General features: G+C 59.9%; 121 protein-coding genes, 1 tRNA gene, 1 pseudogene and 1 CRISPR repeat array. Of the genes and pseudogenes, 16 read left to right on the top strand and 107 right to left on the bottom strand.

Annotation, left to right across the window (positions count from 1 at the left end):
- Positions 1-143 precede the first annotated feature (143 nt).
- The 64 genes from EDD75_RS00605 to accB all read right to left on the bottom strand — a co-directional run bounded on the left by EDD75_RS00605 (position 144) and on the right by accB (position 58,806).
- A complete protein-coding gene (locus tag EDD75_RS00605) occupies positions 144-1,613 on the bottom strand; it encodes a nickel-dependent hydrogenase large subunit (protein WP_245963011.1) in 1,470 nt (489 codons plus the stop codon).
- A 28-nt stretch (positions 1,614-1,641) separates the two neighbouring features.
- Complete coding sequence (locus EDD75_RS00600) at positions 1,642-2,568, bottom strand: hydrogenase small subunit (protein WP_245963010.1); 927 nt, start codon at positions 2,566-2,568, stop codon at positions 1,642-1,644.
- A gap of 203 nt (positions 2,569-2,771) precedes the next feature.
- Positions 2,772-2,981 carry a twin-arginine translocase TatA/TatE family subunit gene (locus EDD75_RS00595; protein WP_281277395.1) on the bottom strand — a complete coding sequence of 70 codons (210 nt, stop codon included), beginning with the start codon at positions 2,979-2,981 and terminating at the stop codon, positions 2,772-2,774.
- 17 nt (positions 2,982-2,998) lie between these two features.
- Entirely contained in the window at positions 2,999-3,505 is a 507-nt protein-coding gene (locus EDD75_RS00590) for a HyaD/HybD family hydrogenase maturation endopeptidase (protein ID WP_123926528.1), read from the bottom strand.
- A gap of 82 nt (positions 3,506-3,587) precedes the next feature.
- Positions 3,588-4,694, bottom strand: a complete 1,107-nt coding sequence (locus EDD75_RS00585; RefSeq protein ID WP_123926526.1) for a 6-phosphofructokinase — start codon at positions 4,692-4,694, stop codon at positions 3,588-3,590.
- A gap of 40 nt (positions 4,695-4,734) precedes the next feature.
- Positions 4,735-7,455 carry a UPF0182 family membrane protein gene (locus EDD75_RS00580; RefSeq protein WP_123926523.1) on the bottom strand — a complete coding sequence of 907 codons (2,721 nt, stop codon included), beginning with the start codon at positions 7,453-7,455 and terminating at the stop codon, positions 4,735-4,737.
- An 18-nt stretch (positions 7,456-7,473) separates the two neighbouring features.
- Positions 7,474-7,656, bottom strand: coding sequence for a hypothetical protein (locus EDD75_RS00575; RefSeq protein ID WP_123928265.1), 183 nt, complete (start codon positions 7,654-7,656; stop codon positions 7,474-7,476).
- A gap of 79 nt (positions 7,657-7,735) precedes the next feature.
- Positions 7,736-8,206, bottom strand: a complete 471-nt coding sequence (locus EDD75_RS00570; RefSeq protein ID WP_123926520.1) for an HAD family hydrolase — start codon at positions 8,204-8,206, stop codon at positions 7,736-7,738.
- Positions 8,207-8,305: 99 nt separating this feature from the next.
- Complete coding sequence (locus tag EDD75_RS00565) at positions 8,306-8,953, bottom strand: adenylate kinase (protein ID WP_123926517.1); 648 nt, start codon at positions 8,951-8,953, stop codon at positions 8,306-8,308.
- A 64-nt stretch (positions 8,954-9,017) separates the two neighbouring features.
- Positions 9,018-9,095 (bottom strand) — tRNA-Pro (locus EDD75_RS00560).
- Between the two features lie 95 nt (positions 9,096-9,190).
- Positions 9,191-9,661, bottom strand: coding sequence for a TIGR00725 family protein (locus tag EDD75_RS00555; RefSeq protein ID WP_123926514.1), 471 nt, complete (start codon positions 9,659-9,661; stop codon positions 9,191-9,193).
- Positions 9,662-9,667: 6 nt separating this feature from the next.
- Positions 9,668-10,330, bottom strand: a complete 663-nt coding sequence (locus EDD75_RS00550) for a redox-sensing transcriptional repressor Rex (protein WP_123926511.1) — start codon at positions 10,328-10,330, stop codon at positions 9,668-9,670.
- Between the two features lie 244 nt (positions 10,331-10,574).
- Positions 10,575-11,228: a ribulose-phosphate 3-epimerase gene (gene rpe, locus EDD75_RS00545; RefSeq protein WP_211328067.1), complete on the bottom strand. Its 654-nt coding sequence runs from the start codon at positions 11,226-11,228 to the stop codon at positions 10,575-10,577.
- Positions 11,229-11,233: 5 nt separating this feature from the next.
- Positions 11,234-12,103, bottom strand: coding sequence for a ribosome small subunit-dependent GTPase A (gene rsgA, locus EDD75_RS00540; RefSeq protein ID WP_123926505.1), 870 nt, complete (start codon positions 12,101-12,103; stop codon positions 11,234-11,236).
- Between the two features lie 14 nt (positions 12,104-12,117).
- Positions 12,118-13,917: a protein kinase domain-containing protein gene (locus tag EDD75_RS00535; RefSeq protein ID WP_123926502.1), complete on the bottom strand. Its 1,800-nt coding sequence runs from the start codon at positions 13,915-13,917 to the stop codon at positions 12,118-12,120.
- Between the two features lie 27 nt (positions 13,918-13,944).
- Positions 13,945-14,661 carry a Stp1/IreP family PP2C-type Ser/Thr phosphatase gene (locus tag EDD75_RS00530; RefSeq protein ID WP_170157641.1) on the bottom strand — a complete coding sequence of 239 codons (717 nt, stop codon included), beginning with the start codon at positions 14,659-14,661 and terminating at the stop codon, positions 13,945-13,947.
- 17 nt (positions 14,662-14,678) lie between these two features.
- Positions 14,679-15,725, bottom strand: coding sequence for a dual-specificity RNA methyltransferase RlmN (gene rlmN / locus EDD75_RS00525; protein WP_123926496.1), 1,047 nt, complete (start codon positions 15,723-15,725; stop codon positions 14,679-14,681).
- Between the two features lie 66 nt (positions 15,726-15,791).
- Entirely contained in the window at positions 15,792-17,174 is a 1,383-nt protein-coding gene (gene rsmB, locus EDD75_RS00520) for a 16S rRNA (cytosine(967)-C(5))-methyltransferase RsmB (RefSeq protein ID WP_245963009.1), read from the bottom strand.
- 22 nt (positions 17,175-17,196) lie between these two features.
- Positions 17,197-18,129 (bottom strand): methionyl-tRNA formyltransferase, encoded by a 933-nt coding sequence (gene fmt / locus EDD75_RS00515; protein ID WP_123926494.1) that lies wholly within the window; start codon positions 18,127-18,129, stop codon positions 17,197-17,199.
- Between the two features lie 64 nt (positions 18,130-18,193).
- Complete coding sequence (gene def / locus EDD75_RS00510) at positions 18,194-18,646, bottom strand: peptide deformylase (protein WP_123926491.1); 453 nt, start codon at positions 18,644-18,646, stop codon at positions 18,194-18,196.
- 32 nt (positions 18,647-18,678) lie between these two features.
- Positions 18,679-20,892 carry a replication restart helicase PriA gene (gene priA / locus EDD75_RS00505; RefSeq protein ID WP_170157640.1) on the bottom strand — a complete coding sequence of 738 codons (2,214 nt, stop codon included), beginning with the start codon at positions 20,890-20,892 and terminating at the stop codon, positions 18,679-18,681.
- Complete coding sequence (gene coaBC, locus EDD75_RS00500; RefSeq protein WP_211328024.1) at positions 20,885-22,096, bottom strand: bifunctional phosphopantothenoylcysteine decarboxylase/phosphopantothenate--cysteine ligase CoaBC; 1,212 nt, start codon at positions 22,094-22,096, stop codon at positions 20,885-20,887. Before coaBC ends, priA begins: the two co-directional genes overlap by 8 nt.
- 28 nt (positions 22,097-22,124) lie before the next feature.
- Positions 22,125-22,337, bottom strand: coding sequence for a DNA-directed RNA polymerase subunit omega (rpoZ, locus tag EDD75_RS00495; protein ID WP_123926485.1), 213 nt, complete (start codon positions 22,335-22,337; stop codon positions 22,125-22,127).
- 29 nt (positions 22,338-22,366) lie between these two features.
- A complete protein-coding gene (gene gmk, locus EDD75_RS00490) occupies positions 22,367-22,957 on the bottom strand; it encodes a guanylate kinase (protein WP_123926482.1) in 591 nt (196 codons plus the stop codon).
- On the bottom strand, positions 22,954-23,223 hold the full coding sequence (remA, locus tag EDD75_RS00485; protein ID WP_123926479.1) for an extracellular matrix/biofilm regulator RemA: 270 nt from the start codon (positions 23,221-23,223) through the stop codon (positions 22,954-22,956). The genes gmk and remA overlap by 4 nt, the downstream gene beginning before the upstream one ends.
- 72 nt (positions 23,224-23,295) lie before the next feature.
- On the bottom strand, positions 23,296-24,156 hold the full coding sequence (locus EDD75_RS00480; RefSeq protein ID WP_170157639.1) for a YicC/YloC family endoribonuclease: 861 nt from the start codon (positions 24,154-24,156) through the stop codon (positions 23,296-23,298).
- A 165-nt stretch (positions 24,157-24,321) separates the two neighbouring features.
- Entirely contained in the window at positions 24,322-24,963 is a 642-nt protein-coding gene (locus EDD75_RS00475) for a hypothetical protein (protein WP_123926473.1), read from the bottom strand.
- A gap of 85 nt (positions 24,964-25,048) precedes the next feature.
- The gene (locus EDD75_RS00470) at positions 25,049-25,543 is read right to left on the bottom strand and encodes a DUF3794 domain-containing protein (protein ID WP_123926470.1); all 495 of its coding nucleotides are present in this window, start codon (positions 25,541-25,543) and stop codon (positions 25,049-25,051) included.
- A 150-nt stretch (positions 25,544-25,693) separates the two neighbouring features.
- The gene (locus EDD75_RS00465) at positions 25,694-26,134 is read right to left on the bottom strand and encodes a DUF3794 domain-containing protein (RefSeq protein ID WP_123926467.1); all 441 of its coding nucleotides are present in this window, start codon (positions 26,132-26,134) and stop codon (positions 25,694-25,696) included.
- Positions 26,135-26,158: 24 nt separating this feature from the next.
- Entirely contained in the window at positions 26,159-26,626 is a 468-nt protein-coding gene (locus tag EDD75_RS00460) for a DUF3794 domain-containing protein (protein ID WP_123926465.1), read from the bottom strand.
- A 31-nt stretch (positions 26,627-26,657) separates the two neighbouring features.
- The gene (locus tag EDD75_RS11075; RefSeq protein ID WP_170157638.1) at positions 26,658-27,536 is read right to left on the bottom strand and encodes a hypothetical protein; all 879 of its coding nucleotides are present in this window, start codon (positions 27,534-27,536) and stop codon (positions 26,658-26,660) included.
- 294 nt (positions 27,537-27,830) lie between these two features.
- Positions 27,831-29,024, bottom strand: a complete 1,194-nt coding sequence (locus EDD75_RS00450; protein ID WP_123926462.1) for a pyridoxal phosphate-dependent aminotransferase — start codon at positions 29,022-29,024, stop codon at positions 27,831-27,833.
- Positions 29,025-29,039: 15 nt separating this feature from the next.
- Complete coding sequence (locus EDD75_RS00445; protein ID WP_123926459.1) at positions 29,040-30,215, bottom strand: LL-diaminopimelate aminotransferase; 1,176 nt, start codon at positions 30,213-30,215, stop codon at positions 29,040-29,042.
- 70 nt (positions 30,216-30,285) lie between these two features.
- A complete protein-coding gene (gene dapF, locus EDD75_RS00440) occupies positions 30,286-31,128 on the bottom strand; it encodes a diaminopimelate epimerase (protein ID WP_123926456.1) in 843 nt (280 codons plus the stop codon).
- A 79-nt stretch (positions 31,129-31,207) separates the two neighbouring features.
- Positions 31,208-32,323: a M20/M25/M40 family metallo-hydrolase gene (locus EDD75_RS00435; protein WP_123926453.1), complete on the bottom strand. Its 1,116-nt coding sequence runs from the start codon at positions 32,321-32,323 to the stop codon at positions 31,208-31,210.
- Between the two features lie 29 nt (positions 32,324-32,352).
- Complete coding sequence (locus EDD75_RS00430; protein WP_123926450.1) at positions 32,353-32,934, bottom strand: 2-oxoacid:ferredoxin oxidoreductase subunit gamma family protein; 582 nt, start codon at positions 32,932-32,934, stop codon at positions 32,353-32,355.
- The gene (locus EDD75_RS00425; RefSeq protein ID WP_123926447.1) at positions 32,934-33,680 is read right to left on the bottom strand and encodes a thiamine pyrophosphate-dependent enzyme; all 747 of its coding nucleotides are present in this window, start codon (positions 33,678-33,680) and stop codon (positions 32,934-32,936) included. Before EDD75_RS00425 ends, EDD75_RS00430 begins: the two co-directional genes overlap by 1 nt.
- Complete coding sequence (locus EDD75_RS00420; RefSeq protein ID WP_123926444.1) at positions 33,680-34,741, bottom strand: 3-methyl-2-oxobutanoate dehydrogenase subunit VorB; 1,062 nt, start codon at positions 34,739-34,741, stop codon at positions 33,680-33,682. The genes EDD75_RS00425 and EDD75_RS00420 overlap by 1 nt, the downstream gene beginning before the upstream one ends.
- The gene (locus tag EDD75_RS00415; protein ID WP_123926440.1) at positions 34,734-34,958 is read right to left on the bottom strand and encodes a 4Fe-4S binding protein; all 225 of its coding nucleotides are present in this window, start codon (positions 34,956-34,958) and stop codon (positions 34,734-34,736) included. Before EDD75_RS00415 ends, EDD75_RS00420 begins: the two co-directional genes overlap by 8 nt.
- 70 nt (positions 34,959-35,028) lie before the next feature.
- Positions 35,029-35,745: a P-loop NTPase family protein gene (locus EDD75_RS00410; protein ID WP_123926437.1), complete on the bottom strand. Its 717-nt coding sequence runs from the start codon at positions 35,743-35,745 to the stop codon at positions 35,029-35,031.
- 13 nt (positions 35,746-35,758) lie between these two features.
- Positions 35,759-36,586, bottom strand: coding sequence for an MraY family glycosyltransferase (locus EDD75_RS00405; protein WP_123926434.1), 828 nt, complete (start codon positions 36,584-36,586; stop codon positions 35,759-35,761).
- On the bottom strand, positions 36,587-37,282 hold the full coding sequence (locus tag EDD75_RS00400) for a glycosyltransferase family 2 protein (protein ID WP_123926431.1): 696 nt from the start codon (positions 37,280-37,282) through the stop codon (positions 36,587-36,589). It abuts the gene before it with no gap.
- Positions 37,279-38,160, bottom strand: a complete 882-nt coding sequence (locus tag EDD75_RS00395) for a copper transporter (RefSeq protein WP_123926428.1) — start codon at positions 38,158-38,160, stop codon at positions 37,279-37,281. Before EDD75_RS00395 ends, EDD75_RS00400 begins: the two co-directional genes overlap by 4 nt.
- A gap of 19 nt (positions 38,161-38,179) precedes the next feature.
- Positions 38,180-39,298, bottom strand: coding sequence for a putative cytokinetic ring protein SteA (steA, locus tag EDD75_RS00390; RefSeq protein ID WP_123926426.1), 1,119 nt, complete (start codon positions 39,296-39,298; stop codon positions 38,180-38,182).
- A gap of 228 nt (positions 39,299-39,526) precedes the next feature.
- Positions 39,527-40,297 carry a sporulation transcription factor Spo0A gene (gene spo0A, locus EDD75_RS00385; protein WP_123926423.1) on the bottom strand — a complete coding sequence of 257 codons (771 nt, stop codon included), beginning with the start codon at positions 40,295-40,297 and terminating at the stop codon, positions 39,527-39,529.
- A gap of 124 nt (positions 40,298-40,421) precedes the next feature.
- A complete protein-coding gene (gene spoIVB, locus EDD75_RS00380; RefSeq protein WP_123926420.1) occupies positions 40,422-41,771 on the bottom strand; it encodes a SpoIVB peptidase in 1,350 nt (449 codons plus the stop codon).
- Between the two features lie 45 nt (positions 41,772-41,816).
- Positions 41,817-43,490: a DNA repair protein RecN gene (gene recN / locus EDD75_RS00375; protein ID WP_123926417.1), complete on the bottom strand. Its 1,674-nt coding sequence runs from the start codon at positions 43,488-43,490 to the stop codon at positions 41,817-41,819.
- Positions 43,490-43,957 (bottom strand): arginine repressor, encoded by a 468-nt coding sequence (argR, locus tag EDD75_RS00370; RefSeq protein WP_123926414.1) that lies wholly within the window; start codon positions 43,955-43,957, stop codon positions 43,490-43,492. The genes recN and argR overlap by 1 nt, the downstream gene beginning before the upstream one ends.
- Positions 43,958-43,970: 13 nt before the next feature.
- Positions 43,971-44,846 (bottom strand): NAD(+)/NADH kinase, encoded by an 876-nt coding sequence (locus EDD75_RS00365; RefSeq protein ID WP_123926412.1) that lies wholly within the window; start codon positions 44,844-44,846, stop codon positions 43,971-43,973.
- A gap of 70 nt (positions 44,847-44,916) precedes the next feature.
- Positions 44,917-45,723 carry a TlyA family RNA methyltransferase gene (locus EDD75_RS00360; RefSeq protein WP_211328023.1) on the bottom strand — a complete coding sequence of 269 codons (807 nt, stop codon included), beginning with the start codon at positions 45,721-45,723 and terminating at the stop codon, positions 44,917-44,919.
- On the bottom strand, positions 45,720-47,612 hold the full coding sequence (dxs, locus tag EDD75_RS00355) for a 1-deoxy-D-xylulose-5-phosphate synthase (protein ID WP_123926406.1): 1,893 nt from the start codon (positions 47,610-47,612) through the stop codon (positions 45,720-45,722). The genes EDD75_RS00360 and dxs overlap by 4 nt, the downstream gene beginning before the upstream one ends.
- A complete protein-coding gene (locus EDD75_RS00350; protein ID WP_123926403.1) occupies positions 47,590-48,207 on the bottom strand; it encodes a CNNM metal transporter family protein in 618 nt (205 codons plus the stop codon). Before EDD75_RS00350 ends, dxs begins: the two co-directional genes overlap by 23 nt.
- 760 nt (positions 48,208-48,967) lie before the next feature.
- Positions 48,968-49,858: a polyprenyl synthetase family protein gene (locus EDD75_RS00345; protein ID WP_123926400.1), complete on the bottom strand. Its 891-nt coding sequence runs from the start codon at positions 49,856-49,858 to the stop codon at positions 48,968-48,970.
- Positions 49,815-50,105, bottom strand: coding sequence for an exodeoxyribonuclease VII small subunit (xseB, locus tag EDD75_RS00340; protein WP_123926397.1), 291 nt, complete (start codon positions 50,103-50,105; stop codon positions 49,815-49,817). The genes EDD75_RS00345 and xseB overlap by 44 nt, the downstream gene beginning before the upstream one ends.
- A gap of 64 nt (positions 50,106-50,169) precedes the next feature.
- The gene (locus tag EDD75_RS00335; protein WP_170157637.1) at positions 50,170-50,685 is read right to left on the bottom strand and encodes a DUF4416 family protein; all 516 of its coding nucleotides are present in this window, start codon (positions 50,683-50,685) and stop codon (positions 50,170-50,172) included.
- 225 nt (positions 50,686-50,910) lie between these two features.
- A complete protein-coding gene (locus EDD75_RS00330) occupies positions 50,911-51,549 on the bottom strand; it encodes a cyclodeaminase/cyclohydrolase family protein (protein ID WP_123926391.1) in 639 nt (212 codons plus the stop codon).
- Positions 51,550-51,560: 11 nt separating this feature from the next.
- Positions 51,561-52,409, bottom strand: a complete 849-nt coding sequence (locus EDD75_RS00325) for a bifunctional 5,10-methylenetetrahydrofolate dehydrogenase/5,10-methenyltetrahydrofolate cyclohydrolase (protein WP_123926388.1) — start codon at positions 52,407-52,409, stop codon at positions 51,561-51,563.
- A gap of 101 nt (positions 52,410-52,510) precedes the next feature.
- Positions 52,511-53,725 (bottom strand): exodeoxyribonuclease VII large subunit, encoded by a 1,215-nt coding sequence (xseA, locus tag EDD75_RS00320; RefSeq protein ID WP_123926385.1) that lies wholly within the window; start codon positions 53,723-53,725, stop codon positions 52,511-52,513.
- Between the two features lie 56 nt (positions 53,726-53,781).
- Complete coding sequence (nusB, locus tag EDD75_RS00315) at positions 53,782-54,204, bottom strand: transcription antitermination factor NusB (protein WP_123926382.1); 423 nt, start codon at positions 54,202-54,204, stop codon at positions 53,782-53,784.
- A gap of 9 nt (positions 54,205-54,213) precedes the next feature.
- Positions 54,214-54,423, bottom strand: coding sequence for a DUF2273 domain-containing protein (locus EDD75_RS00310; protein WP_123926379.1), 210 nt, complete (start codon positions 54,421-54,423; stop codon positions 54,214-54,216).
- Between the two features lie 16 nt (positions 54,424-54,439).
- On the bottom strand, positions 54,440-54,976 hold the full coding sequence (amaP, locus tag EDD75_RS00305; protein WP_123926376.1) for an alkaline shock response membrane anchor protein AmaP: 537 nt from the start codon (positions 54,974-54,976) through the stop codon (positions 54,440-54,442).
- A 157-nt stretch (positions 54,977-55,133) separates the two neighbouring features.
- Complete coding sequence (locus tag EDD75_RS00300) at positions 55,134-55,535, bottom strand: Asp23/Gls24 family envelope stress response protein (RefSeq protein ID WP_123926374.1); 402 nt, start codon at positions 55,533-55,535, stop codon at positions 55,134-55,136.
- Between the two features lie 46 nt (positions 55,536-55,581).
- The gene (gene accC / locus EDD75_RS00295; RefSeq protein ID WP_123926371.1) at positions 55,582-56,946 is read right to left on the bottom strand and encodes an acetyl-CoA carboxylase biotin carboxylase subunit; all 1,365 of its coding nucleotides are present in this window, start codon (positions 56,944-56,946) and stop codon (positions 55,582-55,584) included.
- Between the two features lie 21 nt (positions 56,947-56,967).
- Positions 56,968-58,806, bottom strand: coding sequence for an acetyl-CoA carboxylase biotin carboxyl carrier protein (accB, locus tag EDD75_RS00290; RefSeq protein ID WP_123926368.1), 1,839 nt, complete (start codon positions 58,804-58,806; stop codon positions 56,968-56,970).
- 538 nt (positions 58,807-59,344) lie between these two features.
- Here accB and EDD75_RS00285 point away from each other — a divergent pair.
- The 9 genes from EDD75_RS00285 (at position 59,345) to EDD75_RS00245 (ending at position 68,103) form a co-directional block, all read left to right on the top strand.
- Complete coding sequence (locus EDD75_RS00285; RefSeq protein WP_123926365.1) at positions 59,345-61,375, top strand: CoB--CoM heterodisulfide reductase iron-sulfur subunit A family protein; 2,031 nt, start codon at positions 59,345-59,347, stop codon at positions 61,373-61,375.
- Positions 61,368-61,943: a 4Fe-4S dicluster domain-containing protein gene (locus tag EDD75_RS00280; RefSeq protein ID WP_123926362.1), complete on the top strand. Its 576-nt coding sequence runs from the start codon at positions 61,368-61,370 to the stop codon at positions 61,941-61,943. The genes EDD75_RS00285 and EDD75_RS00280 overlap by 8 nt, the downstream gene beginning before the upstream one ends.
- 3 nt (positions 61,944-61,946) lie before the next feature.
- Positions 61,947-62,837 carry a CoB--CoM heterodisulfide reductase iron-sulfur subunit B family protein gene (locus EDD75_RS00275; RefSeq protein ID WP_123926359.1) on the top strand — a complete coding sequence of 297 codons (891 nt, stop codon included), beginning with the start codon at positions 61,947-61,949 and terminating at the stop codon, positions 62,835-62,837.
- Positions 62,838-62,839: 2 nt separating this feature from the next.
- Positions 62,840-63,265: a F420-non-reducing hydrogenase iron-sulfur subunit MvhD gene (mvhD, locus tag EDD75_RS00270; protein WP_123926356.1), complete on the top strand. Its 426-nt coding sequence runs from the start codon at positions 62,840-62,842 to the stop codon at positions 63,263-63,265.
- Positions 63,255-64,214 (top strand): NADH-quinone oxidoreductase subunit B family protein, encoded by a 960-nt coding sequence (locus EDD75_RS00265; protein ID WP_123926353.1) that lies wholly within the window; start codon positions 63,255-63,257, stop codon positions 64,212-64,214. The genes mvhD and EDD75_RS00265 overlap by 11 nt, the downstream gene beginning before the upstream one ends.
- A 16-nt stretch (positions 64,215-64,230) precedes the next feature.
- On the top strand, positions 64,231-65,694 hold the full coding sequence (locus tag EDD75_RS00260; RefSeq protein WP_123926349.1) for a Ni/Fe hydrogenase subunit alpha: 1,464 nt from the start codon (positions 64,231-64,233) through the stop codon (positions 65,692-65,694).
- A gap of 272 nt (positions 65,695-65,966) precedes the next feature.
- A complete protein-coding gene (locus tag EDD75_RS00255) occupies positions 65,967-66,428 on the top strand; it encodes a hydrogenase maturation protease (protein WP_123926345.1) in 462 nt (153 codons plus the stop codon).
- Positions 66,429-66,620: 192 nt separating this feature from the next.
- Complete coding sequence (locus EDD75_RS00250) at positions 66,621-67,211, top strand: 4Fe-4S dicluster domain-containing protein (protein ID WP_123926341.1); 591 nt, start codon at positions 66,621-66,623, stop codon at positions 67,209-67,211.
- A gap of 4 nt (positions 67,212-67,215) precedes the next feature.
- On the top strand, positions 67,216-68,103 hold the full coding sequence (locus EDD75_RS00245; protein WP_123926338.1) for a CoB--CoM heterodisulfide reductase iron-sulfur subunit B family protein: 888 nt from the start codon (positions 67,216-67,218) through the stop codon (positions 68,101-68,103).
- A gap of 4 nt (positions 68,104-68,107) precedes the next feature.
- Here EDD75_RS00245 and EDD75_RS00240 read toward each other — a convergent pair whose 3' ends face one another.
- The 14 genes from EDD75_RS00240 to EDD75_RS11415 form a co-directional block, all read right to left on the bottom strand.
- Positions 68,108-68,635, bottom strand: coding sequence for a SpoIIIAH-like family protein (locus EDD75_RS00240; protein WP_123926335.1), 528 nt, complete (start codon positions 68,633-68,635; stop codon positions 68,108-68,110).
- Between the two features lie 61 nt (positions 68,636-68,696).
- Positions 68,697-69,338 (bottom strand): hypothetical protein, encoded by a 642-nt coding sequence (locus EDD75_RS00235; RefSeq protein WP_123926331.1) that lies wholly within the window; start codon positions 69,336-69,338, stop codon positions 68,697-68,699.
- Between the two features lie 89 nt (positions 69,339-69,427).
- A complete protein-coding gene (locus EDD75_RS00230) occupies positions 69,428-69,946 on the bottom strand; it encodes a stage III sporulation protein AF (protein ID WP_123926328.1) in 519 nt (172 codons plus the stop codon).
- Between the two features lie 12 nt (positions 69,947-69,958).
- Positions 69,959-71,125: a stage III sporulation protein AE gene (gene spoIIIAE, locus EDD75_RS00225; protein WP_123926325.1), complete on the bottom strand. Its 1,167-nt coding sequence runs from the start codon at positions 71,123-71,125 to the stop codon at positions 69,959-69,961.
- A gap of 1 nt (position 71,126) precedes the next feature.
- Positions 71,127-71,513: a stage III sporulation protein AD gene (spoIIIAD, locus tag EDD75_RS00220; protein ID WP_123926322.1), complete on the bottom strand. Its 387-nt coding sequence runs from the start codon at positions 71,511-71,513 to the stop codon at positions 71,127-71,129.
- A 21-nt stretch (positions 71,514-71,534) separates the two neighbouring features.
- Positions 71,535-71,735 carry a stage III sporulation protein AC gene (gene spoIIIAC / locus EDD75_RS00215; RefSeq protein WP_123926319.1) on the bottom strand — a complete coding sequence of 67 codons (201 nt, stop codon included), beginning with the start codon at positions 71,733-71,735 and terminating at the stop codon, positions 71,535-71,537.
- A 13-nt stretch (positions 71,736-71,748) separates the two neighbouring features.
- Positions 71,749-72,267: a stage III sporulation protein AB gene (locus EDD75_RS00210; RefSeq protein ID WP_123926316.1), complete on the bottom strand. Its 519-nt coding sequence runs from the start codon at positions 72,265-72,267 to the stop codon at positions 71,749-71,751.
- A gap of 14 nt (positions 72,268-72,281) precedes the next feature.
- Positions 72,282-73,304 (bottom strand): stage III sporulation protein AA, encoded by a 1,023-nt coding sequence (spoIIIAA, locus tag EDD75_RS00205; protein WP_123926313.1) that lies wholly within the window; start codon positions 73,302-73,304, stop codon positions 72,282-72,284.
- Positions 73,305-73,495: 191 nt separating this feature from the next.
- Positions 73,496-73,840 carry a CD1247 N-terminal domain-containing protein gene (locus EDD75_RS00200; protein WP_123926310.1) on the bottom strand — a complete coding sequence of 115 codons (345 nt, stop codon included), beginning with the start codon at positions 73,838-73,840 and terminating at the stop codon, positions 73,496-73,498.
- 158 nt (positions 73,841-73,998) lie between these two features.
- Entirely contained in the window at positions 73,999-74,556 is a 558-nt protein-coding gene (gene efp / locus EDD75_RS00195; RefSeq protein ID WP_123926306.1) for an elongation factor P, read from the bottom strand.
- 28 nt (positions 74,557-74,584) lie between these two features.
- Positions 74,585-75,640 (bottom strand): M24 family metallopeptidase, encoded by a 1,056-nt coding sequence (locus tag EDD75_RS00190; RefSeq protein WP_211328022.1) that lies wholly within the window; start codon positions 75,638-75,640, stop codon positions 74,585-74,587.
- A 40-nt stretch (positions 75,641-75,680) separates the two neighbouring features.
- Positions 75,681-76,118, bottom strand: coding sequence for a type II 3-dehydroquinate dehydratase (aroQ, locus tag EDD75_RS00185; protein WP_211328021.1), 438 nt, complete (start codon positions 76,116-76,118; stop codon positions 75,681-75,683).
- A gap of 24 nt (positions 76,119-76,142) precedes the next feature.
- Positions 76,143-77,486 carry a TldD/PmbA family protein gene (locus EDD75_RS00180; protein WP_245963008.1) on the bottom strand — a complete coding sequence of 448 codons (1,344 nt, stop codon included), beginning with the start codon at positions 77,484-77,486 and terminating at the stop codon, positions 76,143-76,145.
- Between the two features lie 145 nt (positions 77,487-77,631).
- The gene (locus EDD75_RS11415; RefSeq protein WP_123926300.1) at positions 77,632-79,008 is read right to left on the bottom strand and encodes a TldD/PmbA family protein; all 1,377 of its coding nucleotides are present in this window, start codon (positions 79,006-79,008) and stop codon (positions 77,632-77,634) included.
- A gap of 429 nt (positions 79,009-79,437) precedes the next feature.
- Here EDD75_RS11415 and EDD75_RS00170 point away from each other — a divergent pair, with 429 nt between their 5' ends.
- Positions 79,438-80,271 carry a nucleotidyl transferase AbiEii/AbiGii toxin family protein gene (locus EDD75_RS00170; protein ID WP_123926297.1) on the top strand — a complete coding sequence of 278 codons (834 nt, stop codon included), beginning with the start codon at positions 79,438-79,440 and terminating at the stop codon, positions 80,269-80,271.
- Complete coding sequence (locus EDD75_RS00165) at positions 80,268-80,891, top strand: type IV toxin-antitoxin system AbiEi family antitoxin domain-containing protein (protein ID WP_123926294.1); 624 nt, start codon at positions 80,268-80,270, stop codon at positions 80,889-80,891. Before EDD75_RS00170 ends, EDD75_RS00165 begins: the two co-directional genes overlap by 4 nt.
- Positions 80,892-81,025: 134 nt before the next feature.
- Here the strand turns inward: EDD75_RS00165 and EDD75_RS00160 are convergent, their stop codons facing one another.
- The 13 genes from EDD75_RS00160 to EDD75_RS00105 form a co-directional block, all read right to left on the bottom strand.
- Positions 81,026-81,700 carry a type IV pilus inner membrane component PilO gene (locus EDD75_RS00160; RefSeq protein WP_170157636.1) on the bottom strand — a complete coding sequence of 225 codons (675 nt, stop codon included), beginning with the start codon at positions 81,698-81,700 and terminating at the stop codon, positions 81,026-81,028.
- Positions 81,701-81,702: 2 nt separating this feature from the next.
- Positions 81,703-82,335, bottom strand: coding sequence for a PilN domain-containing protein (locus EDD75_RS00155; protein WP_123926288.1), 633 nt, complete (start codon positions 82,333-82,335; stop codon positions 81,703-81,705).
- Complete coding sequence (pilM, locus tag EDD75_RS00150) at positions 82,335-83,483, bottom strand: type IV pilus assembly protein PilM (RefSeq protein ID WP_170157635.1); 1,149 nt, start codon at positions 83,481-83,483, stop codon at positions 82,335-82,337. Before pilM ends, EDD75_RS00155 begins: the two co-directional genes overlap by 1 nt.
- 66 nt (positions 83,484-83,549) lie before the next feature.
- Entirely contained in the window at positions 83,550-84,881 is a 1,332-nt protein-coding gene (locus EDD75_RS00145) for a pilus assembly PilX N-terminal domain-containing protein (RefSeq protein ID WP_123926282.1), read from the bottom strand.
- A 54-nt stretch (positions 84,882-84,935) separates the two neighbouring features.
- The gene (locus tag EDD75_RS00140) at positions 84,936-85,415 is read right to left on the bottom strand and encodes a PilW family protein (protein ID WP_123926279.1); all 480 of its coding nucleotides are present in this window, start codon (positions 85,413-85,415) and stop codon (positions 84,936-84,938) included.
- The gene (locus tag EDD75_RS00135) at positions 85,412-85,804 is read right to left on the bottom strand and encodes a type IV pilus modification PilV family protein (RefSeq protein WP_170157634.1); all 393 of its coding nucleotides are present in this window, start codon (positions 85,802-85,804) and stop codon (positions 85,412-85,414) included. The genes EDD75_RS00140 and EDD75_RS00135 overlap by 4 nt, the downstream gene beginning before the upstream one ends.
- A gap of 16 nt (positions 85,805-85,820) precedes the next feature.
- Positions 85,821-86,309 carry a prepilin-type N-terminal cleavage/methylation domain-containing protein gene (locus tag EDD75_RS00130; protein ID WP_123926272.1) on the bottom strand — a complete coding sequence of 163 codons (489 nt, stop codon included), beginning with the start codon at positions 86,307-86,309 and terminating at the stop codon, positions 85,821-85,823.
- 74 nt (positions 86,310-86,383) lie between these two features.
- On the bottom strand, positions 86,384-87,193 hold the full coding sequence (locus tag EDD75_RS00125) for a prepilin peptidase (protein ID WP_245963007.1): 810 nt from the start codon (positions 87,191-87,193) through the stop codon (positions 86,384-86,386).
- Positions 87,194-87,293: 100 nt separating this feature from the next.
- The gene (locus tag EDD75_RS00120) at positions 87,294-87,749 is read right to left on the bottom strand and encodes a prepilin-type N-terminal cleavage/methylation domain-containing protein (protein ID WP_123926270.1); all 456 of its coding nucleotides are present in this window, start codon (positions 87,747-87,749) and stop codon (positions 87,294-87,296) included.
- Between the two features lie 108 nt (positions 87,750-87,857).
- A complete protein-coding gene (locus EDD75_RS00115) occupies positions 87,858-89,072 on the bottom strand; it encodes a type II secretion system F family protein (protein WP_123926267.1) in 1,215 nt (404 codons plus the stop codon).
- A gap of 136 nt (positions 89,073-89,208) precedes the next feature.
- Positions 89,209-89,349 (bottom strand): hypothetical protein, encoded by a 141-nt coding sequence (locus EDD75_RS11070; protein WP_170157633.1) that lies wholly within the window; start codon positions 89,347-89,349, stop codon positions 89,209-89,211.
- A gap of 15 nt (positions 89,350-89,364) precedes the next feature.
- Positions 89,365-90,522 (bottom strand): YeiH family protein, encoded by a 1,158-nt coding sequence (locus EDD75_RS00110; RefSeq protein ID WP_211328020.1) that lies wholly within the window; start codon positions 90,520-90,522, stop codon positions 89,365-89,367.
- Between the two features lie 109 nt (positions 90,523-90,631).
- The gene (locus EDD75_RS00105) at positions 90,632-91,996 is read right to left on the bottom strand and encodes a YeiH family protein (protein ID WP_123926264.1); all 1,365 of its coding nucleotides are present in this window, start codon (positions 91,994-91,996) and stop codon (positions 90,632-90,634) included.
- A gap of 394 nt (positions 91,997-92,390) precedes the next feature.
- Between EDD75_RS00105 and EDD75_RS00100 the strand changes: the two genes are divergently transcribed.
- From EDD75_RS00100 to EDD75_RS00085, 4 genes are read left to right on the top strand one after another with little or no spacing between them, the layout of a single operon-like run.
- Positions 92,391-94,025, top strand: coding sequence for a sensor histidine kinase (locus EDD75_RS00100; RefSeq protein ID WP_123926261.1), 1,635 nt, complete (start codon positions 92,391-92,393; stop codon positions 94,023-94,025).
- Positions 93,988-94,602, top strand: a complete 615-nt coding sequence (locus EDD75_RS00095; RefSeq protein ID WP_123926258.1) for a response regulator transcription factor — start codon at positions 93,988-93,990, stop codon at positions 94,600-94,602. The genes EDD75_RS00100 and EDD75_RS00095 overlap by 38 nt, the downstream gene beginning before the upstream one ends.
- Before the next feature lie 50 nt (positions 94,603-94,652).
- On the top strand, positions 94,653-96,095 hold the full coding sequence (locus tag EDD75_RS00090; protein WP_123926255.1) for a PAS domain-containing protein: 1,443 nt from the start codon (positions 94,653-94,655) through the stop codon (positions 96,093-96,095).
- Between the two features lie 19 nt (positions 96,096-96,114).
- Positions 96,115-96,456: a hypothetical protein gene (locus EDD75_RS00085; RefSeq protein ID WP_123926251.1), complete on the top strand. Its 342-nt coding sequence runs from the start codon at positions 96,115-96,117 to the stop codon at positions 96,454-96,456.
- Between the two features lie 34 nt (positions 96,457-96,490).
- Here the strand turns inward: EDD75_RS00085 and EDD75_RS00080 are convergent, their stop codons facing one another.
- From EDD75_RS00080 to mobAB, 8 genes are all read right to left on the bottom strand, one after another.
- The gene (locus EDD75_RS00080) at positions 96,491-97,585 is read right to left on the bottom strand and encodes a type IV pilus twitching motility protein PilT (RefSeq protein ID WP_211328066.1); all 1,095 of its coding nucleotides are present in this window, start codon (positions 97,583-97,585) and stop codon (positions 96,491-96,493) included.
- 102 nt (positions 97,586-97,687) lie between these two features.
- Positions 97,688-99,394: a type II secretion system ATPase GspE gene (gspE, locus tag EDD75_RS00075; RefSeq protein ID WP_123926245.1), complete on the bottom strand. Its 1,707-nt coding sequence runs from the start codon at positions 99,392-99,394 to the stop codon at positions 97,688-97,690.
- Positions 99,395-99,439: 45 nt separating this feature from the next.
- Complete coding sequence (gene aroB / locus EDD75_RS00070; protein WP_123926242.1) at positions 99,440-100,522, bottom strand: 3-dehydroquinate synthase; 1,083 nt, start codon at positions 100,520-100,522, stop codon at positions 99,440-99,442.
- On the bottom strand, positions 100,519-101,052 hold the full coding sequence (locus EDD75_RS00065; RefSeq protein WP_123926239.1) for a shikimate kinase: 534 nt from the start codon (positions 101,050-101,052) through the stop codon (positions 100,519-100,521). The genes aroB and EDD75_RS00065 overlap by 4 nt, the downstream gene beginning before the upstream one ends.
- Positions 101,049-102,212 (bottom strand): chorismate synthase, encoded by a 1,164-nt coding sequence (aroC, locus tag EDD75_RS00060; protein ID WP_211328065.1) that lies wholly within the window; start codon positions 102,210-102,212, stop codon positions 101,049-101,051. Before aroC ends, EDD75_RS00065 begins: the two co-directional genes overlap by 4 nt.
- Positions 102,213-102,335: 123 nt before the next feature.
- A complete protein-coding gene (locus EDD75_RS00055) occupies positions 102,336-103,214 on the bottom strand; it encodes a shikimate dehydrogenase (RefSeq protein WP_123926236.1) in 879 nt (292 codons plus the stop codon).
- A 4-nt stretch (positions 103,215-103,218) separates the two neighbouring features.
- Entirely contained in the window at positions 103,219-103,743 is a 525-nt protein-coding gene (locus EDD75_RS00050; protein ID WP_123926233.1) for a YqeG family HAD IIIA-type phosphatase, read from the bottom strand.
- Positions 103,737-104,867: a bifunctional molybdenum cofactor guanylyltransferase MobA/molybdopterin-guanine dinucleotide biosynthesis adaptor protein MobB gene (gene mobAB, locus EDD75_RS00045; RefSeq protein ID WP_123926230.1), complete on the bottom strand. Its 1,131-nt coding sequence runs from the start codon at positions 104,865-104,867 to the stop codon at positions 103,737-103,739. The genes EDD75_RS00050 and mobAB overlap by 7 nt, the downstream gene beginning before the upstream one ends.
- 148 nt (positions 104,868-105,015) lie before the next feature.
- Here mobAB and EDD75_RS00040 point away from each other — a divergent pair.
- Positions 105,016-105,357 (top strand): annotated as a pseudogene (locus EDD75_RS00040) (sigma factor); the annotation flags it as partial.
- 7 nt (positions 105,358-105,364) lie between these two features.
- On the opposite strand, the gene EDD75_RS00035 reads toward EDD75_RS00040, so the two are convergent.
- From EDD75_RS00035 to ltrA, 8 genes are all read right to left on the bottom strand, one after another.
- Complete coding sequence (locus tag EDD75_RS00035; RefSeq protein ID WP_123926223.1) at positions 105,365-106,870, bottom strand: recombinase family protein; 1,506 nt, start codon at positions 106,868-106,870, stop codon at positions 105,365-105,367.
- Positions 106,843-107,004, bottom strand: coding sequence for a hypothetical protein (locus EDD75_RS11065; RefSeq protein WP_170157631.1), 162 nt, complete (start codon positions 107,002-107,004; stop codon positions 106,843-106,845). The genes EDD75_RS00035 and EDD75_RS11065 overlap by 28 nt, the downstream gene beginning before the upstream one ends.
- A gap of 196 nt (positions 107,005-107,200) precedes the next feature.
- A complete protein-coding gene (locus EDD75_RS00030) occupies positions 107,201-108,157 on the bottom strand; it encodes an XcyI family restriction endonuclease (protein ID WP_123926220.1) in 957 nt (318 codons plus the stop codon).
- A gap of 3 nt (positions 108,158-108,160) precedes the next feature.
- On the bottom strand, positions 108,161-109,117 hold the full coding sequence (locus EDD75_RS00025) for a DNA-methyltransferase (RefSeq protein WP_211328019.1): 957 nt from the start codon (positions 109,115-109,117) through the stop codon (positions 108,161-108,163).
- Between the two features lie 38 nt (positions 109,118-109,155).
- A complete protein-coding gene (locus tag EDD75_RS00020) occupies positions 109,156-110,022 on the bottom strand; it encodes a tyrosine-type recombinase/integrase (RefSeq protein WP_245963006.1) in 867 nt (288 codons plus the stop codon).
- A gap of 326 nt (positions 110,023-110,348) precedes the next feature.
- Positions 110,349-112,766: a CRISPR direct-repeat array (repeat unit 30 nt; unit sequence GTTTTCAGCCTACCTATGAGGGATTGAAAC).
- A 121-nt stretch (positions 112,767-112,887) separates the two neighbouring features.
- On the bottom strand, positions 112,888-113,574 hold the full coding sequence (locus EDD75_RS00015; RefSeq protein WP_123926217.1) for a hypothetical protein: 687 nt from the start codon (positions 113,572-113,574) through the stop codon (positions 112,888-112,890).
- Between the two features lie 251 nt (positions 113,575-113,825).
- A complete protein-coding gene (locus tag EDD75_RS00010; protein WP_123926214.1) occupies positions 113,826-114,089 on the bottom strand; it encodes a hypothetical protein in 264 nt (87 codons plus the stop codon).
- A gap of 66 nt (positions 114,090-114,155) precedes the next feature.
- Positions 114,156-115,343 (bottom strand): group II intron reverse transcriptase/maturase (ltrA, locus tag EDD75_RS00005; protein ID WP_123926212.1); only part of this gene is annotated, 1,188 nt, incomplete at its 5' end.

Raw genomic sequence — 115,343 nt, 5'->3', positions numbered from 1 at the left:
CAGAGGACGTCAAAATCCTTCTCGCCGCAGAAGGAAGAAAGGTCCTGACCGCGGCAGGACCTTCAAACCTGGTATAAAACCTGGTATAACAAGCCTCGAAAAACTAATGTTGTCTCTATTGCAGCAAATAGTCCAAACAGGCTCTAAGTAACGACCTGAATGGTATGGCACCGGTCGCTCGCCACTTCAACAAGGTGAGCGGCACAGGCCAAGCACGGATCGAAGGAGCGCACCACCCGGACCACCTCGATCGGGTTCTCCGGGTCCTTAACCGGTGTACCGACCAGCGCCTCCTCGATCGGTCCGCGCTGCCCCCGGTCATCCCGCGGTGACCCGTTCCAGCTGGTAGACGATACAATCTGGTAGTTCTGGATCCGGTAATCCTTGATCTCAATAAAATGGCTCAGAGCGCCGCGTGGCGCCTCCCACAGCCCCATCCCCCGGGCTTCCTGCGGCACCGAGCAGGGCATGTGGGTCGGCTCACCGGGCTTGAGCTGGTCGAGCCACGCGAACATCGCGTGCGCGATCAACTTACACTCAATCGCCCGCGCCGCGTGGCGGCCCATCACGGAGAAGGCCTTCTCGCCCAGATTGACTACCTCAGGAACTTTATTCACCCACATCCGGGCCAGGGGCCCCACCTCGTGGGGCAGGCCATCGTAACGCGGTGCCTTTATCCACGAATAAGCATCCGGCTTACCCGGCTCGGGCTCTGTTCTGCCCTCCGCCGGATGGAGCCCGCTAGTCTCATCCTTGAACCAGGAATGCTTTACGTCTTCGGTTAACTTCTTCGGGTCTACCCCGGTGAAGCGTCCCCTTGTATAGGCACCCCGCTTGATCATCATGTTTTGACCGTTCGGGTCCCTATCATCGTCCAGCGGAAAGACGCCGAACGCCAGCATATTTTTACAGCCCTGTCCGATCGCGAAATAATCCTTATAGGCCTCGGCAATCATGAAAACATCCGGCACATATACATTATCGATAAAATCGGTAAGTTCCTGGAGAATCGCCCGGAACTGGTTAACCTTTTCCGGTGTTACCTTCTCGGTAACACCACCCGGCATGATCGTGGTAATATGAGGCATTTTGGCGCCAAAAATGGCCAGCATCTCGTGCGCCCTGCGCCGGATGGCCAGTGCCTGCACGTAATGCTGAACGGCCATGTCGTTAACCGCATCCGGCAGCCGGTAATCGTCGCCGGTCCGCGGAATGAAGGGCGCCGTCTCAGGACCGCGGACGTAGTCGAGGGCCGCTAAATGGTAAAAGTGCAGGATGTGGGACTGAATGTAGTTAGCCCCCTGAATCAGGTTCCGGATAATCCGTCCGTTCGGAGGTACCACCGCACCGAAGGCGTCGTCCAGACAGCGCGCCGAAGCCATCGCGTGCGCAGTGGGGCAGACGCCACAAACCCGCTGGGTGAGATGCTGCGCGTCGCGCGGGTCGCGCCCCTTCAGGATAATCTCGAACCCCCGGAAGAGATGACCGCAAGAATAGGCATCAACCACCTTGCCGTTTTCTACCAGAACCTTTATCTTCATGTGCCCTTCGATCCGGTTCACCGGGTCGAGGTTGATCTTGACCAGACCTTTACTATTCGTCGTCTCGCGCACTTTACTTCCCCCCTTTCACCTATCCCTCTCAGTCACTCACGCGGTAACGGCCGTAAAGCGGGCTGCACTCGTCGGGGAATGTCGGCTCCGAGCAGGCCTGGCACGGCGCCCCGGCAGCGATACACCAGTTGGTCCCGTTGTTCCACTGCCGCTGGTGACACCGGGCGCGCGCCACCATACCCTTGCACCCGACAAAGGCAAGGCAGCCCTCGTCTCCGGGATTCTTCGCGAAGATGCCCCTGGCAAAGTAGCCGCAGCGGGGGCAGCCAACATGGATGATGTCGGGGAAAAACATCTTCGGCCGGTTGTATTCATCTAACTCGGGAATATCGTCGTACTTCAACATGTAAACAAGGGTGCCGAGAAAATCGTCAGGGTGCATCGGGCAGCACCCGATATTGACCACAGGCCGGTCTTTGATAATCTCCCAGACCCCTACCACTCCCGTAGGGTTAGGCGCGGCACCCGGAATGCCGCCGAAAGACGCGCAGGAACCAGCAGCCACGACCGCAGCCGCTTTACTGCCGAAGTGTTTAAGCGCCTCGAGCATAGAAATCTCTCGCTCATCTTCGGTTTCGGCAATATAGCAATAAGCCCCGCCCGCTGCGGTGGAAATACCACCTTCAACCACCAGAACGAACTGCCCGGCGTATTTATCGGCCATTTCCGCGAGGAAGTTATAAGCCTTCGCGCCCGTGCTGGCCATTAGCGTGTTATGGTACTTGAGGCTAATAATATCGAGAAGGACTTTTTCGATGCTGGGGCTCACGGTGTTTAGAAGCGAAACAGAACAACCGCTGCAGCCCGAGCCCTGAAGCCAGATAACCGGCGGCTTGCCTTCCGCCGCCTGCGCCAAGGTATTCACGATCGTCGGTTCCAAAGCGGTTAACAACCCAATCCCGGCCGTCGCCCCGGTACAAATGCGTAGGAATTCCCGACGCGAAATGCGGCGCACCAACTATCCCTCCCCTTAATTAAAATCTCTCTCTGCCTTCGGTCATAAAACCGGACGTCCAGCCTTGAACGGCCCGAAGGTTCAGTTAACTATATTTCATGCCGGTACACATTCGAATCAGGTACCCACTCCTCTTTCTCCGAACGATCCACCCCCGTCTCCCAGAAATTTAGAGCCAAATAAAAAGCGGAAAGACAGGCTGCTTAGCTTCTGACCGGCTCGCCCGCCTTTCCATCCTTTTCCGCCAGCCCGCCTGCCTCGTTGCTCTCATCGGCCCCCTGTGTCGATTTCCGGAATTCCCGCAGCGTTTTACCCAGGGAACGACCGAGTTCGGGCAGCTTCTTCGGGCCAAACAACACTACTGCCAAACCAAGGATCAAAACCAGCTCCGCAGGACCAATTCGGGGAATCAACCTCATCCCTCCTTAAATTACCCTTCCATAGCTTCTAACCGCAGTTTCGCCGTCGTGAGCCAGGACTCTATCTCCTCGTGGATAAGCTCCAGCAGGCGCGGCAGCCGCGCCGCCACCGGCGCGCTCAACTCCGTTCCCCAGCTAAGATCTGCCGGCTGAATGCCGAAAATGACGGTCGGCGGCAGCACGCCCATCGCCCTGGCAAGGTGCAGCACTTCAAGAAGGCCAACACCGTGAAGAGAGTAGCCGGAAACGGGCACGCAACCGTCGAGCTCCTCAGGCGTGAAGCGAAAGAGCGTTCCTGGCGCTGCGCCACCATTCACCGCATCAATCACAATCAGATGGCTTGCATCCTCGATAAAGTGAAGCAAATCCAGACCCGCGGTCCCGCCGTCGACGATCTCCACTTCCGGCGGGTAACCGCGCTGCCGCAACTCCCTCACCGCGTGGACCCCAATCCCCTCGTCCCGCAGGAGAACGTTTCCTACACCTAAAACGAGAAGACGCCGGAGATCACCCTGCATAAGAGTGCCCCTGTTTCACCTTTTTAGTGTTACTTTCGGTATATGCTTGCAAATTCCTTCTCTTTCTCCGAAAATAATTATTTCAGTCCCCAAAGCTGATCCCCATCTGCCGCGCAGCCCGCACGAGGTCGTTCCCGAGCGCCACCCGCTTCATGGCGCCCGTCGCTTCGGCAAGCGGCACCGAACCGATGTCGGGCGTCCGCAGACAGACCATTTCGCCGTACCGCCCCTCCATGAGGAAATTAACTGCTGCCGCACCGAAGCGCGTTGCCAATATCCGGTCGAAGGAGGTCGGGCTGCCGCCGCGCTGGAGATGCCCCAGCACAGTTACCCTGGTCTCAATCCCGGTCATTTCTTCTATCTTGTCGCCCACCACATTGCCGATGCCACCCAGACGCAGGGGCTCGAAGCTCCCTTCAACCACCTTCTTCACGACCAGCTCCCCGCCGACTGGCTTGGCCCCTTCCGCAACCACAACTATGGAGAACTTCTTCCCCGCCCTGCGCCGCTCGCGTACTTTTTCACAAACCTTCTCGAAGGTGAAGGGAATCTCCGGTATCAGGATGACGTCGGCGCCCCCGGCAACACCCGCATGAAGCGCAATCCAGCCCGCGTACCGCCCCATAACCTCCAGGACCATCACGCGGTGGTGCGATTCCGCCGTGGTGTGCAGCTTGTCGAGAGCCTCCGTAGCCGTGGTCACCGCGGTATCAAAGCCGAAAGTCTGATCCGTAGCTAACAGGTCGTTGTCAATCGTTTTCGGCACCCCGATAACCGGGAGGCTGTAACGCTTCCATAACTCCTCGGCGATTTTCAGGCTCCCGTCACCACCAATAATCACCATCCCTTGGATGCCGTGTCCGGCAAGGTTTTCCATTACCCGGCCTGAGACATCCTTATAAACGACCTCGCCATTCTCTTCAACCGGATAGTGGAAGGGGTTGTCCCGGTTAGTCGTGCCGAGGATCGTCCCTCCCCGGGGCAAAATGCCCACCACCTCTTTTTCTGTGAGGCGCCGCGCCCGGTTTTCAATCAGTCCGCCGAAGCCATCCTCAAAACCGATCACTGTGAGGCCGTATTCCCGCGTGGCCACCTTCACCACCGCCCGGATCACGGCGTTGAGCCCCGGCGCGTCGCCGCCGCCGGTCAAAACCCCAATCCGTTTGATCTGGACCTTTGTCCGCGGCAAAAACGATCCCCCCTGATATTGTACTTCTGCGCGGAAGAGACTATTTGTATACTTTATCGGCCGCGCGGGTTCTCTTCTCAAGTTCTGTGAGAATCTCTTTTAGTGCCGATAGGTTTTTGCCGTAGCCAGCCCAGTCACCGGTCCTCAGGGCCTCCTCCGCCCGCCGGTAAAGAGCGTTGGCCTCGCCCACTAATTCCGCAACCGAACGCCCCGCCGCCTCCATCGTGCCGGCAGGGGATCGAGGAGAACCGGCTGCAAAAAGCCGCTCGAGTGCCGCCGCCAGCGTGCTTTCCATCACGATCCGGTCACCGTGAACCACGATAACCCGCCGGAGCTCGGGCATCCGGGACTGCTCCGCCTGCAAGTAGAGCGGCTCAACATAGATGAGCGCATCCTTCACCGGAATGATCAGGAGGTTGCCGCGGATCACCCGGGAACCCCGCTGGTCCCAGAGGGTGAGCTGCTGCGATATCTGCGCGTCTTGGTTGATCCGGGCTTCAACCTGCATCGGCCCGTAGACCAGCTCCTGTTTCGGAAACTCGTAAACCAGGAGGTGGCCGTAGTTCTCGCCGTCACAGCGGGCCGCAAGCCAGGCGATCATGTTTTTCTTGTTCTGGGGGGTAAAAGGCATGATGAGCATAAACTCGGGTTTTTTCGCCCCGGGAAGGCGCGTGATAACGTAGTAAGGCTCCATTCGCACCTCTTCGGCACCGAAGAGCTCGGTAGGGAGCACCCATTTATCCTCCTTGTTGTAGAAAACCTGGGGATCCTGCATGTGGTAGACGGCGTACATTTCGGCCTGGACCAAAAAGAGATCTTCCGGGTAGCGGAGGTGGTCTTTAAGCTCCCGCGGCATTTCCTCCAGGGGCGCAAAGAGAGACGGGAAAATACGAGCGAAACTCTTCACAACTGGGTCCCCAGGATCGCTGATGTAAAAACGAACCTCGCCTGTATAGGCATCAACCACCACCTTAACGGCGTTCCGGATATAATTGAACTCGCCGTGCGGCTCTGCGTAGGGGAACCAGTGCGAAGTCGTGTAAGCGTCCCACAGGTAGAAGAGGCGGCCGCCGGCAAGGACCACGTAAGGGTCGTGGTCGTAGCGCAGAAAAGGCGCAATTTTTCGCACCCGCCGTCCTATATCCCGGTAGTAGAGAACCCGAGAGTCACGCGTGACGTCGCGGGAGAGAAGCAAACGGTAATCTTGGAACGAAAGGGCGAACATCAATCTGCGCCCCAGTCCGCCCAAGCGCACCCCACCCTCGCCCCGGTACCGGGTATAAACATTCGCGTCACCCCGGGGATAGTCGAACTCGCCCGTACGGGTACCGACGATGATGTAAGGCGCCTCAACCTCGCCGAAGTAGATCTCCGGCCGCGTGATCTTGAGGTCCGTGGTGGTCTGCGGGGGGATGTCTTTGAAGAAAAACTCGGGCAGCCCCTCCGGCGTCACCTCGTTAACGGGGCTCATAGCAATCCCGTAGCCGTGCGTGTACTTAAGGTGGCGGTTGACCCAGGTCTTGGCCTGCTGCGGTAACTGCTCCTGGTTGAGTTCCCGAGCAGCAACCATCACCTGGCGGTATTCCCCGTTCACCCGGTAGCGATCGATGTCGATATCGTGGAACTGGTAGTAAAGACGCATCTCCTGGAGCTGGCTGTAGGTCTGTTTGAGCGGCTGCCAGTCCCAGAGCCGGATATTCGCAAAAGCATCCCGGTTCGCCGCCACATCTTCCGGGCGTAGGAGTTTCCCCGCCGGAAACGACCGCCGCTCGATAGCGTCAAGTCCGTAAGCCATCCTGGTGAAGGCAATCGCTTTTTCGATGTAGGGACGCTCCCGCTCAAGCTCGTTCGGCTCCACCACGAGCTTCTGGACCACCGCCGGATAAAGAACACCAAGGCAGAAAGAAGCCGCAACCAGAACCGCCACCGCACCGGCGGGATAGGAAAAAGAACCGCGTATCCCCCCGTAAAGGCTCACCAAGGCCATCACGAGCGCCACGAAGCAGAGGACGCGGATCGCTAACAGGCTGGCGTGGATGTCGGTGTACCCGGGCCCGAAGACCGCGCCCCGCTCTGAATAATAGATGAGAAACTGGTGCAGGTAATAACCCCAGGCTTTTAGAACAAAAAGGACCGCGCCCAGGAAGGCCAGGTGGCGGACTACCCACGGCGAACGCCACCAGCCGTAACCCTTAAGGGGATCCGCAAGGAGATAAATCAGGAGCACCGTAAGGGTTGTAAAAAGGACGACCCCGAAGGCAAAACGGTAAAGGAAAACGTAAAATGGTAGCGAGAAGAGGTAGAAACCGAGGTCTTTACCGAAAAACGGGTCCTGCACGCCAAAACCAACCGGGTGCAGGAACTGTTCCCACGAAAGCCATTTGGCCCCGGCCAGGGAACTAAAGATCATGGCTACGGCAGCACTGCCGAACAAAAAGAGCAGCGTCAGCAAGCGCCGGCTCAGGACGTCAAACCAAGGGTTTAATTGTAAGGTCTGCTCTTCGCCGGCAACGACCTTCAGTGGCCTGCTAAAGTGCCGGCGCGTTACCCACAGGTTAAGAAAAAGAAAGAGAAAAACCGCCAAGCCCGCAACGGCCCGCACGCCCGCTTTGGTGAGAAGGGTTTTCCAGAAAACCGCCTGAAACCCGAGGGACTTGAACCAAAGCCAGTCGGTGTAAAAATGCGCCGCGCCGCCCAACAGGATGTACAAGACCAGGAGCAGCCCCAGGAAAAGGTAGACCAACCAGCGGCCCGCTCGCACGGGGCCACCTCCCTTAAACTACATCGGTTTCGGCACCTTTTGGGATTCTTCTGCCTCGTGCTTTATCTTTGCCTGACACAGCGGGCAGACCGAGGGGATCTTGCGGGGAGGCTCCAGAAAATCCTCCTCCTCTTCCTGAACCATCTCTTCAAGCGTTTCAACCTCGAACTTCCGCCCGCAGAGGATGCAACGTTTTTCCATCAAGAAGTCCCCCCATGCTATAGTTAGTTAAGGAAATTCGACAGGAAATCCCCTTCATCCTCCTCCGCCCGGGGGAAAATTAGCGTCTGAGAGTAGCCGCCAATCGCTTCGGGTTAAGGAGCAGGTCCAGTCCCTCGTTTATCTCTTTTACCACTACATCCGCCGATAGAAGCGCTTCCACCGCCGCTCCCTCGGGTCCCAGAACCAGGATGGCGAGGGCCGCCCTGCGCAGCATGAGCACGTCGTTGGCCCCGTTACCGATGGCGGCCGTTCTGCCCGCGCCTAATTCTGCCACGTACCTTTCTTTCTCCGGACCGACTACCGGTTGTCTGGTAACCACCACCTTGGCCCGGATGCCCGCGCAGGCTTCCCGCGCCGTACCGAAGGTGTCCGCGGTGAAAATATGGACCGCAACCCGGTCAGCGAGAGCGTTGAGGCGCTCCGCGACACCGGGCAGAACCCTGCCGTCGCAGGCGAAGGTACCGTTAAAATCGAGAACTACATGCTCGATTTCAAGCGGCTCCCTTCCGGGAATGGTAAACCGCAGCACTGCTCCCACCCCATAAAGAAAGGACTTCCCAAGAAAAAGGCCAAACTTCGCCTGAAGCTTGGCCCACGCAACCGCAACGATTCCACGGCGCCGTTACCGCTACCTCTTCTTGAGAGCCGACAGAATATCCTCTAAGACCTTGTTAATCGGCTGGTCACCATTGATGTCGAGAACGATACCCTGTTTGCCGTAGTAGTCGAGCAGCGGCTGGGTCTGGGCTTCGTAAACGTCGAGGCGCTTGTTCACGGTTTCCGCCGTGTCGTCGCTCCGCTGGTAAAGCTCACCGCCGCACTTATCGCACTTGCCGCTTTCCTTGGGCGGTTTGTTCACCACATGGTAGGTATCACCGCAGGAACGGCAAACCCGCCGCCCGGTAATCCGGTCGACAATCTTCTCCCGCGGCACGCGGATGTTAATTACGGCATCGAGCTTGATTCCCATTTCTTTGAGGGTCTGGTCGAGGGCTTCTGCCTGGGGCAGTGTGCGGGGAAAACCGTCGAGGAGAAAACCTACTTTACAGTCGGGTTGTCCGAGTCGTTCTTTTACCACGCCGATGATCACTTCGTCGGGAACAAGCTGCCCTTTATCCATGTACTCCTTGGCCTTTTTCCCCATCTCGGTCCCTTGCTTGACAGCCTCGCGCAGCATGTCCCCCGTCGAGATGTGCGGGATCTTTAACTCTTTAACGATCTCCGCGGCCTGTGTTCCTTTGCCGGCACCCGGCGGTCCCATGATCAGCAGGTTCACGCTCTCCCCCTCCTGAAAATAAAAAAATAATTTGTGAAAAGCATTACGAACCAGCGGGTAAAAATGGTCGGGATGACAGGACTTGAACCTGCGACCTCACGGTCCCGAACCGTGCGCTCTCGCCAAGCTGAGCTACATCCCGACGCGACAGCATCTATATTATTACTGAAAAACGGCACAAAGTCAAGGGGCAAGATAGCCGCGAATTGACAATCTGAAGGAGCCACAGGCCGAAAATCAGGGCCGCGCCACCAGCTTTAAAGCCAGCTCTACCGCCGCAACCGGACTTTCGGCCGCCACTACACCGGGTACGCCCGGAAAAGCAAAAGCGAGCGCGACCACCGGCTTGCTTTTTTTGAGCGCTAAAGCCACCTCGGAGAGTGTCCCGTAACCGCCGCCCACAGCGATCACTACGTCGGCGGCGCAGGCGATAATGGCGTTCCGCGCATCGCCCAGGCCAGTAGGCAGGGCAACCTGCAAGTGAGGGTTTGCCTCCGACCGGTCCGGACCGGGAAGGATGCCGACCGTTACCCCTCCCCCCTCGCGCGCCCCGCGCGCCGCCGCAGCCATCACCCCGCCCCGGCCGCCGCAGATAAGGATGCCCTGCCGCCGCGCAATCTCGTGACCGACGCGGTAGGCCAGCGCCTCAATCTCCGGAGGGCAGCTTGCCGATCCAACCACCGCCACGTACCAGGACCGTTTTTCCATAAACGGCTACAGGTTAGTTTCAAACCAGGCAGATGGGTGTGTCTCCCGCAGGTTCAGGTAAAAGGTAAGCACCTCGAGCTTGATCGATAAATCGACGTTCCGGACCACCACATCCTCGGGAACCTGAACAACGGTCGGGCCGAAAGTCAGGAGCGCATTAACGCCCGCTTTTACCAGAATATCGGCAACCCCCTGGGTTTCCGACTGGGGCACCGTGATGATGCCGATGCGAACGTTATGCTCGGCCACCACCTCCGGGATCCGCTCGACCGGCAGGACCTCGAGGTCCTGTATCCGCTTGCCTATTTTCAGGAGGTCGTTGTCGAAAACGCCCACAATGTTAAAGCCCCGATCCTTAAACCCGCGGTAGGTGCAAAGCGCAGTCCCTAAGTTCCCCGCACCCACCAGGACCACCGGCCAGGGTCTGGTAAGACCCAGAATCCTGAGAATGTAATGCATCAGGTCCTTGACGTTATAGCCAACCCCGCGCGTCCCGAACTCGCCGAAATAAGCAAGATCCTTTCGGACCTGCGCGGAGCTTACCCCGACCCCTTTAGCAATCTCGTTCGAAGAGACCGTAACCACACCGTCTCTCTCGAGTCGCTGCAGATAGCGCGAGTAGATCGAGAGCCGGCTGACCGTAGCCTCCGGTATCCGCAAAACCTTCAAGCCAAGTGCCTCCTTACATTGCCCTGTGCCGCCCGTGGGCCGTCGCAGCGGCGTGCCCCGCAGTACCGTCCCCATCTTCCCCGGTTACCGGGCTTGAGCAAAAACTTCCTGCTCAAAGAGATCGCTCGATACAGCCGATTTCGCGCGAAAATAGCGCCAGACAAAGGAATTTGGGAGACATTAATTTGACAATGACTATTATATTAAACCGCCGGTCGGCATGTCAACGATTTTGAGAAAAATGTCACGTAGATGACACTGCGGCAAGAGCGCGAACGGCAGCGCCCGGATCGTCCGATAGAAAGACCGCCGAACCGGCGACAAGGACCGCGGCCCCCGCCTCCACCGCCAGCGCAGCGGTCTGCGTATTAATCCCGCCGTCAACCTCGATTTCCGCCTTTAGTCCCCGCCGTTCGATCAGCGCGCGCAACGCGGCAATTTTCGGCAACATCCCCTTGATAAACTTCTGCCCGCCGAAACCCGGATTAACGGTCATAACCAGCACCAGGTCCACCAGATCCAGCACGTGCTCGACCGCCGTCAGCGGCGTTGCTGGATTAAGCGCAACCCCTGCCCGCACGCCGGCCATCTTAATGGCCCCCAAGGTGCGGTGGAGGTGGATGCAGGCCTCAGCGTGCACCGTAAGGATATCGGCACCCGCGCGAATAAAGTCACTCAGGTAACGCTCCGGAGCAGCAATCATCAGGTGCACGTCGAAAACGAGGCGGGTGTGGGGGCGCAGGGCCGCAATAACGGGCGGCCCGATTGTTATGTTCGGCACAAAGTGACCGTCCATCACATCGATATGCAAGTAAGAGGCGCCGGCGGCCTCTACCTTTTGTACCGCTTCGGCCAGACGCGCAAAATCGGCCGCAAGTATGGAAGGAGCGATTTTAATCAAGACTAAAACCTTCTTTCTTTCTCCTTGAGTTCCCGCAAGAAGCTGAGGTAGTTCCGGTAGCGGAACAGTGCCACCGTGCCTTCTTCGACCGCCCGGCGTACCGCGCAAGCCGGTTCTTGGACGTGCAGGCAGTCGTTGAAGCGGCACCCGGCACTTGCCGCGGCAATCTCGGGGAAATAGGCGGCCAGTTCCGCCGCGGGAATATCCGGGAGGTCGAGCTGCGTAAAGCCCGGGGTGTCGGCCACCAACCCGCCACCGGTTAACGGCAGCAGCTCAACAACCCGGGTCGTATGGCGCCCCCGGCGCGTTTTATGGCTGATTTCCCCGGTCCTGAGCCGCAAACCCGGCTGAATCGCGTTGAGAAGGCTGGACTTTCCGGCGCCCGAAGGACCGGCAAAAACACTTATCCGGTCCGCAAGCGCATCCCGTAACGCTGTTACCCCTTCCCCGCTTAAGGCACTCGTGAGGATCACCCGGTACCCCACCGCCCGGTAAACCGCCACCTCTGCAGGCGGCGTATCCCGAGCCAGATCAAGCTTGTTGAAGCAGACGAGCGCCTCAATCCCCGCCGCTTGGCTTACCACCAGAAGCCGGTCGAGGAGCCCGAAGTTGGGCTGCGGGTCACGAATGCTAAAGACCAGCACGGCAAGCTCAACGTTGGCTACCGGCGGCCGGAAAAGCACGGTCCGGCGCGGCAGAACCGCCTCTACTACACACCTTCCCGCCTCTGCCGCCCCGACTTTGACCCGGTCACCGACTAAAAGACCCGCCGTCACGAGGCGCCGCCGGGGTAGGCATTCTTTAACCGCGCCGTCAACCATTACGTAGCAAAAGCCACCGTAAAATTTGATCACCCGCCCTTCAGCTACCATACGGAACTCCCGTCCTAAGAGAGGGTCTGCTCCCGCACCAGTTGCCCGTCGAGATAGACCCGGATGGTAGCCTTACCGTAATAGACGACCGGCTGAACGACACGTTCACCTCCCTGATGAACAGCGTTGTACGCCTCAGTGGCCCCGCGCGCGTCGTCGACCGTAATCCGCACCGTATGTTGCTGCCCGTCGTCGGGCACCTGGAGAAAGACGCTGGCCTCCCGCGGCGCCGGCCCCGGCCCGTCACTTACTGTCACCGTGACGGTCCGCCCTAACTCAAGATTAGTGCCGGCAGGAGGGTTCTGGGCGCAAACGTACCCTGCCAGGTAGTCCGTACTCGCCGTATGGGCTATCTCCTCACCCAGCACAAACCCCGCCCGCACAACCGCCTCCTTAGCTGCCTCCAGACTAAGACCGACAAGCTGCGGGACCGATTTCAGCACCGGACGCGGCCCCTTACTGATAAATAGGTCGACCGGGCTGTCCTTTGGTCGCGAAAGACCCGGCGCCGGGTCCTGGTCGACCACCAGGCCCGCAGCCACCGTATCACTGTAAACCTCTTTCTTTTGGCCTACGTTAAAACCCTCGTTCACCAGCAATATTTCGGCATCCTGCAATAGCTTGTGTCGCACGTCAGGCACGGTCCGCATCTCCGGACCCAAGCTTACTACTAAAATGAGGAGCCGCCCTTTTTTCACCCGGCTTCCCGGCACGAGGTCCTGCTTGATGATCTTGCCCTTTTCGACGCTGGCGTCGTGCACCTCTTGAATCTGCCAACGCAGCCCGTTTTTTTCTAAAACTTGCGTCGCGGCGCTTACCTCCATACCCTGGACGTCTGGCACCGTAACCTCCGGCACGTGCATAAAACACCTGAACCCCCACCAACCGGCCATCAGCGCCGCAAGCAAGACAAGCCCTAAAATGACGTAACCAGCAGGCCGGAGCCGTCGTTTCCGGGAAGGCCGGGCGGCGGCGCCCGCGGGACAATCTTCTGCGGGCAGGAACTCCAGAATCCGCCCCAGGTCGGCAGCCATAGCCGTCACCGACTGGTAACGGAGGGCCGGGTTTTTCGCCATCGCCTTTTCCACCACGGCGGCCAGCGCGGCCGGAACCCCAGGGTTCAGCTCGCGGACCGGAGTTGGTTGGTCCTGAATATGCTTTATGGCCAACGCTACCGGATTTTCCCCTAAAAAAGGCGGCCTGCCGGTCAGCATTTCGTAAAGCACCGCCCCAAGGGAATAGATGTCCGACCGCGCATCCGCGCTCTCCCCGCGCGCCTGCTCGGGGGAAATATACTGCACCGAGCCCATGAGCGCCTTGGTCGCCGATATCGTCCCGCTTCCCACGGCGCGGGCGATGCCGAAATCAGTGAGTTTCGCCCGCCCCTCCGGCGTCACGATGACGTTGTGGGGCTTCACGTCCCGGTGAACGATACCCCGCCGGTGGGCATGCCCCAGCGCGTCGCAGAGGTCCCGGGCGATGCTGACCGCGCACCGCAGGTCTAATTTCCCTTCTTTAATGAGGGTTTTCAGGTTCGTGCCGTCCACGTACTCCATGACCAAGTAGTGCAGGTCGCCGTCTTGGCCCACGTCAAAAACGCTCACGATGTTAGGATGGCTGAGGCTCGCCACCGCCCGGGCCTCCTGGCGGAAACGGCGCACAAAATCCTCGTCGCGCGCGTATTCCTCCCGCAAGACCTTGATGGTCACGTTGCGATTCAGCAACATGTCCTGGCCGAGGTAAACAACGGCCATCCCGCCGCCACCGAGCTCCTCGATTATCCGGTAACGGTTTCCTATTACCCGGCCGATCATCGTCCGACCAAAGTGCTCCTTTCCCGTTTACGCCGTTATCTTGATCAGAATTACCGTAACGTTGTCTCTGCCGCCGCGCTCCAGGGCGAGTCGTACTAGCTCCTCCGCCTGCTGCGCCACCATCCCGCGAGAAACCACCCCTATGATGTCCGTTTCGTCCAAATGGAGCGTAAGGCCGTCTGTGCAGAGGAGAACGACATCGCCTGCCTCTAGAGAAAGCCGGCCCGTATCCGCCGCCACCGTCGGTTCCACGCCCAAGGCGCGCGTTAAGACGTTGCGGCCAGGATAAACCTCAGCCTCCCCCGCCGCTAGCTGCCCCTCACGCAAGAACTCGGTATAAAGGGAGTGGTCGCGCGTGAACGGGGCAATCTCCTGCTCCCGAATGAGGTAACCGCGGCTGTCGCCCACATGGACCCAGAAGAGCTCCCCATCCCTCAGGATGCAAGCGGTCAAAGTCGTTCCCATATCTTTGTACTCCGGGTTCGTCTGCGCCAGTTGGTAAACGGCCTCATTCGCCGCCGCGGCGGCACGCGTTAGGGCCGTTACCGGATCGTCTCCTTCCCAGCATCCCATAGCCGCTGCAAAAGATTCCAGTGCCACCCGGCTCGCGACCTCCCCCGCCAAATGACCGCCCAGGCCATCAGCAACGGCAAAAAGCCCGCACTCCGGAAGGGCAAGATAGGCATCCTCGTTTTTCTCTCTGTACAGACCCCGATCGGTGACCGCAGCCCATTCCACGCCCACTTGTCCTCCACCTATGCCTATTCCTTACCAACCGCCTCCCGGGATTTGGCCCGGCGCAACTGGCCACAGGCGGCAGTGATCTCCCCGCCAACCTCCCGGCGGACGGTAACCGCGATCCCGTGTTTTTTCAAAAAATCCCTAAAAAGCTTCACTTTCTCCGGCGCCGGCGCGCTGTAAGCGCGCTCGGACACGCGGTTGAAGGGTATCAGGTTCACGTGGCAGAGCAACCCCTTGAGAAGCCGCACCAGTTCTGCCGCCGCTTCAAGACCATCATTCAGCCCCGCAACCAAGGTGTATTCAAAGGTAACCCGCCGCCCTGTTGCCGCAGTATAATCCCGGCAGGCGGGAATCAGCTCTTCGAGCGGGTAGCGCCGGTTTACCGGCACCAACTGGTCGCGTAAAGCGTTATACGGGGCGTGCAGGGAGACGGCCAGGCCAAACTCGCGCCCAAGTCGCGCCAGTGCGCGGATGCCCGGAACAATGCCGCAAGTGGAAACAGTGATCCGCCGCGCCCCGATTCCCAACCCGGAAGGGTGGGTAATGTTTTGGAGAAAGCAGAGCGTGCTGGCGAGATTATCAAAGGGTTCCCCCATACCCATCAGCACCACGTGACTGATCCGTTCTTTGACGTCCTTCTGGGTGAAGAGGACCTGGTCGTATATCTCACCCGCCGTCAGGTTCCGCGCCAGGCCACCCAGTCCCGAAGCGCAAAAGCGGCACCCCATGCGGCACCCCACCTGAGTCGAAACGCAGACGGTTCGTCCCCAGAGCCGCCGCATGAAAACCGTTTCAATCGTTTCTCCGTCACGCAGCCTGAAGAGGTACTTCCGGGTGAGGCCGTCGTTGCTCTCCTGCCGGGCAACAATTTCCGGAAAAGCGATAAAGGCACAGGCGTCGAGTTTCGCCCGCAGGCCGAGCGGCAGATTGGACATTGCCGCAAAGGAGGTTACCCCCTTAACAAAAAGCCAGTCGATCACCTGCCGGGCCCGGAAACGCGGCTCCCCCAGCCCCGTGATAAACTCTTCTATTTCGTTAAAGGGAAGGGCCTTGATATCTGCTTTCATTTACTCCTCCCAATCCCATCCCCTATTTTAATTCGCTTCCGAGCCACCAAACCCTTCCGGTTGAACTCAGCCTTTCCCACCGGTGAGCAGCCGCCGGAGACGGGCGATGAAAAAGCCGTCCAACCCCTGGTACGGTAGGAGCTGCACAAAACCCTCCTTCATAGTTCCCTTGACATCCAGTTCGCAGGGAAGAAGAGGCCGCAAGTCTTCCAGCACGAACTCCGGATGGTCCGCCAGGAATTGCCGCACCTGCGCCTCGTTTTCCGCCCGGTGCACCGTGCAGGTGCTGTAGACCAGGACCCCACCCGGGCGCAGAGCTGCCGCCGCACTCCGCAGAATCCGCCGCTGCAGGGCAACCAAGGCGGGAATCTGTTCGGGCTGCTTGCGCCAGCGGCTATCGGGCTTCCGGCGGAGCACCCCAAGGCCGGAGCAGGGAGCGTCAACCAGAATAAAATCCGCCGCCAACCCGAACTGCCGGTCGACCTCCTGAGCGTCGCCCAGAACAGCATCAACGCTTTTGAGCCCGAGCCGCGCACAGTTCTCGCGTACCAGCGCCAGGCGGTGCGGGTATATGTCGAGCACAAGTATCCGGCCCCGATCACCCATCAACTCCGCCATGTGCGTGGCTTTGCCCCCCGGCGCCCCGCAGACGTCCAGGACAAAAGACCCGGGGGCAGGGTTCAGAGCCCGCGCCACCAGCATCGAACTCTCGTCCTGCACAAAGAAAAGCCCCTCGCGAAAAGCCGGGAGGTCCTGGAGATTGTGAAAACCCCGCACGGAAATGCCCTCAGGCGCGTAGCGCGTCGGTAATGCCGGCAGGCCGGCTTCTTCTTTCAGCCGCCGCAGCAGCTCCTCCCTGTTAGTCCGGAGGAAATTCGTCCGGATCGTGGTAGCCGGCGTCTGGTTGTTCGCCTCGCAGATGCGGATCGTTTCTTCGACGCCCAGCTCCTTGAGCCATAATTCGACGACCCACGTAGGGTGGGAGTACTTTAGCGCGATGTGGTCGACCGGATTTTCCTCGCGGTCGGGGAAGCTGATTTTTTCCTTTTCCCGCACCACCCGCCGCAGAACGGCGTTGACAAAACCGGCAAAGTGCGGGGCGGCATATTTTTTCGCCAGCTCTACCGCCTCGTTGCAAGCAGCCGCCGGCGGAATCCGGTCAAGGTATAAGATCTGGTAGACCGCGAGGCGCAGGATGTTGCGAATCCACCTATTCTGGCTGCTGAGTGGCTTCCGGAGGAACCGGGCCAGCACCCAGTCGATAGTGTTGAGGCGCCTGAGGGTCCCGTAGCTCAACTCGGTGAGAAGCGCCCGTTCGCGCCCCACGGGCTGATATTTCGCCACCACCCTGGTCAAAGCGATGTTGGCGTAAGCACCCGCCGCATCAACTTCATCCAGGACCTTGAGCGCAAGTTCCCGTGCGCTGTAGCTCGTCATCGGTCGGCGCAAAACCTACCCCCAGTCGCGTCTGCTACTTGCCCAAAACATAACCTTCCGGAATAGAATGGCCGCGCAGAAAGGCATCCACCGGCAGCCGCCGCCCGCCGGCAGCCTGCAGTTCTAAGATGACCACCGCCCCGTCCGCCACCTGAACCTTTATCCCCTCGGGACCAACAGCGATGATCTCGCCCGGCACGCCGGGGAAATCCCCCGTGACGGCTTTGACACGCCAGATTTTCAGCACCTCTCCTCCAAAATACGTCTTCGCCCCTGGTTTGGGGTCAAGAGCCCGCACCTGATTTTTAATCACCTCACCGGGCCGGTCCCAGACGATAAGTTCGTCCTCCGGGGTGAGCGGCGGCGCATAAGTGGCCTGCGCGTGATCCTGCGGCTGGCGCCTGAGGGTTCCTGCTTGAAGACGCTCCAAGGTTTCGAGCAAGACCTGCGCACCGAGACGAGCCAGGCGCTGGCAAAGAGAGCCGAAGTTTTCTTCCTCCCCGATGGCCACCCGCCGCTGCAGCAGGATATCCCCCGTATCCATCCCCTCGTCCATCAGCATGGTCGTAATCCCCGTCTCCCGCTCGCCGTTCATAATCGCCCGCTGGATCGGCGCCGCCCCGCGGTACCGCGGCAAAAGCGAAGCATGGACGTTGATACACCCGTAAGGCGGGAGCGATAGCACCGCCGCCGGAAGGATCTTCCCGTAAGCCACCACCACGATCGCCTCCGGAGCCGCAGCCTGAAGACGCCATAGAAAATCGGGGTCCTTCAGGCGCGCCGGTTGCAAGACCGGAATACCTTGGGCCAGGGCCACCTCCTTCACCGGCGGCGCTGCCGGCCGCTTCCCGCGCCCTTTGGGTTTATCGGCCTGCGTCACCACTAAGTCTACCTGGTGCCCGCTATCGAGAAGGGCTTCGAGTGAGGGGACGGAAAACTCCGGTGTCCCCATGAAGACAAGCCGCAAAACTCCCGGCCTCCGTTTCCCTACCGGTTGACCCCACGCAACACAGGGTCACGTTTAAGTCGCTTCAACCCTTTACGATCTTTAGCGCCCGGTCAATGAAAAGTATCCCGTCCAGGTGGTCAATCTCGTGCTGCAATGCACGGGCAAAAAAACCCTCAGCCTCAACTTCGACCGTCTCTCCGGAGCGGTTCAACCCGCGGACCGTGACCGCAGCAGCCCGCGTCACCTCGCCCCAGACCCCCGGAATGCTGAGACAGCCCTCCCGGTCTGTTTCCGACCCTGCAACGGCTATGATTTCCGGGTTGATCAGCTGGTAAAGCCCCTTCCCCGCGTCGACCACGATGACCCGCTTCGAAACACCAACCTGGGGCGCCGCTAGCCCCACGCCGTGATAGGCATACATCGTTTCCGTCATGTCGTCGAGCAAACGCAATAGGGCCGGCGTGATCTTCGTAACCGGCTGGGCTTTCTCCCGGAGAACAGGGTCGCCTACCTCGACGATTTTAAAGACCGCCATCCGAAACTCCCCTCTTTTGCAAGGAAAACATTCTACAAGATGCTCACCGGATCGACATCCACGCTTAGCCTGACCCCCGAACCACGGCGGCACAAAAAGGACGTTAAAACCTCGCGGCAGGCGTCACGCACCGCCCGTCCGCTCTTCCCTTTTAGAATAATATGCCACCGGTAAAAACCCTTTAATTTGCCGAAAGGACACGGAGCTGGCCCCAGAACCTCTTCCCCTCCCACTATCTCCCGTGCCGCCGCTCCAAAAGCCGTCGCTTCCCGCACCACCTTTTCCTCCGTCTCCCCGCTGAAGACAACCCGCACCAGCGCGGCGTAAGGCGGGTAACCGAAGCGCTGCCGCAACGCAAGCTCCCGCCGCGCAAAGGAGAAAAAATCCTGCCGGGCGCTATAGCGGACCGCGTAATGCTCCGGACAGTGGGACTGGATCACCACCTCGCCGGGCAGAGGCCCTCGCCCGGCACGTCCGGCTACCTGGTAAAGAAGCTGGAAGGTCCGCTCGGCGGCCCGAAAATCGGGGAGCAGCAAGGTCGTATCCGCATTAAGGACACCGACAAGCGTAACCCCAGGCACATCCAGCCCTTTCGCAATCATTTGCGTCCCGATCAGGATGTCGATCTCTCCCCTTTTAAAAGCGTCGAGAAGCGCCGCGTGACTGCCGCGGCGGGCCGTCGTCTCTGCGTCCATCCGGGCAATGCGGGCTTCCGGAAAAAGCGCCCGCGCCTCCTCCTCAACCCTTTGCGTCCCGGCGCCAAACCAGCCGAGCCGCTCGTCGCCGCACCGGGGGCAGCGCGGCCGGTAGCGGGCCCGGTAATAGCAGTAGTGACAGAATAAAGTATCCGGCCGGTGGTAGCTAAGCGCAATGTCGCAGTTGGGGCAGCGGATGACGTGCCCGCACGCCTGGCAGAGTACGAAGGCCGCAAACCCTTTCCGGTTGAGGAAAAGGAGGACCTGTTCCCGCTGCCTTATTTTCTCCCGTACCCGCGCGACAAGAAAGTTGCTGAAGAGAGAAACGGTGCCTGCCCGGAACTCTTCCCGCAGGTCAACAACCCGCACAGCCGGCATGGGGCGCCCGTCAACCCGGCTGCTCAGCCTCAACTGCCGGTAGCGCCCGCTGAGACAGCGCGCGACCGATTCGAGAGCTGGCGTCGCACTGCCGAGCACCGCCACCGCCCCTTCCAGCCTGGCACGGGCCAGCGCCACCTCCCGGGCGTGGTAGCGGGGCGATTGTTCCTGTTTATAAGCGGGCTCGTGCTCTTCGTCTACCACGATCAGCCCGAGCCGCGCCGTCGGCGCGAAAACCGCCGAGCGCGCGCCGAGCACCACGCCCGCCTCGCCCGCACGCACCCGTTCCCACGCGTCGTGCCGCTCCGCCGGAACCAGGGCGCTATGGGTTACCGCTACCTGATTGCCAAAGCGCGCTTTAAACTGAAGCACCATCTGGTGCGCCAGGGCAATTTCCGGGACGAGAACAATCGCCTGCCGCCCAGCACTTAAAGCTGCCGCCACAGCGCGCAGGTAAACCTCCGTTTTACCGCTTCCGGTCACCCCGTGGAGAAAAAAAATTTCCGGCCGCCCCGCCGCAATCGCCTTGTCTATTTCACTAAACGCGCCCTCCTGCTCCGGCGTCAGGAGCGGCGGGGGCGTAGGATCAAGCGCCACATCCTCGTAAGGTTCCCGGCGGCGGCTTACCTTTTCGCTGATTACCAGGCCCTTTCTGATCAGGGCCGCTACCACACTGGCACTGACACCCGCCTCGCGCATCAAGGCCTGCCGCGTCATCCCCGGCTGAGCCGCCAAGACACTGAGCGCCCGCGCCTGAGCGGGCGCCTTCAGCTCTTCTATCGCTGCAAGGATCTCGCCGGCGTCGCCGCGGGGCCAGAGCCACTCCGTTTCCCGCCGCCGGCCGCCCTTCGGCGCCGGCCCGCTCACCGCCGCCAGCGCGTCTAACAGGGTACAGAGGTACCGGGAGGAAAGCCACCCGGCGAGGGTGAGCAGGGCAGCAGGAATTGGTTTGCCCTCCAGCACCCTGATAATTTCCCGGGTTTTGATCCCCGGCGGGCAATCAGCGCTCACGTCCAGCACGAATCCGGTAACGACCTGCGCTCCTAAAGGAACCGCCACCCGTACGCCGGGAACCACTGTCTCTACCAGGGCGGGCGGAACGGCGTAAGTGAACACCCCTCCGTTGCGCACCGGTCGTTCAACCACGACCTGCGCGTATTTCCGTTCATCCACGTTCCACCCTATCCTCCCGCAACTCCAAAACGGCATCCAGGATGCGGTGGGCCACAGCGTACTTCTCCATTTTCGGCAGCTCGAGGAACTGCCCGTCACGGAAAACAAGACTCACCACGTTCGTATCGACCGCAAATCCCGCCCCTTCCTGCCGCACGTCGTTCGCGACCACGAGGTCGAGGTTCTTTTTTAACGCCTTCGCCTGCGCGTGCGCCACTAGGTCCCCCGTTTCGGCAGCAAAACCGACCAGGAGCCGGTTCCCCTTGATCCTGCCAAGCTCTTCTATAATGTCGGGGTTCGGAACGAGATCCAGCGTCACGGGTACGGTGCCCTTTTTTATCTTTTCGCGGGAGACAGTGGCGGGCCGGTAGTCACTTACCGCCGCCGCCATAACTACTACGTCGGCCGCACCGAAAGCTTCTAAGACCGCTTCCCGCATTTCCAGGGCCGTTTCCACCGCCTTGAAGGAGATGCCCGGAGGCGGGGGAAGCGCCGTCGGGCCACTGATCAAAGTTACACGGGCACCCCGGTCCCGGGCTGCCCGTGCCACCGCGTAACCCATTTTCCCGGAACTCCGGTTCGTCAGATAGCGCACCGGGTCCAGGGCTTCCCGGGTCGGTCCGGCGGTCACCAGGACCCCCAGACCCGCCATATCTTTCTGCACCAGGGCCCCCCGGATGAACTCCACCGCCGTATCTGGCGGCGGCAGGCGCCCCGGTCCGGTTTCGCCGCAAGCCAGGCGCCCGGTTTCCGGGGGCACGATCACATAACCTCGCGCCGCGAGCCGGCGGAGATTCTCTTGAACCGGAGGACTTGTGTACATCCGGGCGTTCATTGCCGGGCAGAGGACCACCGGGCCCTCGAAGGCCAAGAGGAGGGTGGTCAGCAGGTCGGACGCTAACCCCCACGCCGCCTGGCCAACAAAATGGGCCGTCGCGGGGTAGACAACCAGCAGGTCGCTTTCCCGGGCCAGCGTGATGTGCGGCAAGGGATCCGCACCTTCAAAGAGCCCGGTATAAACCGCACCACCGGATAGGACCTGCAGGGTGAGCGGGCGGATGAACTCCTGCGCCGCGCGGGTCATCACCACCCGCACCACAGCGCCCTCGTCCCGCAGGCGGGAAATAAGTTCGGCCGCCTTGTAAGCCCCGATACCCCCCGTTACGCCGATGGTAATTCTTTTTCCCTCAAGCAGCTTGACCATTGACCTTTACCGGCACCCGCAGACAGAACTACTTGACACCCTTCTTCGGCAGGATGAACTTCACCCTGCCCGCCGCGATATCCCGCAACCCTTGCGAAACCGGTTTGATTCCGTCATCCAAGAGCCCTGCATTGATCTTGTCCGTCACGTAGCGGGCCTGCTTGGCCGCAACAATCGCTAGTACGTAACGATTCTTGGAAACCTTGAGCAGGTCGTCGAGCGGCGGTTCGTTCATCGGCATACTTTTTTATCCTGATCCCCCTTCATCCCTTACGCGAAATCAAGATTTAGGTAGCGCGGCCGGCACTTTTCCGCCGTCCTAATGGCGTTTATTTTGCCCACCACATCCTCTACGCGCTCGTTGACGATGGCGTAATCGTAGTTGCGGTAAAAAGAAAGTTCCTTCTGCGCCCAGCGCAGTCTCTCTTCAACCGCCGCGCCACTCTCGGTTCCCCTCTGCGTCAACCTCGCCCGCAGCTCCTCAAGCGACGGCGGGAGAATGAAGATCAAAATGCTGTCGGGAACTTTCTCCCGGACCTTGAAGCCCCCTTGAACATCGATTTCGAGGACCACGTCTCTGCCCGCGGTCCGCGCCTCTACTACCGGTCCGAGCGGTGTCCCGTAATAGTACGAGTAAACGCGCGCCCACTCTAACAACTCGTCCTGCGCAATCAACTGCAGAAAGCGCTCTTCCGAAACAAAAAAATAATCTTTCCCCTCCTTTTCCCCAATACGCGGTGGGCGCGTGGTCATAGAAATGGAGAGATAAAGCGTTGGGTCACGCTCGATCAGCCTACGGCAGATAGTCCCTTTCCCCACTCCCGAAGGACCGGAAAGCACCAGGAGGAGCCCCGCGCTCAATCCTTCTGCTCCTCCACACCCGCGCCCTTCGGCGTAAGCCGGTGCGCCACCGTCTCAGGCTGCACGGCGGAAAGGATAACGTGGTCCGAATCCATGATGATGACTGCCCGCGTCCGCCGGCCGTACGTGGCATCGACCAACATTCCGCGATCGCGAGCTTCCGTAATGATCCGCTTGATCGGCGCCGATTCGGGACTCACAATGGCGATAATCCTGTTCGCCGAAACGATATTCCCGAAGCCGATGTTAATAAGCTTGATATCCAAGAAACTCCCCTCCTCAGCATTCTCAAGTGATTCAAAGGGTTAAACCTGTGGCCAGATATTCCTAAGGAAGGCTTACTCTAAATTCTGAACCTGCTCCCGCATCTTTTCGACTTCGCTCTTCGCTTCAATGACAAACTGGCTGATACTCAGATTCTGAGCTTTGGCGCCAATGGTGTTGAGTTCCCGGAAGATTTCCTGCAGCAAGAAATCGAGCTGCCGGCCCGCCGGTTCACCCGCAGTTAGCGTTTCCCTAGCCCGCGCAATGTGGCTTTTGATCCGCACTACTTCCTCGCTGATGTCCGCCCGCTCGGCCAGAAGCGCCGCCTCCGCTGCCAACCGTTCCGGCCCGAGCACGGCGGCGAAATCCTTGAGCCGCTCCGCCAGTCTTTCCCGGTAAGAGCGTGCCACTTCTGGTGCTTGTCCTTCAATCAGCCCGCAAATTGAGGCCAGATGTTCCAGACGCCGGCGAATGTCTTCAGCCAAGACGCGGCCCTCCGCTTCTCTGGCCGCGCAAAGCCGCCCAAGCGCTTCCCGCGCCGCCCCCTCGATTAAAGGCCACATTCTGCTGACGTCAACCGGGATTTCGTTAACCTTTAAAACGCCTGGTTGGAGAACGATATCCTGCAAATGGGCCGTCCCTGTAAGCCCCAAACAAACCCGCAAATCCTCCATCGCCTTATAATAAGCGATGGCCAGCTCCTTGTCAACGCTTACTGCTATATTTTTACTGCCCCGCTCTTCGATCTCCACGTAAACGTCAACCCGGCCCCGGACAACTTCCTCCCGCACCAGACGCCGCAACGCATCCTCGAAAAAGATGTAGGCCCGCGGTAACCGGATCACCACATCGCAGTAGCGGTGATTGAGCGTCTTTATTTCCACCGTGACTTTACCGTCCGCACCAACTGCTTCACCGCGGCCGTAGCCGGTCATGCTTCGCAACCTTCTCCCACCCCCTTTGATCCTCATCCCGCTTGAGGTTATTTTTCTGCCCAAAGCAGAAAATCCCTGCAAAATAAAAAGCCCGTAACCAATTTTAGATTGGTTTGAGCTTTAATTCAAGTAAAAAAACCACTTTCGATAATTTCCGTCTGGTTATCAGTCGCGTGCACTCTCGATTATATAATTGATGCCGTTGATGGAAATAACCATTCGCCCTTTTGGCAGTTTTCCAAGGTACGCTTCAAACTCTTTCAGCTCTTCTACTATCCGTGTTTCATCCGGCAGCACGCCGCTTTCCGGCCGCACAGCCTCTGCCGCCTCCAGCGCATCCGCCTCGCTGCCGCCGGCGCCCTCAGCCCCAGCCGCCGCAAAAGGCCTGATTACGAGATCCTCCTTTTCCCGCTCCGTAGCCACGCTTGCGGGAGAAGCCGGCAGCTCGACCGCCACGTCGAAACACGCGCTCACCAGCCAACTCTGTCCCTCGCTGGTGACATCGGTCACTACACCGGTCACCGCCAGCGCAACGGTGTCACCGCATTCTCCGTCCGCCGCAGCCGGCACCACACCGCGCAGCAGACGCGGCACGCACTTCACCCGGTAGGCGGGTTCGCCATCGACCCCCGCAACGCTGTAAAGGACGAGGAGTTCCGCCAGCCCGAAGACGACGACTTCGCCCGGACGGCGGACAACCCCTTCCAGTTCCACCCGCCCTGGGTGGCAGGCGATTACCGCTCCTCCCGGCGGCAAATCGAACGTTACTTCTGCCGTCAACCGGCAGTTGCCGGCAGTTCCCGTCACCGCTTTCACCTCCACGTTACCAACGAGGGCGGGAGCGCCCTGCGGCGCTCCTGCCCCCTCCGCCGCGCCGCCTTACCCCACGTCCTCAATACTCTCGGGTAGCACAGGGATCGACAACCGGCGCGACAACGGCCACATCGATCTGCTCCGGGCGCAGAACCTTGAGGGTCACTTCCACAACCGTCTTCTGTTTCGCCGCCACAACGCAGCCCTCAGCGTCACTTTCGAGCGGGATGAAGAAGTTGCAGCCGTCCTTTACCCCGGCCGCCTCGACCTGGCAGATATCCCCCGGCTGTGCCCCCGGGATTTCCACAAACCCGGCAAAGGGCAGTACCAGTTCATGGTAAATCAGGTGGCCCTCCCGGCAACCACACTCGTTCGGGGGCTCTTTGTAGATGATGTTTTTCTGTAATTCCCCGTTGAAGACCACCTTATCGGTGCAGACATGACAGCCGGTGATCTTGACGTCGGTCCGCTCCTCCACCACCTTGAAAACCGGCGTGCAGAATTTAATCCTGTCGCTCACTACGAGCACCTGGGTGGTCCCTTCGCCCACCACCACATCGGCCTTGATGAGCATGAGTCTACCTCCCTCACCTCAAGAATTATAGCCGATTCTCTGCCGCTCAACAGCTCGGTAGCTTACACCGTCGCTATCACCCCGGCCACGCCCTTTTTACCGAGCACCAACCGCCGGCCCGTGACGTGGTGGCGTCGCAACCCGACAGGACTATACCGCAACCTGTTCGACGCGGGTTACCTTCAGTTTCACCTCGACGATCACCTTCTCCACAGCAATCCTGATCCCCGCTGCGTCCGCCATCAGGGGAACCAGGAAGTTGCCATCCCCAACCCCGGCAGACTCAACCTGGCAGTTGTCGCCCGGTTTGGCGCCAGGAAGCGCCACGAAACCGCTGAAGGGCAACTTCATCTCGTGGTAAAGAATCCTCCCCTCACCGGTGGCGGGATGCGGTCGCTCTTTGTAAATCAGGTTTTTGGTGAGTGTCCCGTTAAACAGCACCTTGTCGGTGCAGACAAGGCAGTGGTCGATGCTCACCTCGACAACCTCATCGAGAAGGCTGTAAACAGGTGTGTGAAACGTTACCGGATCACTCACGATGAGAAGCTGGGTTCTGGCCTCGCCCACCACCACTTCGGTCTTGATGCGCACGCTCACGCCCTCCTTGGTTTAACGTCAGGCGCTTACCGCAACCTCGATCTGTTCGGTGCGCACGACCTTTACGGTGATGTCCACGATGGTCTTCTGCATCGCTTCCTCCACGAGTTCAACCGCACCGCAGGGAATGGTTCTTGTCGGCAGCAGAAAATTACAGTCTTTAGTGCCGGCAAACTCGATCTGGCACCCGTCGCCCACCTGCGCACCTGGCACGTCAACAAACCCGGCAAACGGCACCTCTACCTCCACCCAGCGGACCTCGCCGGGCGTCTTCGTATCGGGCTGCCCGGCCTTGTAAATGATGTTTTTGACCAGCCTGCCGTTAAAGATCACCTTATCCGTGCAGACCAGGCAGTCGCTGACCTCGGCCGTAAGGTCCTCTTGGATCACCTTGTAAAGTGGCGGGTCAAACCGTATCGCGTCTTTGATCACCAGCACCTGCGTCGTTGCCTCACCAACCACCACTTCCGTTTTGATCAGCGCCATTATCCTCTCCCCCTCACAAGTTTTTGCGCCCTCAATGTCCTACCAGCGAAACGCCGTCGATGTCCGCGACTCCACTGCCTTCCTTCACAAATATAACCCTCGCCCACGCCGCCCCCGGTGGTGCACAGTCGGTGAGGCGGCTGTACGAACCGTAGTCACTTCTGGGCCGCGCGAAAACAAGCCGGGTCCCGGTTCCGATCACCTCCCGGCCCGGGCCAAGCCATTCGACCGCCGCCCGAACCTGCCCGGAGGATTCGGGCAAGCGGAGCAAGAAGCGGAAGTCGAAACAACAACCGGGGATGATCGGCACATCCTGGTAGATGGTCGCGTCCGCCGCCGGTGCAGCACCCAGGCGAACCGCGCAGCGCCCCGTGCCAGCCTCCTCCCACCGGAGGAAATTCCTGCCCTCCCAAAAAAGCGGCCGCCCATCCTCCCACTCTTCAAAATCTCCGTTTGCCAACCGTTCACCCCTTAACCGGTAAGCCGCTGCATGACAAACCTGAACCGCTTTCCCGGGGGGGCCCGGATCGCCTTTTGGTCCCGGCGGCCCCTGGGGCCCAGGCGGCCCCGACTGCCCCTCGCGCCCTAGCGTGGTGATAAGCTTGAGCAGCACCAGGAAGGCCAGAAATTCCGCAAACTCCCGCTTTTTCTCGCTGCCGGCTCCTTCCTCCCTTCCGCCCTCTGTCGCCAGAGGCCGGAGCACAGCCTCCCCCCCGGCGGCCGCGCGCAGCTCCGGCGGGTCACCCACGCTTTCTGTACCGTGTTGCGCCCTCTGTCCCCCCGGCGCAACTGTCGCCCGCCCGCTCTTCCCCGCATACCCGGAACCGTGGGTCAGTAGCCGGGTTGCCCGGGAAAGCGGGTAAGGATGCGCTTCCCAGCCCGCAGGCCCCCGAAAGAACCGCAAGACCAAGGCTTTCCCCCCCTTCTGTATCAGTTTATTAAGGAGGGGAAAAACGGTTACAAAAAGAAAAAGGGCCCCCTGTGGGTTCTGACGAACCCGCGGCCCCTCCGGGCGTCGCCAGTAAACGCGCGCCGCCCTGGACTTTCTATTTTCGCTACTTTGACATCCCGCAACTCGCCGTCTACCGCCGGTGGTTTCACTACCAATCTATGTTAGCATTGACAGAACGTTACAATATACAAAAATCCCGGCGGTCGCCGGGATTTGCGCCAGAGAAAAGTCTATTCTTGCTCCTTTGTCCTGTTAGGCGAAAGAGGCGAGTACGGCGGCCAGGCGATCCATTCCCGCAGCAATGTTCTCGCGGGAAGTGGCGTAAGAGAAACGGAGGAAGCGGTCGTCACCGAAGGCCGCCCCTGGCACCACCGCGACCTTCGCCTCTTCCAGCAGGAGCGCCGCCAAGTCGGTCGCGCTTTCCACCACTCTACCTTTGAAGCTCCGGCCGAAGTAGGCCGAAACGTCCGGAAAAACGTAAAAAGCCCCGGCCGGCCTTCTACACCGTACCCCCGGCAGCGCGGTGAGGCGTTCGAGGATGTACTCCCGCCGGGCGGCAAAAGCCGCGACCATCGCGCTAACCGGCTCTTGCGGGCCATTAAGCGCCGCCACCGCCGCCGCCTGGGCGATGGAGGTCGGGTTGGAGGTGCTGTGGCTCTGGAGGTCCGCCATCGCCTTCGCCACTTCGGCCGGCGCGGCCGCGTACCCGATCCGCCAGCCGGTCATCGCGTAGGCTTTGGAAACGCCGTTCACCACTACCGTCCGCGCCTTGACTTCTGGACCAAGACTGGCGATGCTTACGTGTTTTGCCCCGTCGTAGATGAGTTTTTCGTAAATCTCGTCGGAAAGGACCCAGATATCCGCCTCCACCACCACTGCCGCCAGCGCCTGGAGCTCCGCTGCGGTGTAAACGCTCCCGGTCGGATTTGAAGGGCTGTTAAGGATCAAAAGGCGCGTCCGCGGCGTCAAAACGGCCGCCAGCTCTGCGGGCGTCAGCTTGAAGTCATTCTCCGGCCGGGTGGCTACAACCACCGGCTCGGCTCCCGCAAGCTTCACCTGCTCAATGTAACTTACCCAGTAAGGCGCCGGGACGATTACTTCGTCCCCTTCATCCACAAGGACCTGGAGGGCGTTGTAAAGGGAGTGCTTGGCCCCGCAGGAAACCACGATCTCGCCCGGGCTGTAGGAAAGGCCGTTTTCCCGCAACAGCTTGGCACAGATCGTCTGCCGGAGCTCAAGGGTACCCGGAACCGGGGTGTAGCGCGTCATCCCCCGCGCCATGGCCTCGATAGCCGCCGCCTTGATATGCTCCGGCGTGTCGAAATCGGGCTCGCCCACCCCGAAATTGATGATCTTTTCGCCCGCAGCCGCCAGTTCCTTGGCCCGGGCGTCAATAGATAGGGTGGGTGAGGGGCTGATCTTTGTCGCGCGCCGCGCAAGCCGCACAAAAACCACCTCCGGCTAAAAAGTTACCCTGCCTAAGAGTTGTTTCATCCGCCCGAAGGCTTCCTGCAGGCGCTCGGTAGGCAGGGTGAGTGAAATCCGGAAGTAACCGGCGCCATACTTTCCGTAGCCCGTCCCGGGCGTGACCACCACGCCCGCCCCCTCGATCAGGTGCTCCGCAAAGGATTCTGCGGTATAGCCCCGGGGCACTGGAAGCCACAGGTAGAAGGTCGCCCGGGGGGGGTTGAGCACCCAGCCCATCTCCCGCAGCGCGGCTACCGCGATGTCGCGCCGCTTTTTGTAAAGGGCGTTTACCTCGGCCAAACAATCCTGCGGCCCACTAAGCCCGGCAATCGCCGCACACTGCACCACCTGAAAAACGCCGGAATCGATGTTTGATTTTAACCGCCCGAGGACCTCAACCACATCCGCCTTGCCCGCCGCCCAACCGCAGCGCCAGCCGGTCATGTTGTAGGGTTTCGAAACGGAGCCGAACTCTATCCCCACCTCTTTAGCCCCAGGCACTTCTAAAAAGCTCGGTGGCCGGTAACCATCGTAAGCGATCTCCGTGTAGGCCGCATCATGGCAGACGATGATGTCAAACTCCCGGGCGAAGGCGACCACCGTGGCGAAGAAGTCTCGCTCCGCCACCGCCGCCGTCGGGTTGTTCGGGTAGTTAAGAAACATTAGCTTGGCCCGCCGCGCCACCTCGGTCGGAATGTCTTCGAGGCGCGGCAAGAACCCGTTCTCGGGCAGCAGCGGCATGAGGTAAGGTTCGCCCCCGGCAAGGATGGTCCCGCCCGCGTAAACCGGGTAGCCCGGGTCCGGAACCAGCACCGTATCCCCCGGGTTGACGTAACACCAGGCAATATGGGCGATTCCTTCTTTAGAACCGATGAGCGAAACGACCTCGCTTCCGGGGTCGAGCACGACCCCGAAACGCCGGGCGTACCAGTCGGCCACCGCCTTGCGGAAGGCGGCCATCCCTACCGACGAGGGGTACTGGTGGTGCGCCGGGTTGTAGAGCTGCCGACCAGCTTCCGCCACGATGTGCTCGGGTGTCGGCCGGTCGGGATCGCCGATCCCAAGGCTGATCACATCGACGCCCGCCGCCTTTTTTTGCTCGATAAGCCGCTCGATGCGGGCGAAAAGGTAGGGGGGTAAATTCTTGACTCTTTGGGCAACTTCCGGCAAGTCTAAGAGAGCCTCCTTCCCAAATTTGTCTGCCTCCAGCGTGCGCCTGCGGGACGGCCACAAAACGTGCTCAGCCGCCCGGTTCCTCACCCAGCCATTCGCCGGCAAAGACCGCTGCTGCCGGCCCGGTCATGTACACATGGTTATCCGCCGCCCAGCGAATGAAGAGCTCCCCGCCCGGGAGGCCCACCCGCACCTGACGGCCCGTAAGTCCGTTGAGCGCGCCGGCCACGGCGGCGGCGCAAGCGCCGGTCCCGCAGGCGAGAGTCGCGCCCGCCCCCCGCTCCCAGACCCGCACCCGGATGCGTTCCGGGTTGAGAACCTGGACGAACTCTACGTTGGTACGCCGCGGGAAGGCCGGATGGTGCTCGATTTTTGGGCCCAGCGCCGCAAGATCAACCGCCGCCACGTCGGAAACAAATATGACGCAGTGCGGGTTCCCGAAGGAAACCGCGGTAACCCGGAAACTTTCCCCCGCCACCGTTAGCAGCTCATTGATCACGCGGCCCGGCGGCCCATCCATCGGGATCGCTCCTCGTTCGAGAACGGGCTCGCCCATGTCGACTTCTACCGTGGCCACCCGTTCCCCTGCAAGGTGCAGCCGCGGAATAAGGATTCCCGCACCCGTTTCCACCCGTAGCGCCGTTTTCCTTACCATCCCGGACTCATAAGCATACTTGGCGACACACCGGATCGCGTTCCCGCACATCTCCGCTTCCGAACCGTCCGGATTGAAAATCCGCATCCGGAGGTCGGCCTTCTCCGAAGGAAGGACAAAGACCAGGCCGTCCGCCCCCACGCCGAAATGGCGGTCGCAAACGACCCGTGCCAGCGTGTCAGGCTGCTCCGGAACGCTGTCGGCCTTTACCACCACAAAATCGTTACCTAACCCGTGCATCTTCAGAAACCGCAAAGACGCCACCTACCCCTGCAACCATGTTGCCTCTCGTCCGGCACACCCGCCGCCGGTGCGCCTTTTAACCCCACCGGTTTCAAGCCTTTCCGGCAAGGGAAATGATCGCCGTCACCAGCCGGGCAAGGTCCACTAAATCGGCTACCGCAATCTGCTCCTCGGTCGTATGCACCTTCTCCATTCCCGTGGCGAGGTTCACCGTCGGAATCCCGCGGGCGTTAAGGATGTTGGCGTCGCTACCGCCACCGCTCTGCGTCAAAACCGGTTGCAGGCCGCAGCGCCGCGCCGCCTCCTGGGCAATACGTACCACGGGCTCGCTCTCCCTGAGGTCGAAGCCCTCGTAAAGAAGCTCCACCTGCACCTCGGCCCGGGCCCCCGCGCCGCGCGCCGTTTCCTCTAAGATCCGGCAGATGAGTGCGGTATGCTCGGCCCGGCGCGCGCTTTTGAGACTGCGCACCTCTCCTTCGAGGTAAACATTATCGGGAACAATGTTCACGGCCTTACCACCGCTGATGATGCCGATGTTGGCGGTAGTTTCCGGATCAATCCGGCCCAGCGGCATCGCCGCGATCGCCCGCGCCGCAACGTAGATCGCGTTGACCCCGTCCTCCGGGTTGACGCCGGCGTGGGCCGCCCGTCCGTACACCGTAGCCGTAATCTTATCCTGCGAAGGCGCGCGGACCACCACTTCGCCAGGTCGCCCCGTGGCATCCAGGACGAAGCCTAGATCTGCCCGTACCGAAGCATCAAGCGCTTTTGCCCCTAAGAGCCCCGTCTCCTCGCAGACCGTGAATACCACCGTGATTGCAGGGTGACCGGGTTTCTCGGCCACCACCCACCGCAGCGCCTCTAAAATAGCGGCGATTCCGGCCTTATCGTCGGCAGCCAGGATCGTTTTCCCCGCCGGGCGAATAATGCCGTCGGCCCCAACAACCGGCTCGATTCCCCTTCCCGGTTCCACGGTATCCATGTGCGCGCAGAAAAGGAGGTGCGGCCCCGCCACCCTACCGGGGAGGTGAGCAATAACGTTTCCCGCGCCTTCTCTACCCCCTCCAGCGCCGTCTTCGGTAACGCTCAGGCCTAAATCCGCCAGCCTGCCCTTCAAAAGCTCACCAAGCCAGCGCTCTTGCCCCGATACGCTATCGATACGCACGAGCTCCAAAAACTCGTTGAGCAGCCGCTCTCTGTTTACCACGGCGCCCACCCCCTTTCCCCTCCGGCTTTTCAGCCGCTTCCTTGCGGCACATCCCCGGCTTTACCGCCGGCCGCCGCCCCCGCCAGCCTTGCTCCCGCCGCCAGCGCCTCCTTGTTCACCGCAATCAGGTTATGCCGGTGGGGCGGCAAAACTTTCGGCAGCGCCTCAACGGCGCGCTGCAGCGAAGTCACCCCGCTTATTGCCAGGTAGGCCCCTAACATCACGTTACAGGCCACCTTGACATTGCCTAACCGCTCAGCAATTTCGTTTGCCTGCACCGCAAGCACCCGCACGTCCTCCCGCTGGGGCGGCCGGTTAATAAGTGAAGCGTTATAAATGATGAGACCGCCGGGCTTCACTGCCGGCGCAAACTTATCGAGGGAAGGCTGGTTCATCGCAATGAGCGTATCCGGTTCTACCACCAGGGGCGAACTTATGGGGCCGTCGGCGATGGTCACCCCGCAGTTCGCCGTGCCGCCCCGCATCTCCGGGCCATAGGACGGTATCCACGCCACGTTCAGACCCTCGGCCATCGCCGCATAGGCGAGAAGCATCCCGGTAGAAAGGATACCCTGCCCGCCAAAACCCGCCAGAAGAACCTCCGCCAACATTATCCTTCCCCCTCCGGCACTTTGAACTCCCCGAGCGGAAAAACCGGGATCATTTTCTCTTCCACCCATTTAAGTGCTTCCGGGGGACTCAGACCCCAGTTGGTCGGGCAGGTTGAAAGGACCTCCACGAGTGAGAAGCCGCGCCCGGCAAGCTGGACCTTAAAGGCCCGTAAAATCGCCTGCTTGGCGCGCAGGATATTCTTAGGGCTGTTCACCGCCACCCGGGCGACGAACGCCGCCCCATCAATGGTGGCGATCATTTCCGCTACTTTTAGCGGGTAACCCGCTTCTGCTACCTGCCGCCCGAAAGGGGTGGTAGTCGTTTTCTGGCCCACTAGCGTCGTGGGCGCCATCTGGCCGCCGGTCATACCGTAAACGGCGTTGTTGACGAAGACCGTGGTAATCTTTTCACCCCGCGCGGCGGCGTGAACGACCTCCGCCGTGCCAATAGCCGCAAGGTCACCGTCTCCCTGGTAGGTGAAAACAACCCGGTCCGGCAAAACCCTCTTCACCCCGGTAGCCACCGCTGGTGCCCGGCCATGCGCCGCCTCAATCATGTCGCAGTTGAAGTACTCGTAGGCAAAAACGGCGCACCCCACGGGGCAGATGCCGACCGTTCGCTCCAGCACCCCGAGTTCCACCAGCGCCTCGGCCACCAGGCGGTGGATGACGCCGTGGGTGCATCCCGGGCAGTAGTGAAAGGGCTTGCCCGTAAGCCCTGCCGTTGGCTTCAAGCAAACCGTCATTACCGCAACCCCTCCCATATGGCCTCGGCCTGGGATAGCACCTCGGCCACCGTTGTAAGCATACCCCCGGTGCGGCCGTAGAAATAAACCGGCCGGCGCCCGCAGACGGCTAACCGCACATCCTCCACCATCTGCCCGGCGTTCATCTCCACCACCAAAAAAGCCCGCGCCCTCTCCGCCGCCCGCACCAGCGGGACATCGGGGAAGGGATAAAGCGTCACCGGCCGGATAAGACCTGCCGGAATATCCGCCGCCCGGAGCCTATCCACTACCGCCTTCGCGATTCTGGCCACCATCCCGAAGGCCACCAGGACCAGTCCCGCATCTTCAACCCGGTATTCCTCCCAGCGTTTTTCCCTCTCCGCCATCTGGCGGTACTTTTCTTGGAGCCGCAGGTTCACCTTTTCCATTTCCTCCGGCTCGATATAGAGCGAGTTTACGATATTGCGCGTCTTACGGCCCAGCATACCGGTAGTTGCCCAGGGTTTTGGCGGCGGGCTTACCTCCGGCAGGGGCCCGAGTTCCACAGGCTCCATCATCTGACCCAAAATGCCGTCGCCCACTACCATCACCGGATTGCGGTACTTATCTGCTAGGTCGAAGGCCAGCGCCATTAGGTCGATAACCTCCTGGACCGAGGCCGGCGCCAAGACGAGCAACCGGTAATCTCCGTGTCCCCCACCCTTTACCGCTTGGAAATAATCCCCCTGGGCGGGGGCGATATTCCCTAACCCCGGCCCCCCGCGCATGATGTTCACAATAACGCAGGGAAGCTCAGCACACGCGATATAAGAGATGCCCTCCTGCATCAGACTAATCCCGGGGCTCGAAGACGAGGTCATCACCCGGGCGCCGGCAGCCGCCGCGCCGTAAACCATGTTAATGGCGGCCAGCTCGCTCTCCGCCTGCAGGTAAACGCCGCCGACCTGGGGCAGCCGCCGCGCTAAGTAGTGAGGAATCTCACTCTGGGGCGTTATCGGGTAACCAAAGAAGAACCGGCAGCCGGCCCTTACCGCACCCTCACCGAAAGCCTCGTTTCCCTTCATCAAGACCTTATTCATTGGCTGCCCTCCTCTCCCGCACCACCGTTACCGCAAGATCCGGGCAGATGTAAAAGCAGAACCCGCAGCCGGTACACTTGCCCGGGTCGCTAAGCGTCGCCGGGTGAAAACCCTGCGCGTTGATCTCGGGAGAGAGAACAATGATCTTTTTGGGACAGACGCTGACGCAAAGCTCGCAACCTTTGCACCGTTCCGTATTGAAAGTAATTTTAGACATATAAACTCCTCCGTCGCAAAAGTTGGCTCCAAAGCAAACCGCGCAGGCTCCGGCAAGGCTACGTGCTCCCTCAGGTCCAAGGCAGGCGCAGGAAGATTTCGAGCGGGAGCACCCGCCCCGCCACCCCACCAACCGCCGCCGCCAGACGGGCCGCAACCGCGGTGAAGGCCACCGGAATACCGAGCTGAGCGCTCGCCTCCCGGACAACCGACAGCCCTTCCAGCACCACCGCGGCAGACGTATCCGGGCCGAGGTGCGTATTATTAACCAGATAGTCTACATCCAGCCGTGCGGCCGCCGCCACTTCTTGCACCGCAGCCCCAATCTCCGCCGCCGTGGCCATGAAGGGCCGCCGGGTGTTGACCACAAAAAAGAAGCGGTATTCGCCCGCCGGGAGGTAGGGCCGGTACGCCCCGAGCACCGTGGCCCCGATCCCGTCACCGCCGACATCAAAGACGACCGGCCTGTTCGCGGCAAGGGCACCCTTTACGGCGGCCGGCAGCGCCGGCAAGTCCCCTTGCGCCAGCTCCTTTGGCGGGCAGATTACCGTGACGCCGCGTTTTTGGAGCTCTTCCCGCAGCACCCGCGAACGAAGGAAAGGGTTAATAAGATCGAGGTCTACCAGGAGAACCGCATCCGCCGCCGGCTTGCGCGCCCTGCTCCGTTGCTGCGCTAAGTAGCAGGCTACGTTTACGGCCACGGTCGTCTTCCCGCTGCCCAGCGGCCCCGCAAAAATGTTAACCCTGCCCGCCGTGACCTCAAGCACCTGTAGGGTGACCTTTTCCACCAACCCTTCACCTTCAATCCCGCCGCCCCAGGCGGTCCAAAAAATTGAGCACCCGGTTGCGGGCGATGATCTCCGTCAGCGAGTAACGCTCCGTCAGGAGGTGGAGCAGAATAAACCCTCCCAGCACACCAGCCCGCACCGCAACATCGCAGCCCCAGACGACCGTCAGCCCGAGCACCGCCCCTAAAGAATTAGAACCGGCATCGCCCATCATCGCCCGCGCCGCGAGATCGCCGGGCAGAAACGCCAGCAACGCCCCGCAGACCAGCCAGAGAAAGAGCAATTCCTCTTTTCCCCAAGCCGCCCAGGTGAGGATAGCAGCGGCCAATAGAAAAACCTTTCCGGCCCGGCCCGGCCGGAGGTCAAAGAGGTTCATCGCGTTAACCGTCAGGGCCACCACCGCCGCGTTCAGCAGTGCCTCCCCCGGCGTCGCACCCGGCAGAAAAAGGATCAGGCTACCGGCCGCTATAGCCAAGGCCTTCAGCGCCCCCGTGGTCAACTCGCCGCGTAAGAGCCGGCCAAAGTGCCCCTTAAACCCCGATACCGCCCGCGAGCCCCAGGCATCGTCAATGACCCCCACCAGGGTGGTCAACGCCAGCAAAAAAAGGAAGGCCACCGTCCTTTCCAGTGGTAGCCGCCCCGGGCAGAGAACAACGCCTGCGAGAACCGGAGGCAGGACCGCAAAAAAGAAGAGCATCCCGGCGCCCACAGGTATCGCCTGTCCCCGGTAATTGGGCCGCACCGCGCCGCCGTTCACTAAGAGGCGCCTGAAAGGCCCGTAACTCCCGCGGGCGCAGGCAAAACCGGCCAGCAAGGCCACCGGGAGAAGCCACGCTTCCATTCAGCCGCTCTCCCTGCCCGGCCGCCGCAATTCAAAGAGAAGGCGGCTTAGCGTCAAAAGCACGTCGCGGAATTGGCGGCCCCGGTGGATAAAACCGCCGAGATCCCGGCCCGTCTCCCGGTGGCGCATAACAACCGGGATTTCCCTGATCCGGAACCCTTTCCGGGCCGCTCTGATGGTAAGGGCCACCTCAACGCCGTAGCCCCGGGCAAACGGCAGCACACACTGCAGCACCTCCCGCGACAGGGCCCGCTGCCCGGAAAGGGGCGCGGTGACCTCCAACCCGGTGAAATAACGGATGCCCGCTCGCGCGAGCCCCTTCACCAGCCCGAAGCCCGCCTTCTTCCCGGTAGAGGGGAAACGGGCCACCGTCATATCCGCTTCACCCCGCAAAATCGGGAGGATAAGCGCCCGCGCTTCCCGGGCCGACTCGCCAAGGTCGGCGTCAAGCAGCACCACCACGTCGCCGCTCGCCCCGGCCACGCCGTGGTTTAGAGCGGCGCCCTTCCCCCGGTTAGCAGGCAGGCGCAACACCTTCGCACCCGCCTTTTCCGCCAGCGCTGCCGTTTCGTCGGTCGAAGCATCGTCAACCACGATGACTTCAGCCACCTCGGGAAGCTCGCGCACCGCGCGGACCGTAGCCGCAATCCGCGCCGCCTCGTTGTAAGCCGGAATAACCACCGAAACCCGCTTCATCTGGCTCCTCCGGCGGGATATGGCGGTAGGAAATGCTTCTCGCCGGCGCCACCGCCGTAATGGCCCGGGTAACCCGAAAGCGCCAGGATCAACCCCACCCGCCCCCAAGGCGTCTCGCCATCCGCTACGGTACTTATTTTCCGCTTCTGGTACTCTTCAATACCTTTTCCGGCTTCTTCCCCGGTGCCGACGGCAACCACCGTTACGCCTTCCTTTACCAGACCGTCGAGCAATGCGAGATCAAACCGCCCGGCGCGGGCGCCTCGCTCGTCCCCAAAATCGCCGATAACGACACCGGCCTGGACCGGCAGCGCAAAGTCGCCGGTAACCCGGATAAGCCGTTGCTCGGCAAGGTAGCGCACCAAATTCGGGTTCTGGCCGGTAGCCACCGCCCGGCCTAGCTCATTGGCAAGGCGGTCGCTCACCGCCGTAGGATCCTTCTCCGCCCAGCCCAGATCTGCGCTGATCTTAGGAGCCGCACCGGCAACGTCGAAACCGCTAACCAGGGTTACCACCGGTCCCACCACAGCGCCGGCCGTTTTTAAATCGTTTAAGAGCTCTGGCGATGCCGGGCCGCCGACCTCAAAAACGGCTACCCGGACATTCTGGAGCCGCCCGGCAATCGCGAAAGGAACAACCTCCCGCGCAAAAGCCGTCAGCGCGGCGTTCTCCGCCTCCACCCGCTCGCATCGCTCCTGAACCTTTACATTTTCCAACCGGAGAACGTTGAGCTGCTTCTCTAAACGGTCAGCCAGCTGTTCCTGTTGTTTCGTGAGCGCCTCGTTTCCCACCATGGTAGTACCGATGAGGATCCCGAGTCCCAGCATTAAGAAAACCGCAACCAGGGTGATGATGTGGTAGCGGATGTCGATAATCAACGCCCGACTCTCCTTTGACTTAAAGCCCGAGCAAGACCCGGAACTGGATGAGGATAAGCCTCAGCAGCTGACGGATCGAAGGGGAGATTATCGCCACGGCAGCGAAGGGCAAAAGGGCGGCCGCCACCACCTGGGCCAGGTAACGGAACTTGACCCGGCTCCGGTAGAGCTGCGAAACCCCCTTGGCGTCAACCAGGATTGCGCCCACCTTGAGCCGCACCAAAAAGGTGCTCCCCATCCCGCGGCGCCCTTTTTCCAGGAAATCGAGAACGTTGGAATGGGTACCGACGGCAACGATAAGCCGCGCTCCCTTTTCGTACGCCAGTAACATGGCCACGTCTTCGCTCGTTCCGGCAAGCGGCAGGGTGACGGCAGGGATACCCAACTCCCGCACTTTTTTAAGCCCCGGCGCCTCCCCGTTCGGGTAAGCGTGCACCACCACGTCCGTGGCCTCCCGCAGCGCCTGGTCGCTCACGCTGTCCATATCGCCGATCACGATATCCGGGCGGTAGCCGAACTCCCGCAGGGCGTCCGCGCCGCCGTCAACCCCGATCAGAACCGGCCGCACCTCGTTGATGTAGGGACGGATCGCCTGCAGGTCCTCCTTATAGTTGAAACCCCGCACCACAACCAGGGCGTGCCTGCCCTCAAGCCGCGTCTTGAGCGGCGGCACGGGCACCGCCCCGGCGATCAGGTTGACCTCCTTACGGGCGTAGGCCAAGGTGTTATCCACAAACCGGACTAATACCTCGCCGAGGCGCTCCTTCGCCGCGGCCATACCGGCAAGGACCCTCTCCCGCGTCAGCGGCTCACCGCGAGCGATCAAGGCACCGTTCAGGAATACCGCCCCGTCAGCAACCTCTACCTCCGCCCCCTCCGGGATTTCCATCACCGCCGGACCAAGGGCATCGACAATGGGAATACCGGCATCCAAGAGCATCAAGGGCCCCTCGTTCGGGTAATCGGGCGAAAGCGACTTTTCCGCGTTGAGCACCAGCCGGCAGCGACTTTCGATTAACCCCTGCGCCGCAAGTTTATCGATGCCTCCGTGGCTGATTACCGCAATTTCGCCTGGTTGCAGGCGCCGCACCAGGTTCTTCGTGCGCCGGTCAACGCGTGCTCGGCCTCTGACGACCATTTCTCTGCCACCTTACCGTTTATAAACCAGTATAAATCTTTTGGCTGGTAAGTCAAGGACAGGCCCCGCTCTATTTAAGATATGCATTCCGGAACCTGCTAACGCACAAAAGCAAGAGGCCTGAAGGCCCCGCTCGCGCAAAAACCGCTCCGCCCTACCGCAGTAGCCGGTTCGCCGCATAACGCTAACTTAAGAGACCTGACCGGTCGGTCAGGCCTCTTTCCTTCATCAACTCACCCTTGACTCCAGCCGTAGTTTATCGGCGATCATGGCGATAAACTCCGAGTTGGTCGGTTTGCCCTTGGCCATGTTGACCGTATAGCCGAAAAACTTAGAGATCGCCTCCATATTCCCCCGGTCCCAGGCCAGTTCGATGGCGTGTCTGATCGCCCGCTCGACCCGGCTGGGCGTGGTGTTGTACTTCTGCGCGATCATCGGGTAGAGCTCCTTGGTGATACCGCCTAACAGGTTTATCTCTTCCACAACCATCAGGATCGCGTCCCGCAGGTAGTGGTAGCCTTTAATGTGTGCCGGGACGCCGATCTCGTGGATGATATTGGTAACCGCTACGTCAAGGTTCCGGGGTTTCGTCGGGGCAATAAAGGGAGTGCTGGTCGCCGTGCCGTCGCCAAGCTGCTTGATCCGGTTCGCCAAGACGCTGAAGTTAAAGGGTTTGACCACGTAATAGTCGGCCCCTAACTCCACCGCACGCTGCGTTACCGTCTCCTGCCCTAACGCCGTCAGCACAATGAACTTGGGCCGGTAGGTGGCGGCGCTACTGGCAAATTTCTCCAGCACGCCTATCCCGTCCAGGTGGGGCATAATGATGTCGAGGATCACTACATCGGGCCGGGTTTCTTCAATCAACTGGATTGCTTCCAGCCCGTTATAAGCCACGCCAACCAGCTCAAAATCGGGCTGCTGACTCAGGTAGTCCTTCAACAACTCACAGAACTCCCGGTTATCGTCGGCCACGAGAATGCGGACCAGTCTGCTCAAAGTTAAATGCCCCCTTTTGTTACCTAATTAACTTTTTGGTAAATCAGTAAATTCTGCAGCAGTCAAAAATATCCTGCTACCCTGGCGTAAAAAAACTTTCGAATTGGATATTTTTGTAACCACTTCATTCCTGCTTTATATAATATTTTACAACAGCCTTCAGCAGGGAAGGTCTGAGTTCATCGAAAAATGTCGGCTTCACCTCCGGGAAGGCGAGCAGACCGCACGCCCGCACCATCCGCTCCGCGAAGATGCCGTAGCCCTTTTCCGGCGTGCTGATAAAAACGTGCGTCACCGCGCCGACCAGGCGCCCGTCCTGAATGAGGGGGCTCCCGCTCATCCCCTGAATGATCCCCCCTGTAAAGTGCAGCAACCGGGGATCGGTAACCCGCACGATAAGATCCTTTCTCCCCCTCTCGTAAAAGGGGTTTACCCGCTGAATCTCAACGTCAAAGCTTTCGAGTCTGTTTCCCGTAAGCACGGTGAGCATCTGCGCCCTTCCGGGGTGTACCTGGTGGGCGAGGGCTACGGGAATAGGGGCCCTAAAAAGGGGATGCTCCGGCAGGCGGTTTAAATGGCCGAAAATGCCGTACTCGGTATTAGCCTCAATCGTGCCCGAAAGAGAAGAGTTTTCGTTTATGACCCCGATTTTCTCGCCCGGTTTGCCCTTCTCTCCCGGGCGTACGCCCTGGATGAAGGCCTCCACTAAGGAGCCCTTGGCCAGCTCCACGGGATGAGCGGTGGTCGCATCCATAACGACATGACCGAGGGCGCCGTAAAGCCTCGTCTCCGGGTGGTAGAAGGTGAGCGTGCCGACGCCCGCGGTGGCGTCTCTAATCAGAAGACCGATCCGGTAGCAGCCCGCGCGCCGGCACAGGCGCGGTTGGACCTCAAAGCGGAGCAGCCGCCCGCGCCGGTTCACCTGCAGCACAACCGGACGCCCCTCCCGTCCGGCGCGGCAAATCGCTTCCTTCACCACCTGATCGCTCGTCGCCGGGCGACCGTCAATACTCAGGATCAAGTCCCCGACCATTAATCCCGCTCGCGCGGCCGGACTCACCCGGGAACCGTCCGTAGCGATAACATCCGCGTAGCCGATCACGATTACCCCTTTGGCATGCAGGAGCAACCCAACCGCCTGGCCGCCCGGATAAACCCGCGGTACCGGACGGACCTCAAAGACCAGGGTTTTAAGGGGGATGAGACCGTGCAGGGCAACCCGCGCTTGAAAGGTGCCGGGTGCGGTGAACCGGAGTCCTCTACCTATCGGCTGGCCTCCACCCCCGCGTCCGTTATCCGCCGTTACCAGGACCAGGTGTTTCTGGATCGCCGGGGGGAAAAGGTTGTTGAAACTCAGCCATTCACCGAGGGCCAGGCTCTGTTTGACCGGCCAGAAGGCCGCGGCAAGATAGTTCAGGGTAAAAAAAAGGAGAAAAAAAGAAAAGACCGCGAAAAGGCGCAGTTTTCGTGGCAATGTGGCACCCCTCCGGGCAAATAATCTACCCGGAGGGTAAAAGCTTTATGTAGTTTCCGGCGTAACTTGCCCGTCGCTTTCTAGGAGCACCCGCGCGTGCTCCGCGGCGGTTTCAGGCGAACCCCCTACCAGACGGGCGATCTCCGCCACCCTCGCCGCCCCGCTGACCGGGGCAACCCGCACCACCGCGCGCCCCGCCGCGATTTCCTTGGTGATAACGTAATGAACGGCGCCCCGTGCGGCAACCACCGCCTGGTGGGTAATACAGAGCACCTGCCGCCGCGCGGCGAGTAAATTAAGCCGGGAAGCGACCGCTTCCAGCGCCCGGCCGCTGATCCCGGTGTCAACCTCGTCAAGAAAGAGTGTTCCCACTTTATCGGCCGCCGCCGTGAGGACCTTCAAGGCGAACAGGGTCCTGATGGCCTCCCCGCCGGAAGCGATCCGGGATAGAGGTTTGAGCGGCTCGCCCGGGTTGGGACTGAAAAGGAATTCGACCTCTTGCAACCCGCGCGGGTTCGGGACCTGGGCTACGGGGGCGAAGGTAATCCGGAACGACGTCCGTTCCATGGCTAAACGGGCAAGTTCCTCCTCTACCGCCCTTTCGAGCCGCCGGGCGGCCTCTTCCCGGCCTTCCTGCAACCTCGCCGCTGCCGCCTGCCACTCCGATAGCCAGCGCTCCGCCTCCGCCTCCAGACCGGCTGTCGTCTCTTCCTCCCGGACCAACGTTTCCAGCGCGGCGGCCGCCTCCGCCCGGAAGCGCAGGATCGCCTCAACCGTTTCCCCGTACTTGCGGCTGAGGCGCCGGAAGAGTTCTAATCTTTCCTCCACCAGATCGAGGCGGCGCGGGTCGTGCTCTGCGCGGTCGGTTAGGCGTTCCAGTTCCCGCGCCGCCTCCACGATGAGCGCCACCGCCTCCCGCAACGCCTGCGCATAATACCCCATTTCCTCCCGGTACTTGGCAATCTCGGCTAAAATGGCCGCCGCCTCACCCACGCTTTCTACGGCCGCATGATCCTCTCCGGTCAAGAAGGCCCGCGCCCGGGCACCTAACTCGGTCAGCCGGACCGCATTTAGCAGCCATTCCCGTTCCCGGAGCAGTTCTTCAATCTCCCCGGGGCGAAAAGCCGCCCGGTCGATCTCGGCGATCTGGTAGCGCAGGGTATCGGCCTCTCGCGCCCGCGCCCGCGCCGCGCCCGCCGCCGCAGCCGCTTTCTCCCGCGCCGCGTGCCAGCGCCGGTAAAGCCGCTCCACCTCCCCGGCCAGCCGCCCCAACCCCGCATAAGCATCGAGAACCGCCAACTGCTTCGCCGGGGTAAGGAGCGCCTGTTCCTCCCCCTGGATCAGAAACTCAACCAGCTCCTCTGCGGCCTCCCGGCAGAGGCTGAGCGGCACCGCGTGGCCGTTGACCCGGCAGAGGCTCTTTCCCTGGCGGTACAACTCCCGGCGAAAAAAAAGGTGCCCCTCCTCAAGCTCGATCCCACTCTCGGCCAGGCACTGCGGTACCTCCTGGACCGCAAACACGGCCTCGATGACCGCCTTTTCGGCGCCGGTCCGGATGTAATCGGCGGCAGCGCGCTTACCCAGCGCCAGCATAAGCGCTTCGAGGATGATTGATTTACCGGCTCCGGTCTCGCCCGTTAAAACATTGAGCCCCGGACCGAACTCAACCGTTAAGTCATCAATGAGCGCCACATTTCTGATCGTTAAGCTCCGGAGCATTACTCCCGCTTCTCTCCCGCCAGCAGAGCCCGCAGCCGGTTCCGCACCTCGGCGGCCCGGCCCCGGGGTTTGACGACAATCAAAAAGGTATCGTCCCCGGCTACCGTTCCGACAACACCAGGCCACTCCACCTGATCGATTGCCGACGCCACACCCTGCGCCGCCCCCGGAAAAGTCTTGACGACCACTAAATTCTCGCTCGTCTCGACGTCGACCACCGCGTCCCGTATTAGCCGGCGGAAGCGCGCCTCGTCAAGGTCGCCTTTCCCCCGGGTCCGCGGGGCAACGTAGCGTAGCCTGCCGTCTGCGGCGACCTTCACCAGTCCCAGTTCCCTGATATCCCGCGAAACCGTAGCCTGGGTGACCTTAAAACCGGCCGCGGCGAGAGCCCGTACCAGATCCCGCTGGCTGGTAATAGGATGCTCCTTGATCAGCTGAAGGATTTTCTGCTGGCGTACGCGTTTCATCCCACCCTGCTCCTCACTGACGGCACTCTTCTATGCCGTGCAGCAGCAGTTTCCGGCGCAAAACGGAATAAAAGCTCCGCTCTCCGGTCCTGATCAGCCGCAGAGGCCGCGGATAGCGCCTCACGGTCAGCCAGTCTCCGGCCAGCAGCGGCAGGTTTTCGTGCCCGTCAACCGAGAGGCCAAAGCCGGCGACGCTCGTCTCGAGAAAAACCTCTACCACCGCGCCGCCGCCCACCACCATCGGCCGCACCATGTACGAATGAGCGCAGATAGGAGTGAGGATGATCGCGTCTACCCCGGGTGCGACCACCGGACCGCCGGCAGAAAAAGAGTAGGCAGTCGAACCGGTAGGAGTGGCGATGATGATCCCGTCGCCGTTGTACTTCATCGCGCAGTGTCCGTCCACCCGCACCTCCAGGCGGCAGGGCCGGCTGAGCGCCCCCCGCCCCACGACGCAATCATTGAGCGCGACGACCTCCCGCACCGTAGCCCCCGCACGCCGGATGCCGCCCCAAAGAAGCAGCCGTTCCTCCGTGCAGTAGCGCCCCGCCAGAACCTGCTCCAGTCCGGAAAAGAGCTCCTCCGGCCCGAGCTCGGTAAGAAAACCCAAGCGTCCGAGGTTTATCCCTAACACCGGGATGCCGGCCGGAGCGGCAACCGGAACGCAGGAAAGGAGGGTCCCGTCCCCACCAAGGGAGAAAAGCGCCTCCGCCGCTTCCCGCATCCTTTCCCGGTCAACCCCTTCCATCCCCACCAGGCGGGCGTGTTCCCGCAAAACGAGCACCTTTACCCCGTGTCCGGCAAGAAAACGCACGATCTCCCGGGCCACCGGCGCAATTTTTTCTCCTAGCGCCGGGTTAAGAATCAACCCCACAACTTTAATACCCACTGTATCCCACCATAAAAAATTCTCTATCCGGCCGCACAAGCCAACGGCTTTAAGGGATTCCGGGGGGCCGTTAACTTTTAAAGTGGCGCCAGGCCGCCGTCACCACCTCTTCCACCTTGCCGTCCCACGGACACCCTGTAACCTTACTGAAGTAGACAAGAAACTCGATGTTGCCTTCCGGCCCGCGTAGCGGCGAGTAAGTCAGGCCCCGCACCTCCCAGCCGAGCGAGCCGATAAAGGCGATAATCTTCGCGCAGACGGCCACGTGCGTGGCCGGATCGCGCACCACACCCTTTTTGCCCACCTTGCCCCGCCCGGCTTCAAACTGGGGCTTAACCAGCGCAATGCCCTGCCCCTCCGGCTTTAGTAGTGCCCCTACGCAAGGCAGAACCTTTTCAAGCGAGATAAAACTGACATCGACGGTGGCGAAGTCCGCAAGCTCGTCAATCGCTTCGGGAGCAAGGTGGCGGATGTTGGTCCGCTCGAGAACGGTGACCCGCGGGTCGGTTCGCAATTTCCAGGCCAGTTGCCCGTAACCGACATCCACCGCGAAAACCCGCCGCGCTCCAAATTGAAGGGCGCAGTCGGTAAAACCACCTGTTGATGCCCCCACGTCGATGACCACCAGCCCGCGGAGGTTAACCCCAAAAAAACGTAGCGCGTGCGCGAGTTTCAGCCCCCCGCGGGAGACGTAGGGAAGCGCCTCCCCGCGCACCTCCATTCTATCCGCGGCGGAAACGAAACGGCCCGGCTTCTGCACGCAGAGGCCGTTCACGAACACTAAGCCGGCAAGTATAGCCTGACGTGCCTGCTCGCGGCTAACAAAAAACCCTTTCTCCACCAGGGCCACGTCCAACCGCCGCCGGACGGACATCACTTCTTCCTGGCGGCAACCCGCAACCGCCGCCGTGACTGGGTAACCGCGGCAACGATGTTCTCAGCCGTAAGCCCGTACCTTTCCCGGAGGAGGGCCGGGGCGCCGTGCGGGACAAAGGTATCGTTGATCCCTAACCGCACGAGCTCCACATTGCCGAGCCCGTTATCCATCAGGAGCTCAGCTACCGCGCTACCGAAACCGCCCGCCAGGATGCCTTCCTCCACTGTCACCACCCGTCGCGTCCGCCGGGCAAAGCGCAGGAGGAGGGAAGCGTCGAGAGGCTTTACAAAACGGGCGTTGACCACCGCCGCCTCGATCCCCTGCGTGGCCAGCCGCTCCGCCGCCTCAAGGGCCGCGGCGACCGTGTTGCCGAGCGCGAAGAGGCTCACGTCTCTGCCGTCCCGGAGGACCAGCGCCTGGCCGAAGGGAAGCGGGCGCAGCTCCTTTTCTAAAGCGCACCCCGTTCCCCTGCCCCGCGGGTACCGGATCGCGCAGGGACCGCCGTAAAGCAAGGCCGTCTTTAACATGTGTTGCAGTTCGTTCTCGTCCATCGGCGCCATCAGCGCCATATTGGGGATCGAGCGCAGGTAGGCGATATCGAATAGCCCCTGGTGCGTCGCGCCGTCCTCGCCCACGATGCCGGCACGGTCAAGGGCAAAAACGACCGGCAAACGCTGCAAGCAGACGTCGTGCACGATCTGGTCGTAGGCCCGCTGCAAAAAGGTCGAATAGATGGCCACCACCGGCCGCCAGCCGCCGGCCGCGAGCCCGGCCGCCAACGTCACGGCGTGCTGTTCCGCGATCCCGACGTCGAAGAAACGCTGGGGAAAGCGCCGCGCGAAGGTCTTGAGTCCTGTGCCGGTGGTCATTGCCGCGGTAATAGCGACAATACGGGGGTCTTCTTCCGCGAGGCGGACGAGTGTCTGGCCGAAGACCTCCGTATAGGTTATCTTTCCCGCCCCATAGACCTCACCCGTCAGCGGGTTGAAGGGGCCAACGCCGTGAAAGGTGTCCGGGTCCTTCTCCGCCGGCGGGTAGCCCTTCCCCTTTCGCGTGACGACGTGGACCAGCACCGGCCCCTTGAGGCCCTTTGCCTTTTCCAGGGTCCGCAGCAGCGCCGGGATACTGTGGCCGTCAACAGGTCCTAAGTAGGTATAACCGAGCTCTTCAAAAAACATCCCTGGAACCACCAGATACTTCACGCTGTCCTTCAGGCGTTCCAGCACGCGGAGCATCCGCGGCCCGATTGCTGGTATTTTTTGAATTAAGGCTTCAAACTCCTCCCGGGACCGGTGGTACATAGGGTCCGTCCGGAGGCGGGTGAGGTAGCCGGCCAGGGCTCCAACGTTTTTCGAAATCGACATCTCGTTATCGTTGAGGACCACGATGAAGTTGGCCTTGATGTGGCCCGCGTGGTTGAGCGCTTCCAGCGCCATACCCCCTGTTAGCGCCCCGTCACCAATTACCGCCACCACCGCGTAATCCTCCTGGTTAAAGTCCCTGGCTTTCGCTAAGCCCAGTGCCGCCGAAATGGAGGTGCTGGCGTGGCCGGCGCCAAAGGCGTCATAAACGCTCTCGTCCCGGCAGGGGAAGCCGCTTATCCCGCCGAACTGCCGTAGCGTGCCAAAGCGCTCCCGCCGGCCCGTGAGGATCTTGTGGGCGTAACACTGGTGCCCAACATCCCAAACGATCTTATCCCGGGGCGCCTGGAAGACCCGGTGCAGCGCGATAGTAAGCTCTACCACCCCGAGATTCGGCGCTAAGTGTCCGCCCGTCTGAGCCACCGTTTCGATGATCAACTCCCGGAGCTCGGCCGCCAGCTGACTCAGCTCTTCTATTTTAAGCCGGCGCAGATCCTCCGGCGCGTTAACCTGCTCGAGAACGCTCAAACTGTCGCCCCTTCCTGTTAAGCGCCCTCTTTTTGCGCCAAAATGGGGGCCTCATCCGCCCCCAGGCTGCCATTATCCGCCCCGCCAAAAAAATAACCTGGTCCGGCTCGCTCACCGCCAACCGCTTGCCCGCAGCCTTTCCCACCACGGTCAGGGAAGCGATAGCCGCTGTGACCAGGATATTCAACCAGAGTTCGTTCAGCTCCGGCCACCGGACCAACACCTGCGTCATAAGCGAAATGCCGAGCGCGCCGGCAACAGTTCCCGCAACATCCCCGATTATATCGTTCGCAAAATTGGCGACCTTATCCGCATGCCGCACCAGCCAGAGCCCTTCCGAAGCCCCGGAAACCTTACGCGCCGCCATCGCGTTAAAGGTTGGCTCCGAAGCCGCCGTAGCCGCCGTGCCCACGATATCGAAGATAATATTCACCGCGATAATCAGAAAAAGAAAGCCAACCGCAAGCCCAACCGCCTCCATCCGGCGCACAAAGGTTTCCGAAACTAGCGCGCAGGATACGGTAGCGGTAAAAGTCCCCGCAAGCACAAAAAGCAGGTGGCGCACAAAAGCGCCGCGGGGCCGGTTATTACCCAAACGGCTCTCACCTCGAAAATGGCCGTAAATTCAAAATGGGTAAGTGATAGCGCCCCAGGTAAACGCTGTAGCTTAGGTCCAGCAGGATTTCCCGGACGCCCACTGGCCGTCGCCGCGCCAGCGGTTTCCCTTTAAGGGCGTCCCCGGTCCGTCACCGCAACCGGGGCTGGATTGCCACTAAGCATACACTTTAATCCCTGGAGCACCCCGAAATCCGGACAGCCTAGGGGTTTTCCCCGACAGAACCGCCCTCCACCTAGCCTCTTTTGCAGCCAGGGTTTCAGCTAGCGGACCTCCGGGATGGGCCCATACCCGGAGGCCGCTTTTCTTTGCATCCACCCGGGCCACTCAAGGCAGGCTACGCTGTACGCAGCTTTCCACCACGTACAGGTTCTATCCCAAGCCATAGGCGTCAGCCCACGCACTTGGGTCTCCGCGGCGGGAGGGTCAACGCCCGCATGCCTTTGCGGGTCGCCCTTCCGCCTTAACTCCCAGTACCAGCCCCCGGCTGGGCGCCAGCAGCCAGCACCAGGAACTTCATCGATGTGCCCTTGGCGGATTTTTAGGCCCGCCTTCAGTGGAGGCGTTCTGACTAGGATACTGCATCACTTACCCATTTTCATTTTCAAAGGGCATAATAGCGGTCCCCCAAAGGAACCCGCTCCTTGATAACTATGATACCATAGTCCGCCGGGATAAACAAACCCCCGCCAGGTACCGCCAGCTCGCCCTGTAAATGAGCGGCGCGCAAAATCGGCCGTCAGTAATCGCGCGTCAGGATAAATTCCGCCGCCCCGCGCAAAAACGCGGCCGCGCTGCCGAACCCTTCTACCGCCGCCACCGCTTCCATGGCTGCCGCCCTGGCCCGCTCCCGCGCCGCCGCCAGGCCGAAAATCGCCGGATAGGTAAGCTTTTTCTGCCGCGCGTCGCTTCCGGCCCTCTTCCCCATCCTAGCCTCTTCCCCGACCACGTCCAAAATGTCGTCCGTAATCTGAAAAGCGAGGCCGAAACTCATGCCGAAGCGCGTCAGGGCCGCCAGCGCTTCCTCAGAGGCGCGAGCAAGGATCGCCCCCGTACGGACTGAAGCGACGAAAAGCGCCGCCGTTTTTCGGCGGTGAATTTCCTTGACCAGCTCTGCCGGAGCACCCGCTTCCGGAGACTTAATATCAAGCACCTGCCCGCCTACCATCCCTTCCGTTCCCGCCGCAACGGCTACCTCCCGCACCACCTTAAGGGCATCTACAGGCGACACATCCGTTTCCAGCCCCGCCCGGGCGAGCAGTTCAAAGCCGAGCGTCAGGAGAGCATCCCCGGCTAAAATCGCGATCGCCTCGCCGAAGACCTTGTGGGTAGTGGGACGCCCGCGTCGCAAATCGTCGTCGTCCATCGCCGGCAGGTCATCGTGAACCAGGGAGTAGCAGTGGATAAGCTCGATGCCGCAGGCAGCCGGAAGAACAGCTTCGACCCTGCCCCCAACCGCCTCTGCCGCCCCCAGCACCAGCGCCGGGCGAAGCCTCTTTCCACCCGAGAGAACGCTATACCGCATCGCCTGGTGAATGACTACCGGCGGTGCCAACTCCGGAGGAAGGTAGGCATCGAGGGCTTGGTTAATCAGGTGGGCTTTTTCTGATAGGGCCGCTTTGAAGTCCATTGGTGCGCTCCTTCGCCAGGTTCTCTACCGGAACGGCAGCGCCTTCCTGCACCTCATTCTCGAGGAGCAGGCATATCTTCTGTTCCGCCGCGGTAAGCAGTGCCCGGCACCGCTTCACCAGTTCCATCCCTTCGGTAAACCGGGCAATGGCAGTATCAAGGTCGAGATTGCCCGCCTCGATCTCCCGGACAATCGCCTCAAGCCGCCCAAGACACGCCTCAAAAGAAGGCTCTTTTTCCTGGCTCACGTCCCAAACCCCTCACACCGCAGCCAGCACTAATCAAAAGTATAGCATACAGCCGGTAGGGAAGTTACCCCTGTTTTGCGGCGCGCAACTGCTCCCGGTAAAGCTCCCGGATATGCTCGAAAATCGCGCGGTACTCCGGGCTGGCATAATCCGGGTAGGTCCAGGGCCAAGGATGAAACCGCCCCTTGCAAAAGTAAAGGGTTACCTCGGCGTAGATGCCTTCCCCTAAATAAATCCGGTGTACGTTATCTTTGGTGGTCGCCAAGACTAATTTCGCAAGGCTCACGTAGCCGGGGTCAATGTTCACCCGCCGCCTCCCATCGTACCGCCAGCGCGCCTCCGCTTCGATGGCCCAGCGTTTGAGCGCCACCAACTCTGCCGCGTCGATGAGGCGGGAGAAAGCATAAAACCTGCGCTTCAGCCCCGGCCCCATTTCCCGTTCGTAATAGCGGGTCTGGTCAAACGACAGCAACGGGCTTTCGTAGTCGGGCCCGCCCAGCCACCGGGCGAGCTCGCCGGCCACCGCCGCTAGCAGCGCTTCATCCGCGCTGAAAACGCTCACCACCGGTTTTACCGGCACCGGTCTTATTCTCTCCATTGGCTATCATAGAGACTTCGTCACGCAGGCCCCATTTCCTCTTAAACTTCGCCGGTAGTTTCCCCTTAAATTTTTCCCATCGCCTGCGTCCCTCCCCACCGCTTCCCGCGAATCAGGGAGCCTGGGTTCCGTAGGTAAGCCCCACAAAAAACCCCCGCTCCCGCACCGCAGGAAACCGGGGGTCTTAACTACAGGATAGGCTCCACCTTACCGGCCCGCAAGCCGTTCCTTCACGACCGCCACGGCCCGCTCCTTTGCTTTCACCGCCTCGCGCCCTAACTCCTCCCGCTTCGTCACCGCCTGCGCCGCGTATGACGCGTCCTTGATAAGCGGTACATTGATGTCAACGTTGAGCAGCGCGGCCTGAAGCGCCGCCTCGCCCAAGTACGCGGCCACGCCCGCATCGCTTACTGCGCCCTTGTTCCCTTTCAACGCCGCCTGTTCGGCAAGCCGGAGTACCTCGAGGCAACTGCTGGCGATCTTGAGCGGGGTATCGGTTGCCTGCAGCAGGGCTTCCTGCATCCGCCGCGCCCGCTCCGCCTTCTGCTCCTCCGTCTCCTTCGGGAGCTTGTAAACCGCCATAAAGGCGTTGAAGGCCTCCATATCCGCCGCCACCAACGCCTCAAGCTCCTCGATCAACGCCGCCGTTCTGGCCAGTATTGCCTGCATCTCCGGCTCCACATCCTTATACTTATCCTTGCCGACGGTCAGGCTGGCAACCATGGAGGCCATCGCCGCCGCCAGCGCGCCCGCCAGTGCCGCTACGCTTCCCCCGCCGGGCGTAGGGGCACTTGACGCGGCCTCCTTCAAGAACTGCCTGATGCTCCAGTCGAAAACCTGCGCCATGCTCCTGCCTCCTACACAACCCCTTGCAGGGCCATCGCCTTCAGGAGATTCTTCATGATCAGTGTGGTGGTCAGACTCCCGACGCCGCCCGGTACCGGCGTGATGTATCCCGCGACCTCTTTCACATCCTCAAAGTCGACGTCGCCACAGATTCCCTTGTCCGTCTGGTTAATCCCCGCATCGACCACTACCGCTCCCGGCTTGACCATCTCCGCCTTGATAAGCCCGGCCCGGCCGGCGGCGGCGATGAGAATCTCCGCCTGGCGGGTATGGGCCGCCATATCCACCGTTTTCGTATGGCAGACCGTAATGGTGGCGTTCTTGCGAAGCATCATCAGCATCAGCGGCCGGCCCACCGTTTCCCCGCGCCCCACCAGTACGGCGTGCTTACCGGCAATCTCAATCCCGTAGCGCTCCATAATCTCGATGCAGCTCTGGGGCGTCGCCGGGAAGAGCCCCTCTTCTCCCGCCAAGAGACGGCCGCGGTTAACCGCCGTCATCCCGTCGACATCTTTGAGCGGCGCCAGGGCATCGAGAACCCGCCACTTGTTCACCTGTTTCGGGAGGGGAAACTCTACCAGGATACCGTGCACGCCCGGATCTTCGTTAAGCCGCCCGATCAGTTCTATAACCGCAGCCTCCGGCGTATCGCCCGGAAGATGGTGGAGCTCGTAGGCGATCCCGACCCCGGCACAGGCCTTTTCTTTCGCCCGCGCGTAAACAACCGAGCCCGGATCGTCGCCGACCAGAACTGCGGTGAGCTTCGGCGTTATCCCGCGGGACGCATACCCGGCCACCGCGGCCTTAATCTCTTCTTTGATCTGGGCCGCAAGCGCCTTGCCGTCGAGGATTACCGCCACGGCCAAAACCCCCTTTTACCTTTTAGGGGGAAGTATAACCGGAGGAAGAGCTACTTGTCTACGATGGCGGGGTAAACGGAATAAATGACGGTTTCAGAGGCCTAATTGGCATCGTCAACCGCAGTCTTTTCCACCCTGCAGAAAAGTCGCCCCCGGTATAGAACCACCTCAACCGCCGTCCCGCACGCTACCCGAGCGGCATCGGTTACCAGGGACCCGGTTGCCGCATCACGGCAGAGGCAGTAACCCCGGGCAAGGGTCTTAAGCGGGCTTAGCGCATCAAGCCTGGCGCCCAAAACCGCAAGCGCCGCGTGCGCCTTCTGCAGCCTGCCGTGGAGCTCCCGTTCGAGCCGCACCGCCAGGCTGTCCACCGCCTGTGCCCGCCGCCCGCAAATTATTTCCCAGGGGCTGGTAAAAACGCGGCTTTGCGCCGCGTGCAGTAGGCGCAGCCGGAGCGCCGCTACCCGCTGCCCCAGGCTGGCCTTGAGCCTGCCGGCGAGGCCGGCCAGATTTTCCACCATCTCCCGCCGGTCGGGGACCACCATGGCCGCCGCCGCCGAAGGAGTCGCCGCCCGGGCGTCGGCCACCAGGTCCGCCAGCGTCTCGTCCCGCTCGTGTCCTACCGCCGAAACGACCGGCACCCGCGAGGCGAAAATGGCGCGTACGACCGTTTCCGTGTTGAAGGCCGCAAGCTCTTCGCAGGAGCCGCCGCCCCGCCCGGTGATGATCACCTCGACCCCGCCGTAGCGGTTTAGCCGCTCTATCGCTGCCGCTATCTCCCGGGGCGCCTGGTCGCCCTGAACCGCACAGGGAGCGATCACCACCTCGGCTAGCGGCCAGCGCTCCCGTAGGATCTTAACGATATCCCGCACGGCGGCCCCCTCTAACGAAGTCGCCACCCCGACGCACCGCGGGAAACGGGGCAGAGGCCGCTTGCGCTGGGGGTTAAAGAGCCCTTCGCGTTCGAGCCGCGCCTTCAGCTCCCGCAAAAGGATGGCCTGCAGGCCGACGCCGTCAGGCTCCATTTCGGCGACGTATAACTGGACGTTCCCGTCGCGCTCGTAAAGGGATATCCGGCCGCGGGCCAGGACCGCCGCCCCATTGGCCAGGCAAAAGGAGAGGTTCTCCGCGCGCGAGCGGAACATCACCGCCCTTAACTGGCTCGCTTCGTCCTTCAGGGTAAAATAGAGGTGCCCGGCGCCGGAGATGCTTAAGTTCGAAACCTCGCCCCGCACCCAGAACCCCGCCAGAACCGGGTCGCCTTCGAGGAGGTCCCGGATGCGGCCGACGACTTCACTCACCGTGAAAACAGGCATCAGGCAACCGCCTTTAACATTTTTCAGTCCATCCCTTAAGCCCGAACGTTGAACCCCTAACCCCCCGCCGCTCTGTACGCAGCAAGATTTTCCGCCACCTTGCCTAAAATCCCGTTAACAAAGCGCGGCGAGTCGGCGCCGCCGTAGCGTTTAACTAATTCTACCGCCTCGTTGATGGCCACGTTGGGGGGGATATCCTCCCGGTAAAGCAGCTCGTAAAGCGCCAGCCGCATCACGTTCCGGTCCACGCTATTCATCCGTTCGATGCGCCAGTCGCGGCTCAGCTCCTTAATGATAGCGTCGATCCGCTCCCGGTACCGCAACGTTCCCCAAACCATGTCGCGGGCAAAATCCCGGTCGGGGCCCTCCACTCCCCGCTCCGCCATCGCCCGGGCAAAAACGGCTTCTACCTCAGCCTGCCCGAAGTCAACCTCAAAAAGAACCATAAAGGCCGCTTCCCTTGCCCTGCGCCGGCCCATGTAAGCCTCCTACTTTTCCCGGAAAAGCCGGTCCCAAACGTGAGCAAAATCGATCCGCTCGTCGACCCGCTTGCCCACGTAATAGCCGATTCCCACGCAGACCGCAACAAAAACGGCCTTCCAGAAACCGTAAACTATCGCAAACCAGCCAAAAGCGAGGCCCAGGGCCACGCCGATGATTTTTCCCCGGTGGTGCTCGAAAAACTCCCGGTAGTCCACCCTTAACCCCCCGCTTTTACTCGACCCGCGGTTTGACAGCCGTGATGTTGTCGACGAGAACGCGGACGTTCTGCACCGCAATTCCGGTGACTTCCCGGACCGTCTCCTTGACCTGTCGCTGAATCTCCTGGGAAACCTCGGGGATTTTAAGCCCCGGGGTGGTAACCAGCCTGACTTGGATTACAACTCCCTCGGGCACCGTGACGACCCGCGGCCGCACTTCCCTTATTCCCGGAAAAGCACTCACCACACGCGTTACCAGGTTTTCGATCGCCCCTAAGGCTACCTGCACCTGGCCGATGGAGTTTTCCTCGATGAGGGCCACCTTGTCGTGCCGGCGCCCGGGTTTCACGCTGGCGTAAATCAGCCGGAGCCCCGCAACGATCAGGACAGCAAGCCCGGCGAAGACTATCTCCCGCCGCTCCGGCGCAAAGACTGCCGCCGTGGCGTCAAGCACCGGCCGCCATCCTAGAAGGGCGAGGAGAAAGGCGCCCCAAAAAACACTGGTGGCCAAGCTATAAAGCAATAAGAGACCGCGATCAAACGGTCCCAAATCATACCACTCCCTGAAAACGTGCGTCGTTTAACACGTTCAACGTTCGGCGTTATAAAAGACAACAACCGTGCCGCAGCGAAAAACCCCAACCAAGTTCCGGCCCTTGACCCCCAACCCCGCACCTCTGTCCCCTGAGGCCTAACTTCCTGCTACTTTATCTCACCCTGCGTTCCTCTTCCTTATGCTCCTCGGGGAAAACCACGCCCTGAACATGTACGTTTACCTCTACGACAGCAAGCCCGGTCATCTCCTCAACCGCGCGCTTCACCGCCGCCTGAACCTGGGCAGCCACTTCCGCGATCCGCACCCCGTAGTCGACGACCACGAAAAGGTCAATAGCGGCCTCCCGCTCCCCAACTTCTACCTTCACGCCCTTGGCGAGATTCTTGCGCCCCAAGAGCTCCGCGATGCCGCCCGCGATACCACCGCTCATCCCGGCAATCCCCGGAACCTCCGTCGCCGCAAGACCCGCAATGATACCTACCACTTCGTTTGCGATCCTTACCGCCCCCAGGTCGCTACGTAACTCCTGCCCGCCAGTTTCAACGGCCGTCAAAGCGACCACCTCCTTAGGTTACTTTTATCATACTAAATTTTTCCCTCTAAGGCAACTTTAATTCTTCATCCGTCAAAATGCGACGCTGGACAAAGTTGGTATAAACCTCGCCCCGGCGGAAAAAGGCGTTTTGTAACACCCGCCGGTGAAAGGGGATCGTCGTAGGCACTCCCTCGATGACGAACTCCTCGAGGGCGCGCTCCATCCGCGCGATCGCCTCTTCGCGGTTCCGGCCCCAGGCGATCAGCTTGGCAATAAGTGAATCGTAGTAAGGCGGGATCACGTAGCCGGGATAGACGGCGGAATCGACCCGCACGCCCGGCCCGCCCGGCGGCAGGTAGGTAGCGACCCTCCCGGGACAGGGCGCAAAGTTCCGCGCCGGATCCTCCGCGTTGATCCGGCACTCGATCGCCCAGCCCTCGATCCGGATGTCCGCCTGCCGGTAACCCAAGGGTTCACCCGCCGCAATCCGGATCTGCTCCTTAACCAGGTCCCGCCCGGTGACCATCTCGGTGACCGGGTGTTCGACCTGAATCCGCGTATTCATCTCGATGAAATAAAAATTGTTATGCTTGTCGAGCAGAAACTCGACCGTCCCGGCGCTATAGTAACCCACGGCCCGCGCTGCCCGCACCGCGGCCTCCCCCATTTTCTTGCGCAGAGCCGGCGTCAGCGCTACGGAAGGCGCTTCTTCCAGAAGTTTCTGGTTGCGCCGCTGGATGGAGCAGTCCCGCTCGCCCAAATAGACGATGTTCCCTTGTTGGTCACCTAAAACCTGAAACTCGATGTGGCGCGGCTCCTCGACATATTTTTCCAGGTAAACCTCCTGGTTCCCGAAAGCGGCTTCCGCCTCTGCTTGCGCCGACTTCAGCGCCCTTTCGAGCTCCGCCTGGTTATGCACGACCCGCATCCCGCGGCCGCCCCCGCCGGCCGAAGCCTTGATAAGCACCGGATAGCCGATCTCCCTGGCGAGGGCGAGCGCGTCTGCCGGATCCCGAATCACCCCTTCCGACCCCGGCACTACCGGAACGCCGGCCTCCGCCACCGTTTTCCGGGCTACCGCCTTGGCCCCCATCTTCTCGAGCGCCACGACGGGCGGCCCGATAAAGGTTATCCCGCAATTAAGGCAGATTTCCGCAAAACTGGCGTTCTCCGCTAAAAAACCATATCCCGGATGTATCGCCTCGGCCCCCGCAACCTCGGCAACGCTGACGATGTTGGCGATATTGAGGTAGCTCTTTGTCGCCGGCGGCGGCCCGATGCAGAAGGCCTCGTCCGCTAACCGCACCGGTAGGCTCTCCCTGTCCGCCTCCGAGTAAACAACCACCGTTTTGATGCCAAGTTCCTTGCAGGCCCGGATGATCCGGAGCGCAATCTCACCCCGGTTGGCAATCAGAATCTTATTGAACATGAAGGCTCCTCCACTAAAGACTTACTTTTTCTCCCGGATCAAGAAGAGGGGCTGCCCGTACTCCACCGGCTGGGCATTCTCCACCAGGATGTCGACGATCTCACCGGCAACCTCCGCCTCGATCTCGTTCATCAGCTTCATCGCTTCAATGATGCAGAGAACCTGTCCCTTTTCCACCCTGTCACCCACCTGCACGTAAGGCGGCGCATCCGGCGCCGGCGCCCGGTAAAAAGTCCCGACCATCGGCGCCTTAACCGTGTAAAGCTCTTCTTGCGGCGCCGCCGGAGGTGCTGCCGCAACCGGTGGCGGCGCCTCCGGCCGCGCTGGCGCCTCCCCAGCGCTACTCGGATGGCTGCCCTTGCGAATGGTGAGCTTCATCCCCGCGCTTTCGAGCGAAAACTCCGTCACGTCGCTTTCTTTCAGGAGCTTCAGGAGTTCCCGAATCTCCTCCAACTTCATTCCTTTTGCCTCCTTCACGGGATTTGCCCCTTTCTTCTCCGACATCTGTTCGGCCATGACCCCGAGTTTCCCCGCCTTGCGCGCCTCGAAGAAGCGCCGCGCCACCTGGGGGAAAAGCGCGTACGAAATAACGTCCTCTTCCGATTGTGCCAAATCCCCGATCTCTTCCCTTAGTTTTTCCAGTTTCGGTTCCAGCAAATCGGCCGGCCGGCAGGTAATCGGCTCCCGGTCGCCGAGGATCCTCTTTTGTACCTCGGGGTCGATGGGCGCCGGGGGCCGGCCGTAATATCCCTGGACATAGCGCCGCACCTCCTCGGGAACAAGCTTGTAGCGCTCCCCGGTGAGGACGTTCAGCACCGCCTGCGTGCCGACGATCTGGCTCGTAGGCGTAACTAACGGTGGGTAGCCAAGCTCCGCCCGCACCCGCGGGATCTCTTCGAGAACCTCCTGCAGTCTGTGGATCGCCTTCTGCTCTTGGAGCTGGGTCACCAGGTTGGAGATCATGCCGCCCGGTACCTGGTGATCGAAAACCCGCATGTCGTGGATGCGCGTTACCCCCCGCTCAAAGCCCCGCTTTTTGCGCAAATCCTCAAAGTACTGCGCGATTTCGAAGAGTTCCTTGATGTCGAGCCCCGTATCGTAAGGCGTGCCTTTGAGCGCCCGGACTATCGTCTCTACCGGCGGCTGCGAAGCCCCAAAAGCCAGTGGCACTGAGGCCGTATCGATCACGTCGACACCCGCCTCCGCCGCCTTCAGGTAAGCGCCAACGGCCATGCCGCCGATATAGTGGCAGTGGAGCTGGACCGGGATGGCAAGCTCCTTCTTAAAAAGACTAACTAATTCGTAAGCCCGGTAGGGCGCCATCATCCCGGCCATATCCTTGATGCAGATCGAATCCGCACCCAACTCCGCAAGCTTCCGCGCCGTCTCTAAGTAATGTTCAGTGGTGTGCACCGGGCTCAAGGTGTAAACAACCGTAGCCTGAACGTGCGCGCCGGCCTTTTTCGCCACCTTCATCGTAAACTCAAGGTTCCGGATATCGTTTAAAGCATCGAAGATCCTGATGATGTCGATCCCGTTTTCCACCGCTTTCCGGACGAAGGCCGCCGCCACATCGTCCGGGTAGTGACCGTAACCGACAAGCGACTGACCCCGCAAGAGCATCTGCAGCGGTGTGCGCTTAGCGCGTTTTTTAATCTCCCGTAACCGCTCCCACGGATCCTCGTAAAGATAGCGGAGACAGACATCAAAGGTCGCCCCGCCCCACACCTCGAGCGAGTGGTAACCGACCCGGTCGAGTCGCTCCACAATCGGCAGCATATCCTCCGTCCGCATCCGGGTCGCCCACAGGCTCTGGTGCCCGTCCCGCAAGGTCGTGTCCGTAATCCGCACCGGACGCATCGTATCCCCCCATCCCAAACAAAAACGCAAAATAAAGGGCGCTTAAAACCTGGTGATAATTATAATGCAAAGGGCGGAGCGTTGGAAACAGTGGCAGCTCAAGTATACAATAAACGTTTCGGCAAGCGTTTCGGCCTCCCGCAGCCGCCGCATCCGGCCGGGCGCTTTACCAACGAGCTCGCGCAGCAGCCCTGAGAGGCGCCGTAACCTCCTGCGCCTTCGCTAAGAGGATTTTTGCCGCGAGTGGATGTCATTTTTTTAGTAAAAAAGAAGGATTTTGTCTGATCGCTGTCGAAATTTTCGCAGGCGCACGTAATCGGGGCAAGGTGCGTCCGCCTGAATTTCCGTATCCTTACCAACCGGGTTCGCAGGCGGCGTTACTCCGTTTCTACAAGGGCGGCGGTCCTGCGCGTACATACTGGCGAAAGGGGGCTGGTCCGGGCATTTATCTCGATCGGTAAATAGCGCTCAGGACACCAAGAGGAGATAGGAAGAACGAGTCGAGGCATAGAACCGTTAACTCGAAGGAGGGATCGGGTTGTCGAAAATAGGCGTTTACATCTGCCACTGCGGCGAAAACATCGCCGGTGCTGTTGACATCGCCGAAGTCAAGAAGTATGCCGGTGGCCTTCCAGGGGTTGCGCTCGTGCGCGACTATCTTTTCATGTGCTCCGACCCGGGTCAGGACCTAATCAAGCAGGATATCAAAGACGGCCTTGTCGACCGGGTCGTGGTAGCCGCCTGCACTCCCCGCACCCACGAGCCGATTTTCCGCAAGGCCGTCGAAGACGCCGGACTTAACCGGTACCTCTTCGAAATGGCCAATATCCGGGATCAGGACAGCTGGGCCCACTGGCACGATAAGCAGGGCGCTACGGAGAAGGCCAAAAAGCTCATTGCCAGCGCCGTAGCGAAGGCCGCCCTTTTGGAGCCGCTCACCGACCGTTACGTGGACGTGACGAAGGCGGCTCTCGTCGTCGGCGGGGGAGTGGCCGGCATGTTTGCCGCCCTTGACTTGGCCAATATGGGCTACAAGGTTTACCTCGTGGAGAAAAAGCCCTCCATCGGCGGCAACATGGCCAAGCTTGACAAAACCTTTCCGACCAACGACTGCTCCGCCTGCATCCTTACCCCCGTCATGGTTCAGGTGGGCACGCACCCGAATATCACGCTGCTCACCTACTCGGAAGTCGAAGCGGTTGACGGTTCCATCGGTAATTTCAGGGTTAAGGTAAGAAGAAGGCAGACCTACATTGAATGGGATAAATGCACCGGCTGCGGTGCCTGCGTCGAAGCCTGCCCGGCCAAAGTGCCCGACGAGTTCAACGAGGGCATGAGCAACCGGAAGGCGATCTACATCGAGTTCCCGCAGGCGGTGCCCAAGAAGGCGGTCGTCGACATCGCCCACTGCCTCAACTGCGCGAAGCGGACCTTCGGTACCCAACCGCGCATCCATTCTAAGACCGGAGAGCCCATCCTCGCACCGTGTGAGAAGGCCTGCCCCACGGGCGCCTGCGACCGCTCGCTATCATATAACCCCGACGGGGAGATCATTGAGCTTAACGTAGGCACGATCATCGTCGCCACCGGCTACAAAGTCATGGACAAGGCTCCTTTCAAAGAATACTCCCCCCAGTCGCCTAACGTGCTCACCGCCATGCAACTCGAGCGTCTCCTTTCGGCGACCGGACCAACCGAAGGCGAATTCAAGCGCCCCTCAGACGGGAAAAAGCCCAAGACGGTGGCCTTTATCTCCTGCGTCGGCAGCCGGGATAAGAACCACCATCCGTACTGCTCTAAGGTCTGCTGTATGTACATGCTGAAAGAGGCCCGGCTCATCAAAGAGAAATACCCGGAAACGAACGTCTACATCTTCTTCATCGACGTGCGGACCGGCGGCAAAGACTTTGAAGAATACTACACTTACTGCCGTGACCTGGGGATTAAGATTGTGCGGGGCCGCGTGGGTGCTGTGGACGAACTCGCCGGTGACAGATTACGCGTGCGCGCCTACGACGTCGATATGGCCGCGCCCGTAGAACTCGAGGCGGACCTGGTGGTTCTCGCCACCGCCATCGAACCGTCGCCGGGGCTTGAGGAACTTGGCCGCCGGCTCGGAATCACCTGCGGCAGCGAAGGCTTCTTGAAAGAAGTCCACACCAAGCTCTACCCGGTGGAAACTCCGGTAAAGGGCATCTACATCGCCGGGTGCGCGCAGGGCCCTAAAGACATCCCCGAATCGGTCTCGCAGGCGCGCGCGGCAGCCGCGGCGGCCGCGGTACCGCTCACCGCAGGAAAGGTGCTTGTTGAACCGCTTATCTCCGAAATCGACGCCGAAAAGTGCAGTGGCTGCGGTCTCTGCGTCCCGCTCTGCCCCTATTCGGCCATCGGCATGGTGCAACACGGTGATAAGCTGCGGGCCAAGATTGACCCAGCCCTCTGCGCCGGCTGCGGCGTTTGTGCGGCGGCTTGCCCCTCTCGGGCGATCACGCTACACGGTTTCACCACGGCGCAGATCGAAGCCCAAATTGAGGCCCTAACTTTCAGCGGGGGTGATCTGAATGTCTAACGCTGCGGAAGCCGTACCGGAAGTCATTAATCTTTCCGCAGGCGAAAAAGGCTTCGTCGACGAAATCAAGGCGCTCGGAGCCACCCATATCCTTGATTGCATCCAATGTGCCAAGTGCGCCGCCGCCTGTCCGATGGCCCTTGCCGGTTTCCCGTTTTTTAACAAGCGAGTGATCCAGGCCATCCTGCTTGGTTTGAAGGAGATGCTTCTCGACGATACCTCCATCTGGGCCTGCCAGTCCTGTAACCGTTGTACCGAGGTCTGTCCCCGGAAGGTAAATCCCTTCGAGGTAATGCAGGCCATGCGCCGCGTAGCCGTCCGCGAATTCGCCCTCCCCACCCTGGCCATTGAAGGAATAAAGTCGCTTTACGATGTCGGCCACGCGGTCTATCTCGCGCAGGCGCACGAGAACCGGGTAAAGGTCGGCCTGCCGCAAAAGCCCCCGTCAACGGTTGCGCATCCAACAGCTTTACGCGAGTTACAGGCGTTACTCGAGCAGACCGCTCTATCTGACCTGGGCATCATCCCCATGGGCAAGTCCGGAGTAAAAGAAAGTTGCGAGGTGTAGCCTATGCGTGTAGGATTTTTTGTCGGCTGCAATACAGCCTTTAACCGGCCCGATCTCGAAAAGGCGGTGCGCTACGCCTTCCCGGCGCTCGGCGTGGAGCTCGACGACCTTGAAGGGCAGTCCTGCTGCCCGACCTGGGGGACGATGCCTTCTATCGACCTTGCCGGCTGGTGCGCCGTCGGCGCCAGAAATTACGCGCTCGCAGAAGAAAAAAACCTCGACATGATCACGGTTTGCGGCAGCTGTTACGGCAGCCTGGCCGAAAGCCGCCACAAGCTTCTATCCGATCCGGAGCTGAAGGCCCGGGTCAACGCGATGCTCAAAAGCATCGGGAGGGAATTCAAAGGAACCAGCCGGATAAGACACGCGATCTGTTACCTGTACAAAGAGCTCGGCCCGGAGAAGATTAAGGAAGCCGTCCGGCACAAGCTCGACGGCATAACCATCGCGGTCCAGCCGGGATGCCACGCGCTCTGGCCGAGTGAGGTTTACGAGGACAAAGAAGAGGATACGTTCCACCCTAAGGTCTTAATCGAGCTCTGTGAAGCCCTCGGAGCCAAAGCGCCGTACTACAGCCGGCTCCTCGACTGTTGCGGCATGGGCGGGATGCGCAGCACCGACATGGAGAAGTCATTCAAGCTGGTGGAGAAAAAACTTAACTCCATGAAGGAAGAGATCAACCCGGACCTGATCGTCACCGCCTGTAGTTCCTGCCTGATCCAGCTGGATACGGCTCAAGGGTTCCTGCAAAAAGACCGAAAGATTAACTATGAGATACCAGTTCTACACTACATGCAGCTTTTAGCCCTCTGCCTCGGGGCGGAACCGGGGCAGGTTGCGAGCCTCGGCAAAACAAATGTGCAGTCGGTCGTAAATAAAATCCTGGAGGGATGAAGATGGGTGATTGGACGCCCAACATCGTGGTCTTTGCCTGCAACTGGTGTACCTACCAGGGGGCGGACCTCGCAGGCAGCCTGCGCTATTCCTATCCGCCCACCATCAAGATCGTGAGGGTCCCTTGTTCCGGACGGATAGAGCCCGAGTTCATCGTAACGGCGCTCAAAAAGGGGGCCGACGGTGTCTTTGTGGGCGGCTGCCATTTCGGCGACTGCCATTATAAGGAGGGTAATTACAAGGCCATCCGTCGCTTCAACCTCCTCAAACGGATGCTCACCGAAATGGGCATTGAACCCGAAAGGGTGCGGTTGGAGTGGATCTCCGGCTCCGAAGGAAAGCGCTTCGCCGAAGTAATGACGGAATTCGATAAAAAGATTCGGGAACTCGGCCCGAATCCCCTCGGGAGGGATGGAGATGGCCGGTAAGCTTAGCTTAGCCTATTTCCTCTCCGGCGGGTGTGGCGGCTGCGATATGGCCATCGTAGACCTGTCGGAAACGTTGGTAGACGTGCTGCCCCAGCTCGAAGTAGTCTTCTGGGCTCCCACCGTTGCCGACGTGAAGTACAAAGACCTCGAGGCGATGCCGGACAAATCAATCGACGTCGGGCTTTACTCCGGTATGGTCCGCCTCGGCGAGCAGGAGCACATCGCCAAAGTGATGCGCCAGAAGTGCAAGGTCCTGGTTGCCTACGGCGCCTGCGCCGCGCTCGGCGGCATCCCGGGCATGGGTAACATGCACACGAAAGAAGAAATCTTCCGGACCGCCTACTTCGACACTTACAGCACCGATAACCCGGAGGGCATCACCCCCCAGACAAGGTGCGTGGTGGACGGCAAGTACGAACTCACCCTACCCGAGTTCTACGGTCACGTGCGGACCCTTCAGGACGTCGTGCCCGTCGATTACTTTGTCGGCGGCTGCCCGCCCCACCACTCTTTCGTCGGCCAGGCCATCCTGGCCATTCTTCAAGGCAAGCTGCCACCGCCCGGCTCTTGGATTACGAGCGGTAAGGCCGTCTGTGACGTATGCGACCGCAATCCGGCTGCCAGAGGCGAAGAAAGGCAGCCGATTAAGGAAATCAAGCGGACCATCGACGGCGTTCCGGGAGAAGGCAAGTGCCTCCTGCAGCAGGGCTACCTCTGCCTGGGACCGGTAACCCAGGGCGACTGCGGTGCGCTGTGCCCGAAGGTCAACATTCCGTGTCGGGGCTGCGGCGGGCCCATCCCCGGCGTCAAGGACTTCGGTTTGCGGGCCGTGAGCGCCATCGCCGGGCTCCTCGCGGACGAAGCGCTGGTTGATCAGATCCCCAGCCCGGTCAAGCTTTTTTACCGTTACTCTTTGCCCGCCTCCTTGCTGGGCCAAAAAGTGAAATAGATAGGGGTGAATACCAATGTCGGTCACGAAGATCGAAATCAACCCGATGACCCGGCTCGAAGGCCACGGCAAGATTACCGTTTTTCTCGACGAGCAGGGGAATGTAGATAACGCCTTCTTCCAGACGGTCGAGCTCCGCGGCTACGAGCAGTTCCTCCGCGGCATGCCCATCGAAGAGGTGCCGCGGACCGTTTCTACCATCTGCGGCGTCTGCCGCTGCGTCCACTTCACCGCGTCGGTAAAGGCGGCGGACGCGGTCTACCAGGTAGAGCCGACGCCGACCGCGCGGAAGATCCGGGAGTTAGTGCTCAATTCCCACTACGTGGAGGACCACGCCGCAATTCTCTACGCCCTCGGTTTCCCGGATTTCGTGGCCGGTCCCACCGCCAGCCCGGCCGAGCGGAACCTCATCGGTCTTATCCAGGCCGTTGGCGCCGAAACCGGCAAGTTGGTGCTCAAGAAGCGTTACGCCGCGGTCAAGGTAATCGAGATGCTGGCCGGGAAACCCATCCATCCGGTAGCCGCACTGCCGGGCGGCTGGTCGAAGCGGGTGACGGAAGAAGAACGAAAAGAGATCCTCGCCCTCGCCAAAGAAATGGTTGAACTGGGCCAGCTCACCCTCAAGGTCTTCGAAGACGTGGTGCTCAAAAACGAAAACTACATGAAGTTAGTCACCGGCGACGTTTACAAGGTTGTAGTCAACTATATGGGAACGGTGGACGAGAAAAACCGGGTTCAGTATTACGACGGTATCCAGCGGATCGTCGATACCGAAGGCAGGGAGATCGGCCGTTTCACCGGCAAGGGTTACCTCGACTTCATTGCCGAAAGGGTGCTTCCCTGGAGCTACCTTAAGATGCCGTATTTGAAACCGATCGGCTGGAAGGGCATCGTCGACGGCCCGGGTACAAGCCTCTACTGCGTCGGGCCGCTCGCGCGGCTTAACGTCGCGGAGGGAATGGATACGCCGCTCGCCCAGGAGGCCTACGAGCGGATGTTCGCAACCTTCGGCGTAAAACCCGTGCATAACATCCTGGCCTACCACTGGGCCCGGGCCATCGAGCTGCTCAACGCGGCTGAGAAGGTGCAACAAATAGCCGCGGACGAGAGCATCACCAGCCCCGACGTCCGGGCCGAGCTCGGCAAGCCAAGCGAAGGCGTAGGTATCATCGAAGCCTGCCGCGGCACTTTAATCCACCACTATAAGACCGATGATAAGGGCATCGTCCAGGAGGCCAACCTGATTGTGGCCACCACCCACAACAAAGGCCCCATCAACGTTGCGGTTAGACGCGCCGCCGCCCACTTTATCCGGAACGGGAAAGTGGACGAGGGCATTTTGAATCTCGTGGAGATCGCCTACCGACCCTACGATATCTGCCTGGCCTGCGCCACCCACGTTCTGCCGGGCCGGCTGCCGGTTCAGGTAGATATTTACGACCATAAGGGCGAACTTTACAAAACCTTGCGGAATTTTTAAGAAACAGCGGTGTAAACGTTTGCCCATACTAACGGCAGGTTTAAAATGGTAACGTTGCCCGCTGAAGCCGGAAAGAGCGTAGCCCCGCACTCGGGCGGAGTGCCTAATGAAACCTAACCGCCATTTGGGGCACGTAGATTTCGCCTGAGTGCGGGGGCGCTTCTGGTGCTGCCCGCAATGCCTTTCGTGCCGGAGACGCCCCGCTGATTCGAGATTAGCGGCTGCTAAAACTTTGAACGTTTAACGTCAAACGTTCCTCAGGGGTGAGATGATTGCGCACCATCGTGCTCGGTATCGGCAACCCGGTTTTAACCGACGACGCCGTCGGGATTAAGGTTGCCCGTCATTTCGAAGGCGTGGTGGACACCGAGATTTTGATGACCACCGACTTTAAGGTTCTTGACAAGCTGCTCGGCTACGACCGGGCAATCATCGTTGACGGCGTCAGGCTGGGGGATGCGCCGGGAACGGTGCGCGAATTCACCCCGGACGACCTTTTTTATACCTACACCTTCTCCGGCACCCACAATCTCTCCTTGCCCACCACTTTAAAGATCGGCTACGAACTATTCGGTCCAGAGATGCCCCGCGAAATCAAAATTGTGACGGTTGAGGTTGCGGACGCAACCTCTTTTGGCCGGGAGTGTACGCCAGAGGTGGCAGCGGCCGTTCCGGAAGCGGTAAGCCGGATAAAGAAGCATCTTTTTCCTGCGGGAAAGGAGCCGCAAGCGTAAACAACTATCCCGTCCCATATCCGCACCCAAACCCAAGACTCTTCGCTGGTAAGCGTTCCCCCGCAGGGTTGACGGTAAACTGTTAGAAGTAACGCGACAAAGCATAGGTAACTAAAAGAGGAATCGCTTAAAAGATGTTGAATTAACAGATTATCAAGGCGAAGAATGGCTCCTTTACGGGAGGAAACGGGGATGCTCCTCTTTAAAGAACCAGACCCAACAATCTTCGACCCCACCCAGAGTGATCCCGGTCTGGCAGATACGGTTCGCACCCTCGGAGCGGCGGATATCTTTGCTTGCACCCAGTGCGGCAAGTGTGCCGCCGCCTGCCCTTTGGTTCTGACCGGTTTTCCTTTTTTCAACAAGCGCCTCATTCAGACCATCCTGATGGGCTTCAAAGAGCTCCTTTTAAACGACGCTTCCATTTGGGCGTGTCAGTCTTGCAACCGGTGTACGGAGGTATGTCCCCAGGGGATAGATTCCTTCGGAATCATCCTCGCTGCCCGCCGGTTTGCGGTATCCGAGTACGCGCTCCCCGCCATGGCCGTCGAGGGCCTCCGTTCCCTTTACGAAACCGGGCACGCCGTTCATCTTGCCGAAGCCGGGCCGCCCCGAAAAAAAATCGGTCTCCCGGAAAAACCGCCGACAACGCTGGCGTCCTCCAAGGCGCTCGGGGAGGTGCAGGCGATCATGCGCCGGACAGCTCTGGCCAAATTAGGGATCATCCCCATGGGCCCGACTGGCGAGAGCCTCTACGGGATAACGGATAAAAAGTTATGGTGATGGGATGCGGATAGGTTTTTTTATTGGTTGTAACGTCGCTTTTAACCGGCCCGACCTCGAGCTCGCGGTCCGTTTCGCCCTGCCCCGACTCGGCGTAACGTTGGAGGATATTGAGGGACAGTCCTGCTGCCCTACCTGGGGCACCTTGCCTTCAATAGACCTTGCCGGCTGGTGCGCCCTGGCCGCCCGAAACCTCGCGCTGGCAGAAAAGAAGGGGGTAGACCTGGTCACTGTCTGCAGCACGTGTTACGGCAGCCTTACCCGGGCCAGAAACGTTATCCTGAGCGACGCCGCAGTACAGCAGAAAGTCGATGCCTTGCTCCGGGAGGTCGGTAAGGAGTACAAAGGAACTAGCCGGGCAAGGCACATCGTCTATTTCCTCCTCCGGGAAGTTGGGCGGGAGCGGATTCGGGAAGCAACGCAAAACTGCCTCCAGGGTCTCCGGATCGCCATCCAACCAGGTTGCCTCACCCTCTGGCCCAGGAGGATGTGCCAAGAAGGGGAAGAAGACCCCTTCCACCCTACGGCCCTCAAAGAACTCTGCGCAGCCTTAGGAGCTACCGTTCCCTACTACAGCCGGTTACTTGATTGCTGCGGCATGGGCGGGATGCGCAGCACGGACTTGAGCAAGTCGTTAATCCTGGTAGAAAGAAAATTGCGTTCGATAAAGGAGGAGGCTAACCCCCACCTGATCGTCACCGGCTGCAGCTCCTGTTTGCTCCAGCTGGATATGGCCCAGGAGTTCCTCCTTACCAGACAGCGCATTCACTTCAAAATCCCCGTCCTCCATTACGCCCAGCTCCTGGCGATATGTCTTGGCGCCGACATCGAAAAGGTTACCGCTATGGCGCGCCTCAAGGCCGATTACGTCTTCGCCCGGATTTTCGGTTAAAACTTCACTCGTGCCCGAGAATAACTACCTGCTCCTGCGGCACCCCAACGGTGTGGTAAACAAGGGCCGCAATGGTGGTCGTCTCCTCAGGAGGGACCCTTCCCGGCACGATCACCGTCACGCTCTGCTCCCCAATCGCCACGGCGGCATCCTTAAACCCCTTCGCCCGCAGGATGCCTTCTAACCGCGCCTCCTTCTCCGCCCGTTCGCTAAGCACCATCAAGCGCTCCTGCGCCCGCTTCCGCGTCGCCTCGTCGGTAGCCGTCCCGGACGCGATCTCCCGTAAAAGCTCGAGCTGACGGCTGCGGTTGATTTCGCGCTCAAGGCTGTAGTCCACAAAGAAACTGTCCCGGGGTGCCTTCACCTCCTGCTGGTAAGGGGCGCTGACCACAGTTACCTTCCCGGCCGCCTGGCGCGCGCCATCCTTGGTCGCCGTCCAGCCCCCGCAGGCCGTAAGGGCCACGCCCCCGGCGAGAAGAAGGACCACGAAACCGACTACCACCCGCTTCGGCAGCAGCACAAAACGCGCCATTCTCGCACCTCCCGTAAGATTTTTCCCTGACGGCACTTTAACGGCAACCGCCCTTCAAGCCTCATTTGGCGCCCTCAGCTCCTGAGGGAAAAGCAACCCCGGTGTGCCGCTGGCGTGGCAGGACGAGGACCCGGTGCGCTTCAACGCCGAGCGCCACCTGAACCGCGCGGAAGATTTCCGCCTTCACTGCCGGATCGGCGGCGCCGTCGGCCACCACCAGCACCCCCAAGATACGCGGCGCCTCTTCCTTCTCTACCACCGGTTCCTCCCGCTGCCCTTCCCGGACCACTACCACCTGCCCGTTGGTATTATCCTCCGTCGTTAGGCGGTTAGCCCCGGACCGGTCCTTTTCCTCGGTTACCCGCCTGCCCGCCGTCGTGTTCACCGCGTACGCCGCCCGGGTAGAACCGGCCAGGCGGACCGAAACCGCCACCGCGCCCGCGCCCTCAATGTCTTGAATCACCGCCTTCAGCCGCTCCGCCACGTATTTTTCCTCGTCCCTGATCGCCACGGGCCTTCCCCCCTGATCCGGAACCCCTTTGCCCGCCGCAGCTACCGTTTCCGGCGCCTCCCTCCCGCCGCTCCCGCCAACTGCGAGCAGCAAGATTCCCGCCACGCCGAGCAGCGCTATCTTCAGCCAGTAACCCGGATTTTTACCGATTATACCTTCCTTGCCGAAAAGCCGGTCGAAAACATCTTTCATCCCGTTCGCCTCCTTCGAAAACGCGTTCTTCTTCCGTGGGGCGCGGCCGTCATCACGACCTGCCGCGCCGGCCCGGCCAACGGCACCCTTTACGGAACGGTCACCACCACCTTTTGGCGCGGCAGGTTGTAAAAATCGGCTATCGTCCCGGCCGCTCTCACCGCTGGGCCGCCCTCCTGGCTCAGCGCCGGGACCGCCTGGCGCAAATGAAGCCTTATCTCCCGCAGACGCGGGTAATCCGGCTCCCCCGTCTCGCACACGACCTCGACCCGCGTTACGTCGAGCCCCGCCAGCCCGGCCAGCGCTTTAACCTGCCGCGCTACCCCTTCCTGGTAGGCGGTCAGGGCCCGGGCAGCGTAGCGCTCCTGGAATTCCCGGTAGTCTGGGCTCACTACCCCCGGGTTTCCCGCTACGCTGACGGCCGGGAGCGCAAAGTCCCTCCGGTGGACAAAGTCGGTTAGCGCCTGCACCAGCGCCACCGTGATCAGGAGGCCGACCACCATCCGCACCCAGCGGCGCATCTCTCCCGGCGGTAGCAAAAGGTCGAGGATAGTAGCTAACATCGCGATGACGATTAGGTTGCGGACCAGAAGCGTTACCCGCTCCATCGCCTTCCCCTCTCAACGAAGCATTGTGATCAGGTACCCCAGCCCTACCACCGTAGCGGTGGCGAAAAAGCAGAGCAACCCTACCGTCGCCACCACCGCGAAAACCCCTAAGAGCCCGGCACCGACGCCGTCAAGGCAGCCCGACATCCGCCCCTCAAGCGGTTGGATCAGTGCCCCTGCAAGCTTGAAGATGAAGCTCAGCGCCAGGAGCTTGACCGCCGGAAAAGCCACCGCGTAGAAAATAAGGAGCGTGCCGGCAATCCCCACGGCGCTTTTCACCAGGAGGGAAGTCCCGATCACCGCCTCAAAGGCATCCGCCAGCGTCCCCCCCACAACGGGGATGAAGGCGCCGGTCGCGAACTTGGCCGTGCGCAGCGCTACCCCAGAAGCCACCGTTCCGCCCACTCCCTGGACAGCAAGGAGACCCAGGAAAGCCGTGGAAAGGAGCCCCAAAAGCGCCAGGCCAAAATGGCGGCAGAGGTCGGCCAACCGGGAAAGTGCAAGGCCCTCGTTTAAACGGTCCACCAGGCTCAGGACTAAACCGCAAGTGATAAGCGGCAGGACGACGTTTTTCGCGGCCGTCCCAATAACCGCAAGCCCGGTAAGCAGCGTCGGGTGCAGAATAGCAGCCGTAGTGACGCCCCCCGTAGCGGCAAGTAAACTCAAGAGCACAGGGAGCAGCGCCTGAACGAAAGAAACCATCCCCTCTACCGCCTCCCGCCCTGTTTTAAGCGCCAGGCCCAGGGCCGTAACCACCGTGGCGGCAAGCGCAAGGAAACAGGCATAATAGGCGACCTGGGACGTGGCCGCCCGCTCAAAAGCGCTGCTCAGCCGCTGCAAGACGGAGAGAATCACGCTTAGGAGGAGAAGTTTGCCGATGAGCACCCCGCTCCCATAAACCTCGCCCCAGAAATACCGGCCGAGCGCGCCCAGCAAAGCCTGCGGACTGGTATCCGCCTTCCCCCGGACGAGGTCGGTAACCAGTTGGCGAAAATCGACCGCCGGCGCCCAGCCCCGAATCGTTTCCGTGATCCGCGCTGCTTCCGCCTCCACACGCTCAAGGTTGAGCAGTTGTAGCTCTTCCTCAGGGACCGCCCCTCCGGGGCTGGCGCCCGCTGCCGCCGCCGGGAAGCAGAAAAAGAGCGTCAGGAGAAAAACCACCCACCAGTGCCGCTTCATCTCATACCACCAGTTTTAGAAGAAGATCGAGAAGGCCCGCAACAATCGGCAAAGCCAACATTAAAATGAGCACCTTAGCGGCAAACTCCACCTTTGTCGCCAACGCCCCTTCGCCCGCATCCCGGCAGATCTGCGCCCCGAAATCAGCCAGGTAGGCAATCCCCACAATTTTCAGGATGGTATCGAGATAGACCATATTCAGCCCAGCCCTGTTCGCCACACCGCTTACCACCGTGACCACCGCCCCGATCTTCCCTACAAAACCAAGAAAAATGATCACCCCAGCGGTAACCGCCACGCCGAGCGCCAGCTCCGGTTTTTCCCGCCGGAGAACCACCGTTAGGACCGCGGCGATAAGCGCGAAACCCACCACCTGGAGGATATTCATCGTTGTTAAGCCACTCCGTAGTTAAAAGAGTTTGAAGACCGATTGCACTTCGTTGAAAAGCGAACCTAAGAGCTGCACCACCCAGATGAGCACGATCCCGACACCCGCCAGCGTCGCCAGGTGCGCCAGGTCTTCTTTACCCGCCTGCTTCAACATCGCGTGCAAAACAGCGGTAAGAATCCCCACACCCGCGATTTTAAAGATTAGGTCGATGTTATCCATTCCTTTTCCCCCGCTAACTCAAGAGAATCGCCAAACCGAGCCCGCCGCAGAAACCGAGGGTGTTCCAGAGGCGCACGTAACGGCGGGCATCCGCCTCGGCAGCAGTGCCCGCTACCCGCAGCCGCTCGAGCGCTAAGGTAAGGTGGCGCACCTGGTCTTCCCGGTCGGAGTTGCCAAGCGCGGCTCCCAGGTCGCGCAAGGCGGCAAGGTCTTCCTCCCGCAGCGACAGCTTCGGGGATGCAGCCGCCACCGCAGCCGCCAAGGCCTCGGCCCCCGTGGCCCCCGGATTCTCCCGCAAGAACGCGGCCGCCCGCTCAAAAAGCAGCGCCACCGCCGGGTCCGCCCGCGCCGCTACCCTTTCCAGGGCCTCGCCAAGCGGCGCTAAAGCGTACCCGATCTCGGTCTGAAGCAGCAGAAGCGCTCCCATCAGCGCCCTTATTTCCACCGGCCGCCGGGCATAGCTTCTGCCGGCCTGCATTCCCGCCAAGCCCCCGGCAAGCACTACCATCCCCGCACCCAATAGCTTGAGCAAACTTACGCCCCCCTCTACGGCGCCAGCGTTCGCAAACTGGCTACGCCGGCGGCCGCCCGCCGTGGCCCGCAAAGCCCCGGCGTAAGGTTACGTCCTGCGCCGTCCAGGACAGCCGCAACCTCGCCCGGCTTTACCCCGCGCCGGAGGAAAACGAACCGCTCCACGACCCCGAGCGCGAATAGATGCCGGAAAAAGGGCCGCCGCCTGAGTTCCTCGATGCTGCCGGCGTGGGCCGTGGCCACCACTTTCACCCCTGCGTTGAGCGCGTCTTCAATGGCCCGCGCGTCCTCCGCCCGCCCGATCTCGTCTGCCGCCACCACTTCCGGACCGAAGGCCCGGACCAGCATCCTGATTCCCGCCGCTTTGGGGCAGGCATCGAGCACATCGGTGCGCACACCTACGTCAAACTGGGGCACTCCCTGGTAGCAGGCGGCTACCTCTGAACGCTCGTCCACCAGGCCGACGGTCACTCCGGGAAAGCCCAGCTCGGGCACGCCGTCGGCAAGCTGGCGGATAAGGTCCCGCAGCACCGTCGTTTTGCCGCACCGGGGCGGCGAAACAATGAGCGTGTGGCAGACGCGCGGGGGTGAGTCCCTCAACACGAACGGAAGAAGAGCGGCGGCGCTGCCCCGCACCTCCCGGGCCACCCGGAAATTAAGCCCGCTGATATGGCGCAAGGTCCGGATGCTTCCTCCCTCCACCACAGCCCGGCCCGCCAAGCCCAGCCGGTGCCCTCCCTCCAGGGTGATGTAACCGTTTCGCACCTCTTCTTCGAAAGCGTAAAGCGAGGCCCCGCACGCCAAATTAATGATCCTGCTTACTTCCGCCGCGCTTACCTGATACGCCTCCGCCGCCCGCTCGGTAAGGGAACCACACGCCGTGACAAAAGTCTCCCCCCGCACCAGGCGCAGGAGTAACGGCCGCCCCACCTTCAGCCGGATCTCCTCCACCTCATCCCAGACCGGAAGGGGTGTGAGAAGCGCCTGCAGCGAGCGTGGGAAAAAACGCAGCACTTCTTCTTTTAATCCTCGGGCCACCGGGTTTGTCCCCCCTCGGGATAAGGTTTATGCCTTCAGCAGAAGATTATGACAGCCCTTCCCCGTTGCCCCAAATTAAAAAGGGGCTTCTTGCGAAACCCCTTCTCCTGGTTACGTAATCTGCTCTGGTAAACCTGAACCTAACTACCTGCTTTGCGAAAGCCCGCTCAGTAGCCCCAAAAGAGGCCCTTTCAAAGGATGTCCGCAGCATCAACCCTCAGGGCCTCAGCTTCTACGGACCGTAGCGGTATCCTCTCGCCCGGCCCTTCGGTCCCGGCCGGTTCCTCCTCCAGATCGGCAGGCATCTCCTCCTCGCCGAAGATGGCCGTCTCTACGGTGTAGAGATCCTCGTCGAGCGCCCGGATGTAGTCCTCGGCGTCCTTCTGGGCGCTTTTCAATTCCTCGATCTCCTCCGCAAACTCGCCCAGGACCCTGATAATCTCCTGGACGAGCCGCGCCTCCTTCGAAGCCCCGTCGGTGCCGAGCCCGCTCAGCAGCCCCTTAACGTAGGCCACCCGCGCACGCACATCGCCCACTTTACCTACCCCCGTTTTCCAAATGGTTCAGCCTGACAAGTAGTATTGACCGGGGTGGGCGATTTTAATCGCGACACCGCAAAACCTGGCAAATCCGCCCGCAGACGCTGTTTTTGGTAATAAACGCACCGCCCGGCACCCACTGGCAGGTGTTCTCTTTACACCCGCTTCAGATACTCTCCCGTGCGGGTATCCACCTGGATCACGTCGCCCTCCTCGACAAAAAGCGGTACCTGCACCACAAGCCCGGTTTCGAGCTTTGCCGGTTTCGACCCGCCGGTAGCCGTGTCGCCCCTGATGCCCGGTGTCGTTTCCACCACCTGGAGCTCCACCGTGTTGGGAAGTTCAACGCCGAGCACCTTCCCTTGGTAGTCGAGCACGAACACCTCCATGTTTTCTTTCAAGTAGTTGACCGCGTCACCAAGCTCGGCCCTTCCGAGAGCGAGCTGCTCGAAGTTTTCCATATCCATAAAGTAATAACTGCTCCCGTCGTTATAGAGGTACTGCGAAGGCCGCCGCTCCAGGTGCGCCCGCGGCACCTTCTCTCCCGCGTTGAAAGTCCGCTCGATAACCGCTCCCGTGCGCAGGTTGCGGAGTTTCGAGCGGACGAAGGGCGAACCCTTCCCGGGTTTCACGTGCAGGAATTCGATCACCTGGTAGATGTCGCCCTCGAGCTCAATCGTCAAGCCCGTGCGAAAATCGTTGGTGGAAATCAAATTCTCCCCTCCCGCAAAATCTTTTCCGTCATCTACCTGTTATTAACAACTCCTCCTTCGGAGTTGCCGTCAACACCTCGGCGCCCTCGGGGGTTACCACCACCACATCCTCGATGCGGACGCCGCCCTGCCCCGGCAGGTAAACACCGGGTTCGACCGTCACCACCATCCCCGGCGCCAGGAGCGTTTCCACGCCCTCAGCGAGGCGCGGCTCCTCGTGGATCGCTAGGCCCAGGCCGTGGCCGGTGCTGTGGGTAAAGAACTCGCCGTAGCCGTGCTCCGTCAGCACCGACCGCGCCACCCGGTCAATCTCTCCGGCGGTAACGCCGGGTTTGATAGCGGCGATTGCCGCCTGCTGCGCGGCCAGAACCGCGCGGTAGACTTCTCGCTGCCAAGGTGAAGCCGCACCCACCGCCACGGTCCGGGTGAAATCGGAGTGGTAGCCGCCAACGACCGCCCCGCAATCGATGACCACCAATTCCCCGGGAGCGATCTCCTTCTCCGAAGCCACCCCGTGCGGCAGCGCCGCCCGCCACCCCGAAGCGACGATAAACTCAAAGGCCGCCCGTTCTGCGCCGGCCCGCCGCAGCGCAAACTCAAGCTCGAGCGCCCAGTCGCGTTCCCGCACCCCAGGATGCAGCGCCGCCAGGCACCGGGCGAAGATCTCATCCACAAGACGGACCGCCTCCCGAACCAGCGCTATCTCCGCCGGCTCTTTCACCATCCGGAGTTCCTCCACTAGGCCCGAAAGCGGCACCAATTCCACACCCGCAAGCGCCCCAGCCAGCTTGGCCCACCGGTCGTAAGTGACGTTTGCCGCCTCTATCCCCAGGCATCGCAGGCCGCTTTCCCGGACCAGCGCCGCCACCCCGTCCGGCCACGGCCGCTTTGCTTCCACTACCGCAAAACCGGGGCACTCGCGCCGGGCCTGCTCCACGTAGCGGCCGTCGGTGAGGAGCACCTCTTGCGTCGCGTCGAGCAGCAGAACCCCGGCAGAGCCGCTAAACCCGCTCAGATAAAAAACATTTTCGCGGCCGGTGACCAGAATTCCTTGCACGCCGGCCGCCGCAAATCTTTCGCGCAACCGCGCCAAACGCCCCGCAACAAAGCTCGCCGTCAGAGAATTAAGCCTCCTTTTTGACCAGGGCAACCGCCGCCCGCAGACCTAACAGGTAGCTTTCGGCCCCAAAGCCGCTGATCTGCCCGGCGGCAACCGGGGCAATCACCGAGTGGTGGCGGAACTCCTCCCGCCGGTAAATGTTCGAAAGGTGCACCTCAACCGTCGGCAACCCAACGGCCGCAATCGCGTCCCGCAGGGCGATGCTGTAGTGCGTCAGCGCCCCCGGATTGATTACCACCGCACTCGCGTCCGTCTGTTGCAGTTTATCAATCAACTCTCCTTCATGGTTCGACTGGAAAGTTTCCACCGCCACCTGAAGCTCCGCCCCGAGCGCCCGCAGCCGCGCGTCAATCTCCGCGAGCGTCATCTTCCCGTAAACCTCCGGCTCCCGCCGCCCGAGCAGGTTCAAATTCGGCCCGTGCAGAACCAGCACCTTCGTCACTTCTTCAGCCTCCATCCCGCCCCACTACTTCCCACTTATGCGCAGCGCCGCCACGCGGAAGGTCGGAGCGCCCCGGCCGCCGAAAAAGCGGAGGTCAGCTCCCACCCCATCTACCTGCCTTAGCAGCTCCAGCATGTTACCCGCGATGACCACCCCACGCACCGGATAGGCGAACGCGCCGTCCTTAATCCACATTCCCGCCGCTCCGACTGAAAAATCGCCCGATATCGGGTTCGCGGTGTGCATCCCCATCACTTCCATCACGTAAAGGCCATCCTGGACGCCGGCAATTAATTCTTCGGGGGAGGAAGTGCCCGGCTCCAAGTAAAAATTCGTCGTGCCCACCGCCGGCATAGACCGGAAGGAGCCCCGGACCGCGTTCCCCGTCGAGGCGCGCCCTTCTTTTGCCGCCGTATAGCTGTCGTAAAGATAGCCCTGCAGCACTCCTCCCTGCACCAGCACCGTGCGCCTTGTCGGAACCCCCTCGCCGTCGCAAGGCGCCGTCCGCAGCCCGCCGGGATAGGTCCCGTCGTCAACCAGGCTTACCCCGGTCGCCGCCACCTGCTGCCCCACTTTGCCCGCAAAAAGGGAGCGCCCGCGCTGCACCGCCTCCGCCGTCAGCGCCGGGCCTAAAAGACCGATGATATCCGCGGCCACGTAAGGGTCGAAAACTACCGGCACGCTGCAGGTTGTGGCGGCCTTAGCCCCTAAAAGCCGCACCGCGCGCGCTGCGGCCTCCCGCCCCAGCCCTTCAGGATTGAGCTCCCCAAAGCGCCTCCCGAACCAGAGAGCGTAGCCGGTCTCACTCTGCCCGTCTTGCTCTGCCGCCAAGCTGATATAGAGCCCGCAGGCTGCGTCCCGGTAAGCAGCCGCGATGCCACGGGAATTAACGATGGCGACCGTGCCGCCTCCCTCCTGATAGGTCGAGCTCTCAATCACCTTTACCCGCCCGTCGAAGGCCAGCGCCGCGCCTTCCATCCGCCGGGCAAGCCCAATCTTTTCCTCGAGCGTCGCCCCGTCGATGGCCGCATCGTAGAGATCCTGTTCCGGGTAAGGCCCGCCTGGTTCCGGCAGGCGCTGGTGCGCGTCCGCGCCGGTGTAAAGCGCAGCCGTTAGCGCCCGCTCTACCACGTTCGCTACCGCCTCCCGGGAGAGCTCGGTTCCGAAAGCAAAACCAACCTGCTCCCCCCGGAGCACCCGGACCCCGATCCCTTTCTCCTCCGCCTGCTTCAGCGTCTCGATCTGCCCGTGGCGCACCTCAACGGTGAGCTCCCGCCCCGCGCTCACGTAAGCCTCCGCAGCGCTGGCACCCCGCCGCATCGCCGCCGCCACCGCCGCCTCCGCAACCTTCAGAAGCTCTTCCGGCAACGCAACCGCCTCCAACTTTGCGTTCTACCTTACTACATTCAGACCTGGCGGGAGGGCGTCTCCGACCGCCGCCGCACCACTTTTGCACCGGACGCGTTGCGCTTGTTCCGGCCCACCCGCCACCCTGCTGTCTTCCGAATCCCCGCTACCGCCGTCCCGTGCCGCCCACAATCAGTTCCGGCACCAGGAGGGTGGGCTGCGCGTCACTCACCGGCACCCCCTGGCCGTCCTTGCCGCAGGTGCCTACGGTGAAGCCCAGGTCCCGTCCCACAAGAGCTACCTTTTTCAGCACCTCGGGGCCGTTCCCGGTGAGCGTGGCGCCCCGGACCAATGGCCCTACATCACCATCCTCAATAAGGTAACCCTCAGCCACCTCGAAGACAAAGTCCCCGTTGGTGGTATTCACCTGGCCGCCACCCATTTTTTTAACCAAAAAGCCTTTCTTTGCTTCCCGGATAATTTCCTCGGGCGGCGTCTTCCCGGGCTTAATGTAGGTATTAGCCATCCGCGGAATGGGCTTGTGCTGGTAGGATTCGCGCCGCCCGTGGCCGTTCGACTCCCGCCCGTCCCGACCGCTGGTCCGCCGGTCGTAAAGGTAATCCTTTAAGTAACCGTTTTCGATCAATACTACCGGTCGCGCCTTAACCCCCTCGTCGTCAAACCGGTAGGAACCATACTTCCCGGGGAGGGTAGCATCATCAATCACGGTCACCGTCTCCCCGGCCACCAGATCCCCTTTCTTGCCGCCGTAAACCGAGAGCCCCTTCTGCACCAGGTCCGCTTCAAGCCCGTGGCCGCAGGCCTCGTGCACCATCGTGCCCCCCGCCTCCCCGGCCAAGACCACGGTCATCCTGCCCGCCGGTGCCGGCGGCGCGTGAACCAGCGCTACCGCCCTCTGGGCCGCCACCTGAGCCACTTCCTCCGGCGACCGCTCCCTGAAAGTAGCCGCGAAGGGCGCCGTGCTACCCACCGCCTCGAAACCCGTCTGGATCACGCCCCCCTCGGCCGCCACCACGTTGACCGTGAAGCGGAGGCGGTGCCGCTCCTCCTCAACAAAGACGCCCTCGCTGTTCGCCACCGTGACTCGCTGCGCCACGTCGCCGTAACCGACCAGCACCTGCCGCACCGCCCCGCCGACCGCCCGCGCCGCCTTATCCGCCGCGGTTACCGCCGCCACTTTCTCCTCCAGCGCTACTTCCTCTTTAACCGGTTGCGGCGCGGTTTCCGGCCGCAGCGCCCGCACCACCGCCTCCCGCCCGAGGTTCAGCGCCCGCGCCGCCGTCTCCGCCGCCTGGAGCAGCCCTTCGCGGCTTAAGTCGTTCGTGTAGGCGTAGGCCGTGCTCTCTCCGGAAAGCACCCGGACGCCCGCACCGCAATCGCGCCCTATCTGCACCCGCTCAACCCGGCTATCTTCAAGAGCAATGAGCGTGCTCTGCCGCTCCTCGATAAAAAGATCGGCGAAGCTCCCGCCCCGCGCCAGGGCCACCCCGAGAACCTCTTCTAACACATCCTTATCAAACAACTGCTTTACCTCCCAAACATCCGCCCGCTAATCGCCCTTTTACAATTCGCAAAAACCGCAGTTCCGGGCCTTTCCCCATTTTATTTACCCCTTCCATTACCGTTAACGACGTCACAATAGGTAAAAAGCCTAACCGCCGTACAACCCAAGTTCGCCAGCCCTCGCCGCTACCCACCGTTGCGTCGGAAAGGCTACTATCTTTTTACTCTATCTTTCCCCGTTTTCCTGCCTCCCATTTTCAGTTCTTCTCTCACGCATAACAGCTAATCGCCGCCGCAAATAAACCCAAGCGTTTCAAAACGGCTTGCGGCAGATAGTGGAGGCCACCCTGCTTTAACGGTACTTTTACCTTCCCTGCACCCGGGAATTACACTTGACAAAATTAACAAAAACGTTTAGTTTATAAAGTAAGAAGGCAGGGGGTTAGCGATGCTTTGGGAAGAGGTAAGCCGCCGCAGCATCCGGGAGCAGGTCAGTGCGGAAACGGTTTTACGCGAAGAGGTGCAAAAGGCCGTTTTGGCCCATTTCAGCCTGCAGCGTTTTTTTAACGCGGCAGTCTTTCAAGGCGGCACCGCTTTGCGGCTTTTTTACGGCAACCTCCGGTATTCCGAAGACATAGACTTTGTTTTTACTACCAAAGACACGGACCTCTTTCGCAAAATTGGCACCCGCATCCGGAATCTGGCCCGCTTCGTGAGCGAGGTCTTTCCGTTCCTGGAGGAAACAGCGGTGAAAGCGCAAAAGGAGACTGGTACCTTCAAGCGCTTCACCCTCCGGTTACGCCCCCGCGACCTGGGAAGGGTGCTGCGGGTCAATATCGAATTTGCCAATATTCCGTCGCGGGACAATTCCTTGGCGCTCCTTCATTACCCGCCGTTCAACCCCGCCGTCAGGGTCGAGAGCCCGCACGAAATCCTCGCAGACAAGGTGGTGGCAGTCGTCCTCCGGCCATACATCAAAGGAAGAGACCTCTGGGACATCCACTACTTGGCCGCAGACAGGGGGCTGACCGTTAATACCCTCCTGGTCTACCAGAAGGCAGCCGACTACGGGAGCACTCCTGCTGATTTCGAAAAAGGGCTCGCTAAAGCTGTTACCCACGTCCGGACGGAAGGCCCCGTGATACTGGCGCAGGAGATGAAGAGGTTTCTCCCCCGGCCCGCCGCTGCCCTCTACCAAAGCAGTTACCCGGAGATGGCAGCAAAGATTGCCGCCCTCCTGGCGGCGGTGAGCGCAGGCGATAGCCGGGACTCGGAACGATGAAAACGAGCGAGTGGCTTGCTTTTTTCCGTCAGCACCAGGCGAAGAAGGTCTTCGCCCTCTCCGACCTGGAACAGATGACCGGCCTTCCCAAGGGACACCTGCAGGTGGAGCTCGCGCGGCTGGTGGCCCGCGGCATCCTCCGGCGGCTGGCGCGGGAGTGGTACGCTAACCCCTTCGCCCCGCCTTCGGTCGAGGAGGTGGCGATGGTCCTACGGTACCCGAGCTACCTTTCCTTGGAGTACACGCTCTCTCAGGAAGGCATCCTGAGCCAGACCGCGTTCACCGTAACCCTGGTGACCACCAGACCGCCTTACACCTTCGACCTGGAGGGTACCACTCTCGAATACCACCAGATCGCGCGGCGCCTTTTCTGGGGTTACCGCTCCGAGGGTCGCGCCAACGTCGCCTGGCCCGAAAAGGCGCTTCTGGACCTGATCTACATCCGCCACCTGAAAAGGCGGGAGATGGATGCCCGCGGAATCGCCTCCCTGCTGGACGATATCTATTTAGAGGAGCTTGACGCCGCGCGGCTATGGTCGTTCGTCCAGCGTTTCGGCGAACCGTACAGCAGGCAACTTGCCGCCCTCTTGAAACCAAGAATCGCCGAACCGGCAGAATGATCTGCACCGAAGAAGTATACGGGGGAAATAGCGCAGGTGGCGGTAAATCCCCCATCAGCGGGGTCGATTACCGCCACCTGCCGAGTTAGCGTTTCAAGCTATTCGCTACGACGTTACGTATCGACTGTGCAGCCCTAAATCCCGGGATAAGGTGCCCGCGTCCCGGCCGCCTGGTACGGGTTGTCCCGCCCCAGCACCCACTTAGATAACGCTTCGAGGCGGAGCTTATTCTCGGGTGTCGGCGCAGCGTAAAGAACCAGCGTGAACGCCGCCCGCACACGCCCGTCCGCTGCCGCGGGCGACGCCCCCGGGTTTTCCGATAGAACCAACGCCTTTATCTCTATCTGTCTCAACTCCGAAAGGCTCGCCAGGTTTTCCACCTTTCGGATGAAGTTAAGCACCCGCCGGTAATCCCCCTGCACCGCAAACTCAAGCGGTAACGCGAGGTAATGCTCCTTCTGCACCACCGCGCCGGGGCGGACTAAGGTCACCGCCACGCCCTGGCGCGCCGCCTCCAGCCCGATATCTGCCAGAACCGCACCGTCTCCCAAATCGATATCGAAGCGCGGTGATAAGGGCGCGAGGCGCTCCGCCGCAGCCTGCAACGCCTCCTTCTCCCGGCTAAAAGAAGCGGCGATGTTCCGCCCTTTTTCCAGGCGGGCCGTCGCTATCCGGAGCTCGGCCCGCACCTCCCGAAAGGCTGTTAGCTGAGGGCCGAGCAAAAACGTGCCGAAGAAATACAAGACGATAATCGCTCCTAAGAGCGCCAGAAGCAACTTTTCCCGCTGGCTGAGTCTATCCCAGGTCAACCTTATTTTCCTCCCAAGACCGCTTCGATAGTGAAGGTGGTGACGTGATCCTGCCCCACCGTGGTCACTTCCCGCAAAGTCACCTTTTGTAAGTAGGGCAACCGGCAAAGATTGTTGATGTAAACGCCGACCGAAGATAGGGAGCGGGTCCCGCCCTCGATTACTAGCCTGTTCGGCGCCGGTGGTATAGCCGGCTGAAGAGGGGGTGGCGCACCGCCAGAGGCCTGGGGCTGCGCCGGAGCGGCCGGCAACCCACCAGGAGCCTGGGGTTGAGCCCCAAGCTCAATGCGCGTAAGCCACATATCAACCGGCAACACCCGCTGAAGGTCAACCAGAAGCGGGTAGTACTCCCGCCGCTCCTTCAGGATGCCTTCCCAAACCATGGCGCGGTCCCTCAGCGCCTGGCTTTGCTGCTGAAGCCTTTCCACCTGCTGGATTTGGGGCTCAAGCGCCGCTAAGGCCTTCTGTTTTTGCTGGACCTGGAGCTGGCTGAAAAAAAGATAGAGGAGAAAAGCAACGTAGAGGAGGCAGAGCCCCCCGACACAGAAGACAAGCAGATTATAGAGAGGTGACCGCCTGGACACGCCCGGCTCGGTAGCGACCAATTCCGGCGGCAGAAGGTTGACCTTATACATCAACCCACCACCTCCCGCAGCGCCAGCCCGATCGCCACCGCCAAGCTCGGGTCATAGCCCTCGCCCGGCTTTCCGGTCTGAACCCGCACGCCGGGAAGCCCCATATCTGCCGGTACCCCAAGCTCTTCGGTGAGAAAAGCCGCTATCCCTTTGAGCTTGGCGCCTCCCCCGCAGAGGATGATCCGGTCGACCGGTGCTTCGCGGTTTTGGGACTGGTAATAACTCAGGCTCCGCCTGATTTCCCGCACCAGATCCCCCATCCCCGCCCGAATGGCAAAGTCGATCTGTACCTTTGCGGGCTCAGTCGTCGCGGCCACTTCCTCGAGAGCCACCAGGATTTCCCCTTCCTCTTCCTTCATCCGCTGCGCCACCGTAAAGTCTACGCCGTAAGTGTTGGCCAGGGTTTCGGTCACGGCGTCCCCACCCACCATAATGTTTCGGACCAGCTCGATCTGCCCCTCCCGCATTACCACAAACTGCGTGGCCGTAGCCCCGATATTCATTATCGCCACCGTCCCGGAAGGCGGCGTCTTGTAACTGCCGGCGAAAACCCGCCAGAGAGCGAAGGCCTGCAGGTCAACCGCGACCAGCCGCAGCCCAGCCTGCTGAAAAAGATTGTAGTAATCGTGCACCGTCTTTAGCGGCGCCCCGACAAGCAGGACGTGGAGCTGGCGCGCCTCTTCCCCTGCGACCTCCCCCAGGACGACGTGGCGCAAAACCAGTTCTTCCACAGGCACGGGAATGTGTCGCTCGGCCTCCCAGCGGATCGCCGCTTCCACCTCTTTCTCCGGCATCACCGGCAGGCGGATGTGGCGCATAATCACCTTGTCGCCGGCGATGGCCGTCACCACATCCTCAATCTGCGTCCCAGCGCTCCCAACCGCCTGCTTGAGCGCCAACGCTAATTGCTCCGAGCGGATGCCATTGGTGAAAACGCCGGGTGGCGTAGGGAAACGCCCGATGGCGACCACTTCGGGCACCGCACCGGCTAATTTCACCTGCGCCACCCTGATTTCCCGCGTCCCGATATCCACTCCCGCTAAGCCTACCCGCGGCAGCGCCAGCCGCCGGTACCAGCGTCTCAGCCTCCCCGCCAACGCCCCGGTGCGCCACCGGGTTTTATCTGCCACTTTCCCTACCAACGCCAAAGCCACGACTCCCCTCATCTGACGTTCAAAGTTTCAAGCCTAAGGCGCGAGTTTTAAAGTAACCGCCTAACTCACCTGTTTCCAGTAATCCACCTTCACCGTGTACGGCAGCCCCGGCGGGTAAAGGAGGAAGATAGCTGCATCATAAAGCAGCTTAACATCCCAACTCCGCCTATGACAGCAACCACCGGTTCCCTGCCAGCGGTGACCGCCCTGCTCGCTACTGTCGACCCCGATGCCCCAGGTAGCGATCGCCCCGCGCGTCGTCGCGGAACCGTTGAAGCAGAGGGTATCCCCGCACAGGATCACGCCGTCAACAACGTTGTTGCCGCGCATAAAGGTATCCTGGAGGGAGAGCAGCCCCCGCACCGCCGCGGGATCGCTGGTTTGCAGCTCCGCATTATTATCAAGCTCGATGTAAGTTGCGGCCACGATCGTCGCCCGGCCCGCATAATCACGGCACCTTTGAGCGATGGTGGCCTTGCCGTTCACGAAATAGACTCCGTTCATATTCTGAAGCTCGGCGCTGGTGAATGAATGGTCACCGCTGAAATAGTGCCCGCTCCCGTAGCTTTGCGCCACCTTGGTGTAGTAATCGATAAACTGCTGCCTCTTTACCGCGTCCGTCGGGTCAATACTCGCCGGGAAGTGGGGAATGTTAAGCCCGGCGTTCTCATGGTACACGCCCTGAATCGCCGAACTGGACGAGAGTGTAATAGTGCCGTTAGCCCAGACGTCGCCAACTACAGCCGTCGATCCGCCCTTAGAGCCAGATTGCCCACCTGGCACGGTAACATTCACGTTCCCCCGCGTGTAGACGTTCCCGTAAACCACCGGCCTGTCCTTACTCGTGGCCTCTATTTTCAGTTCACTGGGTGAAGCCGGCCCCCGCCCCCCGAAGACTAGGTTGGTCGGGTGGTTGCTATCCCCGATCACCGTGGTGCTGCTTGTAATAGTCAGGTCGTCATTACTCCCCTTACCCGCGATGTTCACCCCGCCGCCTTGGCTACCGCCCGGGTAGCTAATAAAGGGATCATAGCTCACCGTCACCTGCGCCTCGACCTTCTTGCGGGCTTTGCCGTACTTCCCGGTGCTCTCGATTTTCACCTGCACCCCGGCCGCCGTCCGGGAAAGCTCGGTCAGCACCACGCTTTCGATGGTGCCGCCGCCGAAAGGAACATTGGTAAAGCCATCCCGCCACAGCGGGTCCACTTTAAGCTGCGCTATCGCCCGCTCCACGCCGGCTTCCGCCGCGTAGTAGGCGCGCGTGCCGTCGGCGCTGCTACTAGCCGCCCGCTTGCTGTAGGTGGCCAGGGTCAGCCCCGCCGTCCCCAAGATGACGATGATGGCAATCACCATCACCGCCAGTAAGGTCGCCTGCCCCTTTTCTGGCCGCATCCTGAATCCCCTCCCTTCCCAACCTTAGAAAGCCTAAAGCGCAAACTTTAGCCGCTATAAACTCCGCGCGTAAACCGCCGTCCGGACGGAAACCTCGCTTGTCTGCACCCCCTTGCCCTTGAGTAGCACCTGCACCAGCGCCGGGGCCGGGCGGGAAAAATAGACCGCCGTTACCACCCCGCTCGTAACCGGCTGGTAAGTGCCGCCCGCCACGCTCCGCTCCAATTCTTGCGCCGCCGCATCGTAACGGTAAACCACTTGCTGCCCGTTGCTGTTCACCAGAGCAAGGGAGGCAACATCACTTTCGTACACCGCCGGCACCGTAATTGTTGTAGCCCCCCGCACATCGTAGGCCACCTTCGCCACCGCGATCCGCAGGTTGTCCACTACCTCCGTCTCCTGCTCCGTCCAGAGCCAGTCCTTCACCCCGCGTTCGTAAAGCAAAAAGGACGCGAAGACGACTAAGGTCATCAGCACCGACGCAATAAGGACCTCTACCAGCGTCAGCCCGCGTTCGTCCCGGTTCGCGATCATGGGGCAACCCGCTCCATGGTGAGGCTGAGCTCCCGCTCGGCCGCCCGTACTCGATAGTAGACGCTAATGGTAACTGTCTTCGTCGTGGTCGTAACGTTAGGGACTACCACTACGCGGTAGGTAAACCCAGCCACCGTAGGGACAAAATCCGCTGGCGGATCGGCTGGATTTGGAACAGTGCTAAGGGCGCTGTAGTCTACCGCACGCAACTCTTCCAACTTCTCCTGCGCCAGCCCGGCCGCCTTGGTCTCCTGCCGCGCGGTTTCCGCCAACCGCTTGCTTACGTCGTAAGCCGTGAAAATCCCCGTCGCCATAATCCCTAAGATTACGGCCGCTACGAGAACCTCCACCAGCGTCATGCCGCATTCGCCACGCCACCAAGGCTTCATTTCCGGCCACCCCATCCTACGGCGCTTCCGCCGTGACGCGCACCCGGCCCGTCCCCACTAAGACCCTCACCGCCCGGTACTCACCCGCATAATTGGTTAAGTAAGCTGTCCCCGTCCCACCCGGGTTTCCGGACGCCGCAAAATGTAGTTCGTAAACACCGGCGGCCACCGCTGGAAAAGTAAGCTTAGCGAAGCGGACGCGCACCGGCAGGTAAACCGCACCGCGTACCGCCCCGCCGCTGTGCTGCTCATAGTACCCGGCGTCCCGGTAGAACCGCACCGCGGTAGCTGTCCCCTCCGCCAACGCCTTTTGCTGCGCCGCGCGGATATCGCTGGCCAAAAGCCGCGCCGCCGCCTCTATCTCCCAGTGGGCCGCCGCACGGTTAAAGCTCACCACGGCCACGCCGAGAAGCAGGCCAACGAGAGCCACCACCACTAGCACTTCTACCAGGGTAAAACCGCGCTCTCGCGGCCGGTCGCCCGGGAGATAAACCCTCCCCCGCAAAGAGCATCCCACCCACGGACAAACACAGAACCAAGCTAACTTCTACGAGGGCCTGTCCCCAGTCAATTTATCCTCTATCTATACCCGAGTACCGCCAGGAGCTCCCCGCCCCAAAGACTACTCAGCCAGAAGCCGAGAGCGAGGAACGGCCCGAAAGGAAGCGGCTCCTTCCGGCTTTTTTTCTTAACCAGGATTAGCGCCAACCCGTAAAAAGTGCCCAAAAGCGATCCTAAGAAAAGCCCGAGCATCACGCCCGGCAAGCCCAGATATAACCCCGCCGCCGCCGCAAACTTGATATCCCCGCCCCCCATGCCGCCGCCGGTCACAGCCGATAGGAGCAGGAGAAAGCCACCAACCGCAACCGCGCCCGCAACCGCTGCAGCCGCCGCCACATCACCGGCCAGCGGCACCAAAACCACCGCCCCGGCAACCATCCAGAGAACCAGCCGGTTCGGAATAATCCGGTGCTCAGCATCGATGAAGGCCGCCGCGAGCAGCGCCGCCGTAAAGAAAAAGTTTTTGGCCACCACCCAGCCGAACCGCGCCCCTGACCCGGTATCACCACCTGATTGGGCCTGCAGCGTTATGTAAACTACTAAAAAGAGCCCCGCAGTTAGAAGCTCCACTGCGGGGTAGCGGGGACTTATCCGCCCCCCGCAGTGGCGGCAACGCCCCCGCAAGATAAGGTAGCTCACCACCGGAATCAAGTCGCACCACCGGAGCCGTTCCCCGCACGCCGGACAGTGGGATGGCGGCCACACCACACTCTCCCGGCGCGGCAGCCGGTGGATCACCACGTTCAGGAAGCTACCGGCGAGAAGACCGCAAAGGCCCGGTATAACCAGTATCCAGAAAAATGAACTACACCCTGCCCAAACACGCACAAATTCCCTCAAACGCTTGGAATTATGTCGGCTCTATCATTGCTATAGCCGCCAAGAATAATCTTGCAGCCGTTATCTATTAGGTATATATTGTTTCTCCTTACGGCCAGAGCTTCTGAGCACCAGTAGTTCCATATGGCGGCGCAGTACCGGAAGTCGGCTCCGACGCATCGCTCACATAGTAGTATGTTGTTCCGTGCTGACAATAGATCTCATATTGGTCGTCACTGGTACCTTTGAGGTAATAGTACGAACCAGCCCACGGGTCCTTTTTATTCTTTATGCCTCCATTTTCTAAAACAGCCTGTGCATAAGTATTCGCCGGAGCTACACCGTTGCCCTCATCGGCGATATAGACCTCCAGCACCGACTTCATCGCCCGCAAATCACTCAATGCCGCCTTTTCCTTCGCCTTGTCCGCCTGCCCGAGGAACCTGGGCAGGGCAATCCCCACCAGTACCCCGATGATCACCACGACAACTAACAATTCAATCAGCGTAAAACCGCGCTCGTCCGCCCTCAACCGTCTCATTCGCTCCGCCAAACGTAAGAGCATTGCCTAACCTCCTTCGCAAAATTTTGCCTTTCCTAAATAAACTAATACCGTCCGGGAAACCAGTTTTGTTCCCCTAATCCCCTTTTTCGGCAGCAATCTGGCTCCTCTTTACCGGACGCTGCCGTAAATCGAAAAGATCGGCACGAGAACCGAAAGGATAATCGAACCGACAATAAAGCCCAGCACCACAATTAGGAGCGGCTCGATGGCCACCGAGAGCCGCTTGGCCGTTGCCTCCACGTCCTGGTCGTAAAAGACGGCCACCTTCTCTAATAGCTCTTCAAGCGCCCCGGTCTCCTCCCCTACGGCCACCATTCTGGTTACCATCGGCGGAAAGACCCCGGTTTTCTCCAAGAGACCCGCTATCGCACCCCCTTCGCTAACGTTCTCTATGGTCTGCTCGAGTGCCCGGGTGATCACCACGTTGCCGATGGTCCGCTTGACCACTTCCAGCGCGGCCAAAATCGGCACACCGCTCTGGACCATCGTACCGAGGGTCCGGGCAAAGCGAGCAACGATCACCTTCCGGACAAGCATCCCCAATACGGGCACCCGCAAAACAAAGCGGTCCCAAACCTCCTTGCCTTGCGGCGTGTAAGCAAAGAAGTAGCGTAAAGCCACACCGGTCAGCAGCAGCCCGAAAAGCAAGAGCGGCCAGAAACGTTTGCAAAAGAGGCTGAGCCCCATGAGAAACCGCGTCGGCAGCGGCATGGGAAGATTCATATCCCTGAAGATATTCACAAAAGTGGGCACGACAAACGTTAGGAGAATACCGATTACGAGCGCCGCCACTATAAGCACAATTACCGGGTAGGTCAGCGCCCCGCGCACCGCTTCGCGGATCTCGTGCTCTTTTTCGAAATGAACCGCCAGCCGTTCGAGGACCTCCTCGAGGGTACCGCTCACCTCGCCCGCCTCCACCATGCTGGTAAAAACCGCCGGAAAAACACGCGGGTACAGGCGGAAGGCTTCGGTAAGGCTGAGCCCCCCTTCGAGGCGCTCCACAACCCCTTCAAGGGCGCTCCGCAGAACTTTATTCTCCGCCTGCTCGGCAAGCACGCTCAGCGCCTGGAAAACCGGCAACCCCGCGTCGAGCATCACGCTGAACTGGCGGCAAAAGACGGCGAGATCCCGCTGGGAAACCCGCCCCCCTAAAAAAGTGGCGAGCGTAGCGTTGGTTTTTCCGGCCGGCCGGACATCGGTAACAAACAGGTTCTTACCCTGCAGCCGCTTGACAACGGCCACTTCACTGTCCGCCTCGACAAAACCCGTCACCAACTGGCCTTTAAAGTCCCGCGCCCGGTAGCTGAAGGTCCTCGCCACCAGCACCGCTCCCCTTAAACAAACTTCCAGCACCAATTACCTATTTTTTTCGCCGGAAACCACCTGATTTCCTGCCCCGATTACATAAAATAACCTTAGGCTTTCCCAACCTCTAAAACAGTATTAACGCCGCACCTCACCAGAAGAGTAAGACAATAACCAGGATTGCCGCTGCCACCGAGAGGGCTAAGTAGTCTTCGATGCGCTCGGTTATAAACAGGGAGGAGCCTTCTTCCCCGTCGTTCAGGCTATACTTGTCTTCCTCCGGATAAAGCAAAGTCTCCCCTCCTTTTCAAGGTTGGCGCGGTATGAAAAGAATAACCACGATTAGAGCTACCAGAGCCTTTAAAAGCCCGACTACGGTGCCCACCAAAAACGGTGCCCCTCCTGCCCGGCGCAGATCAAGCAGGGAAATTTGCATCCCCTGACCGGCAAGTCCAACGGCAAAGAGCCAGCTGTAGAGGTGGCGAATAATGGTCAGCTCCCGGGATGGAGGAGAAGTAGGCCCCAAAAAACCAAACGACGTAAGAAAAACCATAACCAGAAAGCCCAAGACGAAAAGGGGGAACCGGTCCCAGATGCTGGTGTTAACGTTTAGATCGTCCTCGACCAAGTAATAGCGGCTGACATAGACCGCTAAAAAAAGGACCACAAAGGGAAGGAAGATCAGCCGGGTCAAGTTGTAAATCTCACCCGTTTTTAAGGCCAGGGAAGGATGAAAGGGTGTCCCGGGATCGAAAGTCAGGCAGAGGGCTAACACTTGGCCGGAGTTCATGATGCCCGTGCCCGCCCACACGCCAAACTGGTGCGGGCTCAAGCCAACCAGCGTTCCAACAAGCGGGAAAACGAAAAGACCCACGAGACCGAAACATATGATGGTGGCAATCGAATAGAGAACCTCGGTACTTTTAGCCCGCACCGCCGGAGCAGTCGCCAAAATGGCTGCGACGCCGCACACCGCCGTCCCGGCGGCCAAAGTGGCTGCAGCCGGCAGGTCAATCCCTACCTTTCTTGCTAACCAGAGGCTAAAAAGGAGCGTGAGAACAATAAAAGCAAGAATGATGATTACCGCGGTCGCCCCGAGTTTTGCCAGGTCCGCAGTGCTGTAAAGCGACCCCAGAAGAATAACTCCTACCTTAATAAAAAGACGGGAACTCCGGATGCCCGCTTTTGCCCAACGGGGTATGCCGAGTATATTCCCTACCAACATACCGATAAGGATAGAGATGAGGATATGGTTTACATGGAGAATCTCGATAAATACCTTTTTCGTCGCCGGATTAGCAGCAAGATAACTCTCCAGCCCAGGCCATGGTATCCCCAAATCGCCCCCGCCCCGAGCTAAAAAAGCAATAAAGAGCATCAGCAATATCCCGGGCAAAGTCTTCAAGATAGCGACCATATTCTTAATAGGCTCAGGCTCCCTAATTTCCGGTGCTCTCGACAACATTATATCAAAAACCGCCTCTTGTCAAAGAAAAGGACCCTGTCGCAGGGTCCTCTCTAAAAAGAATCTCAATGCACCAGGTGCAAATTTTATCTTAGATACTCGCCTAATCTTAGATATTAGCCCAGTAATGCCCGAAGATAATGGCCGACAAAATGTACCCGAGCGGTACGTTCAACGCCACACCAATAGTAAAAGCGAGGAACGGCTTCCACCCGAAGGTCGTCAGTTCCCGGAAGCGAGTGGTAAAACCAATCGAGAGGAAGGTAAAGACGAAAGTCCAGGTACGCAAGTCCTTAATCGGCCCGATAACCTGTGGTGTAAGCACCTTCTTGAACTCAGCCGGTGAGAACTGCATCGCAACAAAGGTGATAATTAGGGAAGCGACAAAGAAGCCGATGACGAACTTGGGGAAACGCCACCAAACTTCCATAGCGTTGACCCTTTCACCCTCGGCAGCCGACTTGCGTTCCCACACAGTTACCGCAATGAAGGCCATAATCAAAGCCCATAAACCGATCCAGATATCGCGGCCGACCACTTTCATGAGGGTAAAAGAACGAATCGCAGCCTCATCACCGATAGCTGCAGCAGCGGCAAATCCTGCCGCATCAGCAAACTCCGAAGTGCCGATCCAAGCGCCAGCTACTCCGGCAGGCAATCCGAACGATTTGCATACTAAGGGCAGAAGAAAGATCATTACAATGGCCCAAATGGTTACCATGGTTATAGCGATAGAAACGTGTTCTTTTCTCGCCTTCACCGCGCTGCCGAGAGCGATGCTCGCCGAAACACCACAAATCGAACCGCCCGCGGCAAGCGTGGCCCCAAACTCTCTCTCCAGCCCGAATAAACGGGTGGCAGCCCAGTAAATGCCCAAAAAGGTAGTGACCGCTACAATAGTAGCTTGGAGGAACGCAAGCGGACCAGCCTGGATGATCAGCGTGAAGGGCAGGGTCGCCCCTAAGAGCACAATACCCGTTTTGACGTAGAATTCGGTCCGGAAGGTAGTATCGAACCATTTCGGCAACTTGAAAAAGTTACTCACCAAAAGACCGAGCAGAAGAGCTAACAGAGGCGGCTCGAGGTTAAAGTCCTTAGCGGTTTTCCAGGAACCAACTACCAAAACCGCGATGGAAAGTACAAACAGGATGGTGAACCCCTTAATATACTCTTTCGCGTCGTAACCCATAATTTTACTGCTAACAGTGAAAAGAGCAAGGAAAACCAGGTACAGACCGATGTACCAGGCCCATTTCTCTGTAAAATGCTGCATAACGCTTCCAAAATCGGTCCAGGTGGGAGGCACTACCGCTAAGAGCTTAACTAACGAACTACCGCTCCAAAAGAAGAGAAGAGTAACGAGTACAATACCGAGCCCCATCCATATGGCCCAATAATCTTCCTTTTGCCACAATTCGGCCCATGCAGACTGCTTTTTCCCCGAAGCAGCTACCGCCCCAACGTGGTTACTCATCGCTCCCAAATCCTCCTTAAACTTAATTTAAGATCAGAAACCCCGCCTTCTACCTTTGTGCGTTTGTGCCCACTATCTCTTAAACCCGCAGATCACCCCCATGCATATTCGGCCTTCTTTTTACGTACAAATTATCGAATCGCTAACCGTGGAATCAACGGGCCAGCGCGCCATTGACAGTTTCGGACGTCAACCCGACCTAAAAGGCTCGCTGTGACGCCCTCTGTTAGGCACACGACTGAACTTTTTAGGTCATCTTAAAAACCAAAAAGCTCTCGCTCCGCTCTTATGGCGTCACTCCCAGAAAATCCCCGCAGGAGAACAGAGTGTCTTGATCGTATTGTTTTAACAGCACTCTCTACGCAGTGAAAATACCTTAGCAGGAACGTTATCCATGGCGCTCAACCTGACCAGAGAACAACAAATTCTTCTGCTCCTAATTGTGATAGTTTTACTTATGCTATTAATTGGCGCCGGATATCCCACAATTATCCAGTTACGCGAATTGGATAGGCAGTTAATAAGCTCGCTTAAGTGCCAGGAAATTACCGTTAATGTTAGCCGTTTAACAACCTCTGTAGAAGAATACCTCCTTTACGAAAAACCAGAGTCGTTAAGCGAGTCCCAACGCTATCTTAGCCAGACACTAAAAAGTGAACTGGAACTATATAATCTTGTAAGTCAACCGAAAAAACCGGCAGTAGAAGAACTCATCGCCTTGACTAGAACCTACAATTCTCTTGTCGAAAAGGAACTCTTACCGTCAGGGCTTACCGGTGCCAACAGGCAGGAAGTCGAACTTCTCCGGCAGCAATGTCAAGACCTTACCCGGCAACTCCTCCTTCAGGTAGCATCCATAAGTGAGGCAGCCCAAAAAGAAAGTGACAGCAATCTCCAAGATGCCCTCACTACCGTGAGAGCGAGGAGTTCGTTCGTTGTTTTTCTTTCCCTTTTATCCTTCGGAACCGTTTTAGGGCTACTCTTTCTCTTCTGGCTGGGCTTAAACGAGCCTCCGGTTCTACGCCATCTGGTAGACTATTACTTTAACGCGGTGATGGTAATTGACCGGCAGGAAAGACTGAAGTACATTAACCATGCGGCACTGCGGCTCTTCCAGCTTCAGCGGGATGCGGTTACCGGTAAAACGCTAGAGGAAATTTTACGGCTCTTCCCCCACTTACAGACGGTAATGGAGCCGGTTTACCAAGTTCTTTGCCAAAAAGAGCAGATAGCCGGCTACCGCGTAAATTACTCTGGTGAAAAAGCCAAGCTCTCCCTCGCCATCGACTACATCCCGGTTCTTATCCGGCGCAGGCCCGTAAGCGTCGCCCTCATGGTTAGGGATGCCTCCGAAAGGAACGAACATGCTCTGTTAGAGATCATGGAGGCCGAGAGGAAACGAATATCCACCGAGATCCACGACTGGATTGGCCGCTATATGTCCACCATTATTCATGGCCTGGACTACATCCTGCGGACGAAGCAGGGTCAACTTTCGCCGGCAGAAGAAGAAAACATTTTGATGCTGCGTACGCACTGCCAAAAGGCAGCAATCGATATGCGCAATATCATGAATGATGTTCACCCGTATCTAATCGAAAAAGTGGGCTTTATTCCGGCTCTCGAGTCATACGTAGCTAATTTCGAACGGATTCACAACCGGAAAGTCTATCTTTACTACCAGAAACAATCTCTCCCCCTAAGTATGGCCGCCCAGATTAACGTCTACCGGATTATCCAGGAGGCGCTGACTAACGTTGCCAAGCACTCTGCAGCTACAGAAATAGACATTTACTTCAGCGACAACAACGAAAACATAACGATCGAAATCATCGACAATGGCGGCATTAAAGAAACTCCACCAACACCCGGAAAAGGATTATGGGGCATGGCGGAACGCGCACGCTTAATCGGCGGCCAGCTTAGTTATGGTTACAAAGATGGCGGGTTTTGTGTTACCTTAACCCTGCCTAAAAAGGGGGGCGTGGAAGATGGAGAAGATCAGAATCATGCTGGTGGAGGATCATAACGTCTTCCGCGAGGGTTTGAAAAAGTTACTTGAAACCGAAGATAAATTTCAGGTGGTAGCGCAGGCCGACTCCTTCGCCCAAGCGTTAAAACATACGGACGGGAACGTAGATATCGTCCTCTTGGACATCGGCCTGCCTGATGGGGATGGGCTCGAACTCTGCAGTCAATTATTGAGCGCCTTCCCGCAGCTCAAAATAATCATTTTAACTACCTATGATGATATTACGTTAGTTCGCAAAGCATTAGAAAGAGGGGTCAAGGGCTTTGTACCTAAGTATGCGTTCTTCGAAGAAATCAAGTCGGCCATTCTCACCGTCTATAAAGGAAGCATTTACATCTATCCCGGCCTCCAGGCGCAACTACTCCTGGCAAACCGTGAACCTTGCCTTTCGGATACAGAAACCAACATCTTGCAGCTGATCGCTCAAGGCGAGAACCAAAAAGAGATCGCCGCTAAACTCTACATGAGCCTCTCCACCCTCCGCCGGAGAATTAGAGGTCTCTGTACCAAACTCGGGGTGAGCACCATTGAGGAAGCACTAGCGGTAGCTGCCAAGCGAGGTCTATTGCGATAGCGCTACCGATGAGTGAACTACGCTTGGTTAGCGTTTAAGGATGTGATATTATGGTAAGATCCGCCGCAACCAGAAACGCCATTTTCCTGTTTATAGCCGTCTTTTTCCTGAGTGCGATCACCGTGCTTTTTACGATGGAGTTCCGCTTCCTCAAAAAAATTATGACAAACTACGAAGAAAGTATCCGCCAGATCGCGATTAACCAAACGAATTACTTCCTCAGAGACCTGGAAGCGGTTACCGAAAGGGCAGCAAGGGAACTTGCCCGGCAGGACGAGAAAAGTACTGCCTTGGACAGGCTCACTACGCTCGACCCCCGGATTACTGGAGCGTGGATCATTGATGATAGCGGGGCTGTTATTTCCGGAACCTCTCGCGAAACTTTAAAACCCGAAAAAAAGTGGGTTCCCCGCGGTACTAAAACGTTAATCCTGGGCGTGGATAAAGACCAAACTGGCCAAATGACGGTTACGGCGGCCACACCATTCCGTAATAACTGGTTGGTGCTCGCTTACAGAGCTGCAGGTTTTCAGGAAGAAATGACCTTTAATTTCCTGAACACCGCCTGCAAAGTAGCTGTCTTCGGGCCAAACAATTATCCGGTCGTCTGGCCCTTTGAAAAAGAGGCGCTCAGTCATTTTTCTCACCATGAAGGAAGGCTACTGGTAGATGGTGTGTGGCACGAAGTCAGTTTCGCAAAGGTGGGCGAGCCACCCTGGAGCCTCTTTTTCTTCTTCCCGGAGAACAACCTTAATATCTACCGCACCATCACCATCATGTTCCTGCTTCTTGCCCTTTACTGTTGCCTTTATCAATTCCTGGTGGAACTATGGCGGGTAAACAGCGCGCTTTCCTACTTTGAAAACGTTGACTTCGCAATTTTCAATTATCTCAATGAAGGAGTCATCATTACCAATAATGCCGGACGGATCGTATTTGCCAACAAGGCCGCTCACGAAATCTTCAGCGAAAAAAAGAAGAGCTTGAAGGGGACGCCTTTAAAAGAAATTCTCGGGCATATCGGTGACGCTCAGAGCGGTGCAAAAACCTACGGCACCCTGACTTTTCAAATCTCGGACCGGCGCTTCGAAGCCATTCACGCCCCGCTGGTCAAGAAAGGTAAGGTTTTAGGGGCCATCACCGTTATTGGCTCAGGTGCTCAGGAAAAAACTTGTTTTAACGTTCTTAGCCGGCTAATTGAAACCCTGCCTATGGCCGTCATTTATATCGACAGGCACCACAAAGTCGCCCAGGCTAACCTCTTAGCCCGGTGCTACTGGGGCACCCTCGAACCCGGCCTCAGTATCGACGGGGTTGATCCCGAACTGGCCGGCTTCATTTACCGCAACATTGGCTCCCGTACAATTAAACCGGTAAAATTAACTTCCAGTAACACAACCGCCGAGGTAGTTTACGTCTATGATGAAGAAGGCAATTATAGCGGCGCGTTGGTACTCGTAACCACCCCGCCGGAAGTAAATTCCGTACTGTGAAGAGAGGGAGGCAAGGACAATGGTCGATTACCAGGTTACCGTTATTCTCAAACTCTTCGAAAGAACTTGGCTGCCGGATGAAGTCCCGCCGTTAGAGAGAATCCGGACGGCAACCCCGGTTCAACCCGAAGACATCTACAATTTAAGAAACTTTCTTGCCGAACGTTTGGCCCGGGTAGCCGCCATTACGCAGCTGCTACTCAACCGCGGCTGGCGCTCACGGGGGACCAAGGAAGCCGTTATCCTCGAAGGGAACGACCTGGAGGCTCACGAAGTAAAGGAGCTGTTACTGGCGAACGGTTTTAAGCCGTGCGAGTTCGAGATCAAACTCGATTACCGGCGAAAGTGGGGCTATATGTGATTGTTTCGAGCATCAAACCGGACGCGGGATTTCCCTACCCGCCCCGCTGCAATAGCTCCGCGTCGCTTACCCGGAGCATCATCTCCTCGCGGGTGATCAGCCCCGCAGCGTAAAGCTGGCGCAGGCTCTGTTCGAAGGGAAGCATCCCGTAGCGGGCGCCCGTCTGGATGGCGGAGGCTATCTGGTGGGTTTTCCCTTCCCGGATCAGGTTGCGGACGGCGGGCGTGGCTACAAGAACCTCCACCGCCAATACCCGACCCTGCCTGTCGGCGCGCGGCAGGAGCTGCTGCGCGATTACCCCCTGAAAAACGCCGGCTAACTGCACCCGCACCTGCGCCTGCTGGTGGGGCGGAAAGATGTCCACAATGCGGTTGACCGTTAGGGCAGCGTTAGGTGTATGCATCGTCGCCAGCACCAGGTGGCCCGTCTCCGCAGCGTTGAGCGTGATCGCGGTTGTCTCGAGGTCGCGCATCTCCCCGACCAAAATCACGTCGGGGTCCTCGCGCAGGGCGGCCCGCAGCGCGGTGGCGAAACTCTTAGAATCGTCACCGATCTCCCGCTGGTTGACGATCGAGCGGCCGTGGCGGTGGAGGTACTCGATCGGGTCCTCGAGCGTGATAATATGGCAGCGCCGCTCCCGGTTGATAAGGTCGATCATCGCTGCGAGCGTTGTCGATTTCCCGCTCCCGGTAGGCCCGGTCACCAGGATGAGCCCGTTCGGCCGGCGGGCAAGATGCGCCGCCACTTCTGGCAGGCCGAGTTCCTTAAGACTAGGGATCCGGGTGTTTAAAACTCTGATAGCGATCGCCGGGCTCCCCCGCTGCTTGAAGCAGTTAACCCGAAAACGGCCGAGCCCGGGCACACCGTAGGCAAAATCGACCTCCCCAACCTCCCAAAAGCGCCGCTGCCGCTCTTCATCCGCAAGCTGCCGCAGCAGCGCCACAATATCCTCGCGGGTAAGGGGCTTCGCCGCTTCCTCTCCTTGCAACTCCGTGCCGCCGGGCATTTCCCCTTGAGCCAGCGGGTGGAGTTCCCCGTTAATCCGCAAAACCGGCGGCACACCTACCGTAAAGTGCAGGTCGGAAGCCTTCCGCGCTACGGCAAGGGTCAAGAGTTCCTGGATCTCCAGCGACATTCCTCCGCCACCCTGAATGTTTCTTGGCTCCTCCCGAGCTTCAACCCGCGAACTATCCAACCTCGAACTTCGAACTTCGAACTAACAAACTTCGAACTAATTCTCCTCCGCGTAAGCCACCCGCATCACTTCTTCAATCGTCGTGACCCCTTTTAGCGCCTTGGCGATGCCGTCCTCGCGCAAAGTCCGCATTCCTTCGGCGATCGCCTGTTCCCGGATCTCCGCCGCCGGCGCCCGCTTTACAATAAGGTCCCTGACCGCAGGCGTCACCGTGAGCACTTCGCAAATGGTGGTGCGCCCCCGGTAACCGGTGTTGTTGCAATAACGGCAGCCCCGCCCCCTGTAGAGCGTAACCGGCGCGTCGTAATCGAGGCCCATAAAGAAACGGGGGCGCGCTCCCGGTTCAAGCTCGTAAGGCTCTTTGCAGCGCGGGCAGACCACCCGGACCAGCCGCTGGGCCGTGACGCCGAGAACCGTAGAGGCCACCAGGAAAGGCTCGATCCCCATGTCGAGGAGGCGGGTCACCGCCCCGGCAGCGTCATTCGTGTGGAGGGTTGAAAGCACCAGGTGCCCCGTCATCGCCGCCCGGATCGCGATCTCTGCCGTTTCCCCGTCCCGGATTTCCCCCACCATCACGATGTCGGGATCCTGGCGGAGGATGGCGCGCAAGCCGCGGGCAAAGGTGAGCCCGGCTTTCGGGTTCACTTGCACTTGGCTCACCCCCGGCAAAAGGTATTCTACCGGGTCCTCCACGGTGATCACGTTGAGCTCCGGCGCGCTGATTTCGGACAAAACCGCATAAAGGGTGGTGGTCTTGCCGCTGCCGGTAGGGCCGGTGATCAGAATCATCCCGAAAGAGCGCCGGATTATGTCTTTAAAACGCTGCAGGTTATCCTCTAAAAAACCCAACTGGTCGATACGCAAAAGCATCTTCCCTTTATCGAGAAGCCTGATGACCACTTTTTCGCCGAAAACGGTGGGCATCGTCGAAACCCGCAGGTCTACCTCTCGCTCCCGGTAGCGGATCAGGATCCTCCCGTCCTGGGGAACCCGCCGCTCGGCAATATCGAGGTCGGCCATGATCTTGATCCGGGAAACGAGGGGAAAACGGAATTTGCGCGGTAGGGTCATCGCGTCCTGCAGCATCCCGTCTATCCGGTACCTTACCCGGACATCTTCCTTCTGGGGCTCGATGTGGATGTCGCTGGCCTGCTCGTTAATCGCCTGGATGATTATCGAGTTGGCCAGGCGAACAATAGGGGCTTCGTCAACCGCCTCCCGCTCGGGCTGGTCGAGGTTAACCGCCTCCATCTGCACCACTTCTGGAGCATCGAGTTCCTCCAGCGCTTTCTCCAGCCCCGGAAGCCCAAAGTACCGCTGAATCGCCGCGTCGATATCTTTTTCTTTCGCTAGTACGGGCTCGATCTCAAGTCCGGTGGCCAAGCGCAAGTCGTCGATGGCCACCACGTTGAGCGGGTCGACCATCGCCACCACCAGCTTGTTGCCTTCTTTTTTGATGGGGATAACCTTGTGCTGGCGAACCAGATGCTCGGGAACGCTCTCGACAACGAGCGGGTTGAGGGGCACCGTATTGAGGTCCACCTGGGGCGTTCCGAGCTGGAACTCCAGCACATCAAGGATATCCTGCTCCGATACGTACCCGAGCTTAACAAGAACCTTCCCCAGCCGCTCCTTCGTCTGCTGCTGCACTTTGAGCGCCTCCTGGAGCTGAGCCGGAGTAATCAGTTTATTTTCGAGGAGAAAATCGCCCAGACGCCGTTGCTGCCCTAGTGCCTTAGCCACTAACTACACCTCCGCTTAAACCCGCCCCCAAACCCTACTTTTCGGTCAGTATTCAACCAGCACGGAACGCACTATATCGGCAGGCACCCCCCGGACAATCCGCACCTTGCCGATAGCCTCCGGAAGGATAAAGGTGAGCTGCCCCGCCGCCACCTTCTTATCCCGCCGCATCGCATCGAGGAGCGCTTCCGGCGCGATATCCGGCGGAATCGCGTCGGGGAGCCCGGCCCGCCGCACCAGCGCCGCAATCCGCTCCACCCCGGCCGGTTCGAAGTAGCCGAGCCGCCTGGCCAGCCGCGCCGCGAAGACCATCCCGATCGCCACCGCCTCGCCGTGGACAAAGCGCTCGTAACGGGTGGCCGCCTCAAGGGCGTGGCCGAGGGTGTGGCCGAAGTTGAGAATCGCGCGCAGCCCCTTTTCTGTTTCATCGGCAGAAACGACCGCCGCTTTAATCGCGCAGGAGGTCGCCACCGCCTGCTCCACTGCCGCATCCGAAAGCTTAAGCAGCGCTTCGAAATTCGCCTCGAGCCACGCAAAAAAGGCTGCATCGTGGATAACGCCGTACTTTATTACTTCGGCCAGGCCTGCCCGAACCTCGCGTAACGGAAGGGTGGCCAGCGTGCGCACATCCGCCAGCACAAAGCGCGGCTGGTAAAAGGCGCCGATCAGGTTCTTCCCCCACGGGTGGTTTACCCCGACCTTACCCCCGACGCTCGAATCGACCTGCGCCAAAAGCGTCGTCGGCACCTGCACGAAAGCTACACCCCGCATGTAGGTTGCGGCCAAAAAACCGGCGATGTCACCCACCACGCCGCCACCTAGAGCAAGAACGGTATCGCCCCGCTCCAATTCCGCACCAAGCGCCGCATCGTAGAGAGCGGCCACTGTAGCGAGCGTCTTGTACTCCTCGCCATCGGGAATCTCCGCCCGCCGCACCACAAAACCTACTGCCGCCAGGCTCTCCTCCACCGCCGCCGCGTACAGCGAGGCAACCGTCGGGTTGGTAACGACCAGTACCCGTTCGCCGCTTAAGTGGCGGCGGGCCAAATCCCCAACCTCCCGCAGGATACCTGGCCCAACGTAAATCGGGTAGCTGCGCGACCCGAGCGATACACTAACTTCCCTCATCCGCTAACGTCCCCATCTAAAAGATTTCGCTTCCTTAAATAGTCGTAGATGATCGCCGCCGAGCTGTCCGGGTCCTGCTTGCCCGTATCCACGGCAAAGTCGGCGATGCTGTAAGCTTCTTCCCGCGCCGCGAGAAGCTCGCGTACCCGCTCTTCTAGATTCCCTTTCAACAGCGGCCGCCGTTCCTTTTTGGCCTTAACCCGCCCAATGATCACTTCCGGGTCGGCGTAGAGTTTGATCAGCACCCCGTTTTGCTTCAGCAGCGCCACGTTCTCCGGATTGAGCACCATGCCGCCGCCCGTGGCGATCACCAATCTTTCGCGCTGGGTAAGCTTCCGGCAGAGCAAGTTCTCCTCCGAACGGAAGCGTACCTCCCCGTCCTCCGCGAAGATCCGGGCGACACTCTTGCCGGTCAAGCGCTCAATCTCGGCATCCGTATCGATAAACTCCCAGCCCAAGAGCCGCGCCAGTCTTTTCCCAATCGCCGTCTTCCCCGTCCCCATAAAGCCGATCAGCACGACATTTTTCACCGCGTCACCCGCCTCACACGCTCTTGCAAACGTTCCAGGGCCTCTTTAATTTCGGCCAGCGAATCGCCGCCGAACTTCTCCAGGCAGGCCCGCGCCACTTCCCAGGCTACTACCGCCTCGGCAATAACACAGGCCGCTGGCACCGCGCAGATATCCGAACGCTCGTAAGCCGCCTCGACCCGCTCCTTGGTGAAAATATCGATGCTCTTGAGCGGGCGCCGCAGGGTCGGGATCGGCTTCATCGCCGCCCGGATTACAATCGGCTCGCCGTTGGTAACGCCACCTTCAAGGCCCCCCGCGTTGTTGCGCTCCCGGTAAAAACCCCTTCCCGGGGCGTAAAAGATCTCGTCCTGCACCGCCGACCCCGGCAGAGAAGCGGCCCGGAAACCCATCCCGATCTCGACGCCCTTGATCGCCTGAATGCTCATCACCGCCTGAGCCAAACGGCCGTCGAGGCGCCGGTCCCAGTGGACGTAGCTTCCTATCCCTGGCGGGACACCGTAAACGCGCACCTCAAAGACACCGCCGAGCGAGTCCCCTTCCTCCCGCGCCCGGTCGATGGCCGCCACCATCGCCTCGCTTCCCGCCTTATCGGCGCAATAAACCGGGGACTTTTCAACCTTCCCCCGGATCTCCTCCGGCGGCGCATCAAACGGCGGCACCTCCACCGGCCCGATCCGGAGCACCTGGCCGGCCACCTCAATCCCCAACTCCTCTAACAACCGGCGCGCCACAGTTCCCGCCGCCACGCGGGCCGCCGTCTCCCGGGCGCTCGCCCGTTCCAGCACGTTGCGGAGGTCCCGGTGCCCGTACTTCAGCATCCCGGCGAGATCCGCATGCCCCGGGCGGGGCCGCGTAACCACGCGTTCGTCGAGGCGCGCTTCCGGGTCTGGCCCCATAACCTCCCGCCAGTTTGCCCAGTCCCGGTTGCTAATTTTCAGGGCGATCGGTGAACCGAGGGTGTAGCCCCCCCGCACACCGCTGAGGATCTCTACGCGATCCTCTTCAATCCGCTGGCGACCGCCCCGGCCGTAGCCTCCCTGGCGGCGCGCAAGCTGGCGGTCAATGTAATCCGCCGTGAGCCAAAGCCCTGCCGGTATCCCTTCTACTATAGTAAGCAACGCGGGACCGTGCGATTCTCCCGCTGTCAGGTAACGCAGCACCATCTGCCTCCCCCTTGAGATAGACGTTTAACCTTATACTGATAGAGCTCTGGGGTCCGTTCAACGTTCAACGCTAAAAGACGTCATACCAGACCGCAACCTCATGCACCTTCATAAACCCTAACCTTGAACCTCGAACGTAGAACGTAGAACGTTTTCGAGCGCCGCCCGCATCACCCCGACGGGCGCCTCCCGCCCCGTCCAAAGCTCGAAAGCTGCAGCCCCCTGATGCAGCAGCATCGCCATCCCGTTCTGCGTTGTCGCCCCTGCCGCCCTCGCCAGCCGCAAGAACCGGGTTTCCGGCGGGCTGTAGATGAGGTCCACCACAAGCTGGCCCGGCCCCAAAGCCTCCGGCGGCACCGGTGGGGCATCCTCTTCCTGCGGGTGCATCCCCAGGCTCGTCGTTTGAACAACCAGCGCCGCCTGAGCAACCACCTTTTTCCCGGCACCTGTCAGATCCGCCCAGGATAGCGCCGCCGCCGCTATCCCTTCAGCCCGCACTAGTTCAGCCAGTGCCGCAGCGCGGCTAAGGGTCCGGTTGAAGATGGTGATCTCCCCGACCCCGGCACGAGCCAGGGCCACTACCACCGCACGCGCCGCCCCGCCTGCACCAATAACTACCGCCGGGCGGCCCGCCGGGTCAAAACCCGCTTCCTGCAAGGCCCGCAAGAAGCCGGTAGCATCGGTATTATACCCTACAAGTGCCCCTCCACGGTTCACCACCGTATTCACGGCACCGATCAGCCGCGCCTCTTCCGCCACCTCGTCCAGCAGGGGCAGCACCGCCTCTTTGTGCGGCACGGTGATGTTGACCCCCGCAAGCCCGAGCGCCTTGATTCCCGCCACCGCCGCTGCAAGCGCCTCCCGCCGCACGTGGAAAGGGAGATAGACAAAATTAAGCCCCAGGGCGGTAAACGCCGCGTTATGCATCGCGGGCGAAAGAGTGTGCGCCACCGGGTCACCGAAGATGCCGGTAACCCTTGTTTCACCGTTGATCATGACCTCAGCACCGCTCTCCCGCGCCTAGCGACCGCCGCGCCCTAATAAAAGGAAGGAAAAGCTGCTCAATCCTGCGGGTTATAAGCCTGGTCAGGATGAAGTCGGGTCCCCCAAGCGGCGACACCAGGATGGTATAAAGCCCCATCCGGTTCCCGCCCAAGATATCGGTGAAGAGCTGGTCGCCGACCATCGCGGTTTCCTCCGGGCCCGTCCCGAGCAGAGCGAGAGCTTTACGGAAGGGCTTGCCGCGCGGCTTCACGGCCCGGAACACGCCGGGCACGCCGAGGCGGCGCGCCAGCGCTCCCCCTTTTTGCCGGCTGTTATTCGACACGATGCAGAGCTTAAAGCCTTCCCGCCGCATAGCGGCGAGCCAATCAAGTACCCGGGGCTCGGCCCATTCTTGCCCCCGGGCCACAAGCGTATTGTCCAGGTCTAGAATTAAAGCCTTAATACCCCTGCTCTTGAGAAGCTCCGGGGTGATTTCGAAAACCGAATCTACGTAGAGTTTCGGAAGAATAAGCCTCAGCAACGCCCATCCTCCCGTTTAAGGAAACGATCGCTTAAAAAAGCAGTCATCCCGGCAACATCCTCCGGATGAAAAACGCGCACCGGGAGGCAGACCGGTTCGCTGCTTACCACCGCTACCGTCCGCCCATCAACCGCCGCCTCTTCGCCCGGGACGAGGACCCGGACCTGAGGAATGGGCGCCTCCCGGTATCCCTCCACGATAACCATATCCACGTCCCGGCTCAGCAGCTTTATGGCCTCCTCTAAAGAAAGCTCCGCGCCATCCTGAAAGTAAAAGAAGCCGCCCGGCCCTACAAGCGCCGTCCTGGACGCACCTGCCCGCATGAACCGCTCGGTATCTTTGCCGGGCGTATCTAACAATGGGTGCCGGGTGTGCTTCAGGACGGCCACCCGGTAGCCCGCCTCCCGCAGGGTGGCAACCAGCCGGACAATCAACCCCGTCTTGCCTGCCCCTGACGTCCCGACTACGCCCAAAACAGGTACCGGCCAGGCCGTGCCCACTGTGGTGGGGGCCGGAGCCTCCCTGGCCGCACCGCGCTGCCAGGAGGCCTCAGCTGACCGGAGCCGCGCCAGATCCGCCGGTGTATTCACATTGAAAAAGACGCGCTCTATCCCGGGCCGCCAGGCAAAGTCTGCTTCCGTGAGGTACCGCACGCGCACCGCGGGGAAGAAGCCGGCCACCCGCCGCTCGCCCCGCTCCAGGATTCTGGTAATCGGCCCCAGACAGCTCTTGCGGTAGGCCGCGAAAAGCGGCTGCAACCTCCCCGCCACACACGGCACCGCCGCATCGAAGCCCTCCATCTGCCCGGCGATGAACGCCGCCACCTCCCCGTCCGCAAACGGCAGGTCGCAGGCCGCAACGAAAACCACCTCGTAGCGGGCCGAGACTAGCCCGGCGTGAATCCCGCCGAGTGGCCCCACACCTTTGAATATATCTTCCACCACCCGGTCAGCGTAACCCGCAAAAAGCCCGGTATCACCGCTGATAATCACCTCGGGGAATACGGCCCGCAGCGCCGCGACAACGTGCGCCACCAGCGGACGTCCATCGATCCGCAGCAGCGCCTTATTCTCTCCCATCCGGGTGCTTTTGCCGCCAGCTAAGACTAGAGCGGTTGCCCTCATATTTTAAGCTTAACCCAAAAAGGCGCCAACCGCCAGAGGGTTTAAACAAATTTCGCCCTGGACAGGCACGCGAGCAACACGGGGCACGTAATATAGTTGTGCGTCCGCACCCAGAGAATAACCGGCAAATAGAAACGGGAGGGATTGGATGCTGGCGCTAATGATCCCGGCTTTCAGCCTTACCGGTGACTTTTTCCTGCTCTTTGGGTACCTGACCAATAATTCTTTTCCCCAGCCCCTTACGCCGGACGAAGAAAAGAAATACCTCCGGCAGATGTTGCGCGGCGACGAAGCGGCCCGCAACATCCTTATCGAGCACAACCTGCGCCTTGTTGCCCATATCGTCAAAAAATACGAAGCTACCGGCTACGAGACCGAAGAGCTCATCTCGATCGGCACCGTAGGTTTGGTGAAAGCAATCAACACCTACAATCCCAAAAAAGGGACGCGCCTGGCCACCTACGCGGCGAAATGTATCGAGAATGACATGTAACTGACTATTCCTTACGGGAAATAACTCCAGCTATTCCGGTCTCTCCCAGACGCAGCACCACGGTCACGTTCACGCCTTCCATGCTCTTGTCCGGGTTGCCCGGCTTCGGCCTGCCCGTCACAATCACCTGGGCGACCAGCGCCCTCACCAGGGCGCGCTTCTCCTCGAACGAAAAGGAGTCCATCTCGCTCAAGACCTGCTTCGCCAGGGCGCGCAGCTCTTCCGCCTCGACCGCCGCCCTCTCCGCGGCACGGAGGGCCGCCTCGATCTCTTTCTTCCGGGCCTCCAGACGCTCCTTGCGCCGCTTCAGCTCGGCCAGCTTGCTCTTGGCGATCGCGTCGAGGTCGCAGAGGCCCGAGGCCAGCGCCGAAAGCACCGCTTCCCGGCCTTTCTCCGTCCGGGCAAGGAGCTCCTCGACGTTCTCCAGCTCGCGCCGGAGACCTTCCGCCTGCGGGGCCATCGCCGCCGCCTCCCGCGCGAGCGCGTCGGGGTCAGAGAGGACCTCCTTGACCTTCTCCCACACGGCCTGCTCCAGCCTGTCCGCCAGCACGTAGCGCGGCGGGCGGCAGCCGGTGTAGCCCGCGCACTCCTTCGTTTTGGAGCACGAATAGCGCCGGTCCTTCTTGCCCCACCACGCGATGTATACCCCGTGCATCGGCTTCCCGCAGTGGCCGCAGGTGATTATCCCCGAGAGCAGGTAGTCGTGCCGCCCCCTGTTGGCCCACAGGCGGCGCGCCTCCCGCAGTTTCTCCTGCGCCCTCTCCCACGTCGCGGCGTCCACTATGGCGGGGACGGGGACGGTCACGCCCCGGTAGCGCCACTCTCCCTTGAAGACGGGGTTCCTGAGTATCTGCCAGACGACCTGGCGCTTCCACAGGGGCGCGTTTTTGCGCGTGGGGACCCCCATCCTGTTGAGCCTCTTGGCGACGCCGACAATGCCGATATCCTCCGTGGTGAACCACTCGAACATCTTGCGAACGAACTCGGCCTCTTCCTCGACCACGGAGACCTTGCCCGTTTCCGGGTCGTAGCGGTATCCGTAGACGTTGAAGCTTATAGGAATGCCGCCCTCGCGGGCCTTGCGGAGCTTGCCCCGCGTGGTGCGGCGCTTTATAGTCTCCCGCTCGTACTCGGCTATCGAAGCGCGGATGTTGAGGAAGAGCCGTCCTTCCGGGGTGTCCTGCCAGGCGAAGTCGAGGAAGACCATCCGGACGCCCGCCTTCTCCAGCTCGTCCATCAGCAGGAGCTGGTGGACCAGGCGGCGCGACAGCCGGTCGAGGTCGCGGCAGACCACCACGTCCACGCGGCCTTCCCGCGCCGCATCGAGGAGCGCGTTGAGCCCCGGCCTGTCGAGCGTGGCCCCGCTCACCCCTTCGTCGGCGAACTCTATTATCTCGACCGCGCCAAGCTCTTCAGCTTTCTTCCGGCAGGCCTCGCGCTGCTCCGGCAGGGAGTAGCCGCGCAGCGCCTGGTCTTCCGTGCTCACTCGGACGTAGATCGCTGCGCGCACCGCTCTTCCCGCACTCCCTTCTTCTCCAGGACCTTCTTCGCCAGGAGGCGCAGGGCGTCCTTCAGCCCGTCGCCCCCGCCGCAGGAGACGCGGATCGAGATTTTGACCGCTTCCTTTGGTTTCTTCGCCGCCAACCATCTCATCTCCCCTTGAAATTCTACGCGCCCGGCGGTTTGTCCTACCACCAGGCCTCTAAAAAAAGAAAGAGGCGCGGGATGGGATCCCGCGCCCCGGGAGTGATCTTGCGGTGGTGCTGGGCTGTATCTACGAAAGGAAAACCGGGCGAAAAGTTTCGCCCGGTAAAGCCCAGGGTCGTGAAAAAATATTTCTCTATTCAGGTAGACCTAAGATTGAAATCAAATCTCGTTTAAAACTTTCATACTCTTGGCTCCCGTCAATAAGTAAATTACTTATTGCATAAAACCGATTTGTGCTTGGTGAGCGCATCCGGGCCGTTTGTTCGTCAACCGGAACCCCTATTATAGTCCAGCGCAAGACACCGCTTGCGGATAGCTTTAAGTGGCTTTTTTCTGCCTCGCCCAATCTATTGTGGATATTAGAAGGGTCGCTACCCCCTTTTACTTCTATCGCTAGCAGGTGCCGGTATTGGTTTCCAGAACGCTCGCTAACCAGTATATCCGGGTCGGAGCCAAAACGTATTCTTACCCGCCGCCCTGCCGCGTTGCTGAATTCGATTTCATTTCCCTTTTCCTGGAAACCATTAGGGTTTTTAGGTTTAACAATGTTCCCGATTAGCTCTCGGACAACAGCTACCGCCTTCTGGCCGACAATTACTCGGTAGCTTCCGTCCAATTGCGCCCCCAGAGTTAGTAAGGCAAGTTCATGGAAGAAATCTTCAGTGATGTTATCCTTGCTGGTAAATGCGCTCAACAACCGTTCTCCTGCCTCGATAAGCATTACACAAAGATCCCGGACTTCGTTTTCCGAAACAGTAACGTTTTCTCCTTTTTCAATTTTAATCCACTTATCCAGACCCTTCCTGCCGTACTCTTTTTGGGAAATTCCTAGGACAAGTCGGTAGTAACCCGAAATAGTCGGTTTTTCTTTAATCAGGCAGGGCACGGCAAAAAGGACTTCCCCGCGCAGGCCGAATGCGCCTAATTTATTAAGGGCGTTTGTGTTGACCAAATCGTGAAGTTCGCGGTCAATAGCCTGGACTCCTACTTTCTCCACGGCTTCCCTTAAGGCGTCACGCAGAATTTTCCCACGTTCGGACTTTAAGCGGCCGATCACCCACATTTGTTTTGTGGGAATCAAGGTTTCCACAATTCAGGCCTCCGTTTCGGTTTCGTTTTTTAGGATTGTGGCGTAAGGAACCAGTCTTTTTTCGGCCAACGCGCAATATTCAGGGTTTAACTCAATTCCGATAAAATTTCTTTTGTGTTGCAAAGCGACTAATCCTGTAGTGCCCGATCCCAGAAAAGGGTCAAGCACAAAATCGCCCGGTTTTGATCCGGCAAGGATACAGGGTAAAACAAGAGACGGAGGAAAAGTTGCAAAGTGAGCTTCTGGATAAGGTTCGGTATTGACAACCCAAACGGAACGCTTATTTCGATAACCTTTACCGGAAGCCGCAGGTTCGAGAATAGCTTGGTAATCGTAATAATAACGTTCGTTTTTAGTAAGCAGAAAAACGTATTCATGAGCAATAGTTGGCCTATCTTTAACACTTTCAGGAAGTATATTGGGTTTAAACCAGATAATATCCGCTCTTAAATACCAGCCGTCTTCTTGTAGCAAAAAAGCCAATCGCCACGGCAAACCCAGGAGATCTTTCGGTTTTAGCCCTACCGGGGTAGGAGGCCTGAAAGGCAATCCGCGCACCGTGTGGCCGTTATCCGTCTTTTTGTCGGGCGCCCGGTAAGTCCTGCCTCCGCTGGTGTATCCGTCGCCTATATTCAACCAGAAAGTTCCGTCGGGTTTTAAAACCCTTTTTACCTCCTGGAATATCTTAACAAGTTTATCCAAATATTCGTTAATGTCCATCTCTGTCCCGATCTGACCGGGAATCCCGTAATCCCGAAGCCCCCAGTATGGCGGCGAGGTAACGCAAGTCTGAACGGTGTCTTCTGGTAGCTGTTTTAGTGCAGTTAAGGCATCCCCGTTTATTATGTACGATGTATCTTTGTTAATCCTAGAAAGCAAAGAAGGGGGGCCGATAACGATAGTATTTTCTTTTTGTTTTTTTTCAGTGTAGTATAAAGGATCGAACAAAGTTGGTTCCATACTTCACCACACCTGCCTATGCTTTTCTTGCTGTTTTCTCACTCCCACGCGATTTTCTCTACCGCCGCCTCCAGGTCGGCCTTCCCCGGCCTGGTGTAGCGCGCCGTGGTGTTCAGGTTGGAGTGCCCCGCCAGCATCGCCACCCGGTCCAGGCTTTCCCCGGCGTCCACCAGCATCTTGCAGAAGGTGTGCCGCAGCCGGTGCGGGGTGACCTCCACCCCCGCAAGCCTGCCGTATTTCGCCAGGGCTTTTTCCGCCGCCCGTCGGGTCATCGGACCGCCGTTTTTGCCGGGGAAGAGCCACTCGCCCGAAAGGCCCGACAGGTATTCGCCCAGAATGCGCCGCGCCGTGGCGTTCAGGGGCACCTCCCGGCATTTGCCGCCCTTGCCGTATCGCACCATCACGTGGCCGGACCGCTCCCGGATAACCACGTCCTGCGCCCGCAGGGAAATTGCTTCCGACACCCGCAGCCCCGCGTGCAGGAGGAGTGCGATCAAAGCCTGCTCCTTTTTGCTCCCGTGCTTCTGCACCGCCCGCACCAGGGCCCCCAGCTCCCTCCGGGAGAGCCACTTCGGGGGCGATTTCTCCTCCGGCAGCCGCTTCACGCCTTCCGTCGGGTCGCTTTGGACGATGCCGGCCTCCTTCGCCCAGGCGAAGAAGGACCCGATGGCGTCCAGGGCGTTGTTGACCGTGGCGGGCTTCCTGTCCCTGTTCTGCAGGTGCCGCCGGTAGTCGGCCACGTCGAGCGGGGTGACCGCCGCCGGGTCGGTCTCGCCATAGGTCCCTTCCACCCAGGCGAAGAACCGGCGCAGGTGCCCGAGATACACTTCGACCGTGCCCGGGGAAAGCCCTTTCGCCAGCAGCTTGTCCCTGAAACGGGTGAACGTGTCCATCACATTATGCATTCGACGCAGACCTCCTTTCTCCTTTTGCGAACCAAAAATTTGCCGTTAGGGGCCTCTTCCGGCCTCACTTTTGCGCCTTTTTCCGCCTGTTTGGTTCACAAAAGGAACGTTTTGTGGACTGTAAAGGTCTGTTTTTGTCGTCGACCTCCGGTGGCGCGGTTTCTCCTGGAGATCGACGACACCTCTCCGGCGACGGCCGCTTGCCGCGCAATCCCTTGCGCCGTGCCGGTTTCTGGGATTTCGCGTTCGGCTTGAAAAAATTTTTTCGGTCGAGCAGGAATTTTGTTAATCGTGGCGAAAGTCTATTAACGGTAACCCTTCGACGGGTTTTCAGCCTACCTATGAGGGATTGAAACTTTTGTCCTTCCGCGCAAAGCGCATCCACCTTCGCAGTTTTCAGCCTACCTATGAGGGATTGAAACCCCAACGGCGCTAATTGTCAAAGAGCGTGTGTATGTAGTTTTCAGCCTACCTATGAGGGATTGAAACGCAAATAAAGCCTTTGCGACCTTGGTTGAGGTGGGGTTTTCAGCCTACCTATGAGGGATTGAAACCGTCCAGCCCCCGGAGGCCCGCTGGGCCGACCTGGGGGTTTTCAGCCTACCTATGAGGGATTGAAACTGGGTTTACCCTCCGACCGTGGCCCACAAACTCAAGTGTTTTCAGCCTACCTATGAGGGATTGAAACGTGGCTCCTCCTCCGCTACCTCCTGCACCACACAAGTTTTCAGCCTACCTATGAGGGATTGAAACCGCAGTTCAAAGCTGCGGACGAATGGGGTTATGCGGTTTTCAGCCTACCTATGAGGGATTGAAACCGCTTCGTGGTTCGCGGGCTGCTTCTGGTCGGGTGGGTTTTCAGCCTACCTATGAGGGATTGAAACCGGCTTTGATCCGCAGGGTTTTGAGCGCAGGTATCCAGTTTTCAGCCTACCTATGAGGGATTGAAACCGCCACTGGCCAAGGCCCTTGTAACGCCCGTAGTCGGTTTTCAGCCTACCTATGAGGGATTGAAACTGGCGGAACAGATAGCCGAAGCGACCGGCAAGGATGGTTTTCAGCCTACCTATGAGGGATTGAAACTGGGTACGAGATCACGCCTCTGGTCAGGGTAGATAGCGTTTTCAGCCTACCTATGAGGGATTGAAACAGCGCGACCAGGAGATCGTGGCTGAGGCTCTGGCTAGTTTTCAGCCTACCTATGAGGGATTGAAACCCGGAAGGCCGGCCAATCAGCACCTCTTTTGTCCGGTTTTCAGCCTACCTATGAGGGATTGAAACCGCAGGACCTCTTCTAGTTCTCGCACCCGCTTAAAAGTTTTCAGCCTACCTATGAGGGATTGAAACGGAGGAACTTCGATAGCAGGGTTAACCGCCCTGCCCGTTTTCAGCCTACCTATGAGGGATTGAAACTCTGGCACATCCTTAAACATACCGCTAATTACCTCCTGTTTTCAGCCTACCTATGAGGGATTGAAACGCCGGTCGAGCAGCCGCCGAAGGTGCGCCCTGGAACGTTTTCAGCCTACCTATGAGGGATTGAAACGTGCCGTAGTCCTGATACCACTCCAGGGTTACTTCGTGTTTTCAGCCTACCTATGAGGGATTGAAACGCTACACCAAAACCCTGAACCTGAGCACTACGGAAAGTTTTCAGCCTACCTATGAGGGATTGAAACAGCATATTCCTCCTCCTTCCTTACCGGGGCCGACCTGTTTTCAGCCTACCTATGAGGGATTGAAACGCACAGGAGTTGCTGGCGGCGTAATCTTCTTTACTAGTTTTCAGCCTACCTATGAGGGATTGAAACAGAGTAGCTATAATAGTGCCATAGTTGGCAATGTTTGGTTTTCAGCCTACCTATGAGGGATTGAAACCTCTATCTCTCGCGCTGCTGCTTTGGCGGCGGCGAGGTTTTCAGCCTACCTATGAGGGATTGAAACAGCAGGGGACGGTAAATTCGCCGGCCCGGTAGCCAGTTTTCAGCCTACCTATGAGGGATTGAAACGCCAAAGATTCACGCCAGCAGCAAAGGCTATCAGCCGTTTTCAGCCTACCTATGAGGGATTGAAACGCTGCCAGTAAGTGCGTTCACCACCAAGGAGCTTACGTTTTCAGCCTACCTATGAGGGATTGAAACACTACAACTTACCTCTATTGTAAACCCCCTATGGAAGTTTTCAGCCTACCTATGAGGGATTGAAACGGTCAAGCGGTTGACTCTTGAGTTTGAGGAGGTGTAACAGTTTTCAGCCTACCTATGAGGGATTGAAACCTTCGTTCACGCAGTCCCAGTTTGCCAATGCACCTACGTTTTCAGCCTACCTATGAGGGATTGAAACGTTCAACACAATGTTCAACGCCAGCAGAATCAGATAGTTTTCAGCCTACCTATGAGGGATTGAAACCTTGCGCCGTGTAAAGCGATTTAGTCAGGAAGCTCAGTTTTCAGCCTACCTATGAGGGATTGAAACCGTTCGGGGATGATGTAGAGGCAGCTATGGAGAAGGGTTTTCAGCCTACCTATGAGGGATTGAAACCTTGGCGTAGCCATTCTCGGTATCGTGCTGGCGGTGGTTTTCAGCCTACCTATGAGGGATTGAAACCCACGTCCTTAAACTCGATTAAGTCAAGGACGTTGTAAGTTTTCAGCCTACCTATGAGGGATTGAAACCGTCCTCCTTGCTGAGCCAGGCGTGCCGGCCAGACTTGCGTTTTCAGCCTACCTATGAGGGATTGAAACCGTCTAAGTGGCGGGGTAAATGGGAGGTTTACGGAGTTTTCAGCCTACCTATGAGGATCAAAATTGGCGGCGGGGGCGCGCACCCGCACCTCCGAATTTTACCCCCGCCGCTTCTTTCCCGCTACGCCCCCTTCGCCCGCCGCTTCCGCATCAGCTCCCGCTGCTTCGCCCTGCGCCGTTGTTTGGCGCACTCCGGGCAGCGCTCCTGGCGGTTGTTCGCGGGCGCGAACGGCTCGTTGCAGTCGGGGCAGAGCTTCTCTTCGCGTTCCTTTTCGGTCTCTCTCGGGGCGGCGACTGTTGTCCGGCACCAGACGCAGGCGTAAACCGCCTCCGGTTCCGGCTGCTTCGTTACCACTCTCCCACAAACAGGGCACCGCAGAAACCCGTCTTCCTGGAGGGCCGCTTTCCCCTCGGCCACCCGGTAAAAACGCAGGCAAGAAGGGCAGGTCTTCAATCCGCCCGGAGAGACGAGTTCCTTTCCGCAGGCGCACCGGAAGGAGACGAAGCCCGGCGGGAAGCGCAAGGGACGTCTTTCCTTCGAGCGGGAAAACACCTTCCCACACCTCGGACAGGCCACCCGCTCCCCCGGAGCGGGGAGTTTTAGGGAGCGCCCGCAGGAGCACTGAAACGGGTCGGGCATCCCCTCCGGCAGCTCCGCCCACTGCCCTTCTTTCCGTATCGCCGCCGCGATCCTTTCCCTCTCGGCTTCCCAGAAACGCCGCTCCGCCTCCCGGCACTCGCCGCAGTACCGCTGCTCGGCGTGGAAGGGGGTGAAATTTCTACCGCAGACCAAACACCTCACGTCCATACCTGCTCACCCTCCTTTTTAGTTTTCTAATTGCTAACGCGCTCAAACCCGCACGACTCTAAGGTTTGAGGGCTTTTAAAAGAAAAACCCTCAAACCCGCACGACTCTAAGGTTTGAGGGCTTTTTACAAAATATGGGAGCAAATTTTGGGGGTAGACGGCGCGAAAAACAGGCGGGTAATGGTTTTATACGTCCGGCTTTAAAACGTTGCCGTTCTTTCGCTGGTGTATTGCCCGCAAACCCGCATCGTTCTAAGCTCCGCAGGCGTTTTCAGAAACGGCGCGGACTACTCCGTTTTCGGGGCATTTTTTGACGCCTTTCTTCGCTGCCTTGGCCACGGCTTTGACCTTCTCCTCCGGCCCCGCGAACTGCCAGGCGAACGCGCCCTTGCTTTTCAGGTGGTAGTAGGTGGCCATCGGGCGCAGGTTCGCCTGCCGGGCCGCCTTCGCCGCCTCCGGGTCCTCGGTGTAGAGGGCGCAGGTTCCGCCTCCCAGGGACCAGGCGCAAGTGTTCACCAGCCTCGCCTCCCTTCCTTGAGCTTTCTAAAATCGAGTAGGAGGGGGCGGCTAGCCCCCGTCCGCTCACACCACCCGGCATGCGGGTCCGCACCGGGCGGTTCGCCAAGCTTGACGAATGTTACGGTAACGTGCGGTCAAACTCATCAGGCCCTGGGCCTCCCAGTAGGTGTTGCCCAGGGCTCTATTCATCGGCCCATGGGACATCCGCCACGGCCCTTTACGGGCGTTGGCGAAGTGGTGAACCACTTCTTCTGGTAGGCCCAAAGCGCGCAGTTCGCGGTAGCGGGTGCAGACTCGCTTCCACTGCTTCCAGAGGCACATCCGCAGGCGGCGTCTCATCCAGCCTTCGATGCTCTCAAAGACGCTGGGTGTTTCAGCCAGGGCGAAATATCCCATCCAGCCGCCCATATAGGCGTTAATCCGCTTAATCCGCTCTTCCATGCTAACGGGTTTGCTCCGGGAAGTGAATTCCCGGATTTTATTCTTGACCCGCTCGATGGTTTGCGGAGCCAGACGAACGAGGACTTTCCCCTGGTTCTTGTACATGCTGAACCCCAGGTACTTCAGTTTCCACGGCCGGTCTACCGCGCTCTTGTGCTCGTTGACCTTGAGTTTTAACCGTTCCTGCAGGAAGTTCCGGATACTCTCCATGACCCGTTCTCCGGCCCGTTGGCTTCTGACGTAGATGTTACAGTCATCAGCGTAGCGGACGAATTTGTGTCCCCGCTTCTCCAGTTCTTTGTCCAGGTCATCCAGAAGGATGTTGGCTAGCAACGGACTTAAAGGGCCGCCTTGCGGGGTTCCTTCTTCTGTCCTCACCGCCACCCCATTTAGCATGACCCCGGCCTGGAGGTAACGGCGGATGAGCTTCAATACTCTCTTGTCCGTCACTTTCCGGGCCACTCGGGACATGAGGATGTCGTGGTTGACCCGGTCGAAGAATTTCTCGATGTCCAGGTCCACGACCCAGCCGTATCCTGCCTCCACGTATTGCCGCGCTCTTCTAACCGCGTCGTGTGCTCGCTTTCCGGGTCTGAACCCGTAGCTTGCACCGGAAAACGCGGGGTCGAAGATGGGCGTCAATACTTGCAGGAGGGCCTGTTGGATCAAGCGGTCCAAAACGGTGGGTATCCCTAATAGCCTTGTGCCTCCGCCCGGTTTCGGGATTTCGACCCTGCGGACAGGCTGGGGCCGGTAGGTCCCCTGAAGGAGTTCTTCACGAACCTGGGGCCAGCGTTCTCGTAGGAGGTC

Origin of the sequence: Thermodesulfitimonas autotrophica, from assembly GCF_003815015.1 — a bacterium.
GTDB classification, from domain to species: Bacteria; Bacillota; Desulfotomaculia; order Desulfotomaculales; family Ammonificaceae; genus Thermodesulfitimonas; species Thermodesulfitimonas autotrophica.
Note: the sequence above shows the minus strand (reverse complement) of the source record. Positions and strands in the feature narration are given on the sequence as shown.

Bases quoted from the DNA above. Each gene is read 5' to 3' on its own strand.
- EDD75_RS00095 (WP_123926258.1), top strand. From the start codon at position 93,988: ATGGAGAAGATCAGAATCATGCTGGTGGAGGATCATAACGTCTTCCGC.
- EDD75_RS00015 (WP_123926217.1), bottom strand. From the start codon at position 113,574: ATGGACGTGAGGTGTTTGGTCTGCGGTAGAAATTTCACCCCCTTCCAC.
- accC (WP_123926371.1), bottom strand. From the start codon at position 56,946: ATGTTCAATAAGATTCTGATTGCCAACCGGGGTGAGATTGCGCTCCGG.
- EDD75_RS00170 (WP_123926297.1), top strand. From the start codon at position 79,438: ATGCTTTGGGAAGAGGTAAGCCGCCGCAGCATCCGGGAGCAGGTCAGT.
- EDD75_RS00345 (WP_123926400.1), bottom strand. From the start codon at position 49,858: ATGGACTTCAAAGCGGCCCTATCAGAAAAAGCCCACCTGATTAACCAA.
- spoIIIAD (WP_123926322.1), bottom strand. From the start codon at position 71,513: ATGAATATCCTCCAGGTGGTGGGTTTCGCGCTTATCGCCGCGGTCCTA.
- rlmN (WP_123926496.1), bottom strand. From the start codon at position 15,725: ATGAAAGCAGATATCAAGGCCCTTCCCTTTAACGAAATAGAAGAGTTT.
- accB (WP_123926368.1), bottom strand. From the start codon at position 58,806: ATGCGTCCGGTGCGGATTACGGACACGACCTTGCGGGACGGGCACCAG.
- mvhD (WP_123926356.1), top strand. From the start codon at position 62,840: ATGGGTGATTGGACGCCCAACATCGTGGTCTTTGCCTGCAACTGGTGT.
- EDD75_RS00535 (WP_123926502.1), bottom strand. From the start codon at position 13,917: ATGATCGGCCGGGTAATAGGAAACCGTTACCGGATAATCGAGGAGCTC.
- EDD75_RS00105 (WP_123926264.1), bottom strand. From the start codon at position 91,996: ATGAGTAACCACGTTGGGGCGGTAGCTGCTTCGGGGAAAAAGCAGTCT.
- EDD75_RS00020 (WP_245963006.1), bottom strand. From the start codon at position 110,022: ATGCATAATGTGATGGACACGTTCACCCGTTTCAGGGACAAGCTGCTG.
- EDD75_RS00280 (WP_123926362.1), top strand. From the start codon at position 61,368: ATGTCTAACGCTGCGGAAGCCGTACCGGAAGTCATTAATCTTTCCGCA.
- mobAB (WP_123926230.1), bottom strand. From the start codon at position 104,867: ATGAGGGCAACCGCTCTAGTCTTAGCTGGCGGCAAAAGCACCCGGATG.
- xseA (WP_123926385.1), bottom strand. From the start codon at position 53,725: ATGCCTGTTTTCACGGTGAGTGAAGTCGTCGGCCGCATCCGGGACCTC.
- EDD75_RS00145 (WP_123926282.1), bottom strand. From the start codon at position 84,881: ATGCGGCCAGAAAAGGGGCAGGCGACCTTACTGGCGGTGATGGTGATT.
- EDD75_RS00415 (WP_123926440.1), bottom strand. From the start codon at position 34,958: ATGTCTAAAATTACTTTCAATACGGAACGGTGCAAAGGTTGCGAGCTT.
- EDD75_RS00430 (WP_123926450.1), bottom strand. From the start codon at position 32,934: ATGTTGGCGGAGGTTCTTCTGGCGGGTTTTGGCGGGCAGGGTATCCTT.
- EDD75_RS00245 (WP_123926338.1), top strand. From the start codon at position 67,216: ATGCGGATAGGTTTTTTTATTGGTTGTAACGTCGCTTTTAACCGGCCC.
- EDD75_RS00425 (WP_123926447.1), bottom strand. From the start codon at position 33,680: ATGACGGTTTGCTTGAAGCCAACGGCAGGGCTTACGGGCAAGCCCTTT.
- recN (WP_123926417.1), bottom strand. From the start codon at position 43,490: ATGCTCCGGAGCTTAACGATCAGAAATGTGGCGCTCATTGATGACTTA.
- EDD75_RS00590 (WP_123926528.1), bottom strand. From the start codon at position 3,505: ATGCAGGGTGATCTCCGGCGTCTTCTCGTTTTAGGTGTAGGAAACGTT.
- EDD75_RS00155 (WP_123926288.1), bottom strand. From the start codon at position 82,335: ATGTATAAGGTCAACCTTCTGCCGCCGGAATTGGTCGCTACCGAGCCG.
- def (WP_123926491.1), bottom strand. From the start codon at position 18,646: ATGGCGGTCTTTAAAATCGTCGAGGTAGGCGACCCTGTTCTCCGGGAG.
- EDD75_RS00275 (WP_123926359.1), top strand. From the start codon at position 61,947: ATGCGTGTAGGATTTTTTGTCGGCTGCAATACAGCCTTTAACCGGCCC.
- EDD75_RS00480 (WP_170157639.1), bottom strand. From the start codon at position 24,156: ATGACCGGCTACGGCCGCGGTGAAGCAGTTGGTGCGGACGGTAAAGTC.
- EDD75_RS00120 (WP_123926270.1), bottom strand. From the start codon at position 87,749: ATGCTCTTACGTTTGGCGGAGCGAATGAGACGGTTGAGGGCGGACGAG.
- EDD75_RS00235 (WP_123926331.1), bottom strand. From the start codon at position 69,338: ATGAAAGATGTTTTCGACCGGCTTTTCGGCAAGGAAGGTATAATCGGT.
- EDD75_RS00400 (WP_123926431.1), bottom strand. From the start codon at position 37,282: ATGAAGCGGGTTTCGGTGGTTATTCCGGCTTACAACGAGGCGGCGCGG.
- EDD75_RS00405 (WP_123926434.1), bottom strand. From the start codon at position 36,586: ATGGAAGCGTGGCTTCTCCCGGTGGCCTTGCTGGCCGGTTTTGCCTGC.
- steA (WP_123926426.1), bottom strand. From the start codon at position 39,298: ATGGTCGTCAGAGGCCGAGCACGCGTTGACCGGCGCACGAAGAACCTG.
- EDD75_RS00055 (WP_123926236.1), bottom strand. From the start codon at position 103,214: ATGATCAACGGTGAAACAAGGGTTACCGGCATCTTCGGTGACCCGGTG.
- EDD75_RS00250 (WP_123926341.1), top strand. From the start codon at position 66,621: ATGCTCCTCTTTAAAGAACCAGACCCAACAATCTTCGACCCCACCCAG.
- spoIIIAC (WP_123926319.1), bottom strand. From the start codon at position 71,735: ATGGATAACATCGACCTAATCTTTAAAATCGCGGGTGTGGGGATTCTT.
- rpoZ (WP_123926485.1), bottom strand. From the start codon at position 22,337: ATGCCGATGAACGAACCGCCGCTCGACGACCTGCTCAAGGTTTCCAAG.
- EDD75_RS00265 (WP_123926353.1), top strand. From the start codon at position 63,255: ATGGCCGGTAAGCTTAGCTTAGCCTATTTCCTCTCCGGCGGGTGTGGC.
- coaBC (WP_211328024.1), bottom strand. From the start codon at position 22,096: ATGGTCAAGCTGCTTGAGGGAAAAAGAATTACCATCGGCGTAACGGGG.
- EDD75_RS00135 (WP_170157634.1), bottom strand. From the start codon at position 85,804: ATGAAGCCTTGGTGGCGTGGCGAATGCGGCATGACGCTGGTGGAGGTT.
- EDD75_RS00330 (WP_123926391.1), bottom strand. From the start codon at position 51,549: ATGGCGCAGGTTTTCGACTGGAGCATCAGGCAGTTCTTGAAGGAGGCC.
- argR (WP_123926414.1), bottom strand. From the start codon at position 43,957: ATGAAACGCGTACGCCAGCAGAAAATCCTTCAGCTGATCAAGGAGCAT.
- EDD75_RS00575 (WP_123928265.1), bottom strand. From the start codon at position 7,656: ATGGAAAAACGTTGCATCCTCTGCGGGCGGAAGTTCGAGGTTGAAACG.
- spoIIIAE (WP_123926325.1), bottom strand. From the start codon at position 71,125: ATGAAGCGGCACTGGTGGGTGGTTTTTCTCCTGACGCTCTTTTTCTGC.
- EDD75_RS00460 (WP_123926465.1), bottom strand. From the start codon at position 26,626: ATGGCGCTGATCAAAACGGAAGTGGTGGTTGGTGAGGCAACGACGCAG.
- EDD75_RS00555 (WP_123926514.1), bottom strand. From the start codon at position 9,661: ATGGAAAAACGGTCCTGGTACGTGGCGGTGGTTGGATCGGCAAGCTGC.
- EDD75_RS00260 (WP_123926349.1), top strand. From the start codon at position 64,231: ATGTCGGTCACGAAGATCGAAATCAACCCGATGACCCGGCTCGAAGGC.
- rsgA (WP_123926505.1), bottom strand. From the start codon at position 12,103: ATGGTAGCTGAAGGGCGGGTGATCAAATTTTACGGTGGCTTTTGCTAC.
- EDD75_RS00100 (WP_123926261.1), top strand. From the start codon at position 92,391: ATGGCGCTCAACCTGACCAGAGAACAACAAATTCTTCTGCTCCTAATT.
- EDD75_RS00140 (WP_123926279.1), bottom strand. From the start codon at position 85,415: ATGATCGCGAACCGGGACGAACGCGGGCTGACGCTGGTAGAGGTCCTT.
- EDD75_RS00230 (WP_123926328.1), bottom strand. From the start codon at position 69,946: ATGGAGCGGGTAACGCTTCTGGTCCGCAACCTAATCGTCATCGCGATG.
- EDD75_RS00110 (WP_211328020.1), bottom strand. From the start codon at position 90,522: ATGTTGTCGAGAGCACCGGAAATTAGGGAGCCTGAGCCTATTAAGAAT.
- EDD75_RS00165 (WP_123926294.1), top strand. From the start codon at position 80,268: ATGAAAACGAGCGAGTGGCTTGCTTTTTTCCGTCAGCACCAGGCGAAG.
- EDD75_RS00090 (WP_123926255.1), top strand. From the start codon at position 94,653: ATGGTAAGATCCGCCGCAACCAGAAACGCCATTTTCCTGTTTATAGCC.
- EDD75_RS00470 (WP_123926470.1), bottom strand. From the start codon at position 25,543: ATGCTCATCAAGGCCGATGTGGTGGTGGGCGAAGGGACCACCCAGGTG.
- EDD75_RS00025 (WP_211328019.1), bottom strand. From the start codon at position 109,117: ATGGAACCAACTTTGTTCGATCCTTTATACTACACTGAAAAAAAACAA.
- EDD75_RS00085 (WP_123926251.1), top strand. From the start codon at position 96,115: ATGGTCGATTACCAGGTTACCGTTATTCTCAAACTCTTCGAAAGAACT.
- EDD75_RS00420 (WP_123926444.1), bottom strand. From the start codon at position 34,741: ATGAATAAGGTCTTGATGAAGGGAAACGAGGCTTTCGGTGAGGGTGCG.
- nusB (WP_123926382.1), bottom strand. From the start codon at position 54,204: ATGGGCCGGCGCAGGGCAAGGGAAGCGGCCTTTATGGTTCTTTTTGAG.
- EDD75_RS00240 (WP_123926335.1), bottom strand. From the start codon at position 68,635: ATGGCGCGTTTTGTGCTGCTGCCGAAGCGGGTGGTAGTCGGTTTCGTG.
- aroB (WP_123926242.1), bottom strand. From the start codon at position 100,522: ATGAGGGAAGTTAGTGTATCGCTCGGGTCGCGCAGCTACCCGATTTAC.